The sequence below is a fragment of the Luteimonas sp. MC1828 genome (genome assembly GCF_016461615.1).
Classification (GTDB): Bacteria; Pseudomonadota; Gammaproteobacteria; order Xanthomonadales; family Xanthomonadaceae; genus Luteimonas.
On the sequence record NZ_JAEMNY010000001.1, the window covers coordinates 619,268 to 730,800 of the forward strand.

Annotated in this window: 104 protein-coding genes, 3 tRNA genes and 1 pseudogene (2 of these 108 running past the window's edge); 34 read left to right on the forward strand and 74 right to left on the reverse strand. The window is 68.8% G+C overall.

The annotated features are described in order from the left end of the window. On the forward strand, window positions 1-703 hold the 3' portion of the coding sequence (locus JHB91_RS02925; protein ID WP_199471364.1) for a metallophosphoesterase. 509 nt of this gene lie to the left of the window's left edge; 703 of the gene's 1,212 nt are visible here — the last part of the coding sequence; its start codon lies off the left edge, out of view; the stop codon is at window positions 701-703. Here the strand turns inward: JHB91_RS02925 and JHB91_RS02930 are convergent. The 5 genes from JHB91_RS02930 to JHB91_RS02950 all read right to left on the reverse strand — a co-directional run bounded on the left by JHB91_RS02930 (window position 681) and on the right by JHB91_RS02950 (window position 4,932). Continuing rightward, window positions 681-1,712: a hypothetical protein gene (locus tag JHB91_RS02930; RefSeq protein WP_199471366.1), complete on the reverse strand. Its 1,032-nt coding sequence runs from the start codon at window positions 1,710-1,712 to the stop codon at window positions 681-683. The genes JHB91_RS02925 and JHB91_RS02930 overlap by 23 nt on opposite strands. Window positions 1,713-1,813: 101 nt before the next feature. Continuing rightward, a complete protein-coding gene (locus tag JHB91_RS02935; protein ID WP_199471368.1) occupies window positions 1,814-2,593 on the reverse strand; it encodes a hypothetical protein in 780 nt (259 codons plus the stop codon). 142 nt (window positions 2,594-2,735) lie between these two features. Further along, complete coding sequence (gene hflD / locus JHB91_RS02940; protein WP_233348001.1) at window positions 2,736-3,344, reverse strand: high frequency lysogenization protein HflD; 609 nt, start codon at window positions 3,342-3,344, stop codon at window positions 2,736-2,738. Further along, entirely contained in the window at window positions 3,341-4,453 is a 1,113-nt protein-coding gene (gene mnmA, locus JHB91_RS02945; RefSeq protein ID WP_199471370.1) for a tRNA 2-thiouridine(34) synthase MnmA, read from the reverse strand. Before mnmA ends, hflD begins: the two co-directional genes overlap by 4 nt. Next, a complete protein-coding gene (locus tag JHB91_RS02950; protein ID WP_199372662.1) occupies window positions 4,450-4,932 on the reverse strand; it encodes an NUDIX hydrolase in 483 nt (160 codons plus the stop codon). The genes mnmA and JHB91_RS02950 overlap by 4 nt, the downstream gene beginning before the upstream one ends. A gap of 169 nt (window positions 4,933-5,101) precedes the next feature. Here JHB91_RS02950 and clpS point away from each other — a divergent pair, with 169 nt between their 5' ends. Beyond that, the gene (gene clpS / locus JHB91_RS02955) at window positions 5,102-5,422 is read left to right on the forward strand and encodes an ATP-dependent Clp protease adapter ClpS (RefSeq protein ID WP_199372661.1); all 321 of its coding nucleotides are present in this window, start codon (window positions 5,102-5,104) and stop codon (window positions 5,420-5,422) included. A 176-nt stretch (window positions 5,423-5,598) separates the two neighbouring features. Next, window positions 5,599-7,893, forward strand: coding sequence for an ATP-dependent Clp protease ATP-binding subunit ClpA (gene clpA / locus JHB91_RS02960; protein WP_199372660.1), 2,295 nt, complete (start codon window positions 5,599-5,601; stop codon window positions 7,891-7,893). 87 nt (window positions 7,894-7,980) lie between these two features. On the opposite strand, the gene infA is transcribed toward clpA, so the two are convergent. The 4 genes from infA to trxB all read right to left on the reverse strand — a co-directional run bounded on the left by infA (window position 7,981) and on the right by trxB (window position 11,209). Continuing rightward, entirely contained in the window at window positions 7,981-8,199 is a 219-nt protein-coding gene (gene infA, locus JHB91_RS02965; RefSeq protein WP_182821165.1) for a translation initiation factor IF-1, read from the reverse strand. A 126-nt stretch (window positions 8,200-8,325) separates the two neighbouring features. Further along, window positions 8,326-9,075 (reverse strand): leucyl/phenylalanyl-tRNA--protein transferase, encoded by a 750-nt coding sequence (gene aat, locus JHB91_RS02970; protein WP_199373224.1) that lies wholly within the window; start codon window positions 9,073-9,075, stop codon window positions 8,326-8,328. Further along, window positions 9,075-10,217, reverse strand: a complete 1,143-nt coding sequence (locus JHB91_RS02975; protein ID WP_199471372.1) for a GNAT family N-acetyltransferase — start codon at window positions 10,215-10,217, stop codon at window positions 9,075-9,077. Before JHB91_RS02975 ends, aat begins: the two co-directional genes overlap by 1 nt. Window positions 10,218-10,255: 38 nt before the next feature. Then, complete coding sequence (gene trxB / locus JHB91_RS02980) at window positions 10,256-11,209, reverse strand: thioredoxin-disulfide reductase (RefSeq protein WP_199372658.1); 954 nt, start codon at window positions 11,207-11,209, stop codon at window positions 10,256-10,258. 163 nt (window positions 11,210-11,372) lie between these two features. On the opposite strand from trxB, the gene ald reads away from it, so the two are divergent. The 5 genes from ald to JHB91_RS03005 all read left to right on the forward strand — a co-directional run bounded on the left by ald (window position 11,373) and on the right by JHB91_RS03005 (window position 17,853). Next, window positions 11,373-12,455, forward strand: coding sequence for an alanine dehydrogenase (gene ald / locus JHB91_RS02985; RefSeq protein WP_199372657.1), 1,083 nt, complete (start codon window positions 11,373-11,375; stop codon window positions 12,453-12,455). 44 nt (window positions 12,456-12,499) lie between these two features. Next, complete coding sequence (locus JHB91_RS02990; RefSeq protein WP_199471374.1) at window positions 12,500-14,866, forward strand: DNA translocase FtsK; 2,367 nt, start codon at window positions 12,500-12,502, stop codon at window positions 14,864-14,866. Window positions 14,867-14,967: 101 nt separating this feature from the next. Then, complete coding sequence (gene lolA, locus JHB91_RS02995; protein WP_199471376.1) at window positions 14,968-15,591, forward strand: outer membrane lipoprotein chaperone LolA; 624 nt, start codon at window positions 14,968-14,970, stop codon at window positions 15,589-15,591. Window positions 15,592-15,730: 139 nt separating this feature from the next. Continuing rightward, on the forward strand, window positions 15,731-16,444 hold the full coding sequence (locus JHB91_RS03000; protein WP_199471377.1) for a hypothetical protein: 714 nt from the start codon (window positions 15,731-15,733) through the stop codon (window positions 16,442-16,444). Window positions 16,445-16,542: 98 nt separating this feature from the next. Further along, entirely contained in the window at window positions 16,543-17,853 is a 1,311-nt protein-coding gene (locus JHB91_RS03005) for a replication-associated recombination protein A (protein ID WP_199471379.1), read from the forward strand. Window positions 17,854-17,887: 34 nt separating this feature from the next. Here JHB91_RS03005 and arsC read toward each other — a convergent pair whose 3' ends face one another. Next, complete coding sequence (arsC, locus tag JHB91_RS03010; protein WP_199471381.1) at window positions 17,888-18,310, reverse strand: arsenate reductase (glutaredoxin); 423 nt, start codon at window positions 18,308-18,310, stop codon at window positions 17,888-17,890. 2 nt (window positions 18,311-18,312) lie between these two features. Further along, window positions 18,313-19,068, reverse strand: coding sequence for an arsenical resistance protein ArsH (gene arsH / locus JHB91_RS03015; protein ID WP_199471382.1), 756 nt, complete (start codon window positions 19,066-19,068; stop codon window positions 18,313-18,315). 17 nt (window positions 19,069-19,085) lie between these two features. Here arsH and JHB91_RS03020 point away from each other — a divergent pair, with 17 nt between their 5' ends. Both JHB91_RS03020 and arsB read left to right on the forward strand, forming a co-directional pair. After that, window positions 19,086-19,436, forward strand: coding sequence for a metalloregulator ArsR/SmtB family transcription factor (locus JHB91_RS03020; protein WP_199471384.1), 351 nt, complete (start codon window positions 19,086-19,088; stop codon window positions 19,434-19,436). 47 nt (window positions 19,437-19,483) lie between these two features. Next, complete coding sequence (gene arsB, locus JHB91_RS03025) at window positions 19,484-20,524, forward strand: ACR3 family arsenite efflux transporter (RefSeq protein WP_199472631.1); 1,041 nt, start codon at window positions 19,484-19,486, stop codon at window positions 20,522-20,524. 41 nt (window positions 20,525-20,565) lie between these two features. On the opposite strand, the gene JHB91_RS03030 is transcribed toward arsB, so the two are convergent. The 18 genes from JHB91_RS03030 to hemN form a co-directional block, all read right to left on the reverse strand. Continuing rightward, entirely contained in the window at window positions 20,566-21,294 is a 729-nt protein-coding gene (locus tag JHB91_RS03030; RefSeq protein ID WP_199372650.1) for a sulfite exporter TauE/SafE family protein, read from the reverse strand. Continuing rightward, window positions 21,284-21,517: a cbb3-type cytochrome oxidase assembly protein CcoS gene (gene ccoS, locus JHB91_RS03035; protein WP_199471386.1), complete on the reverse strand. Its 234-nt coding sequence runs from the start codon at window positions 21,515-21,517 to the stop codon at window positions 21,284-21,286. Before ccoS ends, JHB91_RS03030 begins: the two co-directional genes overlap by 11 nt. Beyond that, entirely contained in the window at window positions 21,514-23,931 is a 2,418-nt protein-coding gene (locus tag JHB91_RS03040) for a heavy metal translocating P-type ATPase (RefSeq protein ID WP_343225045.1), read from the reverse strand. Before JHB91_RS03040 ends, ccoS begins: the two co-directional genes overlap by 4 nt. A gap of 1 nt (window position 23,932) precedes the next feature. Next, window positions 23,933-24,439 (reverse strand): FixH family protein, encoded by a 507-nt coding sequence (locus JHB91_RS03045; protein WP_199372648.1) that lies wholly within the window; start codon window positions 24,437-24,439, stop codon window positions 23,933-23,935. Next, window positions 24,436-25,992: a 4Fe-4S dicluster domain-containing protein gene (locus JHB91_RS03050; protein WP_199471388.1), complete on the reverse strand. Its 1,557-nt coding sequence runs from the start codon at window positions 25,990-25,992 to the stop codon at window positions 24,436-24,438. Before JHB91_RS03050 ends, JHB91_RS03045 begins: the two co-directional genes overlap by 4 nt. Next, the gene (locus JHB91_RS03055) at window positions 25,992-26,243 is read right to left on the reverse strand and encodes a hypothetical protein (protein WP_199472633.1); all 252 of its coding nucleotides are present in this window, start codon (window positions 26,241-26,243) and stop codon (window positions 25,992-25,994) included. The genes JHB91_RS03050 and JHB91_RS03055 overlap by 1 nt, the downstream gene beginning before the upstream one ends. Window positions 26,244-26,284: 41 nt before the next feature. Beyond that, a complete protein-coding gene (gene ccoP, locus JHB91_RS03060) occupies window positions 26,285-27,226 on the reverse strand; it encodes a cytochrome-c oxidase, cbb3-type subunit III (protein WP_199372645.1) in 942 nt (313 codons plus the stop codon). Continuing rightward, the gene (locus tag JHB91_RS03065) at window positions 27,223-27,366 is read right to left on the reverse strand and encodes a cbb3-type cytochrome c oxidase subunit 3 (RefSeq protein ID WP_199372644.1); all 144 of its coding nucleotides are present in this window, start codon (window positions 27,364-27,366) and stop codon (window positions 27,223-27,225) included. Before JHB91_RS03065 ends, ccoP begins: the two co-directional genes overlap by 4 nt. After that, complete coding sequence (gene ccoO, locus JHB91_RS03070) at window positions 27,363-28,007, reverse strand: cytochrome-c oxidase, cbb3-type subunit II (RefSeq protein WP_199471391.1); 645 nt, start codon at window positions 28,005-28,007, stop codon at window positions 27,363-27,365. The genes JHB91_RS03065 and ccoO overlap by 4 nt, the downstream gene beginning before the upstream one ends. 1 nt (window position 28,008) lies before the next feature. After that, on the reverse strand, window positions 28,009-29,511 hold the full coding sequence (gene ccoN / locus JHB91_RS03075; RefSeq protein ID WP_199372642.1) for a cytochrome-c oxidase, cbb3-type subunit I: 1,503 nt from the start codon (window positions 29,509-29,511) through the stop codon (window positions 28,009-28,011). Between the two features lie 199 nt (window positions 29,512-29,710). Next, window positions 29,711-30,283 carry an SCO family protein gene (locus tag JHB91_RS03080; protein WP_199471392.1) on the reverse strand — a complete coding sequence of 191 codons (573 nt, stop codon included), beginning with the start codon at window positions 30,281-30,283 and terminating at the stop codon, window positions 29,711-29,713. Beyond that, complete coding sequence (locus JHB91_RS03085) at window positions 30,280-31,050, reverse strand: formylglycine-generating enzyme family protein (RefSeq protein ID WP_199372640.1); 771 nt, start codon at window positions 31,048-31,050, stop codon at window positions 30,280-30,282. Before JHB91_RS03085 ends, JHB91_RS03080 begins: the two co-directional genes overlap by 4 nt. A 3-nt stretch (window positions 31,051-31,053) precedes the next feature. Beyond that, a complete protein-coding gene (gene nirK, locus JHB91_RS03090) occupies window positions 31,054-32,592 on the reverse strand; it encodes a copper-containing nitrite reductase (RefSeq protein WP_199372639.1) in 1,539 nt (512 codons plus the stop codon). 78 nt (window positions 32,593-32,670) lie between these two features. Further along, window positions 32,671-33,078, reverse strand: coding sequence for a SirB2 family protein (locus tag JHB91_RS03095; protein ID WP_199372638.1), 408 nt, complete (start codon window positions 33,076-33,078; stop codon window positions 32,671-32,673). A 3-nt stretch (window positions 33,079-33,081) separates the two neighbouring features. Further along, entirely contained in the window at window positions 33,082-34,323 is a 1,242-nt protein-coding gene (locus JHB91_RS03100) for an NnrS family protein (RefSeq protein ID WP_199372637.1), read from the reverse strand. A gap of 3 nt (window positions 34,324-34,326) precedes the next feature. After that, window positions 34,327-36,654 carry a nitric-oxide reductase large subunit gene (locus JHB91_RS03105; RefSeq protein ID WP_199471393.1) on the reverse strand — a complete coding sequence of 776 codons (2,328 nt, stop codon included), beginning with the start codon at window positions 36,652-36,654 and terminating at the stop codon, window positions 34,327-34,329. Window positions 36,655-36,798: 144 nt separating this feature from the next. Then, window positions 36,799-37,557 (reverse strand): cyclic nucleotide-binding domain-containing protein, encoded by a 759-nt coding sequence (locus JHB91_RS03110; RefSeq protein ID WP_343225046.1) that lies wholly within the window; start codon window positions 37,555-37,557, stop codon window positions 36,799-36,801. A gap of 19 nt (window positions 37,558-37,576) precedes the next feature. After that, window positions 37,577-38,986, reverse strand: a complete 1,410-nt coding sequence (hemN, locus tag JHB91_RS03115) for an oxygen-independent coproporphyrinogen III oxidase (protein WP_199471394.1) — start codon at window positions 38,984-38,986, stop codon at window positions 37,577-37,579. Between the two features lie 123 nt (window positions 38,987-39,109). Here hemN and JHB91_RS03120 point away from each other — a divergent pair, with 123 nt between their 5' ends. Beyond that, the gene (locus JHB91_RS03120; protein ID WP_199471395.1) at window positions 39,110-39,649 is read left to right on the forward strand and encodes a hypothetical protein; all 540 of its coding nucleotides are present in this window, start codon (window positions 39,110-39,112) and stop codon (window positions 39,647-39,649) included. A gap of 137 nt (window positions 39,650-39,786) precedes the next feature. Here JHB91_RS03120 and JHB91_RS03125 read toward each other — a convergent pair whose 3' ends face one another. Then, window positions 39,787-40,479, reverse strand: a complete 693-nt coding sequence (locus JHB91_RS03125) for a VIT family protein (RefSeq protein WP_199471396.1) — start codon at window positions 40,477-40,479, stop codon at window positions 39,787-39,789. Between the two features lie 188 nt (window positions 40,480-40,667). Between JHB91_RS03125 and JHB91_RS03130 the strand changes: the two genes are divergently transcribed. Further along, window positions 40,668-42,059, forward strand: a complete 1,392-nt coding sequence (locus JHB91_RS03130) for an MBL fold metallo-hydrolase (RefSeq protein WP_199472634.1) — start codon at window positions 40,668-40,670, stop codon at window positions 42,057-42,059. Between the two features lie 61 nt (window positions 42,060-42,120). Next, window positions 42,121-42,894 (forward strand): glucose 1-dehydrogenase, encoded by a 774-nt coding sequence (locus tag JHB91_RS03135; protein WP_199471397.1) that lies wholly within the window; start codon window positions 42,121-42,123, stop codon window positions 42,892-42,894. Here the strand turns inward: JHB91_RS03135 and JHB91_RS03140 are convergent. From JHB91_RS03140 to JHB91_RS03160, 5 genes are all read right to left on the reverse strand, one after another. Continuing rightward, window positions 42,866-44,269 (reverse strand): ATP-binding protein, encoded by a 1,404-nt coding sequence (locus tag JHB91_RS03140; RefSeq protein ID WP_199471399.1) that lies wholly within the window; start codon window positions 44,267-44,269, stop codon window positions 42,866-42,868. The genes JHB91_RS03135 and JHB91_RS03140 overlap by 29 nt on opposite strands. Continuing rightward, the gene (locus JHB91_RS03145) at window positions 44,266-44,958 is read right to left on the reverse strand and encodes a response regulator transcription factor (RefSeq protein ID WP_199471401.1); all 693 of its coding nucleotides are present in this window, start codon (window positions 44,956-44,958) and stop codon (window positions 44,266-44,268) included. The genes JHB91_RS03140 and JHB91_RS03145 overlap by 4 nt, the downstream gene beginning before the upstream one ends. A 107-nt stretch (window positions 44,959-45,065) precedes the next feature. Next, entirely contained in the window at window positions 45,066-45,644 is a 579-nt protein-coding gene (locus JHB91_RS03150) for a cytochrome b/b6 domain-containing protein (RefSeq protein WP_233398503.1), read from the reverse strand. An 11-nt stretch (window positions 45,645-45,655) separates the two neighbouring features. Next, entirely contained in the window at window positions 45,656-45,928 is a 273-nt protein-coding gene (locus tag JHB91_RS03155) for a PepSY domain-containing protein (protein WP_199372628.1), read from the reverse strand. Between the two features lie 98 nt (window positions 45,929-46,026). After that, window positions 46,027-46,686 (reverse strand): NAD-dependent dehydratase, encoded by a 660-nt coding sequence (locus JHB91_RS03160; RefSeq protein WP_199471403.1) that lies wholly within the window; start codon window positions 46,684-46,686, stop codon window positions 46,027-46,029. Between the two features lie 321 nt (window positions 46,687-47,007). Between JHB91_RS03160 and JHB91_RS03165 the strand changes: the two genes are divergently transcribed. The 7 genes from JHB91_RS03165 to JHB91_RS03195 all read left to right on the forward strand — a co-directional run bounded on the left by JHB91_RS03165 (window position 47,008) and on the right by JHB91_RS03195 (window position 53,070). Continuing rightward, the gene (locus tag JHB91_RS03165; RefSeq protein WP_199472636.1) at window positions 47,008-47,379 is read left to right on the forward strand and encodes a DUF411 domain-containing protein; all 372 of its coding nucleotides are present in this window, start codon (window positions 47,008-47,010) and stop codon (window positions 47,377-47,379) included. A 6-nt stretch (window positions 47,380-47,385) separates the two neighbouring features. After that, entirely contained in the window at window positions 47,386-47,784 is a 399-nt protein-coding gene (locus JHB91_RS03170; protein ID WP_199471405.1) for a heavy metal-responsive transcriptional regulator, read from the forward strand. Beyond that, the gene (locus tag JHB91_RS03175) at window positions 47,781-50,123 is read left to right on the forward strand and encodes a heavy metal translocating P-type ATPase (protein ID WP_199471406.1); all 2,343 of its coding nucleotides are present in this window, start codon (window positions 47,781-47,783) and stop codon (window positions 50,121-50,123) included. Before JHB91_RS03170 ends, JHB91_RS03175 begins: the two co-directional genes overlap by 4 nt. Window positions 50,124-50,139: 16 nt before the next feature. Continuing rightward, window positions 50,140-51,906 (forward strand): copper resistance system multicopper oxidase, encoded by a 1,767-nt coding sequence (locus tag JHB91_RS03180; RefSeq protein ID WP_199471408.1) that lies wholly within the window; start codon window positions 50,140-50,142, stop codon window positions 51,904-51,906. Then, window positions 51,903-52,811 (forward strand): copper resistance protein B, encoded by a 909-nt coding sequence (locus tag JHB91_RS03185; RefSeq protein WP_233398504.1) that lies wholly within the window; start codon window positions 51,903-51,905, stop codon window positions 52,809-52,811. Before JHB91_RS03180 ends, JHB91_RS03185 begins: the two co-directional genes overlap by 4 nt. Before the next feature lie 69 nt (window positions 52,812-52,880). After that, a tRNA-Ala gene (locus JHB91_RS03190) sits at window positions 52,881-52,956 on the forward strand. A 38-nt stretch (window positions 52,957-52,994) separates the two neighbouring features. After that, window positions 52,995-53,070, forward strand: a tRNA-Glu gene (locus JHB91_RS03195). A 73-nt stretch (window positions 53,071-53,143) separates the two neighbouring features. Here the strand turns inward: JHB91_RS03195 and JHB91_RS03200 are convergent. Genes JHB91_RS03200 through JHB91_RS03210 form a run of 3 tightly spaced genes read right to left on the reverse strand, consistent with a single transcriptional unit; the run spans window position 53,144 to window position 54,716 of the window. Beyond that, on the reverse strand, window positions 53,144-53,317 hold the full coding sequence (locus tag JHB91_RS03200; RefSeq protein WP_199372624.1) for a hypothetical protein: 174 nt from the start codon (window positions 53,315-53,317) through the stop codon (window positions 53,144-53,146). Between the two features lie 4 nt (window positions 53,318-53,321). After that, window positions 53,322-53,855 carry a DUF1249 domain-containing protein gene (locus JHB91_RS03205; protein ID WP_199471410.1) on the reverse strand — a complete coding sequence of 178 codons (534 nt, stop codon included), beginning with the start codon at window positions 53,853-53,855 and terminating at the stop codon, window positions 53,322-53,324. A gap of 39 nt (window positions 53,856-53,894) precedes the next feature. Then, window positions 53,895-54,716: a pyruvate, water dikinase regulatory protein gene (locus tag JHB91_RS03210; RefSeq protein ID WP_199372622.1), complete on the reverse strand. Its 822-nt coding sequence runs from the start codon at window positions 54,714-54,716 to the stop codon at window positions 53,895-53,897. A gap of 135 nt (window positions 54,717-54,851) precedes the next feature. On the opposite strand from JHB91_RS03210, the gene ppsA reads away from it, so the two are divergent. Beyond that, window positions 54,852-57,227 carry a phosphoenolpyruvate synthase gene (gene ppsA / locus JHB91_RS03215; protein WP_199471412.1) on the forward strand — a complete coding sequence of 792 codons (2,376 nt, stop codon included), beginning with the start codon at window positions 54,852-54,854 and terminating at the stop codon, window positions 57,225-57,227. Between the two features lie 424 nt (window positions 57,228-57,651). On the opposite strand, the gene orn is transcribed toward ppsA, so the two are convergent. The 17 genes from orn to ndk form a co-directional block, all read right to left on the reverse strand. Next, window positions 57,652-58,206, reverse strand: a complete 555-nt coding sequence (gene orn / locus JHB91_RS03220) for an oligoribonuclease (RefSeq protein WP_255531436.1) — start codon at window positions 58,204-58,206, stop codon at window positions 57,652-57,654. A gap of 53 nt (window positions 58,207-58,259) precedes the next feature. Then, window positions 58,260-58,757 (reverse strand): tRNA adenosine(34) deaminase TadA, encoded by a 498-nt coding sequence (gene tadA, locus JHB91_RS03225; RefSeq protein WP_199372620.1) that lies wholly within the window; start codon window positions 58,755-58,757, stop codon window positions 58,260-58,262. Window positions 58,758-58,831: 74 nt separating this feature from the next. After that, a complete protein-coding gene (guaA, locus tag JHB91_RS03230) occupies window positions 58,832-60,415 on the reverse strand; it encodes a glutamine-hydrolyzing GMP synthase (RefSeq protein WP_199471414.1) in 1,584 nt (527 codons plus the stop codon). After that, the gene (locus JHB91_RS03235) at window positions 60,412-60,633 is read right to left on the reverse strand and encodes a hypothetical protein (protein ID WP_199372618.1); all 222 of its coding nucleotides are present in this window, start codon (window positions 60,631-60,633) and stop codon (window positions 60,412-60,414) included. The genes guaA and JHB91_RS03235 overlap by 4 nt, the downstream gene beginning before the upstream one ends. Before the next feature lies 1 nt (window position 60,634). Then, on the reverse strand, window positions 60,635-62,092 hold the full coding sequence (gene guaB, locus JHB91_RS03240; RefSeq protein WP_199471417.1) for an IMP dehydrogenase: 1,458 nt from the start codon (window positions 62,090-62,092) through the stop codon (window positions 60,635-60,637). 78 nt (window positions 62,093-62,170) lie between these two features. Continuing rightward, window positions 62,171-63,052 carry a bifunctional methylenetetrahydrofolate dehydrogenase/methenyltetrahydrofolate cyclohydrolase FolD gene (gene folD / locus JHB91_RS03245; RefSeq protein ID WP_199471419.1) on the reverse strand — a complete coding sequence of 294 codons (882 nt, stop codon included), beginning with the start codon at window positions 63,050-63,052 and terminating at the stop codon, window positions 62,171-62,173. Between the two features lie 24 nt (window positions 63,053-63,076). Then, a complete protein-coding gene (locus JHB91_RS03250; protein WP_199471421.1) occupies window positions 63,077-64,063 on the reverse strand; it encodes a DUF2272 domain-containing protein in 987 nt (328 codons plus the stop codon). A 122-nt stretch (window positions 64,064-64,185) separates the two neighbouring features. Continuing rightward, complete coding sequence (gene moeB / locus JHB91_RS03255) at window positions 64,186-65,322, reverse strand: molybdopterin-synthase adenylyltransferase MoeB (protein WP_199471423.1); 1,137 nt, start codon at window positions 65,320-65,322, stop codon at window positions 64,186-64,188. Window positions 65,323-65,400: 78 nt separating this feature from the next. Further along, window positions 65,401-66,636 carry a gephyrin-like molybdotransferase Glp gene (gene glp / locus JHB91_RS03260; protein ID WP_199471425.1) on the reverse strand — a complete coding sequence of 412 codons (1,236 nt, stop codon included), beginning with the start codon at window positions 66,634-66,636 and terminating at the stop codon, window positions 65,401-65,403. Then, on the reverse strand, window positions 66,633-67,208 hold the full coding sequence (locus tag JHB91_RS03265; protein ID WP_199471427.1) for an NTP transferase domain-containing protein: 576 nt from the start codon (window positions 67,206-67,208) through the stop codon (window positions 66,633-66,635). The genes glp and JHB91_RS03265 overlap by 4 nt, the downstream gene beginning before the upstream one ends. Beyond that, window positions 67,205-68,620: a ribosome biogenesis GTPase Der gene (gene der / locus JHB91_RS03270; RefSeq protein ID WP_199372611.1), complete on the reverse strand. Its 1,416-nt coding sequence runs from the start codon at window positions 68,618-68,620 to the stop codon at window positions 67,205-67,207. The genes JHB91_RS03265 and der overlap by 4 nt, the downstream gene beginning before the upstream one ends. Window positions 68,621-68,623: 3 nt before the next feature. Beyond that, window positions 68,624-69,835 carry an outer membrane protein assembly factor BamB gene (bamB, locus tag JHB91_RS03275; RefSeq protein WP_199471430.1) on the reverse strand — a complete coding sequence of 404 codons (1,212 nt, stop codon included), beginning with the start codon at window positions 69,833-69,835 and terminating at the stop codon, window positions 68,624-68,626. Further along, the gene (locus JHB91_RS03280) at window positions 69,832-70,476 is read right to left on the reverse strand and encodes a tetratricopeptide repeat protein (protein WP_199471433.1); all 645 of its coding nucleotides are present in this window, start codon (window positions 70,474-70,476) and stop codon (window positions 69,832-69,834) included. The genes bamB and JHB91_RS03280 overlap by 4 nt, the downstream gene beginning before the upstream one ends. Window positions 70,477-70,609: 133 nt before the next feature. Beyond that, window positions 70,610-71,425, reverse strand: a complete 816-nt coding sequence (locus JHB91_RS03285; RefSeq protein ID WP_199472638.1) for a RodZ domain-containing protein — start codon at window positions 71,423-71,425, stop codon at window positions 70,610-70,612. Further along, entirely contained in the window at window positions 71,425-72,240 is an 816-nt protein-coding gene (locus JHB91_RS03290; protein ID WP_233398505.1) for a tetratricopeptide repeat protein, read from the reverse strand. Before JHB91_RS03290 ends, JHB91_RS03285 begins: the two co-directional genes overlap by 1 nt. After that, entirely contained in the window at window positions 72,227-73,387 is a 1,161-nt protein-coding gene (gene rlmN / locus JHB91_RS03295) for a 23S rRNA (adenine(2503)-C(2))-methyltransferase RlmN (RefSeq protein WP_343225047.1), read from the reverse strand. The genes JHB91_RS03290 and rlmN overlap by 14 nt, the downstream gene beginning before the upstream one ends. Before the next feature lie 82 nt (window positions 73,388-73,469). Next, window positions 73,470-73,895, reverse strand: coding sequence for a nucleoside-diphosphate kinase (gene ndk / locus JHB91_RS03300; protein WP_199372607.1), 426 nt, complete (start codon window positions 73,893-73,895; stop codon window positions 73,470-73,472). A 225-nt stretch (window positions 73,896-74,120) separates the two neighbouring features. Between ndk and JHB91_RS03305 the strand changes: the two genes are divergently transcribed. The 3 genes from JHB91_RS03305 (at window position 74,121) to JHB91_RS03315 (ending at window position 78,517) form a co-directional block, all read left to right on the forward strand. Further along, a complete protein-coding gene (locus JHB91_RS03305) occupies window positions 74,121-74,735 on the forward strand; it encodes a TetR family transcriptional regulator (protein ID WP_343225048.1) in 615 nt (204 codons plus the stop codon). Window positions 74,736-74,907: 172 nt separating this feature from the next. Next, window positions 74,908-77,280: a 3-hydroxyacyl-CoA dehydrogenase/enoyl-CoA hydratase family protein gene (locus JHB91_RS03310; protein ID WP_199471442.1), complete on the forward strand. Its 2,373-nt coding sequence runs from the start codon at window positions 74,908-74,910 to the stop codon at window positions 77,278-77,280. A 31-nt stretch (window positions 77,281-77,311) separates the two neighbouring features. Continuing rightward, window positions 77,312-78,517 (forward strand): acetyl-CoA C-acyltransferase, encoded by a 1,206-nt coding sequence (locus JHB91_RS03315; protein ID WP_199471444.1) that lies wholly within the window; start codon window positions 77,312-77,314, stop codon window positions 78,515-78,517. A 54-nt stretch (window positions 78,518-78,571) separates the two neighbouring features. Here JHB91_RS03315 and JHB91_RS03320 read toward each other — a convergent pair whose 3' ends face one another. From JHB91_RS03320 to cmk, 10 genes are all read right to left on the reverse strand, one after another. Beyond that, window positions 78,572-79,168 carry a hypothetical protein gene (locus JHB91_RS03320; protein WP_199471446.1) on the reverse strand — a complete coding sequence of 199 codons (597 nt, stop codon included), beginning with the start codon at window positions 79,166-79,168 and terminating at the stop codon, window positions 78,572-78,574. A gap of 106 nt (window positions 79,169-79,274) precedes the next feature. Further along, window positions 79,275-79,793, reverse strand: coding sequence for a hypothetical protein (locus tag JHB91_RS03325; protein WP_199372602.1), 519 nt, complete (start codon window positions 79,791-79,793; stop codon window positions 79,275-79,277). Between the two features lie 121 nt (window positions 79,794-79,914). Next, on the reverse strand, window positions 79,915-80,814 hold the full coding sequence (galU, locus tag JHB91_RS03330; protein WP_199372601.1) for a UTP--glucose-1-phosphate uridylyltransferase GalU: 900 nt from the start codon (window positions 80,812-80,814) through the stop codon (window positions 79,915-79,917). Beyond that, window positions 80,811-82,724 carry a nucleoside-diphosphate sugar epimerase/dehydratase gene (locus tag JHB91_RS03335; RefSeq protein WP_199471448.1) on the reverse strand — a complete coding sequence of 638 codons (1,914 nt, stop codon included), beginning with the start codon at window positions 82,722-82,724 and terminating at the stop codon, window positions 80,811-80,813. The genes galU and JHB91_RS03335 overlap by 4 nt, the downstream gene beginning before the upstream one ends. Continuing rightward, on the reverse strand, window positions 82,725-83,810 hold the full coding sequence (locus JHB91_RS03340; RefSeq protein WP_233398506.1) for a hypothetical protein: 1,086 nt from the start codon (window positions 83,808-83,810) through the stop codon (window positions 82,725-82,727). Further along, window positions 83,750-84,928 carry a lipopolysaccharide assembly protein LapB gene (lapB, locus tag JHB91_RS03345; RefSeq protein ID WP_199471450.1) on the reverse strand — a complete coding sequence of 393 codons (1,179 nt, stop codon included), beginning with the start codon at window positions 84,926-84,928 and terminating at the stop codon, window positions 83,750-83,752. Before lapB ends, JHB91_RS03340 begins: the two co-directional genes overlap by 61 nt. A gap of 1 nt (window position 84,929) precedes the next feature. Continuing rightward, complete coding sequence (locus JHB91_RS03350; protein ID WP_199471452.1) at window positions 84,930-85,178, reverse strand: lipopolysaccharide assembly protein LapA domain-containing protein; 249 nt, start codon at window positions 85,176-85,178, stop codon at window positions 84,930-84,932. 49 nt (window positions 85,179-85,227) lie between these two features. Beyond that, on the reverse strand, window positions 85,228-85,530 hold the full coding sequence (locus tag JHB91_RS03355) for an integration host factor subunit beta (RefSeq protein ID WP_182821303.1): 303 nt from the start codon (window positions 85,528-85,530) through the stop codon (window positions 85,228-85,230). A 68-nt stretch (window positions 85,531-85,598) separates the two neighbouring features. Then, window positions 85,599-87,287: a 30S ribosomal protein S1 gene (gene rpsA / locus JHB91_RS03360; protein ID WP_199372596.1), complete on the reverse strand. Its 1,689-nt coding sequence runs from the start codon at window positions 87,285-87,287 to the stop codon at window positions 85,599-85,601. Between the two features lie 157 nt (window positions 87,288-87,444). Beyond that, complete coding sequence (gene cmk, locus JHB91_RS03365) at window positions 87,445-88,128, reverse strand: (d)CMP kinase (protein WP_199372595.1); 684 nt, start codon at window positions 88,126-88,128, stop codon at window positions 87,445-87,447. Window positions 88,129-88,257: 129 nt separating this feature from the next. On the opposite strand from cmk, the gene ykgO reads away from it, so the two are divergent. The 5 genes from ykgO to JHB91_RS03390 all read left to right on the forward strand — a co-directional run bounded on the left by ykgO (window position 88,258) and on the right by JHB91_RS03390 (window position 92,136). Then, window positions 88,258-88,383 carry a type B 50S ribosomal protein L36 gene (gene ykgO / locus JHB91_RS03370; RefSeq protein WP_057628212.1) on the forward strand — a complete coding sequence of 42 codons (126 nt, stop codon included), beginning with the start codon at window positions 88,258-88,260 and terminating at the stop codon, window positions 88,381-88,383. A gap of 213 nt (window positions 88,384-88,596) precedes the next feature. Next, the gene (locus JHB91_RS03375) at window positions 88,597-88,923 is read left to right on the forward strand and encodes a hypothetical protein (protein ID WP_199372594.1); all 327 of its coding nucleotides are present in this window, start codon (window positions 88,597-88,599) and stop codon (window positions 88,921-88,923) included. Window positions 88,924-88,927: 4 nt separating this feature from the next. Then, complete coding sequence (locus tag JHB91_RS03380; protein WP_199471454.1) at window positions 88,928-89,959, forward strand: agmatine deiminase family protein; 1,032 nt, start codon at window positions 88,928-88,930, stop codon at window positions 89,957-89,959. Between the two features lie 60 nt (window positions 89,960-90,019). Then, window positions 90,020-90,904, forward strand: coding sequence for a carbon-nitrogen hydrolase (locus JHB91_RS03385; RefSeq protein WP_199471457.1), 885 nt, complete (start codon window positions 90,020-90,022; stop codon window positions 90,902-90,904). Window positions 90,905-90,924: 20 nt separating this feature from the next. Next, a complete protein-coding gene (locus tag JHB91_RS03390; protein WP_199373211.1) occupies window positions 90,925-92,136 on the forward strand; it encodes a TraB/GumN family protein in 1,212 nt (403 codons plus the stop codon). Here the strand turns inward: JHB91_RS03390 and JHB91_RS03395 are convergent. The 3 genes and pseudogenes from JHB91_RS03395 to JHB91_RS03405 all read right to left on the reverse strand — a co-directional run bounded on the left by JHB91_RS03395 (window position 92,107) and on the right by JHB91_RS03405 (window position 99,823). Further along, window positions 92,107-95,202: an efflux RND transporter permease subunit gene (locus JHB91_RS03395; RefSeq protein WP_199471460.1), complete on the reverse strand. Its 3,096-nt coding sequence runs from the start codon at window positions 95,200-95,202 to the stop codon at window positions 92,107-92,109. The genes JHB91_RS03390 and JHB91_RS03395 overlap by 30 nt on opposite strands. Beyond that, window positions 95,199-98,618, reverse strand: a pseudogene (locus tag JHB91_RS03400) (efflux RND transporter permease subunit); the annotation flags it as partial. The gene JHB91_RS03395 and the pseudogene JHB91_RS03400, both read right to left, overlap by 4 nt. Window positions 98,619-98,686: 68 nt before the next feature. Beyond that, window positions 98,687-99,823: an efflux RND transporter periplasmic adaptor subunit gene (locus tag JHB91_RS03405; protein ID WP_199372589.1), complete on the reverse strand. Its 1,137-nt coding sequence runs from the start codon at window positions 99,821-99,823 to the stop codon at window positions 98,687-98,689. Between the two features lie 233 nt (window positions 99,824-100,056). On the opposite strand from JHB91_RS03405, the gene JHB91_RS03410 reads away from it, so the two are divergent. The 3 genes from JHB91_RS03410 (at window position 100,057) to JHB91_RS03420 (ending at window position 102,596) form a co-directional block, all read left to right on the forward strand. Further along, window positions 100,057-100,392 carry a cytochrome c gene (locus tag JHB91_RS03410; protein WP_199373210.1) on the forward strand — a complete coding sequence of 112 codons (336 nt, stop codon included), beginning with the start codon at window positions 100,057-100,059 and terminating at the stop codon, window positions 100,390-100,392. An 8-nt stretch (window positions 100,393-100,400) separates the two neighbouring features. Next, a complete protein-coding gene (locus tag JHB91_RS03415) occupies window positions 100,401-100,832 on the forward strand; it encodes a c-type cytochrome (RefSeq protein ID WP_199372588.1) in 432 nt (143 codons plus the stop codon). 159 nt (window positions 100,833-100,991) lie between these two features. Further along, window positions 100,992-102,596, forward strand: a complete 1,605-nt coding sequence (locus JHB91_RS03420; protein WP_199471464.1) for a BCCT family transporter — start codon at window positions 100,992-100,994, stop codon at window positions 102,594-102,596. 21 nt (window positions 102,597-102,617) lie between these two features. Here JHB91_RS03420 and JHB91_RS03425 read toward each other — a convergent pair whose 3' ends face one another. Together JHB91_RS03425 and JHB91_RS03430 are read right to left on the reverse strand one after the other, a co-directional pair. Next, a complete protein-coding gene (locus JHB91_RS03425; protein WP_199471466.1) occupies window positions 102,618-104,324 on the reverse strand; it encodes a hypothetical protein in 1,707 nt (568 codons plus the stop codon). A 28-nt stretch (window positions 104,325-104,352) separates the two neighbouring features. Further along, complete coding sequence (locus JHB91_RS03430; RefSeq protein ID WP_199372585.1) at window positions 104,353-104,946, reverse strand: NfuA family Fe-S biogenesis protein; 594 nt, start codon at window positions 104,944-104,946, stop codon at window positions 104,353-104,355. Between the two features lie 109 nt (window positions 104,947-105,055). On the opposite strand from JHB91_RS03430, the gene JHB91_RS03435 reads away from it, so the two are divergent. Beyond that, window positions 105,056-105,397: a 4a-hydroxytetrahydrobiopterin dehydratase gene (locus JHB91_RS03435; RefSeq protein ID WP_199471467.1), complete on the forward strand. Its 342-nt coding sequence runs from the start codon at window positions 105,056-105,058 to the stop codon at window positions 105,395-105,397. A gap of 43 nt (window positions 105,398-105,440) precedes the next feature. Here JHB91_RS03435 and JHB91_RS03440 read toward each other — a convergent pair whose 3' ends face one another. Next, the gene (locus JHB91_RS03440; RefSeq protein ID WP_199471468.1) at window positions 105,441-106,409 is read right to left on the reverse strand and encodes an RluA family pseudouridine synthase; all 969 of its coding nucleotides are present in this window, start codon (window positions 106,407-106,409) and stop codon (window positions 105,441-105,443) included. 451 nt (window positions 106,410-106,860) lie between these two features. Here JHB91_RS03440 and JHB91_RS03445 point away from each other — a divergent pair, with 451 nt between their 5' ends. Beyond that, a complete protein-coding gene (locus tag JHB91_RS03445) occupies window positions 106,861-110,049 on the forward strand; it encodes an Rne/Rng family ribonuclease (protein WP_199471470.1) in 3,189 nt (1,062 codons plus the stop codon). Between the two features lie 21 nt (window positions 110,050-110,070). Here JHB91_RS03445 and JHB91_RS03450 read toward each other — a convergent pair whose 3' ends face one another. The 3 genes from JHB91_RS03450 to JHB91_RS03460 form a co-directional block, all read right to left on the reverse strand. Continuing rightward, the gene (locus JHB91_RS03450) at window positions 110,071-110,718 is read right to left on the reverse strand and encodes a response regulator (RefSeq protein ID WP_199372581.1); all 648 of its coding nucleotides are present in this window, start codon (window positions 110,716-110,718) and stop codon (window positions 110,071-110,073) included. 137 nt (window positions 110,719-110,855) lie between these two features. Beyond that, window positions 110,856-110,945 (reverse strand) — tRNA-Ser (locus tag JHB91_RS03455). A 70-nt stretch (window positions 110,946-111,015) separates the two neighbouring features. After that, window positions 111,016-111,533, reverse strand: the 3' portion of a protein-coding gene (locus tag JHB91_RS03460) for a LysR substrate-binding domain-containing protein (protein WP_199372580.1). It continues 460 nt past the right edge of the window; 518 of the gene's 978 nt are visible here — the last part of the coding sequence; its start codon lies off the right edge, out of view; the stop codon is at window positions 111,016-111,018.

The following is a 111,533-nucleotide window of genomic DNA, read 5'->3' on the forward strand; positions in this document are numbered from 1 at the left end:
GCAGTGGGATCTCGAGCATCCGCTCGGCTGGGTGGAGCAGCGCTTCGCCTGGGATCCACGCTGGGACCCAGAAGGCGAACTGTTCCTGTGGACGATGAAGGGCAAGGTCGCCGTCCAGCTCAACGACCTGGTCTTTGTCCACGGCGGCATCAGCAGCGCCTATTGCGGCAACAGCCTCGAATCGATGACCACGATGGCGCGCGCCGCGCTGCGTCGCAACGACCCGGAAGAGCTCGGGATCCTGCGCGACGAGGCCGGCCCGCTGTGGTATCGCGGCCTCGCCGGCGTGCAGCCGGTGGCGCTTGCGGAGACGGTCGACGCCATTCTCCAGCGCCACGGCGCAGGCCATGTCGTGATTGGCCATACGCCCACCGACGGCGTGATCTGGCCGCGCCTGGCGGGCCGCGTCATCATGATCGACACCGGCATGAGCGCCGCATTCGGCAAGCACATCGGCTGGCTGGAGGTGACGCGGGAGGGCCTGTTCGCCGGCTATCGCGGCGGGCGACTGCGCCTGCCCATGGACGACGGGCAGCGTCTGGAGTACCTGGACGCGGTGATCGCGCTGCACCCCGACAACGCCGAGCTGCCGAAGCGGCGCGAGGCGCTGATGGCGGGAACGCTAGACCCGCCACCGGCCAGCGTCGAAGGCGCCGCTGCGCAGCCCCTCGATCCCGCCGTCAGCTGCGGCACCGCCCGCTGATCTCACGCGCGAATCGCTCATCGCTGTCGAGGGTGGCGAAGAACTCCTCGAAGTAGCTGGTGGTGACGCGCTTCCGGTACGCACTCAGCCGGGGCTCGCTGCGGACGAGCGCGAAGATCGCTTGGCGACTGGCGAGGAACTCGGCACGCACCGGCTCCAGTGCGTCGTTGTGGCGACAGAAGCCGCGATACAGGCGCTGCGTGACCGACCTGATCGGCAGCCGCTCGTCGGGCACCGCATAGCTGGCATCCACGATCCCGGAGGCGTCGAAGTCGTAGGGCACTGCAACCACGGGGCCCGGCACATCCGCCGCGACCGTGATCCGGACGTTGTGGCAGCACTCGTCCTTCTCCGGCCCGCTCAGCACCTCCCAGTCCGTGTTTCCGATCAGGTACTGGAAGAGCATGAAACGCGTCAACGCCAGTGGATCGAAGTCGCCCTGCACGAACTGCGCCCGGGGTGAACGCTTGTAGCCATTGCGCTTGGCCACGTCGTCCAGATCCTCGATCAGGAAGGCGAAGCGCGGCCCGTCCGACTCGCCGCCACTCGCATCCTCGTAGGTGATTCGGAGTGGGCGGACCCTGAAGCTGTGCTCGGTGACGTGGTTGAAGATCCGGTACGCCAGGAATTCCTGGACGTAGTACTGGTCCGCGACCGCCCCCGGCCGGCAGTGGGTGACCAGCTTCAGCGAGCGCTGCCCGGCGAAGTCGGTGCCGAGTGCCGCGTCGCGGGCAAAGCGGATCATCAACGGCGGGAACCTGCAGATGCGCAAGCGGGTGAGCCCGCGGGTCTCGACGGTCGCCTCGATCCGGTGCTCGCCGCCCGCGCCGTCGGTATAGCCCAGCACCGCGGGATAGCGGCGCCTGTCGTTCTTCTTGCGCAGCAACTCGGACCAGGGCGCCTGCAGGGTCACCGTCAACTCGCTTGGGGACTCGAACAACGGGTGCACGCCTTCCCTGGCATACGCGCAGGTGGCGGCCATCAGCCCGGCCACGCACAGGAGGATCATCCACCACCCCGCCGCAAGCAGCGCACCGGGAGCACCTTGCGCGAAGCGGGCTCCGCGGGATGCCGGTTGATCGCCACGGGGGCGGGCGGCGGGTCGGCAGGTCACGGCTGGTCCTTGCGTGATCCTCCAGCCTGTTCTTCGTGCTCCGCCTTGAGCTGGCGCTTTTTTTCCTTGCGCTCGGCCACGTAGTCGGACTCGAACCCGTCGCCGAATCGGCAGACGTACAGGGTCGCGTAGCAGAAGAACACCGTCATCACCGCGGCCACCTCCAGCGCGCCGACGCCGGCGGCGATGCCGGTGCCGATCGCCACGAGGATGAACAGCGCGTCGAAGGTGTCCTGGAGCGCGCGGCGGAACTGCACGCCGGCCACGATGCCGGCCAGCGCGAACGCCAGCGCCAGGCTGTACTGGACGACCAGCACGATCGCCGCGACCACGCCGGGCAGGATCAGGGTGGTTTCGTCGAGCGAGTGGTCGTAGTCGCTGCCGCGGTGGACGCCCTTCTGCACCCACGACACCGGCAACATCAGCAGCCAGGTCCCCACCAGCGCCACGGCGAGTCGCCGCGCATAGCCGAGCCGGTCGAGATCGGGGGGTGGTGGTGGCTCCTGCCTGGTCGAGGCGCTGCCGGCCGCCTGGTCAAGGTTGTCGACCCGGATCCCCGGTGCGACCGCGCCACTGGCCAGTTCCTTGACCCCGCCGATCGGTAGGTGGTCCGGCGCTGTCGGGAACAGCGCGAGCAGGACCACCAGCGCCGTCGCCATCGCTGCGTGGTAGAGCAGCAGGCGCCGCAGGAGCCTGAAGATGGCCTGCCGCGGTGGCGTGGCGTCCGGAGGCGACGCGGACTGGCTGGGCCCGTCGGTGTTCGACGTGTCGGGCACGAACGATCTCCCGGTGTGCGGGAATGCAGGTCAGCAGCCCGTGCCCCAAGTCCGGGCGTCGCCTGTGCTCAGGTAGATACGCGGCATGCCCGCGGCAACGGCCACCGCCTGGCCGAGCGAACGCGCGCGCCCGGGTGGCGCTTCAGCCCAGCAGATCCTCGACCGCCCGACCCATCGCCCCGCGCTGGAGCAGGACGTCCCACGGGCTGCCGCCCGCCTGCCGCCACAGCACGGCCGAACGCAGCGCGGACAGCAGTACCGCGCGGATCTCCGCCACCACGTCGGCCTGGCCGAGGTAATGCGGGTTGCCCTGCACCAGTACGCGCGGGCGCAGGTGGCTCACGGTGTCGGCGTACAGGGTGCCGAGCCTGGCGAGCACCTCGGGATGGGTGCTGCTGCCCAGGCGTTCCGCGTCGGCGCGCGCGGCGAGGATGCCGGCGTGCACGCGCTCGCCCATTTCGTCGTCCTGCACGAAGCGGCGCTCGAGCTGGGTGACCGCCAGCGCAAGCTTGGGCAGCAGCGGATCCTGGCCGCGGTTGGACAGGTAATCGCGCAGGAGCGCGAGGCCGGGGCGTACCGCGGCCACGCCGCCGTAGACATCGGCGGTGGACGCGGCGTCGATGCGGAACACGCTGTCGAGCGCGGTCTGCAACACGGCGCCTTCGGCCTGCCCGGTATCGGCGATGCGGCGCACCTGGCGCAGCGCCTGCGCCAGCCCGGCCAGCGCCAGCACGCGGTCGTGCATGTTCATGCCGTCACCGCGGAGCGCGCGAGCGGGGCGTCGGTGGTGGCGATCACCGCGCCCCCCAGGCAGGCGTCGCCGCTGTAAAGCACCAGGGACTGGCCCGGCGTGACCGCGCGCTGCGGGCGGTCGAAGGCAACCCGCAGGCTCCCGGTATCGTCAACAAACACTTCGCATGGCTCCTCGTTCTGGCGGTAGCGCGTCTGCGCCGTGCATGCGAACCGCGTTGCCGGCGGTGCGCCCGCAACCCAGTGTGCATGTTCGGTCCACAGCATGTCGGACATCAGGTAGGGGCTGTCGTGCCCCTGGTCGACCGTGAGCACGTTGCCGGCGACATCCTTGCCGACCACGTACCACGGGCTGTCGGCGAATCCGCGCTGGCCGCCGATGTTCAGGCCTTCGCGCTGGCCGATGGTGAAGTAGAACACGCCGGCATGCGTGCCGACGCGGCGGCCATCCGGCGTGCGGATCTCGCCGGCCTGCGCGGGCAGGTAGCGCGCGAGGAAGCTGCGGAAGTCGCGCTCACCGACGAAGCAGATCCCGGTCGAGTCCTTCTTCCCCGCCGTCGGCAGGCCGGCCGAGCGGGCGAGGGCGCGCACCGCGTCCTTGTGCAGCTCGCCGAGCGGGAACAGCGTGGCCGCGAGCTGCGCCTGGCCGAGCTGGTGCAGGAAGTAGCTCTGGTCCTTGCCCCGATCGGCGGCGCGCAGCAGGCGCCATTGGCCACCTACGCGGTCGATGCGCGCGTAGTGGCCGGTGGCGATGCGTCCGGCGCCAAGGTCGAAGGCGGCATCCAGGAAGTGGCGGAACTTGATCTCGCGGTTGCAGAGCACATCCGGATTCGGCGTGCGCCCGCGCGCGTACTCGGCCAGGAAGTGCTCGAACACGCCCTTCCAGTACTCGCCTGAGAAGTCGCGGAAATGGATGCGGATGCCGAGCCGGCCGCACACCGCGACCGCGTCGCGGCGGTCGTCTTCGGCGCGGCAGTCGCCGCTGCCGTCGTCGGCCCAGTTGTCCATGAACAGGCCATCGACGGCTTCACCGGCGTCACGCAGCAGCAGCGCCGCGACCGATGAATCCACGCCGCCGGACATGCCGACGATGACCGCCGGCGCCCTCATCCGTGCAGCGCGCGCAGCAGCGAGAGCGGGTGGCGCTGGCCGCCCAGGAAGTCATCCACCACCTGCCACACCAGCGGGCTGCGGTGCCGGGGCCGGGCGGCCTGGAGTTCGGACGGCGTCAGCCACAGTGCGCGCTCGATACCCTCGTCCAGGCGTCGGGCCGGATCGTGCGTGACGAGCCGGGCCGCGAATGCAAAGCGCAGGTAGTGGCGGCCGCCGCTGCCGTCGGCCAGCACTGGCGACGTCCACTGGTAAGCACCGATGAAGGCGTCCAGTTCGACCGTCCAGCCGGTTTCCTCGAGGGTCTCCCGGATCGCGGCATCCAGCAGGCTCTCGTCGGGCTCCAGGTGGCCCGCCGGCTGGTTCAGCACCAGCGCGCCGCCGGCGTGTTCCTCAACGCAGAGCAGGCGGCCCCGGTCGAGTACCACCGTCGCGACGGTGACGTCCGGCTGCCAGAACCGCCCCTGGCGATACGTCATGCCCGGTGCGCCATGGATCGCGTTCCGCCCGCGGCCGGGCCGCGGTGGGCGATACGTTCTTGCTGCGTGGCGCTGGCGTTGCGCATCGGGCGCTCGTGGTGCGGTTGGAAGGGCATTTTCGTCCGTGTGGCGCGTGGGCGTCCACCGCCGGCTCCGTATAATGGCCACCATGAGCCGCAAGATCGAACACGAACGCGACCACGGCGTCGTCGTTGAACCCGCCCGCCCCGAACTGGCGCGTCCGCCGCTGTACTCCGTGCTGTTGCTGAACGATGACTACACGCCGATGGATTTCGTGGTCGAAGTGCTGGTGCGGTTCTTCAGCCTGGATATCGAACGCGCCACCCAGGTCATGCTCCACGTGCACACGCGCGGCCGCGGCGTGTGCGGGGTGTTCATCCGCGACGTGGCCGAATCCAAGGTCGCCCAGGTCAACGACTACGCGCGGCTGAACCAGCATCCGCTGCTGGCGACGATGGAACCGGCCTGAGCGCCTGACGCCCGGTTCCTGCACCCCGTCGTGACACCCGCTGGCGGGATACTGGGGACCACCGCCGGCCCTTGCGCTCGAAGCGGGCAAAGGCCTACAAGAGGGTCATCGCCGGATGGAAATGCCGCATCGGCACCCCCATCTGGATCGTAGTGATTCCAGGAGGCACAAGCCCCATGTTCAGCAAGGATCTCGAATACAGCATCGGCCAGTGCTACAAGCGCGCGCGTGAGGCGCGCGACGAGTACATGACGGTCGAACACCTGCTGCTCGCACTGCTCGACAACCCGTCCGCCGAGATGGTCCTGAAGGCCTGCAGCGCCGATTTCCACCGCCTGCGCGCAGACCTCGAGCAGGCCATCGACAGCTCGGTTTCGCGCCTGGCCGAGGATGACGGCCGCGACACCCAGCCCACGCTCGGCTTCCAGCGCGTGCTGCAGCGCGCCGTCTACCACGTGCAATCCTCGGGCAAGAAGGAGGTCTCCGGCGCCAACGTGCTGGTGGCGATCTTCGGCGAGAAGGATTCGCACGCCGTGTATTTCCTGAACCAGCAGGACGTGACGCGGCTCGATGTCGTGAACTACCTCTCCCACGGCATCGCGCGCACCGGCGACGAGCCGCCGCACGACGCCGAGGATGCATCGGCGCGCCAGCGTGGCGAGGGCGCCGAAGGCGGGGAGGGCGACGGCAAGGGCGATGCCCTGGCCGAGTTCGCCACCGACCTCAACGCGATGGCCCGTGCCGGCCGCATCGATCCGCTGGTCGGCCGCGCCGAAGAAGTCGAGCGCACCATCCAGGTGCTCTGCCGCCGCCGCAAGAACAACCCGCTGTACGTTGGCGAGGCGGGCGTGGGCAAGACCGCGATCGCCGAAGGCCTGGCGCGGCGCATCGTCGAGGGCCAGGTGCCGGAGGTGCTGGCGCACGCCACCATCTACTCGCTCGACCTCGGCGCGCTGGTCGCGGGCACCAAGTACCGCGGCGACTTCGAGAAGCGGCTGAAGGCGGTGCTGGCCGCGATCGGCAAGCACGAGGGCGCCATCCTCTTCATCGACGAGATCCACACCATCATCGGCGCGGGCTCCGCGTCCGGCGGCACGATGGATGCGTCCAACCTGATCAAGCCGGCGCTGGCGTCGGGCGACCTGCGCTGCATCGGCTCCACGACCTTCCAGGAGTATCGCGGCATCTTCGAGAAGGACCGGGCGCTCGCACGCCGCTTCCAGAAGATCGACATCGTCGAGCCGACGATCGGCGAGACCTACCAGATCCTGCAGGGCCTGAAGCCACGCTATGAGGCCCATCACCAGGTCACCTACGCCGATGAGGCGCTGCAGGCGGCGGTGGATCTGTCGGTCAAGCACATCGGCGACCGGTTGTTGCCGGACAAGGCGATCGACGTGATCGACGAGGCCGGCGCGCGCCAGAGGCTGCTGCCGGCCGACGTGCGCAAGCAGCTGATCGACGTCGAGGAGGTCGAGACAATCGTGGCCAAGATGGCGCGCATCCCGGCCAAGCAGGTCAGCGCCTCCGACAAGGACGTGCTGCAGCACCTCGAGCGCAACCTGAAGATGGTCATCTTCGGCCAGGACCCGGCGATCGGCACGCTGGCATCGGCGATCAAGCTTGCCCGCTCGGGGCTTGCCAACCCGGACAAGCCGATCGGCAACTTCCTGTTCGCCGGGCCCACGGGCGTGGGCAAGACCGAGGTCACCAAGCAGCTGGCGCTCCAGCTCGGCATCGAGCTGGTGCGCTTCGACATGTCCGAGTACATGGAGCCGCATTCGGTCAGCCGCCTGATTGGCGCGCCGCCAGGCTACGTCGGCTTCGACCAGGGCGGATTGCTCACCGAGAAGATCGTCAAGACGCCGCACTGCGTGCTGCTGCTGGATGAGGTGGAGAAGGCGCACCCCGACATCTTCAACATCCTGTTGCAGGTGATGGACCGCGGCATCCTCACCGACACCAACGGGCGCGAAGCGAATTTCCGCAACGTGGTGCTGGTGATGACCACCAACGCGGGCGCGGCGCAGGCCGCGCGGCGCACGATCGGCTTCATGCAGCAGGACCACAGCACCGACGCGATGGAGGCGATCCGCAAGGGCTTCACCCCGGAGTTCCGCAACCGTCTGGACGCGGTGGTGCAATTCCAGCCGCTGGGCTTCGAGCACATCCTGCGCGTGGTCGACAAGTTCCTGATCGAACTCGAGGAGCAGCTGCACGAAAAGGGCGTCAGCCTGGCGGCAACTCCGGCGGCGCGCGAATGGCTGGCCCAGCACGGGTTCGATCCGCTGATGGGCGCACGGCCGATGGCGCGCGTGATCCAGGACAAGGTGAAGCGGCCGCTCGCGGACGAACTGCTGTTCGGCAAGCTGGTGGCGGGTGGACGAGTTTCCATCGATGTCCGCGACGGCGAGATCGTCCTCGACGTGCAGCCCGAGGCGGAAAGGCTGCTCCCGGCAACGGTGGCATGACCGACGCGGACCGGATCCGCGACCCGGAATGAAGAAAGGCGGCCAATGGCCGCCTTTTCTTCGTCTCGCGCCACAGGGCGCGGCGGCTTACTTCATGCGGTAGGTGATGCGACCCTTGGTGAGGTCGTACGGGGTCATCTCGATCTTGACGCGATCGCCGGTAAGGATGCGGATGTAGTTCTTGCGCATGCGCCCGGAAATGTGCGCGATAACCTCGTGGCCGTTCTCAAGCCGCACCCGGAACATGGTGTTCGGGAGGGTCTCGGAGACCGAGCCTTCAAATTCTATGACGTCGTCTTTTGCCATGCGTCCTGTTTGACCATGCAAGGAACTCGGGCTGGACGCCCGAAAGACGAGATTCTGCCACGAATGGCGCTCGAGCGCAAAATTTCCGTTAACGGGAACCTACTGGTCCGTGTTCCGGTACGCGTTTCATATGGTGCCTGGAGCTGCCGCCAACGCCGCTGCCGGCAGATCCCCGAAGGCCTGCGTCCAGGGCCCCTCGCGTCCCGGGCGCGCGACCAGTTCGCGCACTTCGCCAAGGAACCGGGTGCGCGGCCACGACTCCGCCCCCATCCGCCGCAGGTGCGCGTTGTCCACCTGGGCATCGATCAGCGGCCAGCCCCATTGCCGCAGTCGCAGGGCGAGGGCGGCGAGCGCGACCTTGGAGCCGCCGCTCGCCGCGCTGAACATGCTTTCGCCAAAGAACATCGCGCCGATGGCGACCCCGTACATGCCGCCGACCAGCCTGTCGTCGCCGTCGAAGACTTCGACGCTGTGCGCGAGGCCCGTTGCGTGCAACCGGCCGTATGCGCGGCGCATCTCCGCATCGATCCAGGTGCCGCGCTGGCCCTTCCGCGGCGCGTTCGCGCAAGCCGCGACCACGGCGTCGAACGCCGTGTCCGCGCGCACACGCCAGCGTGAATGCCTGAGGGTGCGGCGGAAGCGAGACGCGAGGTGAACGCGGTCCGTGCGGAACACCGTGCGCGGATCCGGCGACCACCACAGGATCGGCTGGCCTTCCGAGTACCAGGGGAAGATGCCGCTGCGGTAGGCGTTGGCCAGGCGCGTCGTGGACAGGTCACCACCGAAGGCGAGCAGTCCATCCGGCTCGCGCAGTGCCGTGCCGGGATCCGGGAATGGCGCGTCGGCGCGTGCGCCAAGGCGCGGCAGCGCCAACATCACGGCGCAGCGCCTGGCGCATCGCGCCTGAACGGCGAACGCTGCATCAGTTCGAGGGCCTGCGCAGCCACCACGGCGCGCTCCTCGGCGCACCACGGGGCCAGCGCTTCGCGGAACGCGGGCTCGGCGATCCAGTGGTGGCTGCGCACCAGCGTCGGCAGGAAGCCGCGTGCGATCTTGTGCACGCCCTGCGCGCCGGGTTCGAAGCGCGCAAGGCCCTCGCGCAGGCAATAGTCGATGCCCTGGTAGTAGCAGGCCTCGAAATGCAGGCCAGGCAGCTGCCGCGACGCCCCCCAGTAGCGGCCGTACAGCGTGTCGCGGCCACGCAGGCACAGCGCACCCGCGATCGGCGCGTCGTCGAGGTCCGCCAGGACCAGCACCAGCGAGCGCGGCAGGTGGGTGGCCAGGTGGCGCAGGAAGGCGGGGGTGAGCGCGGGGGCGTTGCCGTAGTCGGCGAACGTCTGCAGGTAGAAGCCGTGCATGGCGTCGAGATCTGCCTCGCTGGCCTCGTCGCCGTGCAGCACGCGGAAGCGCACGCCCGCACGTTCCACGCGCGCGCGCTCCTGGCGGATGTTCTTGCGGTGCTTGTGGTCCATCGCGGCCAGGAAATCGTCGAAATCGCGCCAGCCCGCGGCGTTGTGCCAGTGGTACTGCACGTCGAGCCGCTGCAGCCAGCCGGCGCCGAATGCCGCGTCTTCCGTCGCCTCATGGAAGTTCACGTGCGCTGAAGAAAGGCCGCTTGCGCGTGCATGCGCCGCGATGGCGGTGGTCAGCGCGGCGCGCGCGTCGTCACTGCGCGCGAGCAGGCGCGGACCGGTGACGGGCGAGTAGGGCACGGCGCCGAGCCACTTCGGGTAATAGTCCAGGCCGTGGCGCGCGTAGGCGTTCGCCCAGGCGTGGTCGAACACGAACTCGCCGTGCGAGTTGTCCTTCAGGTAGCCGGGAGCGGCCGCAAGCAGCGTGTCGCCATCCCACAGGCCGATGTGCCGCGGCGTCCAGCCCCAGCCCGCGCGCAGGCAGCCGCTGGACTCCAGGCCGGCGAGGAACGCGTGCGTGACAAAGGGATTGCCGCCATCGTGCAGCGCGTCCCAGGCGGCAGCCGGGACGTCGGAAAGTGACGCGTGGATGCGCGCGACGGCCATGCGCGGCTCAGTCGGCCCGCACCGTCGCGCGCCGCGCCTCAGGCATCCTTGTCGAGGAAGCGTTCCGCATCGAGCGCGGCCATGCAGCCGAAGCCCGCCGAGGTGATCGCCTGGCGATAGACCTGGTCGGCGACGTCGCCGGCGGCGAATACGCCCTTGACCGACGTCTCGGTGGCGCCACCGGCGAGTCCAGAACGGATCTCCAGATAGCCGTTGTTCATCGCCAGCTGGCCTTCGAACAGCGAGGTATTGGGCGTGTGGCCGATGGCCACGAAGAACCCGTGCACCGCGATCTCGCGGGTGCTGTCGTCCTGCACCGACTTCAGGCGCAGGCCGGTCACGCCGGCCTCGTCGCCGAGCACTTCGTCGACCACGTGGTGCCAGACCGGCACGATCTTGCCGGCATCGATCTTCGCCTGCAGCTTGTCCTGCATGATCTTCTCGGCGCGAAGCGAATCGCGGCGATGCACCAGGTACACGGTGCGCGCGATATTGGACAGGTACAGCGCCTCCTCGACGGCGGTGTTGCCGCCACCGACCACCGCAACGTCCTGCTCCTTGTAGAAGAAGCCGTCGCAGGTCGCGCAGGCCGACACGCCGCGGCCCTTGAAGGCTTCTTCGGAGGGCAACCCCAGGTATTTGGCGGTCGCGCCGGTCGCGATGATCAGCGCGTCGGCGGTGTACTCGCCGCTGTCGCCGGTCAGCCGGAACGGACGCTGCGACAGGTCCGCGCTGTGCACCTGGTCGAACACGACCTCGGTATCGAAGCGCTCGGCATGCGCCTGCATGCGATTCATCAGGTCCGGGCCCATCAGGCCATGGGCGTCGCCGGGCCAGTTGTCGACCTCGGTGGTCGTCATCAGCTGTCCGCCCATCTGCAGCCCCGTGACCAGCACGGGCTTGAGGTTTGCGCGCGCGGCGTAGACGGCGGCGGTCCAGCCGGCGGGGCCGGAACCGAGGATCAGCAGGCGGCAGTGCTTGGAAGTGCTCATGTATACTCGCGAGCCATGGAAACATGGCGTTGGGAAGCGCATAGCTTGGCGGCGCCACGGCAGCATGACAAGGCGCGCAGGCTGCGGCTCACCGCAACGCTGGGTTCCTTGCCGCAAACGACGACTCGCCGCTGACGCGGCGTTTTTTGTGCAGGAGCGACGCATGCGAATCGGTGTTCCGAAAGAAACCAAGACGCTCGAAGGTCGCGTCGCGCTGGTGCCGGCCGCTGCAGGCGACCTGGTCAAGCGCGGCCATGACGTCTGGCTGGAGACTGGCGCTGGCGTGAAGTCCGGCTTTGCCGACGCGGACTACGCCGCGCTCGGCGTCAACATCGCCGCCGGTGCCGCCGATCTCTACGCGAAAGGCGAGATGATCGTGAAGGTGAAGGAGCCGGTCGCGGGCGACCTCGAGCACCTGCGCGGGGACCATCTGCTGTTCTGCTACCTGCACCTCGCCGCCGAGCCCGCGCTGACGCGCCGGCTGCTCGACATCGGCCTCACCGCGATCGCCTTCGAGACCGTCGAGCTGCCCAACGGCGAACTGCCGCTGCTGGCGCCGATGTCGGTGATCGCCGGACGCATCGCGACCCAGGTGGGCACGAACCTGCTGCACCAGCCACGGGGCGGCAAGGGCGTGCTGCTCGGCGGGCTACCGTCCACCTCACGCGGCAAGGTGGTCGTGTTCGGCGCCGGCAAGGCCGGCGGCGCCGCCGCGTCGCTTGCCGCCGCGACGGGGGCCAACGTCACCGTGTTCGAGATGCGCCAGGACCGCATGGAAGAGATGATGCGCCTGGGCAACAACGTCACCGCGCTGTACCCCTACCACGATCTCGTCGCACACGAAGTCGCTTCGGCAGACCTCGTGGTGGGCGCGGTGCTGGTGACCGGTGCACGCGCGCCGCACGTGCTGACCCGCGAGATGCTCAAGGTCATGGAGCCGGGCAGCGTGCTGGTCGATATCGCCATCGACCAGGGTGGCTGCTTCGAGACCTCGCGGCCGACCACGTGGCAGGATCCGACCTACGTGGAGGAGGGCGTGACCCACTTCTGCGTGACCAACATGCCGGGCGCGGTGCCGCAGACCTCGTCGCAGGCGATCTGCGCCGCGATCCTGCCGTGGGTAGCGAAACTTGCGGCGGGTCCGGGGTGGCGCAACAACGAGGCGCTGGCGCGCGGCGTCAACGTCGAGGCGGGCAAGCTGGTGCACCCGGCGCTGCTCGACATGGCCCTTTCGGGCAAATCGTGAGTAGAATCATCCCATTGCGGGATAATCTTAAGGTCTGATCACACGTGGCAGCACGCCCGGTAGCGGAACGCGGCAACAGGCGGCAGCGCAAGGCTGTCGCCGACAAGGCCGCGCCCGCGGCGCCAAACCCTCGGCGGCAGAAGCTGCTGCGCGACATCGCGCTGATCGCGATCGCGCCGTTGCTGGTCTACCTGCTGGTCTGCATGGTGACGTTCTCGCAGACCGATCCCGGCTGGTCGCATTCCGGCAGCCTGACTGCGCCATTGAACAATGCCGGCGGCCGCGTCGGTGCCTGGGTGGCCGACGTGCTGCTGGGTCTGTTCGGCCATGTCGCGTTCGTGCTGCCGCTGATCCTCGGTGCCGTGGCCTGGATTGCCCTGTTCGGTATGGACACCGATGGTGATGGCGAGGCGGATCTCGGCCCCGCCCTGCGTCTAGTGGGCATTGTCGGGTTCATCGTGTCGTCGACGGGGCTGCTGTTCCTGCGCATCGGCGCGGTCGAAGGCTACTCGGCAGGCAGCGGCGGCATCCTCGGGCGCCTGGTCGGCAACTCGCTGTATTCGGCGTTCGGCCCGGTGGGCGGCAACCTGTTCCTGCTGGCGCTGCTGCTGGTGTCGGTGACCCTGGCGACCGGGCTGTCATGGTTCAGGGTGATGGACGCCATCGGCCATTGGGTCTTGCGCCTGCCCGAACTGTTCCGCCGCGGCAGCAAGCAGGCGGTCGACTGGCAGGAAGCGCGCGCCAAGCGCGAGGAGCGCACCGAAGTCCGCAAGATCGACAGCGAGCTGCGCAAGACGCGCGCGCCGGTGCGGATCGAGCCACCGCCGGCACCGGTCGTGGAGAAAAGCGAGCGCGCCAAGCGCGAGCAGCAGATCCCGCTGTTCCATGTCCCCGACGGCACCGGCATTCCGCCGCTGGCCCTGCTCGACGATCCCAAGCCGCAGGCCAAGGGCTACGACGAAGACACGCTGGAAACGCTGTCCCGTCAGATCGAGTTCAAGCTAAAGGACTTCCGCATCGATGCGCAGGTCGTGGGCGCCTACCCGGGGCCGGTGATCACCCGCTTCGAGATCGAACCCGCGCCCGGCGTGAAGGTCAGCCAGGTCAGTTCGCTGGACAAGGACATCGCGCGCGGTCTCAGCGTGAAGTCGGTGCGCGTGGTCGACGTGATCCCGGGCAAGTCGGTGATCGGGCTGGAAACGCCCAATACGCACCGCGAGATGATCTACCTCTCCGAGCTGCTGCGCTCCAAGGAATACGACAAGTCCGGCAGCCCGCTCACCCTGGCGCTGGGCAAGGACATCGCCGGCCGGCCGACGGTCGCCGACCTGGCACGCATGCCGCACCTGCTGGTGGCCGGCACCACCGGCTCCGGCAAGTCGGTGGCGGTGAACGCCATGGTGCTGAGCCTGCTGTACAAGGCGTCCGCCAAGGACGTGCGCATGCTGATGATCGACCCGAAGATGCTCGAGCTGAGCGTCTACCAGGGCATTCCGCACCTGCTGGCGCCGGTGGTCACCGACATGAAGGAGGCTGCCAACGGCCTGCGCTGGTGCGTGGCGGAAATGGAGCGCCGCTACAAGCTGATGAGCGCGGTCGGCGTGCGCAACCTGGCGGGCTTCAACAAGAAGGTGAAGGACGCGCAGGACAGCGGCCAGCCGCTGCTCGATCCACTGTTCAAGCCCAATCCCGAACTCAACGAGGCGCCGCAGCCGCTCGAGCCGCTGCCGTTCATCGTCATCTTCATCGACGAATTCGCCGACATGATGATGATCGTCGGCAAGAAGGTGGAAGAGCTGATCGCACGCCTGGCGCAGAAGTCGCGCGCCGCGGGCATCCACCTGATCCTGGCCACGCAGCGGCCGTCGGTGGACGTGATCACCGGCCTGATCAAGGCCAACATCCCGACGCGCATCGCGTTCCAGGTGTCGAGCAAGATCGACTCGCGCACCATCCTCGACCAATCCGGTGCGGAAACGCTGCTTGGCCACGGCGACATGCTGTACCTGCCGCCGGGCACGGCCATGCCCGAGCGCGTGCACGGTGCCTTCGTGTCCGACGAGGAAGTGCACCGCGTGGTCGAGCATCTCAGGCAGGCCGGCGGCGGTCCGGATTACGTCGAAGGCGTGCTGGAAGAGATCCAGTCGATGGGCGACGGCATCGTGGTCGGTGCCAGCGGGCTTCCGGAAAGCAGCGGCAGCGCCGGCGATGAAAGCGATCCGCTGTATGACGAAGCGGTGCGCGTGGTCACCGAAACCCGTCGTGCGTCGATCTCCGGCGTGCAGCGGAGGCTGAAGATCGGCTACAACCGCGCCGCGCGCCTGGTCGAGGCGATGGAAGCGGCCGGCGTGGTCACGCCGCCCGAGCACAACGGCGACCGCTCGGTGCTGGCGCCGCCCCCGCCAAAGTAAACGCTGCTGTCACGGCGAGCCGATTACCCGCGTGTGCGTGATCCCGCATTCAGCGATCCCGCCGCACACTTGCGCCGCCCTCTTTCCACGGAGCCTTCCCCATGATCCGTACCCGTTTCTGGCTGCTCGCGCTCGTCGCGCTGTTCGCCACCGGCACCGCGTTTGCCGGCGCCCGCGACAATCTGGATGGCTTCACGCGCGGCCTGAAGGGCCTCGATGGCCAGTTCGTGCAGAAGGTGTTCGACGCCGACGGCCGTATCAAGGAAACCTCGAGCGGCCGCGTGGCGATGTCGGCGCCGCGCCTGTTCCGCTGGGAGTACGTCAAGCCGTACGCGCAGCTGATCGTCGCCGACGGCAGCAAGGTCTGGATCCACGATCCCGACCTGGAGCAGGTCACCGTGCGTCCCCAGGGCGCCGGGGAGCAGGACAGCCCGCTGGCCGCACTGATCGACCCGTCGCGGCTCGACCGCGACTACAACGTCCGCGAGGCAGGCGATGCGGATGGCCTGTCGTGGCTGCTGCTCACGCCCAAGCAGGCGGAAGCGGGCTTTGCCAGTGCAAGGCTCGGGTTCTCGAGCGCGGGCCTGGCGCGCATGGAGGTTGTCGACACTCTCGGCCAGCGCACCGAGATCGCGTTCAGCGGCTGGAAGCGCAACCCTCGTTTCGGCGCGGGAACGTTCAGGTACACGCCCGGCCCGGGCGTTGACGTGATCGGCGAAGGCTGACGCCCGCAGCGCGGCCTCGCCGCGCCGGAGCGGCACCAACCAGGACGGCGTCACGGGTGGCCCCCGTGGCGCCGTTCCTGCGTTATGGACAGTGTCGCCGCCGACTTCACGCCCGTATCGCATGCCGCTGTTGTGCCCCATGCCGTTCCGCTGCCTCGTACTGGGCCTGCTTCTTGCCGCGCCCGGCGGGGCCGCGTTGGCGCAGGCTGGCGATACGGAGCCGGCCACAGCGGAGCAGGGCGCCGCCATCGCGCCGCAGCCGGCGGGCGATGACGTCCGCAATGCGGTGGCCGCCGCACTGGTCGGTGCGCTCGGCGCGGAGTTCGGCGACGCGATGGTCGACGTGCGGCTCGACAGCGCGCAGGTGGTCGCCGAGAGCGATCGCGACCAGGTGGTGAGCGGCAGCGGCCGGGTCCGCATTGGCGCCAGCGCCATGGCCGACGCCACCACCGGCGACGGCGACTGGCTCGCATTCCAGTACCGCACGCGCTACGACACGCTGTTCGCCAGCGCCGGCTGGCCCGACGTGCAGCTTGGCGGCGATGGCGAGCGTGAAGTGCCCAACGACGCGACGCTGGTGGCGGAGCTCGAGGAGCGCCTGGCCACCGAACTCGAGCAGTTGCCCGGCGCGGGTCGCGTCTACCTGCAGTTCGACGCCATCAACAGCGTCGAGACCGGTTCGCGGTTCGTACGCATCGACGCCCGCGGCATCGCCGACTTCGGCACCGGCGGCAACACCAGCGCCCACGTCGAAGCCGTGTACGACCGTCGCGATGCGACCTGGCTGCGCGTGCGCCAGGAGCTGGGCGCCAACATCAGTGTCGATCCCATGGCGCCCGTCGCGAGCTACTGAGGCGGCCCGGGCACGCGGCCAACACGCCACTTGCTATCTTGTCGCCCGGTCCACACCCGGATGCGACGTTGCCCCGCAAGCCAGTCCCGGACGCCGACATGCCCGGCCTCCTGCCCGAAGACGACACCGCGCTCGCCATGCGCCCGCTGGCCGAGCGCATGCGCCCGCGCACGCCCGACGAGATGGTCGGGCAGCGCCGCCTGCTGGCGGAAGGCTCGGCCCTGCGGCGCGCCATCGAGGCCGGCAACGTGCATTCGATGGTGCTGTGGGGGCCGCCCGGGTGCGGCAAGACCACGCTGGCGCTGCTGCTCGCCGACTATGCCGACGCCGAGTTCAAGGCGATCTCGGCGGTGCTCTCCGGGCTGCCCGAGGTGCGCAAGGTACTGGCCGAGGCCGAGCAGCGTTTCGCCGGCGGGCGGCGCACGGTGCTGTTCGTCGACGAGGTGCACCGCTTCAACAAGGTGCAGCAGGATGCGTTCCTGCCGCACATCGAGCGCGGCACGATCGTGTTCGTCGGCGCGACCACCGAGAACCCCTCGTTCGAACTCAATTCCGCGCTGTTGTCGCGTTGCCGCGTGCACGTGCTCGAGGCTGTATCGGCCGATGACATCGTGTTGGCCCTGCAGCGTGCGCTCGAGGACCCGCGGCGCGGCCTTGGCGGGCGCGGCATCGTCGTCGGCGACGAACAGCTGGCACTGATCGCATCGGCGGCGGATGGCGACGTGCGCCGCGCGCTCACCCTGCTGGAGATCGCCGCCGAGCTGGCGGGCGAGGGCGGCACCATCAACGACGCCACCCTCGCGCAGGTGCTGGCCGACCGCAGCCGCCGCTTCGACAAGGGCGGCGAGCAGTTCTACGACCAGATCTCCGCGCTGCACAAATCGGTGCGCAGCTCCAACCCCGACGCCGCGCTGTACTGGCTGGCGCGCATGCTCGACGGCGGCGCGGATCCCGGCTATCTCGCGCGCCGCCTGACGCGGATGGCGGTGGAGGACATCGGCCTCGCGGATCCGCGCGCGCTGACCATGGCGCTGGAAGCCTGGGACGCGCACGACCGCCTTGGCAGCCCGGAAGGCGACCTCGCGCTGGCGCAGGTGGCGATCTACCTGGCCAGCACCGCCAAGTCCAACGCCGCCTATGTCGCCTTCGGCGAGGCGCGTGGCGACGTGGTGGCGCACGGCACCACGGACGTGCCGATGCACCTGCGCAACGCGCCGACGAAACTCATGAAGCAGCTCGGCTACGGCAAGGGCTACCAGTACGACCACGACCTGGAAGGCGGAATCGCCGCGGACCAGACCGGGTTTCCGGACGCGATGGGCGAGCGCGTGTACTACCGCCCGGTGGAGCGCGGCCTGGAGATCAAGCTGCGCGAGAAGCTGGAGCGGATCCGGGCGCGGCGGAAGTAACCGCCATTTCGTGCCGCGGTCCGTGCGGCGGCCGCTACTCGCGAACCCGGCGCCCGCTGTCGTCGATCACCACCTCGCCGTCTTCCTTGGTGAACGGGCGGGACACCGGCGGCAGGATGTCGAGCACCACTTCAGAGGGCCGGCACAGGCGCGTGCCCAGCGCCGTCTGCACGAACGGACGGTTGATCAGGATCGGCTCCGCCAGCATCGCGTCCAGCAGCTGCGCATCGGACAAGGCGGGATCGTCGAGCCCGAGTGCGTCGTACGGCGTTCCCTTCCGTCGCAGGGCGCCGCGGATGTCCAGGCCCGCGGCCGCGATCAGCTCGACAAGGCGCTCGCGCGTGGGCGGATCCCGCAGGTACTCGATGACCACCGGTTCGATTCCGGCATGCCGGATCAGCGCCAGCGTGTTGCGCGACGTGCCGCAGGAAGGGTTGTGATAGATGACCGCGTGCATGGCTAGCTCTCCGCTGACGTTGCAACAGCGCCTGACGCCGCTGCCAGCTTCAGCGCGGCCAGGTCGCCCTTGCGCTCACTGTAGCGGCTGGTGAGGTAGTCGCTGCGGCCGCGCACCAGCAGTGTGAATTTGACCAGTTCCTCCATGACGTCGACCACGCGGTCGTAATAGGGGGAGGGCTTCATCCGGCCGGCTTCGTCGAACTCCTGCCACGCCTTGGGCACCGACGACTGGTTGGGGATGGTCACCATGCGCATCCAGCGGCCCAGCTGGCGCAGGGCGTTGACCACGTTGAACGACTGCGAGCCGCCGCAGACCTGCATCACCGCCAGCGTGCGTCCCTGGGTCGGTCGCATGCCGGCCTGCTCCAGCGGCAACCAGTCGATCTGGTTCTTGAATACAGCCGTCAGCGTGCCGTGGCGCTCCGGGCTCACCCAGACCTGGCCCTCGGACCACTGCGACCATTCGCGCAGCTCTCGCACCCGTGGATGGTCGTCACCCACGCTGTCCAGCAGCGGCAGCCCGTGGGGATCGAAGACGCGGGTGTCGGCTCCGAAGTGGCGCAGCAGGCGTTCCGCCTCGAGCGCGAGCTTGCGGCTGTAGGACTGCGGACGCAGCGAGCCGTACAGGATCAGGATCCGCGGAGGGTGCGCGGCTCCGTCCATGCCCAGCTTGTCGTGCGCGGGGATGTCCACCGCCGCGGGAGCCAGGTTGGCGAGATCGGAGGGCACCCGGGCGATTGCTTCATTCGGTTTCATTCCAGTATTCTAGAAACATGGAACTGAAGAACGCAACCACAGCGCTGGCCGCCCTCGGGCAACCCACCCGCCTGTCTATCTTTCGACTGCTGGTCGAGGCCGGCCCCGACGGACGCATGCCCGGCGAGATCGCCGAGGCGCTGGCGCTGCCCGGCGCGACGCTTTCATTCCACCTCAAGGAACTCAGCGCTGCAGGCCTGATCCAGGGAGAGCCGCGCGGCCGCCACATCTGCTACCGCGCCGACTTCGAGGCCATGAACGGCCTGGTCGAGTTCCTGACGCGCAACTGCTGCGGCGGTGACCCGACGCGCTGCCAGCCTCCGGGCGCTGCAGCGGTCACGGCCAGGAAGGGGCGGGCCCGCGCATGAGCAGCGTCAGCGAAGGCGTCATCCCCCGCACCCCTCTGGCGCAGCGCATGGGACCGTTCGAACGCCACCTGACGTGGTGGGTGCTGGCCTGCATCGCGGTGGGCACCGGGCTGGGCTACGTGTTCCCGTCTGCATCCGCGGCGCTGGGTGCGATGGAGATCGCCCGGGTCAACCTGCCGGTCGCCGTGCTGGTCTGGCTGATGATCATCCCGATGCTGTTGAAGATCGACTACGGCGCGATGCGCGAGGTCGGCAGGCACTGGCGCGGCATGGGCGTCACGCTGTTCGTGAACTGGGCGGTCAAGCCGTTTTCGATGGCGTTGCTTGCCTGGGTATTCATCCGCCATGTCTTCGCGCCGTACCTGCCGGCCGCGCAGCTCGACTCCTACGTCGCCGGTCTGATCCTGCTCGCCGCCGCGCCCTGTACGGCGATGGTCTTCGTCTGGAGCAACCTGTGCGATGGCGAGCCGGAGTTCACCCTGGGGCAGGTGGCGCTCAACGACCTGATCATGCTGTTCGCGTTTGCGCCGATCGTGGCGCTGCTGCTGGGCATTTCATCGATTACCGTGCCGTGGTCGACGCTGCTGCTGTCGGTGGCGCTGTACATCGTGGTGCCGGTGGTGATCGCCGGGCTCCTGCGCCGCTGGCTGCTGCGGCGCGGCGGCGAAGTCGCACTGCAGTCCACCCTGAAACGGCTGGGCCCGGTGTCGATGGCTGCACTGCTGCTGATGCTGGTGCTGCTGTTCGCCTTCCAGGGACGGCAGATCGTCGAGCAGCCGCTGATCATCGCGATGCTCGCGGTCCCGATCCTGATCCAGGTGTATTTCAACAGCGGCCTGGCGTACTGGCTCAACCGCAGGCTGGGCGTGGCGCACTGCGTCGCCGGCCCCTCGGCGCTGATCGGCGCAAGCAACTTCTTCGAGCTGTCCGTCGCCACGGCCGTGGCGGTGTTCGGCGTGCATTCGGGCGCGGCGCTGGCCACCGTGGTCGGCGTGCTGGTGGAAGTGCCGGTGATGCTGACCGTGGTGCGGATCGTCAATTCCAGCAAGGGCTGGTACGCGGCGGGTGCTGCGAACCGCCCGTCCTGAGTGCGGCGGGTCGGCCGTCCGGGGCCGGACGCCGACCTCTCTCAGCGCGTCGGCGGTGGCAGGCAGCCGAGCGCCGCCAGCGGCCCCGCCAGCGCCGGAATGTGCATCAGCCATGGCGCAACCATGGTCAGCACGCCGGCGGCGAGCACCACCAAGCCGAGTCCCAGACGCCACGAGCCGCGCTGCAGGTACTGGCCGATGCGCGCGCCCGACCACGTCAGCGACACCATCAGCGGCAAGGTGCCCAGGCCGAACGCGGCCATGGTCAGGGCGCCGTTGCGCGCATCGGCCTGCAGCCAGGCCGCGGCGAGCACGGTGGTGCTCAAGCCGCACGGCATCCAGCCCCACAGCACGCCAAGTGCGAGGCGCTTGGCGAGGGTGTCGGCTGGCAGCAAGGGGCGCTGCAACGCGCGCAGGCGCTGCCAGATCGCCGACCCCGGGCGTCCGAGGAAGCCGAGGCGACCTTTGCGGTCGAGCAGCCGCAGCGCGACCACCACCAGCACCACGCCGACCAGCATGCGCGCGCCGAACGCGATCCACGGACTGCGCGCCACCGCGAGGATGCCGCCGCCGAGTGCTCCGGCGATCGCACCCGCCGCGACATAGCCGCCGACGCGTCCGAGGTTGGGCTGCAGCGCCGGCCACCAGCCGTTGCGGCCGCCCATCGCCGAAAAGCCGGTGGCGATTCCGCCGCACATGGCCGCGCAGTGCACGCCCCCCAGCAGGCCGGCGAGCAGCGCGGCCCCGATGGCCAGCCAGTCAGTCGGCACGGTCGGTGCCTCCAGGTGGCCCGTTGCTGTCCGCGTCCAGGGCCTGCGCGTTGCGTGGCGCATCCTCACCCAGCGCCCGGTCGTTGCTGTCGTCGCGCAGGATATCGATCGCTGCCGCGTCGAGGTTCTCGAACTGGCCCTTGCGCACCGCCCAGCGGAACGCCCAGACCGCGAGCAGCAGCAGCACCAGGCTCACCGGGATGAGGAACAGCAGGACGTTCATGGCGCGCGTGTCCGCGCCAGGCGCAGCGCATTGAGGGTGACGATGAGCGACGACACCGCCATGCCCAGCGCCGCCACCCAGGGCGTGACCAGGCCAGCCGCGGCGAGCGGAATGGCGACGAGGTTGTAGCCCAGCGCCCAGCCCAGGTTCTGGCGCACGATGGCGCGCGTGCGGCGCGCCAGGCCGATCGCGGCGGGAATGCGCAGCAGCGAGGGCGCGGTGAGCACCAGGCCGGCGGCGCGGTGGGCGAGGGCGGCGCCGCTGCCGATCGCGATCGAGACATCGGCTCCGGCCAGCACCGGTGCGTCGTTGAGGCCGTCACCGACCATGGCCACCACCTTGCCTCTGGCCTGCAACGCGCGCACGCCGTCGAGCTTGTCCTCGGGTGACTGGCGCGCAGCCGCATGGTCGATGCCGAGCATGTCGGCGAACGCAACCACCGTCGTCGCGGCATCGCCGCTCGACAGGTGCACTTCCACGCCCAGGTCGCGGAGCGCGGCGATCGCCGGCGCCGCATCGGCACGCGCTGGCTCCTCGAGGGCGAAGCGGGCGGCAGCCTGCGTGCCGTCACCGAGCCACAGCGCGCCGTCGTCGACCCGTCCGGCGGCAAAGTCGGCGCGACCCATCCGCCAGGCGCGCCCCTCGACGGTACCGGCAATGCCCAGGCCCGCGTGTTCTTCCACCGCAGCCACGGCCAGGCCGGCGTCCCGGCCTTCGAATGCGCGGGCAATCGGGTGCAGGCTGTCGCGCTCCAGCGCCGTCGCGATGCCGAGCGCGTCTTCGACATCGAGTCCGCCGAAGGCCTCCACGCGCGCCAGCGTCGGCCGGCCGCTGCCGAGGGTGCCGGTCTTGTCGAAGACGATATCGGTCGCCGCGGCGAGCGAGCCAAGCGCCTCGCCATCGGTCGACAGCACGCCGAGCTTCGCCAGCGTGCCGTGGGCGACGGCGAGCGCGGTGGGCACCGCCAGCGAGAGTGCGCAGGGGCAGCTGATCACCAGCAGGGCGATGGTCACCTCGAGCGCACGCGACGGATCGTGGATCCGCCAGCCGATGTACACCGCTACCGCCGCCACCAGGATGCCGGCTACGAAGCGGCTGGAGAACGCGTCGGCCAGTTGCGCCGCGCGCGGGCGATGCGACTGCGCGCGTTCCACCAGCCACTCCAGCTCCGACAGCCGGGTGCCGGCGCCCACCTGTTCGACGCGCATGCGCGCCGGGGCTTCGCGGCAGACGGTGCCGGCGTAGATCGTGTCGCCTGGCGCATGCAGCACCGGATGGACTTCGCCGGTCAGCAGCGCCTCTTCGAACCGCGCGGTGGCATCGATCAGCGTGCCGTCAGCGGGCACGGTGTCGCCAGCCGCGATGCAGGCGATGTCGCCGGGCAGCAGGGCGGCAGTCGGCACCACCTCGCGGCTGCCGTCCGCCAGTTCGCGCGTCGCCAGCTCGGGGCGTGCACGCGCGAGCGTGTCGACCTGGGCCACGGCGATGCGCCGCGCGCGCTGTTCCAGCATGCGCGCGCCCAGCAGCAGGAACACGAACATCACCGCGGCGTCGTACCAGACGTGCGTGCCGCCGCGCAGCGTCTCGAACACGCTGGCGAAATAGGCCAGCAGCGTGGAGCTGGCGATCAGCGTGTCCATGCCGAGGTGGCGGTTGCGCAGCTCGCGCAGCATGCCGGCGATGAACGGCCAGCCGCACCAGAACACCACCGGCGTCGACACCATGAAGGTGATCCAGCGCAGGAAATCGCGCGTGGGCACCGGCATCTGCTGGTAGATGTCCAGGTACAGCGCCTCCGCGAACATCATCGCCTGCATCGACGCCAGGCCGGCGATGCCCATGCGCAGCAGGTCGCGGTTGCGCTCGGCGCGGCGCGCGCGTTCACGGGCGATGCCCGAGGCGAGGTAGGGCACGTAGCCGAGCGCGGCCAGGCGCCGCAGCGGGCCGGAAAGCGTGGTGCGCGCCGGATCCCAGGCGATCCGGATACGGCCGGTCACGGCGTTGGCGACGACCTCGCGGACGCCGGGCTCGCGCGCGACCGCGCGGTCGACCAGCCAGGCGCAGGCGGCGCAGCGCATGCCGTCGGTGAGCACGGTGATCTCGCGGCCGCCGTCCATGTCGCGCACGTGCCCGGCCTGGACATCGTCGCGGTCGAACGCGGCCAGCTGCGCTTCGAGATCGGTCGCGGCACGACCGCCCGACGCGGTGCGGAGGCGGTAATAGTCCTCGAGGCTCGCGTCGCGGATCCACTGCGCGGCGGCGGCGCAGCCGTCGCAGCAGAAGCGACGCGGTTCGCCATCGATGCGCGCGGTGGCCGGCGCGGCCGGCAACGCTTCGCCGCAGTGGAAGCAGCCCGCGATGGTGGCGGGCGTGCCGCCCACGGCGGCGGCCGTGGCGACCGCGCCCGCGTTCACGTTACGGCTGCTCGCCGGAGATGGCCGGCTTCACGTGGGCGGCGCGCTGGCCCTTGGGCAGGCGTCCCTGGAGGCGCCACGGCCTGCCTTCGGGCATCACCTCGAGCTTCCAGTCGTGGTCGAGCGCGACTTCCGCCCCGGTGCGCCAGCCGTGCTCGCCCGGCAGCGCGCTCAGTTCGATGTCGTCCGCGGCGAGGGTCGGGTGGCGCAGCAGCACGCGAAGGTGCTGCGTGCGGTCGAACTTGCCGGTCACCGGCAGCACTTCGACGTAGCCCTCGTCGATGCGGACGATGGCGCTCAGGCCGAGCTCGCGGGCGCGGGCGTCAGGCCCCAGGTCGGAGACCTGGATCTGCGCGGTGCGCTGGACGACGTCGCCCACCGAATCGCTGGCGTCGCGGGTCGCCAGCCCGACCAGGATCACGCCGGCGACCACCGACAACAGCGGCAGCCCGATCACGAGCCACATCATCGGCTCGCGCCAGAAGGGACGTTTCTGCTGTTCAGTCATGGCATGGGTCCGAAGAAGCTGCTGTCGACCGTCTCGCTGGCATCGCCGGCGGCGGTTTCGACGCGGAAGGTCAGCGAGTGGCGACCCTTGAGGGAATCCGGCGCGACGACGATCACCGGGACGCTGATCACCTGCTGCGGGCCGGCGTGCACCGCATCCAGGCCGCTGCCGCGCAGCTCGATGCCGGGCGCGCCACCTTCGATCACGATGCGGTAGGTGCCGGCCTGGTCAGTCTTGTTGACCAGCTTGATGGTGTAGTCGTTCTCGACTTCGCCGCCGCCCACCGCGCGGTAGAGCGCATTGCGGTCGCGCAGCACTTCGACGATCAGCGGGCTGCGCATGTTCACGCCCGCGACCCAGGCGACGGACAGCACCAGCAGCAGCGCGCCGTACACCAGCACCCGCGGACGCAGCACACGCGTGGGCTTGTTGTCGATCGCATTCTGGGTGCTGTAGCGGATCAGGCCGCGCTCGAAGCCCATCTTGTCCATCACGTCGTCGCAGGCGTCGATGCAGGCGCCGCAGGCGATGCACTCGTACTGAAGACCGTTGCGGATGTCGATGCCGGTCGGGCAGACCTGCACGCACATAGTGCAGTCGATGCAGTCGCCGAGCGCCTCGGTGGCGAATTTCGGCAGCGGCTCCGCCACCTCGCCGATGCCACCGAGCGTGATCGTGCCCGCGGCCTGCACGCGGTTGTCGGCCGCGGTCGGATGCAGCGCGGCACGGAACACGTAGTCGTAGGCGGTGATCTGGTCGAGCAGGCCGCGCGCGCGCTGCGCCACGCTGCCCAGGCCACGCCTGCGCGGGCCGCGCGGTTCACCGCGCATCGGGTCATAGGCGATGATCAGGGTGTTGCGGTCGAACATGGCGCTCTGGAAGCGCGCGTAGGGGCACATGTACTTGCACACCTGCTCGCGCAGGAAGCCGGCATTGCCCCAGGTGGCGAGCGCGTAGAACAGTACCCAGAACGTTTCCCAGCCACCCCAGGCCAGGGTAGGCAGTCGAGCGGCCAGGTCGGTGATGGGCGTGAAGAAGCCGACGAACGTGAAACCGGTCCACAGCGCGAACACCACCCACAGCGTGTGCTTGGCGCCCTTGCGCAGGAGCTTCTCGCGCGTCCAGGGGCCGGCGTCGAGCCGCATGCGCTTGTTGCGCTCGCCCTCGGTCCAGCGCTCCATCCACAGGAAGACTTCGGTCCACACCGTCTGCGGGCAGGCGTAGCCGCAGAACAGGCGTCCGGCCAGCGCAGTGAAGAAGAACAGCGCCAGCGCCGCGATGATCAGCAGCAGCGCGAGGAACAGGAAGTCCTGCGGCCAGAACGTGAGCCCGAACACGTGGAACTTGCGCGCCGGCAGGTCGAACAGCACCGCCTGGCGGCCGTCCCAGCGCAGCCACGGAAACACGTAGAACATGCCGAGCAGCCAGAACACGGCGGCCACGCGCAGGGTGTTGAGGCGTCCGGAAACTTCGCGCGGATAGACCTTGCGCTCGCTGACATACATCGAGCCGCCATCGTCGCCGGCGAGCTCCAGGGGGATACGGCGGTTCATCAGTCTGGGGAGAGCGCCTTGTTGAACCGGCTGGCCGGGCGAAGCAGGATCCACGTGAACAGGCTGGAGGCCGCGGTGGCCACCCAGAACATGAAGAACGCGATCGAATAGCCCAGGCTGCGACTGATCTCGACATCCGGGAAGGTGATGTCACGCAGCATGAGCGGGTCGACGAAGGCGGAAAACACCATCGTCGCCACGGCCGCGGCGAAGAAGCTCGGCCACAGGATCGCGCCGACCCGCTGCGCCATGGGGCGCGGCGGATGGTCGAACCCGGGGCCGGGCAGGTTGCTCACTGCGCGCCCAGCGGCTGGCCCTGGCTCGGCGTGGCCTCGGGGTTGGACAGCGACCACACATAGGACGCCACCAGCCGCGAGCGGGTTTCGCCCAGCAGTTCGCGATGCGCCGGCATGACGCCGTGGCGGCCCTTGTTGACGGTCTCCATGATCGACTCCACCGAGTTGCCGTACATGGCGTAGCCGTCGGTCAGGTCGGGCGCGCCGAGGTCCTGGTTGCCCTTGCCGTCGATGCCGTGGCATGCGACGCAGACGCCCTCGTACAGGCCCTTGCCCTGTGCGGCGAAGAAGTCGTTCGCCGGGACGTCGCCGGCCAGTGCGCGGACGTAGGTGGCGACGGAGAGCACGGCGTTGTTGCCGCCCATGCCGGTGAGCACCGTGCCCCATTCCGGCATCACGCCCTGGCGGCCGTCGAGGATGGTCTCGAGGATGCGATCTTCCGACGCGCCCCAGTGCCAGATGTCGTCGCTGAGGTTGGGGTAGCCCACCGCACCCTGCGCGGACGAGCCGTGGCAGGTGGCGCAGGTGTTGGCGAAGATCGCCCGTCCCAGTTCGACCGCGCGCGGGTCGCCGGCAAGCTCGGAGATCGCACGGCCGTCGTAGGGCCGGAAGGTTTCAGCCAGCACCGCGTCCTGCGTGGCCTTGTCCGCGTCGTGCTCGATGGCCGAGCTCCAGTTGCCGAAGCCCTTGAAGTTGCCGAAGCCCGGATACCAGAGCAGGTAGGCGATCGCGTACAGGATCGTCAGGTAGAAGCCGATGATCCACCAGCGCGGCAGCGGCTTGTTGTACTCGGTGATGTCGCCGTCCCAGACATGGCCGGTGTCCTCGGGCTTGGGATCGCCCGGGTGGCGGCGGCTCGTCCACCTCAGCAGCGCCCAGCACCCCGCGAGGTTGAGCAACACCAGCGCGATGACGTAAATGCTCCAACCGGTGGTCATTGCCCGGGCTCCTCGGAATCGTCCTCAAGGGGCAGCCTGGCGGCCGCGTCGAACTCGGCCTTGTACGCAGGCCTCCAGATCCAGATCCAGCTGCCGACGAAGAGCAGCAGCAGCGCGAGGCTGATCAACCCGCCGATCATTGCGCCGCTCCCGTGGGTGCGTGCTTGCCCAGCCCCTGCAGGTAGGCCACGACCGCGTCGAGTTCGGTCTTGCCGGCGACCGCGTCGGCCACGCCGGCGAGGTCCTCGTCGCTGTAGGGGTCGCCCAGGCGCCTGAGGCTGCGCATGTTGCGTGCAACCGCCTCGGCGTTGACCTCCGCATCCGCCAGCCACGGGAAGGACGGCATGTTGGACTCGGGCACGACCGCGCGCGGGTCGATCAGGTGGACGCGGTGCCAGTCGTCCGAATAGCGGCCGCCCACGCGCGCCAGGTCCGGCCCGGTGCGCTTGGAGCCCCACTGGAACGGGCGGTCGTAGACCGACTCGCCGGCGAGCGAGTAGTGGCCGTAGCGCTCGGACTCGAAGCGCAGGGTGCGGACCATCTGCGAGTGGCAGTTGTAGCAACCCTCGCGGACGTAGACGTCGCGCCCGGCCAGCTCGAGCGCCGGATAGGGTTCGACGCCAGGCAGCGGCTCGATGGCTTCTGCCTGGTACATCAGCGGCACGATCTCGGCCAGGCCACCGAACGAAACGGCGATCGCGACCAGCCCGATCAGCAGGCCGACGTTCCTCTCGATCTTCGCGTGCGGGTTCGGAGGCGGGGGAATCTTGTTTTCACTCATGTCAGGCAACCTGGCTGGAAGCGCGCGCGTCGGCGGGGTCGGGCGGCATCACCGGCTGCGGGGCCGGGGCCTTCGCCATCTGGAAGGTCTTCCAGGTGTTGACCGCCATCAGCAGCATGCCGGCGAGCACCAGCACGCCGCCGCCGAGGCGAACGAGGTAGTAGGGATAGGTGGCGTTGAGCGACTCGACGAAGCTGTAGGTCAGCGTGCCGTCGGCGTTGGTGGCGCGCCACATCAGGCCCTGCATCACGCCGGCGATCCACATCGCGACGATGTAGAACACCACGCCGACGGTGTGCAGCCAGAAGTGGGTATCGATCCACTTGATCGAGTACATCTCCTTCAGGCCCAGCACGCGCGGCATCAGCGAGTAGATCGAGCCGATGGTGATCATGGCCACCCAGCCCAGGGCGCCGGCGTGCACGTGGCCGATCGTCCAGTCGGTGTAGTGCGACAGCGAGTTGACCGTCTTGATCGACATCATCGGCCCCTCGAACGTGGCGATCATGTAGAACGACAGCGCGACGATCAGGAACTTCAGGATCGGGTCCGTGCGCAGTTTGTACCAGACACCCGACAGGGTCATGATGCCGTTGATCGCGCCGCCCCAGCTGGGCGCCAGCAGCACCAGCGAGAACACCATGCCCACCGACTGCACCCAGTCCGGCAGCGCGGTGTAGTGCAGGTGATGCGGGCCGGCCCACATGTACACCGCGATCAGTGCCCAGAAGTGCACGATCGACAGGCGGTAGGAGTAGACCGGGCGCCCGGCCTGCTTGGGCACGAAGTAATACATCATGCCGAGGAAGCCCGTGGTCAGCAGGAAGCCGACCGCGTTGTGGCCGTACCACCACTGCACCATCGCGTCGACCGCGCCGCTGTACACCGGGTATGACTTGCCCAGGCCCGACGGGATGGCGATGTTGTTGACGATGTGGAGCAGGGCGATGGTGATGATGTACGCGCCGAAGAACCAGTTGGCGACGTAGATGTGCTGCACGCGGCGCTTGACGATGGTGCCGAAGAAAAGCACCGCGTAAGCCACCCAGACCACGGTGAGCAGCCAGTCGATGGGCCACTCGAGCTCGGCGTACTCCTTGCCCTGGGTCATGCCCAGGGGCAGGGTGATGACGGCGAGCACCAGCACCAGCTGCCAGCCCCAGAACACGAACGATGCCAGCTTGTCCGAGATGAGGCGGACGTGGCAGGTGCGCTGCACCACGTGCAGGCTGGTGGCGAACAGGGCGCAGACGCCGAACGCGAAGATCACACCATTGGTGTGCAGCGGGCGCAGGCGGCCGTAGCTCAGCCACGGGATGCCCTCGCCGAGCGTCGGCCAGTACAGCTGCGCGGCGATGAACACGCCCACGGCCATGCCGACGATGCCCCAGAAGACGGTCGCGACCGTGAACTGGCGCACCACCTTGTCGTTGTAATAGCCGGACCTGGCTGCTTCCTGGCCGCTGGCGGGCGTGGCCAGAGCGATGGCGGGGGGCGAGGACATTGTGTGGTGACCTTGGTTGCTTGGTGTGTATTCTCGGCTGCCCGTCGGGGCGCGACATTGATCGCGATCAATGCATGGCCCGCGGAGGCGGCGGCGGAGGCATTGCGCATGCGCCCGCCAGGCGCGAGTCGGCGGCGTTGCACCGCGCATTATAGACGCCCCCCCTCCTGGAGGGGGCCCACCTCCGGCCCGCTACAGGTCAGTCCGTTGCAAGCGCGAGCTTGACCGCCGCCATGAAATCGGCGTCCGGGCGGCTGCCCATCCGCTCCGTGCGGGCGATGATGCGCCCCTCCGCATCCAGCAGTACCAGCGCACTGGTGTGGTTGAACTCACCGTCTTCCAGCAGTCGGTAGCGGATGCCGAGCAGTCCGGCGATGCTGCGCACGTCCTGTGGCCGCGGCCGAGCCAGCGTCCAGCGCGTGGTGTCGAGCTTGCGCTGGGTGGCCACTTTCCTGAGCGCGGCGGGCGTGTCGCGCGCCGGGTCCATGCTGATCAGCAACAGGCCGAGGCGTGCGCGCTCCGCCGCGGACAGCTGGCGCTCGATGGCCTTGCCGCTGTCGACGATCAGCGGGCAGATGTACTGGCACGAGGTGTAGAACATCGACACCAGCTGCACGGTCCCTCGCCGCTCGCGCCAGTCGAAGCTGCGTCCGTCCTGGTCCACCAGCGGCAGCGGGAGGGCGTAGACCGAGTCCTTGGGCGGCTGGGCCGCTGAGACGCTCGCGCAGGCCAGCAGCAGCAACAGGCCGACGATGGCCAGCAACTTGTTCATGGCAGGTCCTTCGCGCAGCGGAAGCCCATGTTGGCAGTGGTATCGCGCGCACCGAGCGAGGACAGCATGGCCACCCGCATCAGCACCGCATAGTTGTCGCGATCGTCCATCGACAGCGCACCGGCGCCGCAGAAGCGCGCATTGTCGGCGTCACCCTGGTTGCGGTTGTCCTCGGCGATCATCAGTGCCGAGGCGTCTTCGGTCCATTCCCAGACCAGGCCGTGGAGTTCCTGTACGCCATAGGCATTCGGCGCCTGCAATCCGACCCGCTGCAGCGGCGCGTTGGACGGGCGCGAGTACCAGGAGAGGATGCGCTCGCGCCAGCGCGGGTCGCGGCGGGCGTCGGTGCGGGTTTCGTCCGCCGCCGCTGCGTACTCCCACTCGTCCCAGGTGGGCAGCCGTGCGCCTTCGGCCTCGCAGTAGGCCTGCGCGGCGAACCAGCTGACCTGCACCACCGGCTGGTCCGGGCGCGCGGTCTCGCCAAGCGACACCGGGCCTGCCCAGTGAGACAGGTAGCGGGGTTCGGCCATCACCGAGGCGACGCGGTCACGCCGCCACTCCGGATGCGTGCGGACAAACGCGAGGAACCGTGCGTTGCTGACCGGAGTGCGCATCATCGCGAAGGGCGCGATGCGCGTGGGCCCGGTCCGGTCTTCGTACTTCAGCGCCGTGCGGAACGCCCCGCCGGGCAGCTTCACGTAGTCCCCGCCGCCGGCGGCGAGGCCGGCGAGGGGGAGCAGGAGCAGCAGCGCGGCGAGGCGGCGCATGGCTCAGTGGCCAGCCGAGGCGTTGGCGGGCTTGGTCTTGCGGATGGTCGCGGCTTCGGCCTTGGTCACGCGGCCACCGGGGTTGCCCCAGGTGTTGAGCACGTAGGTGGAGATGTTGGCGACTTCGTCGTCGGTCAGCTGCGACATCGGCGGCATGATCGAGTTGTAGTCGGTGCCGTTGACGGTCACCTTGCCCTCCAGGCCGTGCAGGATCACCCGCGCCACCGACGTGGGGTCGGCCGCGATGTAGTCCGACTTCGCCAGCGGCGGGAACACGCCCGCCATGCCTTCGCCGTTGGGCATGTGGCAGGTCGAGCAGGTGCCCGAGAACAGCGCCTTGCCGGCCGCGATCTGTTCCTCGACCGTCAGCTCGCCGGTCTTCTGCGCGGCCGCCGCAGTGGAGACGGCGGCGAGGTTGGGCAGCGCGCGGTCACCGATGTACATCTCGTCGACCTCGAGGCCGGAGTAGATCTCCTTGTTCTCCGGACCGTCGGCCTTGAGGATGCCGAGCGCACCCTTGTTGAAGGCGCGGAACAGGCTGTGGTCGACCAGCACGTAGCTGCCCGGCACTTCCATGTGGAACTCCATCATCGCCGCGCCACCCGCCGGGATCAGCGTGGTCTGCACGTTTTCCTGGAAGTGCGTGCCGCCCTCGTACCAGACCTTGTCGAAGATCTCGCCGATCACGTGGAAGCTCGACACCAGGTTGGGGCCGCCGTTGCCGACGTACAGGCGCACCGTTTCGCCCACCTTGGTCGCCAGCGCGTTGTCGCCGGTGATGGCGCCTTCGCTGCCGTTGAACAGCACGTAGGTCGGGTTTTCATCGATCGCCCGCTCCATGTCGAACGGTTGCAGGCCCTTTTCGCGGTACTTTCCGGTCGTGTAGAAGTCGCCCTGCATCACGTAATACTCGCGGTCCACCTTGGCCAGCCCCTCCGGCGGCTCGACCAGGATCAGGCCGTACATGCCGTTGGCGACGTGCATGCCGACCGGTGCGGTGGCGCAGTGGTAGACGTAAAGCCCGGCGTTGAGCGCCTTGAAGGTGAACTGAGTGCGGTGGCCCGGCGCGGTGAAGCTGGAGGCCGCGCCGCCTCCGGGGCCGGTCACGCCGTGGAGGTCGATGTTGTGGGGCATCTTGCTGTCGGGCATGTTGCGCAGGTGGAATTCCACCGTGTCGCCCTGTCGCACGCGGATGAAGCTGCCGGGCACCGTGCCGCCGAAGGTCCAGAAGGTGTAATCGACACCCTCGGAGATCGGCATCACCTTTTCGATGACGTCGAGCTCGACGATGACCTTGGCCGGGTGGCTGCGGCCGGTAGCTGGCGGCACGTGGGGCGGCGAGGTCAGCACGGCCTTGACCGGCTCGCCCTGCGGCGGCCCGAAGTCGCCCTTGCGCGAGCCACCGGTGTCCTTCTTGGCGGTTGTCGCGGCCTGCCCGGACTTGCCGGAAGCGGGAGCGCGCTCGCCGCTGTCGCAGCCGACGAGTAGAAGCGCGGCGAACGCCGCGACGAGAATCGTGGTCTTGCTGGCTGCACCCTTCATGGCTTGATTTCCTGGCGATCGGCTGGCTTGTGGAAACGGGACTGCGCGATACACATCATCCGTGGGCGGGTCGGACGGTCAGGCCGCGAACAGCAGCCAGAAGATGCCCGTCGGATGGTGGGTACGGGCGATCGTATATATGAATGCGAACACGGCCAAGCCCGCCAGGTAGCAGGCCAGGCGCACGCGCGGCGAGTTCCCACGCTTGAGCGCGAATGTGCCAAGCACGATATAGCCCACCAGCAGCACGACCTTGGCCACCAGCCAGCCGTTGGCGAACATCGCGCCGGGCAGGATGGTGAGCAGCATCAGCGCTGCGGTCAGCAGCGTGGTGTCGATGGTGTAGCTCAGGTAACGCACTGGCGCGGCGAGTGCGAGGCGCGGCTGCCCGACCTGCACCAGCAGTCCGCGCGCGGCGAACAGCAGGCCGCTGGCCACCACCGTGGCTACGTGCACCGACTTGATCTGTGGATAGAACTCGATCATGGCTTACCCCGGCTTGCCGTCGGCACGTGGCGACAGGTAGATCCGCCCCAGCCGGAACACCCATGGCGCCAACGCCACGAGCCAGCCGGCCGCGGCCAGTGCCCACCATGCGGCCGCATCATCCACGACGTCGGCCGCGATGCGCGCCACGGTCACCAGTTGGATCCCTGCGAACGCGAACCAGGCCACCCCGGGCATCTCGATCTTCCGTCCCGAATGGCCCTGCGTGACCCGCGTCACCATGGCCACCAGGACGCTTCCGAAGAAACCGACGAACAGCGCATGCGCGGGTGCGCGCCCGAGTATGAAGCCCTCGCCGGCGAAGTAGACCAGGCTTTGCGCCGCGTAAAACGCGAACGTGACCGGCAGCCACGCCAGACCGAGGAACAGCACCGCGAGGATCCCGGGCTTGGGACCGCGCGGCCACCAGCGCCACAGCGCGGTCAATGACAACGCGAGCAGCGGCAGGTCGGCCAGCCATAGCCAGGCGTACGCATGCACCAACTCCAGACCGAGGTGCGCCAGGCAGGCTACCCAGAACGCGGCCAGCAACCAGAGCGGGCGCCAGGCCACGTAGCCCGGCACCACGTTGGCGGCGAAGAACGGGAACATCCGGTGCGCCACCGTCAGATACACCGGCAGCAGCAGCCCGAACGTACCGATCTTGATGCTGGCGAAGATCCACTGCGGCGACGCGCCGAGCAGGGTGGCCGCAAACGCCGCGATGCCGATCCAGCCCAGCACCAGCGCCGCGAAGCATGAGCGCGCGTGCCAGGTCGTGCCGCGTTCGCGCACCACCTGGTCGCCGAGGAAGCACAGGCCTGCAGTCCATCCGGCCAGCGTCATGATGATCCCGACTTCGATGCCCGCCGGAGCGCCCAGCGCCCCGGCCAGAGTGGCGACCTGTCCACCGAACAGGCCGAGGCCCACCGGCACGTAATGCCAGCGGGCCGCATCGGGCAGGGCCATCCAGCGCGGGAACACCGTCAACAGGAAACCGAAGATGAAGCTCGGCAGCATCTGGTACTGCATCACCAGCGCATGCAGCCAGCCCGCGTAGGGCTCGGGCTGGTGCATCTGCAGCAGCTGCGGCCAGCGCGACGACACCAGCCACGCCGTCCACCACGCCATCGCCAGCAGCAGGTTGCCGGTGCCGATGAAGAACAGCAGGCGGTGCGGCGCGACGGCCAGCCTCGCGAGCGGCGCCGTGGCGCCGTCGCGTGCCGTGGTGGGGGCAACGGCCATGCCTCAACCCGCCTCGGTTTCGCTGCCTGGCAGCACAGCCGGATCGCGACGGGGCGCGATCCACAGCCTGAGCACGAACCAGGTGAGGGCGAACGCACCCACGCTGAAGATCGTGTCGCCCGGAACCCGCATCCACACCAGCAGGTCCACGATCGGCTGCTGCATGAACTCCGCGGAACGCGCGTGCGCATAGCCGTGCTCGATCGCCGCCAGCAGCTGCATCGTGCCCAGCGGCAGCAGCGTCAGCAGGGCCATCAGCGCGAGGCCGATGTTGAGGCACCAGAACGAGACCTTCAGCGCCCGCGTATCCCAGACCATCTGCCCGCGCAGGCCGCGCAGGCAGAACAGCACCAGCGCTATACCGAGCATCCCGTACACGCCGAACAGCGCGGTGTGGCCATGCAGCGGCGTGAGGTTCAGGCCCTGCATGTAGTACAGCGACAGCGGCGGGTTGATGAGGAACCCGAACAGCCCCGCGCCCACCAGGTTCCAGAACGACACCGCGATGAAGAACATCACCGGCCAGCGGTAGCGCGCCATCCACGGCGTCGCCTTGCCGTGCTTCCAGGTCTGGTAGGCCTCGAAGCCGATGTAGGCCAGCGGCACGACTTCAAGCGCGCTGAAGCTCGCGCCCAGCGCCACCACCGCGGTCGGCGTGCCGACGAAGTACAGGTGGTGCAGGGTGCCCAGCACGCCACCGGCCATGAAGATGATCGTGGCGAACAGCACCGCCACCGTGGCCGTGGACGTCTTGAGCAGGCCCAGCTTGGTGAAGATCAGCGCCATCACCGCGGTCGCGAACACTTCGAAGAAGCCCTCGACCCACAGGTGCACCAGCCACCAGCGCCAGTATTCGACCTCGGAAATGTGCGTGTGCTCGCCCCACATCAGCGCCGAGGCGAAGAACAGGCCGATCGCCGCGGTGGCCATGAACATCAGGCCGACGATATGCCGCGACTCGTTGTCCCGGTTGCGCAGCACCGGCCACAGGGCACGGCCCACCAGCGCCACCCACAGCAGCAGGCCGATGAACAGGTACCACTGCCAGAAGCGCCCCATGTCGGCGTACTCCCAGCCCTGGTGTCCGAACCAGAAGTTGTGCTCCAGGCCCAGCTTCTGCATCACCGCGAACCACTGGCCGGTGAACGAACCGACCACGATGATGATCAGCGACACGAACAGGAAGTTGACGCCGAACCGCTGGAACTTCGGTTCATGCCCCGACAGCAGTGGCGCGATGTACAAACCGGTGCCCAGCCAGGCCACCGCGATCCAGAGCACGGAGAGCTGCGTGTGCCAGGTGCGGGACAGGGAGTAGGGCAGGATCTCCGAGAGCGCGAAGCCGTAGGCGTCCTGGCCTTCGACCTGGTAATGCGCGGTGATCGCGCCCAGCAGGATCTGCACCAGGAACAGCGCCAGCACCAGCCAGAAATACTTGGCCACCGCCCGCATCGAAGGTGTCAGGCGCAGCGCTGCGAACGGGTCGCTGGCCGGAATGGCGTGACCGCGCTCTTCCTTGTCGTGGCTTACCGCATGCCACCAGCCCAGCAGCGCGATGCCGGCGATCAGGAACAGCACGCTGAAGGCCGACCAGACCCACAGCGGCGCCGCCGGCCGGTTGCCGACCAGCGGCTCGCTCGGCCAGTTGTTCGTGTAGGTGACCTGCTGCGGCACCACGCCGGACTTCTCCGGCACCATGCCGTCGCCGATCTCGCTGGGCCGCTCGGTGGTCGCCGCCCAGGCCGTCCACCAGAAGAACGCCGTCAGCGAACGCCGATGGTCGGCATCCGGAACGGTGTCGTTCTTCATCGCATAGGCTTCGCGGAGTCCGGCGGTGGCCGGATCGTTGCCGAACAGGCTCACGTAGTGCGATGCCACCTCGGTGATCGCCGACACGCGGTCAGCGTCAAGGGTGATCGTGCCGGTGGCCGCATCGTAGGTGTTGCGGCGGATTGATTCCTGCAGTCGCCCCTGCAGGCTGGCGCGCTCGACGGCGGGCAATCCGGCCCAAGTCGTGCCGCCGGCCTCACGTGCCCACAGGTCGAGCACGCCGACCGCCTCGCGGTGCAGCCAGTCCGCGCTCCAGTCCGGCGCGACATAGCCGCCGTGCCCCCAGATCGACCCCAGCTGCATGCCGCCGATCGATTGCCAGACCTGGCGGCCACGTTCGATGTCGGCGCGGGTGTAGACGACCTGGCCGGTCTCCGACACCACCTGTTCGGGCATGGGCGGCGCGGCGCGGAAGATCTCGCCTCCCGCCCACAGCAGCACGGAAAACGACGAGACCAGCAGTATTGCCAGCCCCAGCCAAAGCTTTCGATATATCCCCATGACACCCTCCGTTGCAGTCGGTGGATGATCGGCCCCACGCAGCGGATGCCGCCATGACCCAGGTCAAGCGCCCCGACTTGCATACCGTGGATCCGTCCCGCAACCACCATACCAACCCGCGCGGCGCGCCGTGAGGACTTGGTCTCAGGCCTGCGTCCAGAGCACCGGCGCGGCCAGCGCCTCGATCCGCTTGCGGTCGAGGATTTCCAGCTCTCGGCGGTCAACACCCAGCAGGCCATCGTCCTGCAGGCGCTTGAGTACGCGGCTGACTGTTTCCGGCGCGAGGCGCAGGTAATTGGCGATATCCGTGCGCGCCATGGTCAGTTGGAAGCGGTCGGGCGAGAACCCGCGCGCGGCCAGCCGGCGCGAAATCCCGATGACAAAGGCGGCCATGCGCTCGTCCGCGCTCCAGTCGCCGGAAAGCAGCGCCGCGCGGCCGATGTCGCGGCTGAGCAGCCGGAACAGGTGCTTCTGCAGCCCTGGCAGTCGCGCGGCCAGCACCGAGATCTGCGGAAACGAGAACCGGCACAGCATCACCGTGTCCAGCGCCACCGCGTTGCAGGGGTAGGTGTCGCCGTCGATGCCGTCGAGGCCGATCACCTCGCCGGGCAGGTGGAATCCGAGCACGTGTTCACGGCCGTTGCGGTCGATGACGTAGGTCTTGACCGTGCCGGCGCGCACCGCCGCGATCGCCTCGAACGGGTCGCCGGTGCGGAACAGGTGTTCGCCGGCGTGCAGCGGACCGACATGCTGCACCAGCATGTGCAGGTCACCCAGCGAGGCCTTGTCCATGCCCTCCGCCATGCACGCCTGGGAAAAGGCGCAGGTGGAGCAGAAGTGGTAGTCGTCGCCGTCATCTGCCAGCACGCTGACATCGAGGCGCGGAAACGCGACCTTGCTCACGCGATCGACACCCGCGGCGTCAGATGGCGCGGGAGAAGCGGGGCCGGGTGGAATCGGCCGGCGTGGCGTCTGGAGCGGGCAGGTAGTGGTCGAAGCACATCGCGATATTACGCAACAACAGCCGGCCGCGCGCGGTCACCACGATCCGGCCCGGCTCGAGGCGCACAAGGCCGTCCTCCTGGAGCGGGCGCAGGCGTTCGATTTCCGCCGCAAAGTACTCGGCGAACACGATGTCGTGGCGGCGCTCCAGCGCATCCACCGGCACCTCGGCCTGGCACATCAGTCGCTGGATGAGATCCGCACGCAGGATGTCGTCAGCACTTAGGCGCATGCCGCGGAACACCGGCAGCCGACCTTCGTCGATGGCGATCTGCCAACCCGGCAGGTCGCGCGGGTTCTGGCTGAAGGTGTCGCCGACGTGGCTGATCGCGCTGACGCCGAGGCCGATCAGGTCGCTGTCGGCGTGGGTGGTGTAGCCCATGAAGTTGCGGTGCAGGCTGCCGCGCGCCTGCGCCATGGCGAGGTCGTCGTCGGGCAGGGCGAAGTGGTCCATGCCGATGTATTCGTAGCCGGCGGCGGACAGGCGCGTGATTGCCAGCTCGAGCAGGCCCAGTTTTTCCTCCGCGCCGGGCAGGTCCGCGGCATCGATCTGGTTCTGCGCGCGGAACAGCTCGGGCATGTGCGCGTAGCCATACACCGCCAGCCGGTCCGGCCGCATTTCCAGCACCGTCTCGATCGTGCGCGCGAAGCCAGCCGGGTTCTGCTTCGGCAGCCCGTAGATCAGGTCCACGTTGACCGAGCGGAAGCCGCTCGCACGGCAGGCTTCGACCACGGCCCGGGTTTCCTCCACCGACTGGATGCGGTTGACGGCTTCCTGCACCAGCGGATCGAAATCCTGCACGCCGAAGCTCGCCCGGTTGAACCCGATGCGGCCGAGCTCGGCGATATCGGCTGGCGACACGAAGCGCGGATCGAGCTCGATCGAGATGTCGCTTTCCTCGGGCCGCGCGAAATGGAACTGGCGGCGCAGCGTGTCGACCAGCTCACCCAGCTGGCCGGGTGCCATGAAGTTCGGCGTGCCGCCACCGAGGTGCAGCTGCACGACTTCGCGGTCGCGGTCGAACATCGACGCAACGAGGTCGATCTCGCGGTACAGGCGCGCCAGGTAGCTCTCGGCGCGCGACTTGTCGCGGGTGATGATGCGGTTGCAGCCGCAGTAGAAGCACGGGCTGACGCAGAACGGGACGTGGACATACAACGACAGCCGGCGCGGGATCGGGTCCCCGTTGCTGGCATCCACCGCTTCGCGCAGCTGGTCTTCCCCGAATGCGGCGCTGAACTGCGGCGCGGTCGGATAGGAGGTGTAGCGCGGGCCCGGGCGATCGTAGCGTCGCAGGAGCTCGGCGTTGAAAGGGAGGGAGGCGTCCATGGCGGATATCTTGTCCGCCAGCGGGGCAGGGCACCTTGATCGTGGTCAAGGCATGCACACACCGTCTTCGACGTACGGAAACATGGGAATCGCGAACGGCTGCACAGGGCCGGGATCGGTGACATGCTGCGCGGGCGACTCCGCGACGCGGTCGCGGTTTCGGTCACGCACCCCGGGACTGACTCAAGGACGAACACCATGGCAACGGAAAGGATTCCGCCGCAGAACCGTTTCACAGCGCCGGCGCTGGCCGGACTCCTGCTGCTGATGTGGGCGGCCTGGGCAATGCCTGCATGGGCGCAGACCGTGCAGAAATGCACCGGGCGCGACGGCCACGTCACCTTCACCAGCGGCGCCTGTCCCGACGGGCAGCGCCAGGCCGCGTCGTATGACGCGACGCCCGAGGTCATGACCGCAGAGCGCGCCGCCGAGCTGGAGCGTCGGCGCCGCCAGGACGACGCCAATTCCCGATATCTGGAATCGCTGACGCCACGCGGCGGGAGGTCGACGTCCGGATACTGGCCTTCCCGGAGCGACGGCCGTCGCAGCGGATGCGATGCCGCGAAGGCACGTCGCGAAGACACGCTGCGCCGTGTGGGCCTCAAGCGCACGCACGATCTGCTGCGCAAGCTCGACGACCAGGTTTACGAGGCGTGCAAGTAACGGAGCCGGCTAGAGGCATGACGGCCGGGAACGATCAAGCCCGGTGAGGGCGATGCGGGCACGCAACCTAGTTGCTTGGCCCTCCCATATTTACATAATGTGCATTATGCGAAGTTCTAGACATCCCTTGAACGTCGTCAAATCCCCACGGTCCCGAACAACTTCCCGATCCCTGCGGTCATCGCCATTGCCAGTGCGCCCCAGGCCAGGACGCGCAACGCGCCACGCGCGATTGCAGCCCCACCCAGGCGCGCCGAGATGCCCCCGAGTACCGCGAGCAGGACCAGTGAGGTTGCCGCGATCACCAGCGGCAAGTTGCCCGCGGCCCAGAATGCCGCCACTGCCATGGGAGCTGCCGCGCCGACGCAGAACGAGCCCGCCGATGCCAAGGCAGCCAACAGCGGTCGGGCCCGCGTTGATTCGAAGATGCCGAGCTCATCGCGCAGGTGCGCCGACAGAGGGTCCAGCGCGGTCAGTTCCCTGGCCACTTCGAGTGCCAATGAGGGACTCAGGCCCCGTTGCTCGTAGATGCCAGCCAACTCCTGCAACTCCGCCGCAGGCTGGGATTTCAGCTCGTTGCGCTCCTTCTCCGTATCGGCCCGCTCGGTATCCGATTGGGAGCTGACAGAAACATACTCTCCGGCAGCCATCGACAGCGCACCGGCAACAAGGCCCGCCAAGCCGGCGAGCAGGACACTCCTGATCGGGGCATCCGCGGCTGCGACGCCGACAATCAGGCTGCTCGTGGAGATCAGGCCATCGTTGGCGCCGAGGACCGCGGCTCGAAGCCATCCGATCCTGTGACTACGATGTCGCTCCGCATGGCGCATGACGTTCCGCCGGATTGTTGATGGAGACCACGCCGATACCGGGTGTGCGCACGCACTGTACGCCGCATGGCCGAAGCCGGCACCTTCGATCGTTCTGCCAACGTAACCTCCCGCTTCGCGGGCCGGCTTTGCCGCTGCTTATTCCACTCTGCGTTGGGCCGGGATTTGCCACCTCCACCAGCAAAGCCATGACAGCGACGCCAGCGACCCCTGCCTCCGCCTTCCGCGTCACGTTCCTCGGCGCGGCCGGGACTGTCACGGGGTCCCGCTACCTGGTCGAGGCTGGCAGTTCACGGATCCTGGTCGATTGCGGCCTGTTCCAAGGCTACAAAGTGTTGCGGCTGAGGAACTGGGCACCCTTCCCTGTCGAGCCTGCGTCGATCGACGCGTTGATCCTCAGCCATGCGCATCTCGACCACAGCGGCTACGTGCCCCGACTGGTGCGTTCGGGATTCCGGGGGCGCGTGTGGTGCACGCAGGCGACCAGGAGCCTGTGCAATATCCTGCTGCCGGACTCTGGACACCTGCTGGAGGAAGAGGCGTCGTACGCCAACAAGAAGGGCAGCTCCAGGCATCATCCGGCAGAACCCCTCTACAGCGAGCAGGATGCCATCCTGAGCTTGCGGCGGCTGCAGGGCGTCGCGTTCGACGAACAGTTCGAGCCGGTACCCGGCGTGCACGCGAGCCTGAGATACCAGGGCCATATCCTCGGCGCGGCAGCGGTGACACTTCAATATCAAGGTACGCGCATCACCTTCAGCGGCGACATCGGGCGACCCGACGATCCGGTGATGCGTGCGCCTGCACCTCCAGCGGATTCGGACTGGATCGTCACCGAATCCACCTATGGCGACCGGGCGCATCCGCCCGGCTCGCTCAGGGAGGAGTTGGGTGACGTCCTGCGGCGCGTCGCCGCGCGCGGCGGCGTGGTGGTGATACCCGCATTCGCCGTGGGCCGCGCCCAGCTGCTGTTGCATCTCATTGCCCAGCTGCAGGGTGCCGGGGAGGTCCCGCCGATGCCCGCATATCTCAACAGTCCCATGGCCCGTGGCGTGACAGATCTGTACCGCGACTATCCAGAGCTCCATCGCATCGATGGAGTTGCGTTGGATGCGCTCCACCGGAATACCCGGGTCGTCACCGATGTCGAGGAATCCAAGGCGCTCAACCGCCGCCACGGGCCGATGGTGATCGTTTCAGCAAGTGGCATGGCCACCGGCGGGCGCGTGCTCCACCATCTCGCTGCGTTCGCGCCGGATCCGCGGAACGCCATCGTCCTGTGCGGGTTCCAGGCCGGTGGCACGCGTGGCGCGTCCATCGCGGCCGGCGCGACTACGGTGCGGATCTTTGGGCAGGACGTCCCGATCCGCGCCGAGGTCGTCCAGCTCTCCGCCGCGTCCGCACACGCGGACGCGGGCGAAATCCTCGACTGGCTGCGCTCTGCACCCCGTGAACCCAGGGGCGTGTTCATCACCCATGGCGAGCCCGGCGCCGCCGATGCACTGCGCGTCCGCATACAGCGCGAACTGGGTTGGCAGGCACATGTACCCGACTTCATGGAATCCGCAGGTTTGAATTGAAACGACGCGCCCTACCCCACAACGCATCCGCATCGGATTCGCAGGCATCGAAGGAACAGGCATGAACCGCACCCTTGGCAAGACCTGTGTCGTCACCGGGGCCGCCCTCGGCATCGGTCGCGCGTGCGCGTTGCGACTGGCGGATGAGGGAGCAAGTCTTGCGCTGTTCGACGTCCTCGATAGCGACGGCATCGCACTGCAGGACGAGATGCGCGCGAACGGGCACGAAGCGCGGTACTGGCACGTCGACGTCAGCAGCGAGGTATCCGTGCGCGCAGCCGTGGACGAGGTCGTCGCGCACTTCGGCGGCGTCGATGTGCTGGTGAACAACGCTGGCATATCCGGCATCAACAAGCCCACTCACGAGATAAGCGAGGCGGAGTGGGACCGGGTACAGGGCGTCAACGTCAAGGGCGTGTTCTTCTGCACCAAGCACGTGCTTCCGTGCATGCGGCGTGCCGGCAAGGGCAGCATCATCAACCTGTCGTCGATCTACGGACTGGTCGGCGCACCCGACGTGCCGCCGTACCACGCCTCCAAGGGCGCGGTCACCCTGATGTCCAAGACCGATGCCCTGCTCTATGCCGCGGACGGCATCCGCGTCAATTCGGTGCACCCGGGCTTCATCTGGACCCCGATGGTGGCCCATCACCTCACCGCCAGCGGCGCAACCGACCTGGACATAGCGCGTGCGGAGCTCGGCAAGCTGCATGCACTCGGGCATATCGGCGAACCGGATGACATCGCCTGGGGCGTGGTCTACCTCGCGTCGGACGAATCAAAGTTCGTGACGGGCGCGGAACTCGTCATCGATGGCGGTTACACGGCGCGTTGACCGCGTCCTGTCTGGAAATGGGTGTGCCGTCAGGGGGCCGCTGCCCCTGCCCTGGCAACCGCAGCACCACCCGGGCACCACCCGCAGCGGAGCGCCCGGCGACAAGTGAGCCGCCGTGCAAGGTGGCGATCGCGTGCACGATCGACAGACCCAGGCCACTGCCGCTGCCGCCACTGCGGAGGAACCGGTCGCCCAGCCGCGAGACGTGTTCGTCGCGGATGCCGGCGCCGTCGTCCTCGACGCTCAGTTCGACCCAGTCGCCCGAGCCCTGCACGGCGACCTGCACTTGACCGCTCCTGCGCCCGTGGATGATCGCGTTGTCCACCAGGTTGTGCACGGCGATCTCCAGCAGGCCGGGGCTGCCATGCACCATGGGCTCGCCTGGCGCCGAAAGCGACAGCGCGATGCCACGGGGAAGCGCGCGCTCGCCGGCCTCGGCCATCACCCTGCGAACCAGCGTCGCCAACGACAGCGGAGCGGCGTCCGGCAAGGCGTCCAGCGAGTCCACGCGGGCCAACGTCAGCAGTTGCGCCACCAACCGCTCCATGCGCTGCAGGCTTTCACGGGCGCGCTGCAGGTGCTGCCGGCTGACTGCGGCGTCGCCGGCACTTGCGGCGAGGTCCAGCTCCATCTGAAGGACTGACAGCGGGTGTCGCAGTTCGTGCGCGGCGTCAGCGGTGAAGCGGCGCTCGCGCTCCAGGGCGGCGTTCAACGTGCCCACGAGCGCATCGACCCCTCGGGTCAGCTGCAGGAGCTCGCCCGGCACGTCATCGCGAGTCAGCACCGGCGTGAGCGCTGGCCGGGCGTCGATCGCGCGCGAGACCGCGTGCAACGGCGCCAGGCCCGCGCGGAGCCCAAGCCAGGTCGCAAGCGGCAGCAGCAACAGCAGCACGGGCAACGGCACCAGCATTGCCTGGACCAGTCCCCACAACAATTCGTCGCGATCGTGCAACGGTGCGGCGACCTGGATCCAATGCCGGCCTGCCGCGTCCCAGCGCTGGTACACGCGCCAGGCTTCGCCGGTGTGGCGCAGCGTGTGGAAGTGGGCGTCGCCCTCGTCGACATCGAGCGGCGGCAAGCTCGAAGCATCGAGCAGCACGTGGCCGTTGCGGTCGCGCACCACGATCTCGGGGCGTGGGCCCTCGTTGTCATGGTCGACGTCTTGCAGCCCGTCGCGCCGGATCAGTGCATCACCGGGCATCGCGGCGATCACCGCGAATACGCTGGCGGCAGTGCGTTGCAGCTCGCGGTCGAACATCTCGTCTGTCTCGTGCCGCGCACCCTGGGCCAGCCACAGCCCTGCACCCAGCCACAGGACCACCACCGGCACGCCCACCCACCACAGCAACCGGCGCTGCAGGGAGGGCCGCTTCACGGCGGCGTTCCGGCGGCATCCACCGCGGCATCCGGCGGATACAGCGCGTAGCCCACGCCGCGCAGCGTGCGCACCCAGCCAGGACCGAGCTTGCGGCGCAGGTGGTGGACATGGACCTCGATCGCGTTGCTGGCGACCTCCTCACCCCAGCCGTAGACCGCTTCCTCCAGTTGCGGGCGCGACAACGCCCGGCCGGGATGCGCCGCCAGCGACTCCAGCAGGGCGTATTCGCGCGGGGACAGTTCGAGCGGGGCACCCAGCAACTGCGCGCTGCGCGTGGACGGGTCGAGTTCCAGGGCGCCGAGCCGCTGCCGCGGCACGGGATCGCCGCTCCCGCGGCGCAGCAATGCGCGCATGCGCGCGGCCAGTTCCTCGAGGTGCACGGGCTTGACCACATAGTCGTCGGCTCCGCAGTCCAGTCCGGCAATGCGATCGTCGACGGCATCACGCGCGGTCAGCAGCAACACAGGTGTTCGGTCGCCCCGGTGCCGCAGCGTGGCGATCAGCTCGACGCCGCTCATCCGCGGCAGGTTCCAGTCCAGGACCGCGGCCGCGTAGGGCGTCGTGTCGAATGCGTGCAATGCGTGCCTGCCGTCCTCGACCCAGTCGACCGCGTGGCCGAGGTGGCGAAGCCCGTCCGCCAGCGCGCGGCCCAGGGCACGGTCATCTTCAGCGAGGAGGATGCGCATGGCCCCACGCTAAGCCAGCGCTCCAGACACCGCCTTGATCCTGGGCAAGGGCCTGGCCCGCCCCCGCCCGGACCGACCGACGGGCGGAGGCACCCTGCGGCCCGACATCAGCGGGCGTCATCATCCAGCGCCCGCTTGCGGCCGTGCAGCATCGCGGCAATCAGGTTCTCGCGGTAATGCAGGCTCTCGGTGATCGCCGCCAACACGTGGAAGCCGATCAGGCAGAGCAGGCCCCAGGCCAGCGCCTCGTGCGTCTCCTCGAGCCACTCGGCGCCGCGGAACGCATCCCAGGTCTGCATCCAACCTGTCATGCCCACCGCGGCGACGCCTGCCATCAGCAGCAGGATCATCACCGCGGCCGCCGGGTTGTGGCCGAGTCGGCGGCGCGAGCGGCCGGCCAGCCGCTCGCGTACATAGCCCGCGACTGCGCGCGGCCCGCGCACCCAGTCACGGAAGCGCGCATGCCTGGGCCCGACCAGCCCCCACAGCACACGGAACGCGATCAAGCCCAGGGCGGTATAGCCCAGCAGCCGATGGGCGGTGTCACCCTCCTCCACCAGGAACGCAGCAAGGATGCAGGCCGCCAACGACCAGTGGACCAGCCGCAGCAGCGGATCCCAGACCTTGACCATCGGTTGGCCGGTGCCCTGACGGTGCCCGGCCGCGGAATGCAGGATCGTGCCCATCGCCGGCCTCCTCACTCATCGCCGCGTTGTTTGACGACGCGGCCATCGGTCGGGTCGTAGTAGATCTCCACTCGGCGGCGGTCCTTGTCCCTGCCGTAGATTTCGTAGCACGAGCCGGACACCTTGAACTTGTCGATGGTGTAGCCGGCCGCGGTGATGCGTTCTTGCATGGCATGTTCGGGCAGCCATTGGCTGCGCGGCGCATCGGTGCACTTCGGGCCGGCAAAGGCGGCTGGAGCCAGCAGCACGGCGGCAACGGCGACGGCGGGACGCAGGGCTTTCATGAAGGTTCTCCGTAAGCGGGCTGACTGCCCACGGAGGCATTGCAGCGCCACCGGCTTATGGGGCGCTTAAGAAGCGCCGGCCTCCCGGTCGCACGCGGTCACTTCTGTGGCGGCTTGTTGGTCTCGGGCCGGAACAGATCCTCGCTCGGAACCACGTGCATGCCGTCGGCGGCACCAACCGCCGCCTCGATCAGCGCCCTCGCGATGTTCGCAGCGGGATTGATCCGCCACCGCCGCGGCAGCATGGGCGCTGCAGCGCGGAGTACAGCTGCCATGGCGCGTTCAGCAGGGCGGAACTCGTCGCGCTCGCCGCCGATCAGCCCGGGGCGCACGAACGTCAGCGACGTAAAACCGACCTGTGCCAGGTCGCGCTCCAGTTCGCCCTTGATGCGGTTGTAGAAGAATTTCGACGCGACATCCGCGCCCATTGCCGAGTTGAGCACACAGGTCGGCGTGCCGTGGCGCCTGGCGATGCGGGCGACGGCGAGCGGATACGCGTAGTCGACCTGGCGGAACGCCTCACGCGACCCGGCCGCCCGCAGCGTGGTCCCCAGCGTGCAGATCACGGCGTCCGCCTGCCACCAGCTGGCGGATTCTGGCAAGTGCTCGAAATCCACGCGGGGAGACAGCAGTCGTGGATGCGCGGGCAGGTCACGCCGCGCGGGAGCAGCCACGGATCCGATCCGGGGGTCGGCCAGCGCGAGCGCCAGGACGTGGCTGCCCACCAGTCCGGTTGCGCCAACAAGCAGCAGCTTCATGGATTACACCTACCTAATGTCATATGAATCCGTAGCTTATGCGATAGATCTCGAGTTGGTTATCACGCGAACCGCACCCCTGCTTGACCTTGGACCTTGCTCAAGGGTCCACACTACGCGCCATCAGGCACACCCGCGCACCCGGGGGCCATCCATCGTGGAGACATTCCCATGCATCGCTCGATCATCCGCAAGCTCCCGCGCACACTGCTCTTCCTGCTGCCGCTGGCGCTGCTCGCATGCAGCAACGCGAGCGTGCCCGCAGGACAGGCTTCACCCCGAGTCGCCGCAGCCGCACCGGCGAGCGCGGCCCTGCCCACGATGCTCGTGCACAAGAGCCCCAGCTGCGGCTGCTGCAGCGCGTGGATCGATCACATGCGCGCCGCCGGCTTCGGCATCGAAGTACGCGACGTCGACGACATGGGCCCGGTCAAGGAGTCACTCGGCGTTCCGTACGGCAAGGGGTCCTGCCATACGGCCGAGATCGGCGGTTACTTCATCGAGGGCCATGTGCCCGCGGAAGACGTGAAGCGCCTGCTGGCGGAGAAGCCGGATGCCAAGGGGCTCGTGCTGCCGGGCATGCCTGCCGGTTCCCCGGGCATGGAAATGCCGGACGGACGTGTGCAGCCGTTCGTCGTCGAACTGGTGGCGCGCGACGGCACCACGTCGATCTACGCCCGCCACGGCGAGTAGATAGCCATGCAGATCGGACAGCTCAGCAAGCGCACCGACACGCCGATCGACACCATCCGCTATTACGAGCGCAACGGCGTGCTGCCGGCGCCGGAGCGCCAGGCATCCGGCTATCGCAGCTTCGGCGACGACGATGTGGCACGGCTGCGTTTCGTGCGGCGTGCAAAGGGCCTCGGTTTCACCCTGCGCGAAATCCGCGACCTGCTGGCGCTGTCGGCGAACCGAGGCGAGGACATGGCGGCCGTCCGCCACGCCGCGACCCTGCGGCTGAGCGAAGTCGAGCGAAAGATCGACGAACTGGAGCGCATCCGCGATGGCCTGCGCGCCCTGGTGGACGCCTGCCCCGGCCACGGCAATGTCACGCACTGCCCGATCCTGTCCTCGCTGTCTGGTGAACATGAATGACGACGCATGACGCCTGCCACGCCGGCGGTGCGTGCGGCAAGCACGCGGGCGGCGAGGCTACGGCCACCAAGGATCCCGTGTGCGGCATGTCCGTCGACCCGGCGCGCACGCCGCACCACGCCCGCCACGATGGCGTCGACCACCACTTCTGTTCCGCGGGCTGTCGTACGAAGTTCGTGGCCGATCCGGTGCGTTACCTCTCCCCTGCCCCGCCCACCGTGCCCGATGCGCCGCCCGGCACCATCTACATCTGCCCGATGGATCCGGAAATCCGCCAAGACGGCCCGGGCACCTGCCCGATCTGCGGCATGGCGCTCGAGCCCGAAATGCCGTCGCTGGAAGATACCGACAACCCCGAGCTCATCGATTTCTCGCGCCGCTTCTGGTGGACGCTGCCACTGACTGCGGCGGTCATGGTGCTGGCGATGTGGGGGCACCACCTGCACGCGCTGTCGACGGATGCGCGCACCTGGCTCGAGTTCGCGCTCACCGCGCCGGTGGTGATGTGGGCAGGTTGGCCGTTCCTCGAGCGCTGCGTGGCGTCGATCCGCAACCGCAGCCCGAACATGTGGACGCTGATCGGCATCGGCGTGTCGGCGGCCTTCGTGTACAGCGCGGTGGCGACCATCGCGCCCGGACTGTTCCCGGAGGGCTTCCGCGCGCACGGCCGGGTCGGCGTGTACTTCGAAGCCGCGGCCACGATCATCTCCCTGACCCTGCTCGGCCAGCTGCTGGAGTTGCGGGCACGCGCCAGGACCTCGTCGGCGATGAAGGCGCTGCTGGGTCTCGCACCCACCACGGCGCGTCGGATGCGCGCCGATGGCGGCGACGAAGACATCCCGCTCGCGCACGTGCACGTCGGCGACCGCCTGCGCGTGCGCCCCGGCGAAAAGGTGCCGGTGGACGGCGAGGTGATCGAGGGCCGCTCGCCGGTGGACGAATCCATGCTCACCGGGGAGCCGGTGCCGGTCGCCAAGGCACCCGGTGACCGCGTGGTCGGCGCCACGCTCAATGGCAACGGCGCGCTGGTGATCCGCGCCACGCAGGTCGGCGCCGACACCGTGCTGGCGCGCATCGTGCAGCTGGTCGCACAGGCGCAGCGTTCGCGCGCGCCGATGCAACGGCTGGCCGACAGGGTCGCCTACTGGTTCGTGCTGGCGGTGCTGGCGATCGCGGTGCTGACGTTCTTCGCCTGGGGAATGTTCGGGCCGGAGCCGTCGTGGACGTTCGCGCTGCTCAACGCGGTGTCGGTGCTGATCATCGCCTGCCCCTGCGCGCTGGGCCTGGCCACGCCGATGTCGATCATGGTCGCGACCGGCAACGCGGCGAAGGCGGGCGTGCTGTTCCGCGATGCCGAGGCCATCGAGCGGCTTGCCGTAGTCGACACGCTCGTCGTCGACAAGACCGGCACGCTCACCGAGGGCCGGCCGGCGTTCCGCGACGTAGCGGCCGCGGAAGGCTTTGCCGCCGATGAGGTGCTGCGCCTGGCCGCGAGCCTGGACCAGGGCAGTGAACACCCGCTCGCCGACGCGATCGTCACCGAGGCACGTGCGCGCGGGCTGAAGCTGTCCACCGCCGAGGGCTTCGCATCCGATACCGGCATCGGCGTGCGTGGCCAGGTCGACGGCCACGCGATCGCGGTCGGCAATACCGTGCTGATGCGCGGTGCGGGCGCGGATCCCGCGCCACTAGCGGCGCGCGCCGATGCGCTGCGGGCAGAGGGCGCGAGCGTGGTCCACGTGGCGGTGGACGGACGGCTTGCGGGTTTCATCGCACTGGCCGATCCGGTCAAGGCCAGCACCCACGACGCCATCGCCGGCTTGCACGTCGCCGGCATCCGCATCGTCATGGCCACCGGCGACGGTGAAGCGACCGCGCATTCGGTGGCGCGCGCGTTGGCGATCGATGAAGTCCACGGCGAGATGCGACCCGCCGACAAGTCCGCACTGGTCGCGCGCCTGCAGGGCGAAGGCCGTCGCGTGGCGATGGCTGGCGACGGCATCAACGACGCGCCGGCGCTGGCGTCCGCCGACGTCGGCATCGCCATGGGCACCGGCACCGACGTCGCCATGTCGAGCGCACAGGTGACGCTGGTCGGTGGCGACCTGCGCGGCATCGTGCGTGCACGGCGCATCGCGCAGGCCTCGGTGGCCAACATGAAGCAGAACCTCGGCTTCGCGTTCCTCTACAACGCCATCGGCGTGCCGGTGGCGGCCGGCGTGCTGTATCCGTTTACCGGCCTGCTGCTGAGTCCGATGCTGGCGGCGCTGGCAATGAGCCTGAGCTCGGTGTCGGTCGTCGCGAATGCACTGCGCCTGGGCGCGCGGCGCTTCCATTGAATCCCGGGAACCGTAGATGACACGAGACACACTGCTCGATCCCGCGCGCCGCCAGTTCGTCTCCGGCATCGCCGCCGGCGGCTCGTTGCTGGCCTTCAACAGTTGGGCCGGCAACGGCCCCGCAATCGGGCGCGCGACGCCCGGCACCGAGCTGCGCGGCCGTGACTTCGACCTCGCCATCGGCTCCACCGAGGTCGACTTCACCGGCCGCGTGCGGCGTGCCATCACCGTCAATGGCCAGCTTCCCGCGCCGGTCCTGCGCTGGCGCGAAGGCGACACGGTCACCCTGCGCGTCGCCAACCGCCTGCCCGATGCCATGACCTCGATCCACTGGCACGGCATCCTGCTGCCGGCCAACATGGACGGCGTGCCGGGGCTCAGCTTCGACGGCATCGCGCCAGGCGAGGCCTGGCTCTACCGCTTCACGCTGCGCCAGTCGGGCAGCTACTGGTACCACAGCCATTCGCTGTTCCAGGAGCAGGCCGGGCTGTACGGCGCGATCATCATCGATCCGATCGAACCCCTGCCCTACCGCTACGACCGCGAGCACGTGGTGCTGCTGTCGGACTGGACCGACCACGACCCCGCTGCGCTGTACCGGCGGATGAAAAAACTCGCCGAGTTCGACAACTTCTACAAGCCGACAGTCGGCGACTTCGTGCGCGACGTGCGCAGCGACGGCCTGGCTGCCACCCTGCGCGACCGCGCCGCCTGGGGCCGGATGCGCATGACGCCCACCGACATCTCCGACATCAATGCGCACACCTACACCTATCTCTGCAACGGCAGCACGCCGGCGGCGAACTGGACCGGGCTGTACCGCAGCGGCGAAAAGGTGCTGCTGCGCTTCATCAACGCCTCGGCGATGACCTATTTCGACGTGCGCATTCCGGGGCTCAAGATGACCGTGCTGGCCGCCGACGGCCTGCCGATCCATCCGGTGAGCGTGGACGAATTCCGCATCGCGGTGGCCGAAACCTTCGACGTGATCGTGGAGCCGTCCGGCCAGGATGCGTGGACCATCTTCGCGCAGGACATGGGGCGCACCGGATACGCGCGCGGCACGCTCGCCGTGCGCCCGGGCCTGGCCGCGCCGGTCCCGGCCAACGATCCGCGCCCGCTGCTGACCATGGACGACATGGGCCACGGCGGCCATGCCGGCGGCGGCAAGGGCATGGAGGGCGGCTGCGGCGCGATGATGGCCGAGGGCGGCTGCGGCGCGCACATGGGCCATGGCGCAGGCGCCATGGCGATGCAGGCGCATCCGCCGCGCGAGGACGGCAGTCCGATCGTCGACATGCAGACCATGACGCCGGCGCCGAAACTCGACGACCCCGGCATCGGCCTGCGTGACAACGGCCGGCGCGTGCTCACCTACGCGGACCTGCATTCGATCGGCGGCGATCCGGATGGCCGCGAGCCTTCGCGCGAGGTCGAGCTGCACCTCACCGGGCACATGGAGAAGTTCGCCTGGTCGTTCGACGCGCAGCCGTTCAGCGGCGCGGAGCCGCTGCGGCTCAACTACGGCGAGCGCATGCGCATCGTGCTGGTCAACGACACCATGATGACCCACCCCATCCACCTGCACGGCATGTGGAGCGATGTCGAAGACGCCGACGGGAACTTCCAGGTGCGCAAGCACACCGTCGACATGCCGCCGGGTACGCGGCGCAGCTATCGCGTGCGGGCCGATGCGCTCGGGCGATGGGCCTTCCACTGCCACCTGCTGTACCACATGGAGGCGGGCATGATGCGCGAGGTGCGCGTGGAGGAGTCCGCATGAGCCGCCTGGCGCCGATGGCAGCCATCGCGACGCTGCTGCTGGCGGCTGGCGCGGATGCAGCTGCACAGCAGCACGCGCAGCACGCACAACAAGCGCAGCACCCGCAGCAGCCACAGCAGCATGGGGAGCCCGCGCCGGCTGGCCAGGCGACGCCGCCACATCACGCGCTCAGCCATGGCGACGACGCCAGCCAGCCGCACGTCCCCGTTCCCGCACTCACCGAGGCGGATCGCGCAGCCGCTTTCCCCGACCTCGCGCACGGCATGGAACACGCCTCGCCTCGCAACTGGCGCGTGCTGCTCGACCACTTCGAGTTCACCGACGGCGACGCTGGCCGCGGCCAGCGTTTCGAAGGAGAAGCCTGGTATGGCACCGACACCGACCGGCTGTGGCTGCGCGCCGGCGCGGAACGCGGACGCGGGCGCACCCACCACGCCGACGTCGAGCTGCTGTACGGCCGCAGCATCGGCCCATGGTGGGACGTGGTCGCGGGCGTGCGCCAGGACATCCAGCCCGGACCGTCGCGCACTTGGGGCGCCATCGGCATCCAAGGCCTCGCACCCGGCCGCTTCGAGGTCGCCGCGACCGCCTATGTCGGCGCATCCGGCCGCACCGCAGCCCACCTGCAGCTCGAATACGACCTGCTGCTGACCAACCGCCTGGTACTGCAACCGGTGCTCGGTGCCTGGCTGCATGGCGAGGACGACGCGGCGCGCGGAATCGGCTCGGGGCTGTCGTCGACCGAAACCGGCCTGCGCCTGCGCTACGAAATCCATCGCCAGTTCGCGCCCTACATCGGCATCGTCCAGGAACGGCGCCACGGGCACAGCGCAGATCTGCGCCGCGCGGCAGGTGCGGATGTCGACGACACGCAGTGGGTTGTGGGCGTCCGCTGGTGGTTCTGAAGAATTCGCATCACACAGGTGTTGACGGTATCCGTCGCCACCCCTAGAATCTCGCGCTCACCAAGACGTGGGGCCATAGCTCAGCTGGGAGAGCGCCTGCATGGCATGCAGGAGGTCGGCGGTTCGATCCCGCCTGGCTCCACCAATCACAAGGTCCTTCGGGACCAGCGGTCAAAGATCCAGGTCCCCATCGTCTAGAGGCCTAGGACACCACCCTTTCACGGTGGACACCGGGGTTCGAATCCCCGTGGGGACGCCAACGTTGCATGAAAAAGCCCGCCATTGGCGGGCTTTTTCTTTATGCGGTGATCGCGCCAGCTGGCGCTGCGCGTTCAGCCGTGGTTGCCGCCGCCATCGCGGTTGGCGATCTCGGTCCAGTCGACCTCGATGCCCTTGCGATGCCCTTTTTCGACAAGCTTGAGGCCGGTCGCGTCGATGGTGAGGGTGTAGGCCTTGTCGCCGATCTGGACTTCGCGCTTCAGGGGCTTGTCGAGCTTGGTCGTCATGGAATCACCTCGGGGTGGTTTCTGGGGACGTGCCCGCCGATGCTAGCACCGCGCACGGCGCCTCGGATGAAGCGAGGACGGGCGCCAGGGTCGCCACACCATGACCCTGCTCGGCCAGGTATTGCAGCCATTTGCCGAGGAACGTGTTCATGCGCACGCGGTGGCCCAGCACCGCCTTGGGAGGCGGAAACATGCCGATGGTGTCCTGCCAGCGGCGCCCGACGTAGCAATGCGTCGCCTCCGCCTGGCGCGCATCGCGATACAGGCGTACGTAGACCGACGGATCCGGCTCGCCGGTCACCGGATCCGGCAGCGCGTCGTACGCCAGGCGCAGTTCGCTGGTGTAGGCATGGCGCGCGATCACGTCCAGCCGCAGGTCCAATCCGTCGCCGATCCGCGAAAGGTACGTGCCCCCGACCAGGTCGCCGGGTTCGAACAGGCGCACCAGGCGCGCGTGGTTCTCGGCATACAGCGCCATCAGCCAGCCGAAGCGGCTGAGCTGCGGAACTTGGAGGTGGCGTGAGGCAAGACTGGACATGTCCCGATCCTACACGCAGCCGCCTGCACCGGGGCCGGGTCAGAACATCCCGCGGCGGATGCCTAGCGTGTTCATCACCTTGCTGGCGATTTCCTCGATCGAGGTGTGCGTGGTGCTCAGCACCGGCACGCGCTCGGCACGGTAAAGCGCCTCCGCCGCCGCCACCTCGCGCCTGCAGGTCTCCAGCTGCGAGTACTTCGAATTGGGGCGCCGCTCCTGGCGGATCTGCTGCAGCCGCACGGGATCGATGGTCAGCGCGAACAGCTTGCTGCGGTGCGCGCGCAGCCGCGGCGGCAGGCGATCATGCTCCAGGTCCTCTTCGGTCAGCGGGTAGTTGGCGGCGCTGACGCCGTAATGCAGGGCCAGGTAGACGCAGGTCGGCGTCTTGCCGGCGCGCGAGACCGCGACCAGGATCACGTCGGCCGCGTCGTAGTTGATGGCGATGCCGTCGTCATGGGTCAGCGCGTAGTTCATGGCGTTGATGCGCCGGTGGTAGCTGTCGAAGTCGACCATGCCGTGCGCCTGCCCGACCCGCGATTGGCGCATCTGGCCCAGTTCAGCCTCGAGCGGCGCGATGAACGGCGCGAACACGTCCAGCACCAGCGCCCCACTCCCGGCGATCGCCTGGGTCAGGTCGGGATCCACGCAGGAATTGACCACGATCGGGCGCAGGCCGCTGGTCACGCCGGCCGCCTGGATGCGCGCGGCGATCTCCGTGGCGCGCTCCACGCTGTCCACGAACGGGATGCGCTCGGTGGAGAAACGGGTGTCGGTGAACTGCGTCAGCAGGCTGTGGCCGATCGTTTCAGCGGTGATTCCGGTGCCGTCTGAGACATAGAAGACCGGGCGCGGCATGGTCATGCGTTGTTCCTGTGGGGAAAGCCGCGGGCATTGCGGCGTGCGGGCTTGCTAAAATAGCCAATGTCGGCCCCCGGCGCCCCTGGCGTCGTGGCTCCCTTCCCCGCGTGACCCCTTCGCATCTCCGGAGTGCCCGTTTTGAGCGCCAATATCCTGTGGCTTGACGACCTGCGCCTGACCGACCTTGCCCAGGTGGGCGGCAAGAACTCTTCGCTTGGCGAGATGATCGGCAACCTGGCGAGGCTCGGCGTTTCGGTGCCGGGCGGTTTTGCCACCACCGCGGATGCCTTCCAGGCGTTCGTCGCGCACAACGACCTGCACCAGCGCATCTTCGACAAACTCGCGACGCTCGACGTCGAGGACGTACCGGCGCTCAACCGCGCCGGCACCGAGATCCGTGGCTGGGTGATCGACGCCCCGCTCCAGGCCGAGCTCGAGCAGGACATCCGCGACGCCTACGCCAAGCTCTGCGCCAGCAACGGTGGTGGCGAAGTCGCGGTGGCGGTGCGCTCATCGGCAACTGCCGAGGACCTGCCCGACGCCAGCTTCGCAGGCCAGCAGGAGACCTACCTCAACGTCACCGGTGCCGACGACGTGGTGGTCAAGGTCAAGGAGGTGTTCGCCAGCCTCTATAACGACCGCGCCATCGCCTACCGCGTGCACCACGGCTTCAAGCACGAGGACGTGTTCCTGTCGGCGGGCGTACAGCTGATGGTGCGTTCGGACATCGGCGCGTCCGGCGTGCTGTTCACGCTCGACACCGAGTCCGGCTTCCGCGACGTGGTGTTCATCACCTCCAGCTACGGCCTGGGCGAGAACGTCGTGCAGGGCGCGGTGAACCCGGACGAGTTCTATGTCTACAAGCCCACGCTGCGCCAGGGCAAGCCGGCGATCCTGCGACGCTCGCTCGGCGCCAAGCAGATCCGGATGGTGTATTCCGACCAGCCCGGCGAACGCGTGCGCAACGAGGACACGCCCGAGTCGCTGCGCAACCGCTTCTCGATCGACGATGCCGACGTGGCGGAGCTTGCCCGCCAGGCGCTGACCATCGAAGAGCACTACGGCCGCCCGATGGACATCGAGTGGGCCAAGGACGGCGCCAGCGGCAAGCTGTTCATCGTCCAGGCGCGCCCGGAAACCGTCAGGTCGCGTGCCAAGGCCACGCAGATCGAACGTTACCTGCTCGGCGCCCGTGGCCCCGTGGTGACCGAAGGCCGCGCCATCGGCCAGAAGATCGGCTCCGGCACCGCGCGCGTGGTGCGCACGCTCGACGACATGAACCGCGTGCAGCCAGGCGACGTGCTGGTCGCCGACATGACCGACCCCGACTGGGAGCCGGTGATGAAGCGCGCCGCTGCAATCGTCACCAATCGTGGCGGCCGCACCTGCCACGCCGCCATCATCGCCCGCGAACTCGGGGTGCCGGCGGTCGTGGGCACCGGCAATGCCCTGGACACGATCCAGGACGGCAGCATCGTCACCATCAGCTGCGCCGAGGGCGACACCGGCTACATCTATGACGGCGCCCTGCCCTTCGAGCGCATCACCACCGACCTCTCGTCGATGCCGGAGGCGCCGCTCAAGATCATGATGAACGTGGCCAACCCGGAGCGCGCGTTCGACTTCGGCCAGCTGCCCAACGCCGGCATCGGCCTGGCACGGCTGGAGATGATCATCGCCGCGCACATCGGCGTGCACCCCAACGCACTTCTGCAGTACGACCAGCAGGACGCGGACATCCGCAAGAAGATCGATGCGCGCATCGCCGGCTACGCGGGCCCGGTCGAGTTCTACGTCGACCGCCTCGCCGAGGGCATCGCCACGCTCACCGCGTCGGTTGCGCCGAACCCGGTGATCGTGCGCATGTCGGACTTCAAGTCCAACGAGTACGCCAACCTGCTCGGCGGCCAGCGCTACGAGCCGGAAGAAGAGAACCCGATGATCGGCTTCCGCGGCGCCAGCCGCTATGTCGATCCGTCGTTCTCCGACGCCTTCGCGCTCGAGTGCAAGGCGGTGCTGCGCGTGCGTGAGGAGATGGGCCTCGACAACCTGTGGGTGATGATCCCGTTCGTACGCACCCTGGACGAAGGCCGGAAGGTGCTCGATGTGCTCGAGGCCAACGGCCTGGTGCGTGGCCGCAACGGGCTCAAGATCATCATGATGTGCGAGGTGCCCTCCAACGCCCTGCTGGCGGACGAGTTCCTGGAAATGTTCGACGGCTTCTCGATCGGCTCCAACGACCTGACCCAGCTCACCTTGGGCCTCGATCGCGACTCGGCCGTGGTTGCCCACCTGTTCGACGAGCGCGACCCCGCGGTCAAGAAGCTGCTGTCGATGGCCATCCAGACCGCGAAGGCCAAGGGCAAGTACATCGGCATCTGCGGCCAGGGCCCGAGCGACCACCCGGATCTTGCCGAGTGGCTCATGCAGGAGGGCATCGAGTCGCTGTCGCTCAACCCCGACACCGTGGTCGACACCTGGCTGAAGCTGGCCAAGTCGAAGGCTGCCGGCTGAGGCGAACGCCTGGCGCGGACATGCAAGGCCGGGCTTCGTGCCCGGCCTTTTTGTTGTTGGTGACCTAAGGAGCACTGCGGTGGCCGTGAGGCCTTCGCGGCTCATGTCCCCCGGCATCCGCCTGGCGGCGGATACCTCCTCCTTTACTTCCCCGCGAAGGCCTCACGGCCACTGCGGGGCTCCGCGCTGGTTGCCGGTACAGGAAGCATGCGCGAGATCGCGGGCTGTGGCTCTGCTTCTCGAACCACGGCGTATTGCGGCGTACCGGGTGCCAAGGCCCTTGAGGGGGAAGTCAAGGAGGAGGCGATGGCCGCAAGGCCATCGCCGGGGGACATGAGCCCTCAAGGGCCTTGGCACCCGGCACCTGTAGAGGCGCCGCGCCCTTGTCTCTCCGGCGGATGAACCGATGCGAGGGCGTTGGGAATCAGGCGCGGGGGGCGAAGGCGCCCATCGACTGGCGATAGTGGCGGAGCTCGGCGATCGAGTCCTGCACGTCGGATAGCGCGGTGTGCGTGCCGGCCTTGCGGATGCCCGCGAGGACCTCCGGAGCCCAGCGTCGCGCCAGCTCCTTGATCGTGCTCACGTCGAGGTTGCGGTAGTGGAAGTAGCGCTCCAGGCGTGGCATGCAGCGGTGCAGGAAACGGCGGTCCTGGCAGATCGAATTGCCGCAGATCGGCGACTGGTTCGGCCCGACCCATTCGCCGAGGAACGCCAGCGTGCGTTCTTCGGCCTCGGCCATGTCCACGCCTTCTTCGAGCACCCGGCGCCACAGGCCGGAGCGACCGTGCTGGTTGCGGTTCCAGTCGTCCATGGCTTCGAGCCGCTCGAGCGGATGCGCGATGGCCAGTTCGGGGCCGGTGGCCAGTACTTCGAGGTTGGCATCGGTGACGACAGTCGCGATCTCGAGGATCGAGTCCGCGCCGGTGTCGAGGCCGGTCATTTCAAGGTCGATCCAGACCAGCCTGTCATTCGCGCCCACGCCTGCTCCCTGCCATGTCTCGAGATGCGCATGATAACGCGCGGTCGCCGGGCTCAAGCCGTCGGGCGGCCGCGCTTGGCGCGGAAATACGCACGCAACCGCGTGCCCGCTTCATCGGCCAGCACTCCGCCATGCACCACCACGCGATGGTTGTGGCGCGGATCGGCCAGCAGGTCGAAGACGCTGCCCGCGGCACCGGTCTTCGGATCCGTGGCGCCGAACACCACGCGTGCCACGCGCGCGTGCACCATCGCCATGGCGCACATCGCACAGGGCTCAAGGGTGACGTACAGCGTGCAGCCGAGCAGGCGATGGTTACCCAGCGCCCTGCCCGCCTGGCGCATGGCGACGATCTCGGCGTGCGCGGTTGGATCGTGATCCCCGATGTTGCGGTTCCAGCCTTCGCCCAGCACCTGGTCCGCGGCGTCCACCAGGACCGCCCCTACCGGAATCTCGTCGAACTCGCGTTCCGCGCGCTCGGCCAGCGCGAGCGCGTGGCGCATCCAGCGCTGGTCGCGGTCGGCCTGGGTGTCGGTTGCGTTGGCAGGCATGTGCGCATTCTAGTGGCCTGCGCCCCCAGCCTGGCGCGGAAGCGAAGCTAGCGCGGCGAATGCCGCGGCTGGCATCACTCCCACTCGATGGTGGCTGGCGGCTTGCCGCTGATGTCGTACACCACGCGCGACACGCCGCGCACCTCGTTGATGATCCGGTTGGACACCCGACCCAGGAATTCGTAAGGCAGGTGCGCCCAGTGCGCGGTCATGAAGTCGATGGTCTCCACCGCGCGCAGCGCGATCACCCACTCGTAGGCGCGCGCGTCGCCCACCACGCCCACCGACTTCACCGGCAGGAACACCGCGAACGCCTGGCTGGTCTTGTCGTACAGGTCCGCCAGGCGCAGTTCCTCGATGAAGATCGCATCCGCGCGCGCCAGCAGGTCGGCGTACTCCGGCCGTACTTCGCCAAGGATGCGCACGCCCAGGCCGGGGCCCGGGAACGGATGCCGGTAGACCATCTCGTGCGGCAGGCCGAGCGCCACGCCGATGCGCCGCACCTCGTCCTTGAACAGCTCGCGCAGCGGTTCCACCAGGCCCATCTTCATGTGCTCGGGCAGGCCGCCGACGTTGTGGTGGCTCTTGATGACGTGCGCCTTGCCGGTCTTGCTGCCGGCGGACTCGATCACGTCCGGATAGATGGTGCCCTGCGCCAGCCACTTGGCGTTGGCGAGCTTGCCGGCCTGCTCGTCGAAGATCTCGACGAACAGGTTGCCGATGATCTTGCGCTTGGCCTCCGGGTCGGTGACGCCGGCCAGCGCCGCGAAATAGCGATCACGCGCATCGACACGGATCACTCGGATCCCCAGGCCGTGCGCGTCGGAGGCGTCGGCGAAAGTCGCCATGACCTGGTCGCCTTCCTGCCAGCGCAAGAGGCCGGTATCGACGAACACGCAGGTCAGCTGGTCACCGATCGCGCGGTGCAGCAGTGCCGCCACCACCGACGAATCGACGCCGCCGGACAGGCCGAGGATGACCTCGTCACCGCCCACGGCCTCGCGCACGCGCGCCACCTGGTCGTCGATGATGTGCTCGGCCGTCCACAGCGTCTCGCAGCCGCAGATCTCCACCACGAACCGGCGCAGCAGCTCCTGGCCGGACTTGGTGTGGGTGACCTCGGGGTGGAACTGCACGCCGTACCAGCGCTTGTCCTCGTTGGCGAACGCGGCCACCGGCACGCGCGCGGTCCTGGCGGTGACGGTGAAGCCGGGAGGCGCGCGCGAGACGTGGTCGCCGTGGCTCATCCACACGTCCAGCCGCGGCGGCAGGCCGGCGTGGTCCTTCAGCTCGCCGAAAAGGCTGTCGGAGGCGACCAGCACGACTTCGGCGTGGCCGAACTCGCGCGCATCGGCCGCCTCGGTCTCGCCGCCCAGCTGCTTGGCCATGGTCTGCATGCCGTAGCAGATGCCCAGCACCGGCACGCCGCTGTCGAAGACCTCCTGCGGCGCGACCGGCGCATCGGCGCCGGTGGTCGACTCCGGCCCGCCGGACAGGATGATGCCCTTCGGCGCGAACGCGGCGATCTCGGCCGGGTCATGGTCCCAGGCCCAGATCTCGCAGTAGGTGCCGAGTTCGCGAACGCGGCGCGCGATCAGCTGCGTGTACTGCGCGCCGAAATCGAGGATCAGGATCTTGTCGCGATGCGGGTCGGTCATGGGGTCTGGCTCGGTGGCGGCGCGGGAACTTCGCCGCCGTGGAAGGTGCATTGCTGGCGTTCGCGGTCCCAGCTGCCGGCGTTGCCGGTGCAGGAATCACGCAGCTGCCAGGCGCGGTACTCGCCATAGGCGAACACGCCGGCGGCGACCAGCAGCAGCACCAGGAGTCCGGTGCCGAGGCGGCGCCGGCGCGGTGGCTTGCCGGAAGGTGCGGCCATGTCAGCCGGTCCTGTAGTTGGGCGGTTCCTTGGTGATCTGCACGTCGTGGACGTGGCTCTCGCGCTGGCCGGCGCCGGTGATCTTCACGAACTCCGGCCGGGTGCGCATGTCTTCGACCGTGCCGCAGCCGACGTAGCCCATGGTGGCGCGCAGGCCGCCGATGAGCTGGTGGATCACGCCGCTCAGCGGGCCCCGGTACGGCACGCGACCCTCGATGCCTTCCGGCACCAGCTTGTCGGCGTCGGCGGCCTCCTGGAAATAGCGGTCGCTGGATCCCTTCTCCATCGCCGCCAGGCTGCCCATGCCGCGATAGCTCTTGTAGCTGCGGCCCTGGTAGAGCTCGGTCTCGCCCGGGGTTTCCTCGGTGCCGGCGAACAGGCCGCCGATCATCACCGTGGACGCGCCCGCGGCAAGCGCCTTGCCGATATCGCCGGAGTAGCGGATGCCGCCATCGGCGATCAGCGGAATGCGGTCCTGCAGCGCGGAGGCGACCATGTCGATCGCGGTGACCTGCGGCACGCCCACGCCTGCGACCACGCGGGTGGTACAGATCGAACCCGGGCCCACGCCGACCTTCACCGCGTCGGCACCGGCGTCCATCAGTGCCAGTGCAGCATCTCCGGTGACGATGTTGCCGCCGACGACCTCGATCTGCGGGTAGCGCTTCTTGGCCCAGGCCACGCGGTCGAGAACGCCCTGCGAGTGCCCGTGCGCGGTGTCGACGATGATCACGTCGACGCCCGCCGCGGCCAGCGCCTCGATGCGCGCCTCGGTGTCGCCGCCCACGCCGACCGCCGCGCCGACCAGCAGGCTTTCCGACGCATCCTTGGCGGCATTGGGATTGTCGCGCGCCTTCTGGATGTCCTTGACGGTGATCAGCCCGCGCAGCTGGAAGTCGTCGTTGACCACCAGCACCTTCTCGATGCGGTGCTTGTGCAGCAGCTGCAGGACTTCATCGTCGCTGGCGCCTTCGCGCACGGTGACCAGGCGTTCCTTGCGCGTCATGACGTTGCGCACGGGATCGTCGAGCTTGGTCTCGAAGCGCATGTCACGCCCGGTGACGATGCCGACCAGGTGGTCGCCGTCGACCACCGGCACGCCGGAGATGTTGCGCGCGCGGGTGAGGCGCAGCACCTCGCCGATCGAGGTCTCCGGGCCGACCGTGAACGGCTCGCGGATTACCCCGGCCTCGAAGTTCTTGACCTTGGCGACCTCGATCGCCTGGCGCTCGAGGCTCATGTTCTTGTGGATGATGCCGATGCCGCCGAGCTGGGCCATGGCGATGGCGAGCCTGGCTTCGGTCACGGTGTCCATGGCGGCCGACACGATCGGCATGTTGAGGCGCAGCGTGCGCGTCAGCCGGGTGGCGAGCGAGACGTCCTTGGGCAGGACGATGGAATGGGCGGGGACCAGCGAAATATCGTCGTAGGTCAGCGCTTCAGCCTGGATGCGCAGCATGGGCGGGCCAGTTGGGAGTGAAGCGCGCCATTGTACGCCGCCGCGGGCCCGCGGGTCGCCCCGCGCGGGCGGAACGCCCTATTCCGCGGCGTCGGCAGCCTCGGCCGCTTCCAGGGTGTTCTGCATCAGCGTGGCCACGGTCATGGGGCCAACGCCGCCAGGCACGGGCGTGATCCAGCTCGCGCGCGTGGCAGCTTCGGCAAAGCCGACATCGCCGACCAGGCGGCCGTCGTCGAGCCGGTTGATGCCGACGTCGATCACCACCGCGCCCGGCTTGATCCAGTCGCCCGGGATCATGCCGGGCTTGCCCACGGCGACCACCAGGATGTCGGCTTCGCCCACGTGGCGGCGCAGCACCTCGGGCGGGGTGAACTTGTGGCAGCTGGTGACCGTGCAACCGGCGATCATCAGCTCCAGCGCCATCGGTCGGCCGACGTGGTTGCTGACGCCGACGATCGTCGCGCTCTGCCCGCGCACCGGGCGATCGGTCCACGCCAGCAGCGTGGTGATGCCGCGCGGCGTGCACGGGCGCAGCCCGAACTGGCGCAGCGCCAGGTGGCCGACGTTTTCCGGATGGAACCCGTCCACATCCTTCCGCGGGTCGATGCGATGGATCAGGCGCGTGGCATCGGGGATGCCGGGCAGCGGCAGCTGCACGAGGATGCCGTTGACCGACGGGTCGGCGTTGAGCCGGTCGATCAAAGCCAGCAGTTCGGCTTCGCTGGTGCCTTCCAGCAGGTCGAAGTCAAGCGCTCGAATCCCGACGATGCCGGCCGCGCGGCGCTTGTTGCGCACGTACGAGCGCGATGCCGGGTTGTCGCCCACCAGCACGACGGCCAACCCGGGCGGCGCGTGCCCGGCGGCGATGCGGCGGTCGACGCGCACCTTGAGCGCATCGAGGAGCTCATCGGCGATCCGCTTGCCGTCGAGGATGCGGGCCTGGCTGGAAGTCTCTGACATGCCTGTGCCGTGGGCGTGGGGCCGTCATTGTCCCCGATTCGGGGGTGCGCCTGCAGGGCAGCGCGGCACACCGGATCCAACCACGCAGTTGATGCAGCACTGCGGCGACGCAGGTGCCGCGGCAGGCGGCGGGACCGGGCGTGCCGGCAGCAGTCGCGCCAACTCCGTCGCCGGACGCAGCTGCAGCAGCACCGCCCAGTCCTGGCGGTTGGCATTGCAGGCCGCCGGGGTGTCCGGTGTGCACGTGGCGCCATCGGCTGCACGCGCCGGCAGCTCGGCGAACTGCCCGCCGGGGGTGAGCGGCAGCAGCCGCATCGTCACTCCGTCCAGTACGTTGCCACCGACGAGATAGGCGGTTGCGTCGCCCTGCTGCACCGCCACCACGATGTCGCAGTGCATGCCGAGCCCGGCGTCGTCGCCACTCAGCAGGCTGGCGAGCCCGGGGAACCCGTAGCTGCGCGCAGCCACCCGCACGTAGCAGAGAAGGTCACCCTGCCCTGGCCGCACCGCACGCGGATCGGCAACCCGGTAGGCGCTGCCTTCGGGATCGCGATAGGCGTCGCGCACGTAGCCGACATGGCTCGCAGAACCACGGAACCCCGGCAGCGCGGCGCGGCCGAGCACCCACGACACGAAGGCGGCCGACCACGGGGTGTCGACGATGAAGCCGCGGCAGGCGGGCGCCGCGTACGGGCCGCCGGCACGCACGCAGTCGTTCGCGCCGGGGCGCTGCAGCGCCTGGTACAGCAGGCCGCTGCCGCGCCAGTAGTCCACCACGCGCAGCCACGCCGGCTGGCCATTGGCGAGCAGCGCCGCCTCGGCCTCGCGCACCTGCGAGCCGGCCAGGCGCCCGTCGCGATCGATGAAGGGCCGGAACCAGAGCTGGTGTTCGTCGCAGGCGATCGCGGCGACGCGGGTGACGGCGGCGGGCGCGCCCGTCTGCGCCCGCAGCAGCGGACAGGGATCGGCGGCATGCGCGGGCCAGGCCGCGCCCAGCAGCCAGAAGACCATTGCGCAACCCAGCACTCGCCAACTTGAAGGACTGGCCATCGATCGTCGCTCCCCGGATCAAGTACCCAGCCTAGGACATCGCGGCCGCCAGGCGCTCACGCGCTGGCGACAGCGGCGCGGCATCAGCCGCCGGCGCAGAACGCCGCGTAGTCGATGTAGCCGGGGAACGGCGTGCCCGGCGCGCATACCGCGCAGCCAGGATCCGCCGGCAGCCTGGTTTCGCGGAACCGCATGCCCAGGGCGTCGAAATGCAGCAGGCGGCCGGCGAGCGGCTCGCCGACGTGCAGCAGGAGCTTCAGCGCCTCGGTTGCCTGCAGCATGCCGATCACGCCGGGGAGTACGCCGAGCACGCCGGCCTCGCTGCAGTTGGGTGCGGACTCCGGCGGTGGCGGCTCGGGGAACAGGCAGCGGTAGCACGGCGCCTGTCCGCGGTGGCGGCCCGCGTCGAACACGCTCACCTGGCCTTCGAAGCGGTGCACGGCGCCGTAGACCAGCGGTATGCCGAGCTTCACGCAGGCGTCGTTGAGCAGGTAGCGCACGGCGAAGTTGTCGGCGCCGTCCACCACCAGGTCAATGCCCTCGAGCAGGCGCTCGACATTGGCCGACGTCACCCGCTCGCGGATCGCCTCGACCTTGATGCGCGGGTTCAGCGCCGACAGGCGGGTCTCGGCCGAGTCGACCTTGGCCATGCCGATGTCGGCGTCGGTATGCAGGATCTGGCGCTGCAGGTTGCTGCGCTCGATGATGTCGTCGTCTGCGATGCGCAGGTGGCCGATGCCGGCCGCGGCCAGGTAGAACGCCGCGGGCGATCCCAGCCCGCCGGCGCCCAGCATCAGCACGCGGGAAGCCTCGAGGCGGCGCTGTCCACGCGAGCCCACTTCCGGCAGGAGCAGATGGCGCGAGTAGCGTTCGTGGAAATCGCGGTCGACCTCGTGCGCCGCGGGACGCGTGACCGGCAGGCCTTCGGCGATCCAGCGCAGCGTGCCGCCGCGAACCGTGGTGACGTTGCGATAGCCGAGCCGCTGCAGCGCCTCGGCGGCGAGCATCGAGCGGCCACCGGTCTGGCAGATCAGCAGCAGCTCGGTATCGCGGTCCGGGAAGTGGAAGCCCGGATCGTCCTCGAGTTCGGCGCGGGGGATCCCGACTGCGCCGTCGGCCATGCCGGCTGCGTACTCGTGTTCTTCGCGCACATCGACCAGGCGGGCACCGGCAGTGAGTCGCCGCTGCGCTTCGCGCGGCGTGGTTTCGTTGGCAGGCATGCCGTGATTATCGCCCAACACCGCCGCCTCGCCGACTGCGGGAAACCCGAGGTGGACATGATGCGCGCTTCGCGCGGTTCAGCACGGAAGCACGTCGACGAACGCTCCCGCGGGGTAGTCCCGAGCGCCCTCGTTGAGCACCAGCAGGACATCGGCATCCGCCGCCGCGCGCATCCGGTGCGAGCCGTCCGCGGGGCTCGGCTCGACCTCCGGAACACCGTCCGCGCCCTGCCCCAGCCGCCCGCGCAGGAACTCGAGGCGCTCGTGGCCCTTGTGCCACGGCGTCGCCAGCCTTGCGCGCCAGCGCGGGCGTGCGGCGGTCCTGCCCTGCATGGCGTCGACCAGCGGGCGGCCGAGCGTCAGCCATGTCGCCAGCACCGAGACCGGGTTGCCGGGGAGGCACAGGAACAGCGCTTCGCCGAGGCCGCCGCCTTCGGCCAGCAGCACCGGCATGCCCGGCTTCATGCGGACCTTCCAGAACGCGATGCGCGCCTCGGCCTGCAGCAGCGCCGGAATATGGTCCTTCTCGCCCACCGACACCGCGCCGCAGGTCAGCACCAGGTCGAAGGCATGCCCGGCGTGGCGCAGTGCGGATTCGACCTGCTCCGGATCATCGGGCAGCGTGGGCCACGCGACCGGCTCCAGGCCTTCGGCGCGCAGCAGGCCCATCAGCAATTCGCGGTTGCTGTTGTGGATTTGCCCGGGCGCCAGCGGCAGTCCCGGCTCGACCAGCTCGTCACCGGTGGTGAATACGGCCACGGTCGGGCGGCGTGCGACTTGCAGCGTCGGCACACCTTGCGACGCGGCAAGCGCGACGCGCGCAGGGGTGAGCACCTCGCCCGCACGCAGCAGGAGGTCGCCGGGCACGCAGTCTTCGCCGGCCAGGCGCACGTGGCGGCCTGCCGCAGGCGCGACCAGCACATCAACCTTGTCACCGTCGACACGCGCGTCCTCCTTCATGGCCACGGTGTCCGTACCGGAAGGCAGTGGCGCGCCGGTGGTGATGCGGACGCACTCACCAGCGCCGACCAGGAACGGCTGCGCGCGGCCGGCAAACTGCTCGCCCACCAGCCGCAGCCGGGTGATGCCGTCGGGGACGAGGTCCACATGGCGCAGCGCGTAGCCGTCCATCGCCGAATTGTCGAACGGTGGCTGGGCAATGCCGGCCACCAGGTCCGCGGCCAGCACATGGCCGTGCGCGCGCGCAAGCGACACGTCCTGCGCGCCCGTGGCACGGGCGACGCCCAGCGTGCGGACGATCGCCAGCGCTTCGGCGTGGCTGATCCGGCTCGGGAACGGGGCCGGATCGCTCATGGCGATGCGACGATGCCGGCGGCGGCCAGGTCCGCCGGCGTGTTGAGGTTGCCGAAGCGCACCCCTTCGAACCGCACACCGGCCATGCCGAGGCCTGCCTGCAGGTCCTGCACCGCATGCGCGCCGGACGCGATGACTGCCGGCAGCGCCGCGCGCAGGGCGGCTACGCGCCACAGCGCGACCAGCGGCTGCGCGCCATCATCGTCTTCGGCAAATGCGCCTTCAGCGCCCGCCGCACGCAGGCTGCGAAGCAGGCAGTCGTTCACCGAGAGCAGGTCGACCGGCAGCGTCAGCAGCCACGGCGTGGCGCATGCCTCGGCCAAGGCATCAAGGCCGCCGAGCGGTCCGATGCCGGTGAACCGGTCGGCGACGGCATCCATGTCGTGCGCCGCATAGCGGTCGTGATCGCGGTTGGCGCTGGCCAGCACCGCGTCCACTTCGCCACGGACGCGTTCCGCCAGCCGCAGCACCTGTGGCATGCCGCCGCGTTCGAGCCAGGCCTTGTCGATCCCGCCGAGGCGCGTGGCGCGTCCACCGGCCAGGAGCCCGAGCGTCGTCGCCCCGGCGTTCACTTCCCGCGCTTGACGTGGCGGATCATCCGCCGCTTCTTGACCACCTGCCGCGCGCTCAGCACGTTCTTGCGGTCCTTGTAGGGATTCTCGCCTTCCTTGAACACCAGTTGCACGGGCGTTCCGACCAGCTTGAAGCGCTTGCGGAAGAAGTTCTCCAGGTAGCGCTTGTAGCTGTCGGGCAACGTGCGCAGGCGCGTGCCGTGGATGACGATGGTCGGCGGGTTTTCACCACCGGGATGCGCGAAGCGCAGCTTGGCGGCATGTCCGCGCACCACCGGCGGCGGATTGGATTCGTACGCCACCTCGACCGCACGCGTGACTTCGGCGGTGCTGAACTGGCGCGTGGCAGAGGCGTGCGCGCGATGGATGGCGCGGAACAGCTCGCGCAGGCCGGAGCCGTGCAGCGCGCTGATGCGCACCGCCTCCGCCCACTCCACGAACGCCAACTTGCGCGACAGCAGCGACTCGACCTGCTCGCGCTGGTAGTCGCTCTGCCCATCCCACTTGTTCACCGCCACCACCAGGGCACGGCCGGCATCGAGCACGGCACCCAGCACGCTGGCGTCCTGGTCGGTCACGCCTTCGTTGGCGTCGATCATCACCACGGCGACCTGGCATTGCTCGATCGACTGCAGGGTCTTGATGATCGAGAAGGTCTCCACCGCTTCGTCGACGCGCGACTTGCGGCGGATGCCGGCGGTGTCGACCAGCCGGTAGCGGCGGCCGTCGCGCTCGAGGTCGGCGGCAATCGAATCGCGCGTGGTGCCGGCGACTTCGGAGGCGATCATCCGCTCCTCGCCCAGGATGCGGTTGACCAGCGTCGACTTGCCGACGTTGGGGCGCCCGACGAAGGCGACGCGGACACGCTCCGGATCATTGTCCGGCACGGGGGCTTCGCCCTGCTCGGGCAACTTCGCCAGGATCTCGTCCACCAGGTCGTCGATGCCGTGGCGGTGCGCCGACGACACCGCGAAGACATCGCTGAAGCCGTAGCGCGAGAACTCCGCGAGCGATTCGCGCGCGTCGATGCCGTCGGTCTTGTTGACCACCAGGAACGTTGGACGCGACGCCTTGCGCAGCCAGGCGAGAATCTCGTCGTCGAGCGCCGAAGGGCCTTCGCGGCCATCGACGACGAACAGCACCAGGTCGGCCTCCTCGGCGCCGGCGCGGGCCTGGCGCGCGGTGGCGCCGGCCAGGTTGCCGGTTTCGAGATGGACATTGCCGGCAGAGATGCCGCCGGTATCGACCAGCGCGAAGGGACGGTCCTCGTCCAGCCGGCAGACCCCGTAATGGCGATCCCGGGTCACACCCGGCTGGTCATGGACCAGCGCGTCACGCGTGCGCGTCAACGCATTGAAAAGCGTCGACTTCCCGACGTTCGGGCGACCAACCAGAGCGACCAGTGGGAACATGGGTCAGTCAATGCGCCAGGCGCTGATATCGCCGTCGACGTCCTGCACCACGAGGATGCCGTCGGCCACCACCGGCGGACCAGCCAGGGCATTGCGGCCCGCACGCTCGCGCGCTACGAACTCGCCGTCCAGCAGGCGCATCCAGTGCAGGTAGCCATCGAAGTCGCCGACCACGGCATAGCTGCCGTGGATCCGCGCCGGACCGAGGTTGCGGTTGGTCAGAGCGGGCTGCCGCCAGTAGGAAGTACCGACGTACTTGTCGATGGCCCACACGGTGCCGGCCTTGTCACTCACGACGAGCCGGTCGCTGCCCACTGAAACGCCGCCTGCGCCACCGCTCTCCGCTGCCCAGATCGGGCGCCCGCTCGGCGCCTCGAAGGCCATCGTCCGGCCCTTGTAGCTGGTTGCGAACAGGACCGGGCCGTCGAGCACCGGAGCGCCGTCGACGTCCGCCATGCGATCGAGTTCGGTGCGGCCGTCGCCAAGCGAGATCGGTTGCTCCCAGAGCACCCGCCCATCGCCGAGCGCAAGCGCGACCACGCGGCCGTCGTCCAGGCCGACGAAGGCGTGCCCGGGCCCCAGGGTCACCGGCGCGTTGCCGCGCACGGTGAGCGAAGGCAGGTCCTGGACCCAGAACCAGCGCCGCTCGCCATTGGACGCGTCGAACGCGGTGACACGCCCTTCATTGGAGCGCACCAGTACCAGCCCCTGGCCGATCGTGGGCGCGGCAATGACTTCGCTGACGACCTTCGCCGTCCAACGTTCCGCTCCGGTGGTCGCATCCAGCGCCACCACTTCGCCGTCGAGGCTGCCCACGACCACCAGCCCATCGCCGGCTCCCGGGCCGCCGGACAGGCGCAGGTCGCTTGCGTGATGCCAGGCCTGTGCCCCGGACTGCAGATCAAATGCGCGGACGCCGCCCTTGATCGAGGCAGCGAATACCCTGCCATCGGCCACTGCCGGGCCCTGGCGTACGCCGGTGGAGCCCTCGCCCTTGCCGGCGCTGGCCTTCCAGATGCGGGTGGGCGTTGCGGTGGCTTCGAACTTGACGAGCTCGGCCGGCTCGCCGGCCTTGGCGTCGTCGCCCTTGCCGCCAAACCAGCCCTTGACGGTGCTGCAGCCCGTGACCACGGCCAGGCAGACCAGGATGGTCGCGGCGCGGGTGGCGAATCGGGAACCGGCCCGGGTTGGGCTGGTGCGCTGTGCTTCGGTCATCGGGCGTCGCTCTCCGTGTGGGCCGGCACGCCGCCGGCATCGATCAACTTGATTTCGAGCAGGCGCCGCTGCGGCACCGCGGCGACATCAAGCGCGGCGAGGGCCGCGGTGTAGGCTTCGCGCGCATCGTCCGCACGACCGGCCACCATGTGTGCATCGCCTCGGGTTTCGAGGCTGCCGGCATCGGTTGCGTCGCCCAGCACCGCCAGCGCCTCGTCGGCCTTGCCCGCAGCGACATGCAGGCTCGCCAGGCGGCGCGCAACGACCGACTCGAGCGCGGGGCCCGGATCGGTCAGGGCGGACAGCGTCGCGGTGGCGGCTTCGGTGTCACCGGCATCGACCTGCGCTTTCGCCAGGTCAAGCGCCAGCAATGCCGCGAACGGGCCGTCGTGCAGGTCGGCCGCGGCTGCAAGCTCGCGGGCCTTGTCCAGATCACCGGCGGCAATACTCGCGTTCACCGCGGCGTAGGCGTCGCTCTGCGCCATGCGCTGATCCAGGCGGTGGTCCTGCCACTGCTGGAAGCCCCAGACCAGGCCGAGTGCCACCGCAATGCCGGCGACAACGCCAAGGGCGTTTTCGCGCACCCACTGGCGAACACGCTCGCCCTGTTCGTGCTCATCGAGCAACTCGTCTACTGCCATGACCGTCCGATCGGGCTGCGAGCCACCCGGCGTATCCGCGGGCAGCTATGGGAAGGAATGTGACCCGCGAACGGGTCCTCGGTTGCACGCGGATGGCCCGCCTTGCGGGCCACCGCTGCCGTGGCACCCCTGGTCAACGACCAGCGGGTACCAGCGATCCGTCAGAGGATACCGTAAAGCGGGCGACGTTCGCCCGAAGGAACGGTGCGAGGTCCAGCTCGGCCCCGTTGCGCCGCAGCTCGATCGCGGACGCGTTGCCGAACACCATGCCCCCAACCTCACCGGTGGCGAAGCTGCGCGTCGTGCCTGCGCGCAGCAGCGACTGCTCGATGACGCGCCCGTCACTGCCGGTGATTTCCACCCAGCTGTCGTCGACCAGCCGCAGTTCGAGCGCCACCGCCGCGCCGCTGGAGCGCTGCGCGACCGGCGCCATCGAGGCAACCAGAGGCACCGGCTGGCGAGCCCCGGCGACCCCTGGCGCGCCGGGCTGGCGAGCCGTGGAGGCCACAGGCATGTCAAGCGAGGCGGATTCGGCACCCTGCGTGGCGAGATGCGGCCTGGTGGCCAGCCACACCGGCAGTGCGATGGCTGCGGTGATCACCACGTACACCAGGCGCTTGGCGAACTGTTCGGCCACGATCCGCATGCGTGGCACGTAGGTGCGCGGCACCAGTGTCACCGGCTCCACCGGGGCGACCCCGACTACGGCCTGCATGGTGGCGGTGGACAGGCCCAGCAGGCGCGAATAGCTGCGCAACTGTCCGCGCACGTAGACCGGCGCGCCCAGCCGGCTCCAGTCCTCGGCCTCGAGCGACTCGACAACGCGCACCGGCATCCGCAGCCGGGCGGCAACGTCTTCGATGGAGAGGCCCGCGGCCTCGCGGGCATTGCGTAGGCGGCGGCCACAGCCGTAGTCGGCATCGGCGGCCACATTCTTGTCTGGCGGCATCATCGTGAACTGCTGTCCCCGGGCAGCACTGCCTGCGCGTGCGGGAATTCCGTCCGCAGGCGCTGAACATAACGAGCGGCGGCAGCCTTGTCGCCGAGCTTTTCCTCGATCTGTGACGCAAGTTGCAGCGCGGCCGGCGACGCCGGCCCCGCGTCCAGCCGACGTTGCGAGAATGCCCGCGCCTCGAAGTATTCCCCGCGCCCGTACAAATGCCTGGCCAGCGCCTCCAGACCGACGGCGTTGACCGGATCGAGGGCCAGTGCCGCGCGCAGGTCGCGCTCGGCGCGCCCCGGCTGGCCGCCGGCATCGGCACAGGCGCCTGCGTTGGCCAGCGCCGAGGCGGGGCTGGCGTAGCTGCGGTCGGCCAGGGCGCGGTCGAACCACGTGATCGACTCGGCAGCGCGGCCGTTGCGGCACAGCCAGGCGCCGTTGTTGTTCAAGGTGGCACCTGAGGGCTTGAGCTCGGCGGCGCGCGCGTAGTGCTTGCCGGCATCGCGATCCTCGCCCTGGTTCTCGAGCGCCAATGCAAGCAGCGTGTGCGCATCGGCGTCGCGGCCGTCGACCTTCATCGCCTGTCGCGCCTCGCTGGCGGCGTCGGCGTACCGGCCCGCGTGCAATGCCTGTTCGCCACGCAGCAGGTGGCCGCGTGCGGACGTCTTGCCGCGCGACTTGCTGTCATCGCTGAAGTCGTACACGGGCGCGATCTGCGTCGAGTCGCCGCGCTGCGCGCTCGGCTTTATGAACGTGAGTCGCGAGCAGCCGGCGGCCAGCAGCGTGCAGGCGATCACCAGGCCGAAGAATTCAAGCCGCCGCATCACCGCCCTCCCCGCCCGTGATCTGTTCGAGGTGCTTGCGGAACTCGGCCTGGCGGCGGGTGCGGTCGGCCACTTGGCCCTTGAGCTGGCCGCAGGCGGCATCGATGTCGTCGCCACGCGTACGCCGCACCATGGTCAGCACCTGCGCATCGAGCAGCAGCTTCTGGAATGCGCGGATCTCGTCCTCGCCGGAGCGCTGGAAACGCGTGCCCGGGAACGGGTTGAACGGAATCAGGTTGACCTTGGCGGCATCCTTCACCTGGAGCGCGTTGCCGAACTGGCGCATCAGCCGGGCCAGCTGGCGCGCGTGCACCGGCTGGTCGTTGACGTCCTTCATCAGCGTGTATTCGAAGGTGATCGACGAGCGCGGCTTGCGGCGCACGTAGCGCTCGCAGGCGGCCATCAGCTCGGCGATCGGGTACTTCTTGTTGAGCGGGACGAGTTCGGTGCGCAGCTCGTCGTTGGCGGCATGCAGGGACACGGCCAGCGAGACGTCGCTTTCTTCGGACAGCCGGTCGATCATCGGCACCATGCCGGCGGTGGAGAGGGTCACGCGCTTGTTGGCCAGGCCGTAGCCGAGGTCGTCGCGCATCACGCTCATCGCGCGCACCACGTTGTCGAAGTTCATCAGCGGCTCGCCCATGCCCATCATCACCACGTTGGTGAGGCGCCGCTGCTTGTGGGGAATGTTGCCGAGGTGCTTCGCCGCAACCCACACCTGGCCGATGATCTCGGCGGTGGACAGGTTTCGGTTGAAGCCCTGGGTCGCGGTGGAGCAGAACTGGCAGTTGAGCGCGCAGCCGACCTGGGACGACACGCACAGCGTGCCGCGACCCTTGTCCGGGATGTACACGGTCTCGATGGCGTTCTTGCCATCCATGCCCAGCAGCCACTTGTGGGTGCCGTCGGTGGAAGGCTTGTCGAAATGCACCTGCGGCACGATCACCTCGGCGCGCTCCAGCAACTTCGCGCGCAGGGGCTTGCCGAGATCGGTCATCTCGTCGAAGTCGGTGACGTGGCGGTGGTGGATCCACTTCATCACCTGATGCGCACGGAAACGCTTCTCGCCGAGTTCGTCGGCGAAAAAGCGCTCCAGGCCCTCGCGGTCGAGGTCGAGCAGGTTCTGCTTGGCTGTGGATTCGGTCACTGGGCTTCTAGGGTCAAGAACACTTGCCACGGATCACGCGGATCAAGGGCGCGGCCACCGCGCAAATCCGTGGCAAAAAAGATCAACGAGCGTAAACGTCGGTCGACGGGAAGAAGTACGCGATCTCGACGGCGGCGGTATCCGCAGCGTCGGAACCGTGCACGGCGTTCGCGTCGATGGAGTCGGCGAAGTCGGCGCGGATCGTGCCCGCGGCGGCATCCTTCGGGTTGGTGGCGCCCATCAGGTCGCGGTGCTTGAGCACGGCACCCTCGCCTTCCAGTACCTGGATCATCACCGGGCCGCTGATCATGAACTCGACCAGTGCGTTGAAGAACGGGCGCTCGCGGTGCACGGCGTAGAAGCCTTCGGCCTCCGCGCGCGACAGCTGCTTCATTTTCGCGGCGGCGATCTTGAGGCCGGCCTTCTCGAAGCGGGCATAGATCTCGCCGATGACGTTCTTGGCGACGGCATCGGGCTTGATGATGGACAGGGTGCGCTCCAGCGCCATGGGAAATCTCCGAAAGGCGGGCCGCCATGTCTCAGGCAGTCCCAGAAGGTAACAGAAAAAACCCACGCAGGGCGCGGGTTTAGCCGATATGGCTAGTGTGATTCTACCGGAACGCACACGCCGCCTGCACGCACTTCCTACATGATCGGCGATTGACCGGAGCGGCGGCCTGCACCTAGTATCAAAACAAGCGTTTGATTCAGGAGCGGTTCCCCCGCAGCCATGGTGACCACCCAATTCTCGACCAAGGACAGGATCCTCGGAGCCGCCGAGGAACTGTTCGCGCTGCACGGCTTCGGCGGCACGTCGTTGCGCCAGGTGACCAGCCGCGCCGACGTCAATATCGCGGCGGTCAACTACCACTTCGGCAGCAAGGAAAACCTGATCAACGAGGTCTTCCGCCGCCGCATGGACGAGATGAGCCGGCGCCGCCTCGAACTCCTCGCCGAGGCCCGCGAGACCTCGCCCGGCGCCCTGGAGCCGCTGCTGGCGGCATTCATCGAGCCCGCGCTGGCGCTCGCCCGGGACCGCCAGGGCGGCGTGGCCTTCATCCGCGTGATCGCCCGCGCCTACGCCGAGAAAAACGACGGCCTGCGCAAGTTCCTGTCCGAACAGTACGGCCACGTGCTGCGCGAGTTCGCCAAGGCGATCGCCGAGTGCGTGCCGCAGCTGGACAAGGAGCAGCTCTATTGGCGCCTGGACTTCCTGGCGGGCGCGCTGACCTACGCGATGTCGGAGTTCGGCCTGATCAAGCGGCCCGCGACGGTCAGCGAGGTTGCGCACCGCAAGCGCGCCGCCGAGGAATTGATCCGCTTCGCGGCGGCCGGCATCCAAAGCTGACGCGAGACCAGCATTCAAATTGATTGAAATCAATAGACTGGAACATATATTTCAAGTTTATTGACAAGTGACCAGGCCCCCCATCGGATGGCCTGGGCTGCATAACCGGCGATCCGCGCATGTCGGCACGGACCCCGGACTGATGAACGAGTCCCTCATGGAGCCAGGAAACATGTCCGAGAAATTGCTTGTGCGCAGGGCCGCGGTACTCGGTGCCGGGGTGATGGGAGCGCAGATCGCGGCCCACCTGACCAATGCCGGCGTCGACACGGTGCTGTTCGACCTGCCGGCCAAGGACGGTGATCCGAACGGCATCGTCACCAGGGCGATCGCCAACCTCGGAAAGCTGAGCCCGGCCCCGCTGGCCTCGAAAGACCTCGCCGCGGCGATCATCCCTGCCAACTACGAACTCGGGCTGCAGCGTCTCAAGGACTGCGACCTGGTCATCGAGGCGATCGCCGAGCGCATGGACTGGAAGCAGGATCTGTACGCGAAGATCGCGCCGTTCATCGCCGACCACGCCGTGCTCGCCAGCAACACCTCGGGCCTGGGCATCAACAAGCTGGCCGACGTGCTGCCGGAATCCCTGCGCAGCCGCTTCTGCGGCGTGCACTTCTTCAACCCGCCGCGCTACATGCACCTGGCGGAGCTGATTCCCGCGCGCACCACCGACAAGGCCGTGCTCCAGGGGCTGGAGACGTTCCTGACCACCACGCTGGGCAAGGGCGTCGTGTACGCCCGCGACACGCCGAATTTCATCGGCAACCGCATCGGCGTGTTCTCGATCCTGTCGACCATCCACCACACCCGCGAGTCGGGGCTCGGGTTCGACGAGGTCGATGCGCTGACCGGGCCGCTGGTGGGGCGCCCGAAGTCGGCGACCTATCGCACGTCCGATGTCGTCGGCCTGGACACCATGGCCCACGTCATCAAGACCATGGCCGACACCCTGCCCGACGATCCCTGGCACAAGTACTTCAAGTCGCCGAAGTGGCTCGCCGCGCTTGTCGAGAAGGGCGCGCTGGGCCAGAAGACCGGTGCCGGCATCTTCCGCAAGGTGGGCAAGGAGATCATGGTCGTCGACCCGGCGGCCGGTGATTACCGCCCCGCCGACCGCGTGGCGGCGCCCGAGGTGGTCGAAATCCTGAAGACGCGCGACCCGGTCGAGAAGTTCGCGAAACTGCGCGCCAGCGACCACCCCCAGGCCAAGTTCCTCTGGGCCACCTTCCGCGACCTGTTCCACTACAGCGCCTACCACCTGGCCGACATCGCCGAGACCGCGCGCGATGTCGACCTGGCAATCCGCTGGGGTTACGGCTGGTCGCTCGGCCCGTTCGAGACCTGGCAGGCGGCGGGCTGGAAGCAGGTCGCGCAGTGGATCGCGGACGACATCGTCGCCGGCAAGGCGATGAGCGACGCTCCCCTGCCCGACTGGGTGTTCGACGGCCGCGATGGGGTGCATTCGGCCGAGGGGAGCTACAGCCCGGGCAAGAACGCCCGGCTTCCGCGCTCCGCGCTGCCGGTGTACAAGCGCCAGCGCTTCCCGGATCCGCTGCTGGGCGAGTCGTTCGCCAAGGGCGAGACGGTGTTCGAGAACGACGGCATCCGCATGTGGACCGACGGCAACGACGTCGCAGTGGCGTCGTTCAAGACCAAGATGCACACGGTGTCCGACCATGTGCTGGACGGCCTGCAGGAAGCGGTGGCGCGCGCCGAGCGCGATTTCGCCGGTCTGGTGATCTGGCAGCCGAAGGAGCCGTTCTCGGCCGGCGCGGACCTGGCCGGTGCGCTCGGGCTGCTGCAGGCGGGCAAGGTCGATGCGTTCGAAGCCATGGTGAAGAACTTCCAGGCCACCAGCCAGGCGATCAAGTATTCGCTGGTGCCGGTGGTGGCCGCGGTGCGCGGCCTGGCTCTTGGCGGAGGCTGCGAGTTCCAGATGCACAGTGCCCGAACCGTCGCCCACCTCGAGAGCTACGTCGGGCTGGTCGAGGCCGGCGTCGGCCTGCTGCCGGCCGGCGGCGGCCTGAAGGAGCTCGCGGTGCGGGCCTCGCAGGCCGCAGGGCCGAACGGCGACGTGTTCGCCGAACTCAAGCGCGTGTTCGAGACCGTCGCGATGGCCAAGGCTTCTGCCTCGGCGGTCGAGGCCAAGGAGCTCGGCCTGATGCGCGCCGGCGACCGGGTCGTGTTCAACGCCTTCGAGCTTCTGCACGTCGCGCGCCACGAAGCGGCGGCGCTTGCCGAAGGCGGCTACCGCCCGCCGATGCCCGCCCGCCAGGTTCGCGTGGCCGGTGACGTCGGCATCGCGACTTTCAAGATGCTGCTGGTCAACATGCTGGAGGGCCGTTTCATCAGCGAGTACGACTACGAGATCGCCAGCCGCATCGCCACCGTGCTGTGCGGAGGCGAGGTCGACCGCGGCGCGCTCGTCGACGAGGACTGGCTGCTGCGCCTCGAGCGCCAGCACTTCGTGGAGCTCGCGCAGCAGGAAAAAACCCAGGCGCGCATCGCGCACATGCTCAAGACCGGCAAGCCGCTGCGCAACTGACGCGCGCCCGACGACACAGGACAAGACCAACATGAGCAAGCAGATCCAGGACGCCTACATCGTCGCCGCCACCCGCACTCCGGTGGGCAAGGCGCCCAAGGGCGTGTTCCGCAACACCCGGCCCGATGACATGCTGGCGCACGTGCTGAAGGCCGTCGTCGCGCAGGCGCCGGGCATCGACGTCAACCGCATCGATGACGCCATCATCGGCTGCGCCATGCCCGAGGCCGAGCAAGGCATGAACGTGGCACGCATCGGCGTGCTGCTGGCCGGCTTGCCGGATGCCCTGGCGGCGCAGACCGTCAACCGCTTCTGCGCCTCCGGCCTCCAGGCGGTCGCGCTGGCGGCCGACCAGATCCGGTTGGGCAACGCCGACCTGGTGCTCGCCGGCGGCACCGAGAGCATGAGCATGGTGCCGATGATGGGCAACAAGGTGGCGTTGTCACCCAGCGTGTTTCGCGACGACCACGTGGCCATCGCCTATGGCATGGGCATCACCGCGGAAAAGGTTGCCGAGGAATGGAAGGTCTCGCGCGAGGACCAGGATGCGTTCGCGGTCGACTCGCACCTCAAGGCGCTGGCGGCTGCCAAGGCCGGCGAGTTCCGCGACGAGATCAGCCCCTACGAAGTGCTCTCGCGCCAGCCCGACCTCGGCGGCAAGACCATCCGCACGAAGAAGCTGCTCGTCGAGCACGACGAGGGCCCGCGTGCCGACACGTCGGCGGAAGGCCTGGCCAAGTTGCGACCGGTGTTCCGCAACGGCCAGTTCGGGGGCACCGTGACTGCCGGAAACTCCTCGCAGATGAGCGACGGTGCGGGCGCGGTGCTGCTTGCGTCCGAGCAGGCCATCAAGGACTACGGCCTGACGCCGCTTGCCCGCTTCGTGTCGTTCTCGGTGGCCGGCGTGCGCCCCGAAGTGATGGGGATCGGACCGATCGCGGCCATCCCGAAGGCCCTGAAACAGGCGGGCCTGACCCGTGACCAACTCGACTGGATCGAGCTCAACGAAGCTTTTGCCGCGCAGGCGCTGGCGGTGATACGCGATTGCGGGCTCGATCCGTCAAGGATCAACCCGCTGGGCGGTGCAATCGCGCTGGGGCATCCGCTCGGAGCCACGGGCGCGGTGCGCACGGCCACCATCGTCCACGGCATGCGGCGGCGGGCGCAGAAGTACGGAATGGTGACGATGTGCATCGGCACCGGCATGGGCGCCGCTGGCATTTTCGAGGCGCTCTGACAGAACGGGATGATCCGCGCGATGCGATCAGCGCATCGCGCGGATCATGGCGATTCAGCGCGCCCGGCCGTAGATCTCGACGCGGGTGCTGCCGTCGGGGTTCTGGGTGCGCGACACCACGGAGCTGGGCATCGCGGAACCGACGCTGGACATGTAGATCAGGATCCAGTCTTCCGCTTCGCCATTGCTGGCGAATTGCCCGTCGATTCTGCACATGCTGCTCTTGCAGTCCATGCTCAGGCTGGTCGGCCTGACGCCGGCCGTTTCGAAGCCGGATTGGCCGGCAATGCCCGCCAGCTCGGCTTCCTTCTGCGGTGCCCACGCCGGGTCCACCTGCTCCGCGGCGAACCGCTCGGCGGACTGCTTCTTCAAGGCCGCTGTGCGCGCCACCTGCTCGTCGCGACGCTGCGCGCGGCGTGCGACATGATCGATCAGCTGGGCTTCGGTCGAGGCGCCCTGCCTGGCCGGGGATCGTGACGGCCGGTTGCCGGGTGCCGGGGCGGTTTGTGCGACAGCATTCGCCGCGGGAGCCTCGGACAGGGCCGCATCCCGTGCGGGATCACGCTGGCCGCGCATCGCGATCGTACCGATGACCACCGCGGCAACCAGCACCGCGGCGACGACGAGGGGGGTCTTGTTGTTGCGATTCATGCGTCGGCTTGGCCTCTGTGGATGCGGGCTGCACAGCCCTTGACACCCCTGAAACGAAAAGGCGCCGGATAGACCGGCGCCCCTGCGATTTCCTGCAACTGCTGGATCAGACCGCGTCGTCCGACGCCCAGTAGATGTAGGTATCGTTCACGCCCACGCCGACAGGCAGGTTGCAGCTGATGGCGACCAGGCCGGTGGCGAGGCCACCGCCGGGGAAGTCCTCAGCGTACCAGACCATGTTTTCGCTCTGGGCACCGGGCGCAATCACCTCGGTCAGGCTGATGAACTCGTTGTCACCAGTCTGCCACCCGGTCACGGCGGTGCAGGTCAGCGAAACCGGTGCAGCGGTGTTGTTGGTGAAGTAGGTGTCAACCATCAGCGCCGAATTGTCGACGGCCTCGTAGCTGTCGAACTCGAAGCCGCAGGTGATGAAGCTCGACGAGGTGCCTTCGTTCTGGATGGCGAGCGGGCGCTTGCGGATGGCGGTTTCGAACGCCGGCAGGGCGCCCTGGCAGCGGGCAGCCGGCTGCGAGCCATTGGCGTGCACAGTCTGGGCAGTGGCAGGAATGCTATAGGTCGCGGCTGCCGCGAGCGTCAGCGCGGCAAATGTGGATACAAGCTTCATGGAATGGATCTCTCCCTAGGGTGATGTGCAGTCACTTGACGTAGGGACGCACTGCGCGCCCCCCGACCCGGCGACTATAACCATACCTCCGTGAAGCTGTCACGCGCGCCTCGATCAATCTTTACTGCGAGTCGACTACGCCCAATTCAGCCAGTGCATCTCGCATGAACCCCTGGGCCGCCTCACTGAGGAGTTCGTGGTCCAGTGCATGGCGTATGGTGGCCTCGATCAGGCCGATGTGGGTACCGCAGTCGAAGCGGGTGCCCTGGAACCGGTAGGCCAGCACTTCTTCCTCGGCCAGCAGGGCGGAAATCGCGTCGGTGAGCTGGATCTCCCCGCCCCGCCCCGGCGGCGTGTCCTCGAGCAGCGAGAAGATGCGCGGTGACAGGACGTAGCGCCCGACCACCGCCAGGTCGCTCGGGGCGTCCTCGGGTGACGGCTTCTCCACCATCGCGGTGATCCGGCCAACACGGTCCTGGAACTCGCGGGTGGCGACAATGCCGTAGCTCGACGTCTGTTCCCTCGGCACGGTCTGCGTGGCGATCACGCTGGCGCCGGACGCCTCGGCCAGGTCGGCCATCTGCGCCAGCGCCCCCGGGCCGCGGTTCCAGATCAGGTCGTCGGGCAGCATCACGGCAAACGGCTCGTCCCCGACCACCGCCTTGGCACAGAGAACGGCGTGGCCCAGCCCCAGCGCTTCGGTCTGGGTGACGAACACCGCGCGTACCCCAGCGGGAAGCACGTTGCGGATCACATCAAGCAATTCGTGCTTGCCCGCTTTTTCCAGCTTCTGCTCGAGCTCGTAGGCCTTGTCGAAGTAGTCGGCCACCGCGTGCTTGTAGCGGTTGGTCACGAAGATCAGCGTGTCGCAGCCGGCTTCCACGGCCTCGTCCACCGCGTACTGGATCAGCGGGCGGTCGACGATCGGCAGCATCTCCTTCGGAACCGTCTTGGTGGCGGGCAGGAACCTGGTGCCGAGCCCTGCCACCGGGAAAACCGCCTTGCGGATGCGCTGCGTCATGTCTTTCTCGCGTTCCTTGCGGGGAAAGCGACCACCGTGGCCGCCATCTTCTGTTCATCCTGCGCCTTGAGGGGCGCGAACTCGGGGACCGAGTCACGCAACAGCCGGCCCAGCGCTTCCACATCGTAGCGGCCCACGGCGTCGTGCATGCGCGCGATCGCCGCCTCGATGCGCTCGGTCACCACGTCGCGCGCTTCCGCCTGGAGGATCTTGGGATGCGCGGTCGGGCGGTAGCGCTCCTCCGCGTGGAACAACGTCTCGTGGAGTTTCTCGCCCTGGCGCAGGCCGGTGTACACGATCGCGATATCGCGCCCGGGCTGCTTGCCGGCCAATGTGATCATCTGTTCGGCAAGCAGGCGGATCGAGACCGGCTCGCCCATGTCGAGCGTGTAGACCGCCTCGATGGAGCCGATCGCCACCGCCTGGAGGATCAGCTGGCAGGCCTCGGGAATGGTCATGAAATAGCGCGTGACCTCCGGGTCGGTGACAGTCACCGGCCCGCCCTGGCGGATCTGTGCACGGAACAGCGGAACGACGCTGCCGGCCGAGTCGAGCACGTTGCCGAACCGGACCGTCACGAAACGGGTGTTCCCGCGCCTCGTCATCGCCTGGCACACCATCTCCGCCAGGCGCTTGGTCGCGCCCAGCACGTTGACCGGGTCCACGGCCTTGTCCGTGGAGATGAGTACGAACGCGCCCACACCCGCGGCCTGCGCCTCGCGGGCGACGGTCTCGGTGGCCAGCACGTTGTTGCGCACGGCTTCGCGCAGCTGCGACTCCAGCACCGGCACCTGCTTGTAGGCGGCAGCGTGGAACACCGCCTCCGGTGACGACAGCGCCAGCGCGTGGCGGACCACGGCCGGGTCGCCGCAGTCGCCAAGCACGGGAATGCATTCGATCTGCGGGAAGTCCCTGCGCAACTCGGCTTCGGTGGTGGCCAGCGCCAGCTCATCCATCTCTATCAGCGTGATTTGGCGGGCACCATGGCGGGCGCACTGGCGGCAAAGCTCGGCGCCGATGGACCCGCCCGCGCCGGTGACCAGCACGCTGCGCCCGCCGAGCCAGCCACGGATCGCCTTCCAGTCGGGCGTGACCGGCTTGCGGCCCAGCAGGTCCTCGATCGCGACCTCCTTGAGCTCACCAGGCAGCGATCGACCTTCCAGCAGGTCGTTGAGCCGTGGCACCGTACGGAACGGAAGGCCGGTGCGCTCGCAGGCAGCGACGACGCGTCGCATGGTGGTGGCGTCGAGCGACGGCATTGCGATGACCAGCAGTTGGGCCGCGGTCTCCGGCGCGATGCGGCCGAGGTCCTCGATCCTGCCGAGCACCGGCAGACCCTGGAGGTAACTGCCGCGAAGCTTGGCGGCATCGTCCAGGAACCCCACCGGCTGGTACGCACCAGCCCGGCGCAGGTCACGGACCAGCGCTTCGCCGGCTTGCCCGGCGCCAAGGATCAGCACGCGCAGTGCGGCCTGGTCGGTCCGCGAAGTGCCATGGTCCTTCCATGCCCGGTACAGCAGCCTCGGCATCCCGAGCAGTGCCGACAGGACAACGGGGTACGCGAGCATCACCGTGCGCGGAATCTGCCCGGCACGGTCGAAGACGAAGAACAGCAGCGGCACGATTGCGAGCAGGCCGAACATGCTCGCTTTCATGATGTTCACGAGGTCCGGGATGCTGGCAAAGCGCCATACGCCCCGGTAAAGGCCCACCTGCCAGAAGATCAACCCCTGGACCAGCAGGATGAGGGTGATCTCGGGTGTCAGTACCGCGCCGTCGGCGGCGCCGCCCAGCCCGGGTTGGCGGAAATAGTTGAGGCCGGACCAGGCCACCCACACCATCAACAGGTCGTGGGCGACAACGGCGTAGCGCGGCAATGCAATCCTGAACCTGTCCTTCCAGAAGGTCATCTAATGGTGATCCTGCTTGTCTGGGTGCCCGACGCTCCCCCGTGCAGCGCGCCATGCAACTGCCGCGACCAGCAGGCACACAGCCGCCGCGGAAAAACGAAATGATGCCACTCGCGACGCTGCGACAACTGCAAGCAGCAACGCACACGCTGTCCATGCGCCATATAGCAGTGTGACCGGTCGATGGTCGGCGAAGCTGAATGCCAGCTGCTGGTAGGAATGCTGCACGTGCGCCGTCCACCACGTCTCACCACGCACGATGCGCCAGGCCAATGTCAATGTCGCGTCAACCAGGAACGCGGAGAGCGGCAGCAGGAGGACCGGAAGCAGCCCGGCTCCACCCACGTCGGACCATACGAGGACACTCGCCTGGACCGCAATCGCGTAGCCAAGCGTGCCGCTGCCGACATCCCCCAGGAAAATCCGCGCACGCGGGAAATTCATCGGCAGGAACCCCGCGCACGCCGCGACCAGCACCAGGGCCAGGACAGCGCCTGCGCTGGCCATCCCCGAAAGCAGGGCGACCGCGAGCGCGACCAGCGCGGCCTGGCTCGCCGCCAGTCCGTCGATGCCGTCCATGAAATTCCATACGTTGACGAGTACCGGCACTGCGACCAGCGCGAACAGCGCCTGCCAGGGAAGTGCGCCGTTGGCAGCCAATGCAACCGCGATCAACGCGCCCGCCGCGACATGTGCCGCAAGCCGCCACCACGCCGACAGCGTCCGGTGGTCGTCGACGAAGCCAACGCCACCGACCAGCAGCAACCCCGCCAGGACGGCGGCCGCCAGCGTGACCTGCACCTGCAACAGCCACGGCGCAACCAGCCACGCCAACCCCCAGGCCAGGGCGATGCCGATCCCGCCACCGCGCGGAGTCGGCACCTTGTGGCTGCGCCGCTCGCCTGGATGGTCAAGCAGCTGGTGGCGCAGCGCATGCCAGCGGGCCCCGCGCGCACCGATGGCCGCGATCACCGCAGACGCCAGCAACCAGGGCACGAGCCAAGTCCACTCCACGCCGGCCACGCTCAGACCACTGCGTAATTCAAAAGCGGTTTGATCGTGCCCCATTCCTTGCAGGACGGGCATTGCCAATGGTGGCTTCGCGCGCCAAACCCGCAGCGATTGCAGCGATAGCTCGGATTTCGCACCAGCAGCTGGTCGGTGATGTGGCGCAGTTGTTCCAGCGTCTCACCGTGTTCGACGCCATCGGCGAGCGCGAGTTCGATCAGCGCGGCCTCGCCCCGGACCGAAGGTCGGTCCTTCAACTGCTGCGCCAGGTAGCCACGCGCGGCCGACACGCCCTCCTCCGCCTGCACCAGCCGGGTCAGCGCCAACACCGGCGCGACGCCGCTGTAGTGCTCGGCCATCTCCGTCAGGAACGTGCGCGCGCCGGGGCCATCCCCGACACGCGCATACGCCGCGAGCAGCGCTGGCAGCAGTTCGGGCAGGAAATCCGGATCATGGCGCGCAGCGCGCTCGAACGCGCGGATGGCGGCAGTGTCATTGCCGGCATCGATCTCCAGCTTGCCCTCGAGCATGCCGGCGCGCACCGAGGTCGAATCGGCCGCATAGGCGCGTGCGATCGCGGCGCGGGCGGCATCGCGGTCGCCGGCCACGCGCAGGCGCTCGGCGAGCTCGCATTCGAACTGCCCCACCAGCTTGCCCATCGGCTCGCCGGTCGCGGCCTCGTAGCGGGTGGCGTTCTCGATCGCCTTGGGCCAGTCGCGCTCCGACTGGTAGATGCCGATCAGGTGCTTCAACGCCTGCGGCGCGCGCTGGTCGATCTGCGCGAGGTCGGTGAACACGGTCTCGGCGCGGTCGAGCAGGCCCGAGCGCATGTAGTCCTCGCCCAGCGCCAGCAGCGCCTGCACCTTCTGCTGGTCGTTGAGGTCCGGGCGCTGCACCAGGCCCTGGTGCAGGCGGATCGCGCGATCGACCTCGCCGCGACGGCGGAACAGGTGGCCAAGCGCGACCTGGGTCTCGAAGGTGTCCTTGTCGAGCTCGGCGATATGCAGGAACAGCTCAATGGCCTTGTCCGGCTGCTCGTTGAGCAGGTAGTTCAGGCCGCGGAAATAGGTGGTTGAGAGCTTGCTGACCTGGCTGTCGCTGTGGCGCTCGCCGCCACGGCGGCCGATCACCCAGCCCGACAGCGCCGCGATGGGCAGCAGCAGGAAAAACCAGAACCACTCGGTGATGAAGGCCATCTCAGCTCGCGTCGGTGGGGTTGGCGCGCGTGCGGCGCAGGCGCTGCTGCAGCGGCAGGACAACGGAGGCCACGATCGCCATTCCGCCAAGGATGGCGCCAAGCAGCAGCGTGGCCAGCAGCGCGACCCCGAGGGTCGGGCGCAGCGTGGCGATGCCGAAGTCCACGGCGACCACTTGCGGGTTGAGCGCACCCACGGCAACGCCTGCGGCGAGGCATGCAAGGGCGAACAGGATTCGGAAAGGACGCATGGGCCGCTAGCTTAGCCGAGCCCACGTCCCGCAGACAGATGTGGAGCGGTCAGTCCTCGGCAGGCAATGGCATCACGTCGCTGACGCGCTCGCGAAGCTCCTTGCCGGGCTTGAAGTGTGGGACATGCTTGCCGGGCAATGCCACGGCATCACCGGTCTTGGGATTGCGCCCGGTGCGGGGTGGACGGTAATGCAGGGAGAAGCTGCCGAAACCGCGCACTTCGATGCGTTCGCCGGTGGCCAGCGAGCCGCCCATCATCTCCAGCAGCGACTTCACCGCGAGGTCGACGTCGTCGGCCTTCAGGTGCCCCTGGCGCTGGGTGAGGATTTCGATCAGTTCGGACTTGGTCATTTTGCCATCGTGGCCTCGACAACCGAAAGCGGCCTGGCTGGTGCCAGGCCGCTCCGGGTCTTGCTGGCTTACTCGGACTTGCTGTCCAGCTGCTCGCGCAGCAGGGCACCGAGCTTGGTCGTGCCACTGGAGGCATCCGACGCGGCGCGGTTGTACTCGGCCAGGGTGTCGGCCACTTCGGCCTCGTCCTTGGCGCGGATCGACAGCTGCAGCGTGCGGCCCTTGCGGTCCATGCCGGTGAACTTGGCCTCGATGGTCTCGCCTACCTTCAGGTGCTGGCTGGCGTCGTCGATGCGCTCATCGGAGATGTCGCGCGCGGCCACGTAGCCTTCCACGCCGTCGGCGATGTCGATGATGGCGCCCTTGGCGTCGACTTCGCGGACGGTGCCAGTGACCTTGGTGCCACGCGGGTGCGCCGCCATGAACTGGCCGAACGGATCCTGCTCGAGCTGCTTGACGCCCAGGCTGATGCGCTCGCGTTCCGGGTCGACCGCCAGCACCACGGCTTCCAGCGTGTCGCCCTTCTTGAGGTTGCGCGCCACGTCTTCGCCGCTGGTGTTCCAGCTCATGTCGGACAGGTGGATCAGGCCGTCGATGCCGCCGTCCAGGCCGATGAAGATGCCGAAGTCGGTGATCGACTTGATCTGGCCGTCGACCTTGTCGCCCTTCTTGTGGATGGCCGCGAAGGTCTCCCACGGGTTGGACGTGACCTGCTTGATGCCCAGCGAGATGCGGCGACGCTCTTCGTCGACGTCGAGCACCATGACCTCGAGTTCGTCACCCACCTGCACGACCTTCTGCGGGTTGACGTTCTTGTTGGTCCAGTCCATCTCGGACACGTGCACCAGGCCTTCGACGCCCGGCTCGATCTCGACGAACGCGCCGTAATCGGTGACGTTGGAGACCTTGCCGAACACGCGGGTGTTGGACGGGTAGCGGCGGGCGATGTTGTCCCACGGATCCTCGCCCAGCTGCTTCAGGCCCAGGCTGACGCGGTTGCGCTCGCGGTCGTACTTCAGCACGCGGACGTCGAGCTCGGCGCCCACTTCCACGACTTCGGACGGATGGCGCACGCGCTTCCAGGCCATGTCGGTGATGTGCAGCAGGCCGTCGATGCCACCCAGGTCCACGAACGCGCCGTAGTCGGTCAGGTTCTTGACGACGCCCTTCAGCACGGCGCCCTCGACCAGCTTCTCCATCAGCTGCTCGCGCTCTTCCGAGTGCTCGCTCTCGACCACCGCACGGCGGGAGACGACCACGTTGTTGCGCTTGCGGTCGAGCTTGATGAGCTTGAACTCGAGCTCCTTGCCTTCCAGGTACACCGGGTCGCGCACCGGGCGCACGTCGACCAGCGAACCCGGCAGGAACGCGCGGACGTCCTTGATGTCGACGGTGAAACCGCCCTTGACCTTGCCGCTGATGCGGCCGGTGATGGTCTCGTTCTTCTCGAGCGCTTCCTCGAGCTCGTCCCACACCATGGCGCGCTTGGCTTTCTCGCGCGACAGCACGGTCTCGCCGAAGCCGTTCTCGAGGGAGTCGAGCGCGACCTTGACGATGTCGCCCTCGGCGACGTCGATCTCGCCGGCGTCGTTACGGAACTGTTCGATCGGCACGATGCCTTCGGACTTGAGGCCGGCGTTGATCACCACCACGTCGGTCCGCACCTGGATCACGACGCCGGTGACGATGGAGCCCGGCTTCAGCTTGCCGAGGGCGGCCTCGCTCTGTTCAAACAGTTCAGCAAATGATTCGGTCATTGAAAAATTACCCGGTTGACGAAACAGACCGGCGCGCGATGCGCGGAACCCGGTCCACCCGTTGTCGGCTTGCGCGGGATTGCGCGTCGCCATGAGTGCTTAATGCACGGAAAATCCGCGCGGCAGGTGCCACGCGGGACCAACCTGCCTCGGAAATTCAGCCCGCGCGCACCGGCACCAGGGCCAGGACGCGCTCGACGACCGTTTCGATGCCAAGGCCGGTGGTGTCGATGCGGACGGCGTCTTCGGCCGGCCGCAGCGGCGCCACCGCGCGATTGGCATCGCGGGCGTCGCGGGCGAGAATCTCTCGCAGCAGACCATCTAACGTAACAGAAACCCCCTTGTCCTTCAACTGCTTATAGCGCCTTTCCGCCCTCTCCTCTGCGCTTGCGGTGAGGAACACCTTGGTCGCCGCATCCGGAAAGATCACGGTGCCCATGTCGCGACCGTCGGCAACCAGGCCCGGCGGCTTGCGGAACACCCGCTGGCGCTCCTTGAGGGCCGCGCGGACTTCGGGGATGGCTGCAATCGCCGAGGCCGCGGCTCCGGCGGTTTCCGTGCGCAGCTCGTCGGTGGCGTCGTGGCCGTTCACGAGCACCCGCAGCTCGCCCCGGTCGTCGTCGCGGAAGCCGATGTCGGTGTCGAATGCGCAGCGCACCAGCGCACCACCGTCGTCCAGATCGAGGTCGGCCCAGCCCGCGGCCACGCCGATGGCGCGGTACAGTGCGCCGGAATCCAGGTAGTGCCAGCCCAGCCTGCCCGCCACCGCGCGGCTGATCGTGCCCTTGCCGGAGCCCGAGGGCCCGTCGATCGTCAATACGGGTATGGCGTCCTGGGTCATGTCCGGCTCCGGGGGTGGGCGGCCATTCTAGACCGCCGCCAGCGGCAAACCGCGCAGGGGCTTGAGTCTGGACCAGAAAGCCCGGTAGAATTGTCGGCTTGATTGCCCCAACCCGTTTCGAGGTTTGTCATGAAGGTCCTGTCCTCACTCAAGTCGGCGAAGACCCGCCACCGCGACTGCAAGGTCGTTCGTCGTCGCGGCAAGATCTTCGTGATCTGCAAGTCCAACCCGCGCTTCAAGGCCCGCCAGCGCTGAGCCGCGCGGAGGGAGTCGCCGCGGACGCATGACATCGCGCCGTGGGCCAGCTCCCGCTTCCGGAAGGCCGCAGAAATGCGGCCTTCCGCGTATCTGGTGCACGCACCCAGGCGTGACCGCGCGCCCGCTTCGCCCTGCTGCCACGCCGCGCCGGCGTGCGATCTGCTAAAAACGCTGCGGCTGCGTCGTGCAGCGCCCACGGGGAGATCCACCATGCGCCTGATCCTTGCGATGACCACCGCCGCCCTGCTGGCCTGCGCCGGCGCGGCGTCCGCCGACACCCTGCTTGTCGATCGCGCCCGGACGGAAACCGGCATTGCCATGCCGGCGAGAGGCATGAGCATGGCCGACGTGGAAGCGCGCTTCGGCGCGCCCAGCGAGCGCCTCGACCCGCGCGGCGGCCAGAAGCGGCAATGGCCGACCATCAACCGTTGGGTCTATCCGGCGTTCACGGTCTACTTCGAGAAGACCCGCGTCGTCGATGCCGTGGCCAACCAGGCCACGCCGGGCGAGACCGGACCCAAGCCGCCCATCCGCTGAGCCCATGAACCAAGACAACCTGCGCTTCCCCGCGGAGTGGGAACCCCAGTCCGCGATCCTGCTGGCCTGGCCGCACGCCGGCACCGACTGGGCCGACCGCCTGGGCGATGTCGAGGACACCTATATCGCCCTGGTCGCCGCCATCACCCGCTTCCAGCGGGTGCTGGTGTGCGTGGCCGATGACGACGTCGAGGCCTATGCGCGCGCACGCCTGGCGTCGGCACGCATCGACATGGAGCGCGTGGCGTTCCTCGCCATTCCCTACAACGACACCTGGCTGCGCGACACCGGGCCGATCACGCTGGTTGGCGCGGGTGGCTTCCGGTTGCTCGACTTCCGCTTCACCGGATGGGGCGGCAAGTTCGAGGCGAGCGAGGATGACCGCCTGGTCGAGCGCCTCGCCGACTCGGGAATCTTCTTCAAGAATGATCGGCAACACATTGATTTTGCACTTGAAGGCGGCGCGATTGAAACCGATGGCGCCGGCACACTGCTGACCACCTGGCGCTGCCTGCACGAGCGCCACCCGGATGCCAGCCGCGACGACCTGTCCGCGCGCCTGGCGGCCTGGCTGACGCAGGACCGCGTGCTCTGGCTCGACCACGGCTACCTCGAGGGCGACGACACCGACGCCCACATCGACACCCTCGCCCGCTTCGCACCCGGCAACGCCATCGTGTTCCAGGCCTGCGACGACCCCGGTGACCGCCACCATGCCGAGCTCGGCGCCATGGCCGATGAGATCGCGGCGCTGCGCACCGCCGACGGCGCGCCCTACACGCTGTACCCGCTGCCGTGGCCGCAGCCGGTCCTGGATGAAGGGCGACGGCTTGCGGCCAGCTATGCCAACTACCTCGTCATCGACGGTGCGGTCCTGATGCCCGCCTATGGCGACCCGGCCGACGACCGTGCCGCCACGGTGCTGGCCGCGGCGCACCCCGGCCGCGAAGTCGTGCAGGTGCCCTGCCGTGCGCTGATCTGGCAGAACGGCAGCCTGCACTGCATCAGCATGCAGCTGCCGCGCGGACTGGTGTAAGCGGGCGTTCGCGTTCCCGGCCCTACAATGGCGGGTCCGTCCGCCCACGGCAGCAGCAGAATGAAGAAGACCACCCTCCCCGTCGCCCTCGTGCAGGAGCGCTACCACGGCAACGCCGAGGCCAACCTCGCCGTCATCGAGCAGCGCGTGGCCGAGGCCGCCGCGCAGGGCGCGAAACTGGTGCTGCTGCAGGAACTGCACAACGGCGCCTACTTCTGCCAGCACGAGTGCGTCGACGAGTTCGACCTGGCCGAAACGATCCCCGGCCCGAGCACGGAGCGCCTTGGCGCGTTGGCCCGCCAGCACGGCGTGGTGCTGGTCAGCTCGCTGTTCGAGAAGCGCGCCGCCGGCCTGTACCACAACACCGCCGTGGTCTTCGACGCCGACGGCTCGACCGCCGGCAAGTACCGCAAGATGCACATCCCCGATGATCCGGGGTTCTACGAGAAGTTCTACTTCACACCGGGCGACCTCGGATTCGAGCCGATCGACACTGCCGTGGGCCGCCTTGGCGTGCTGGTGTGCTGGGACCAGTGGTATCCGGAAGCCGCGCGCCTGATGGCGCTGGCCGGCGCCGAACTGCTGCTCTATCCGACCGCGATCGGATTCGACCCGAGCGACGACGCCGCGGAGAAGTCCCGCCAGCGCGATGCGTGGATCCTCAGCCATCGTGGCCATGCCGTGGCCAACGGCCTGCCCGTACTGTCGTGCAACCGCGTCGGCCACGAGCCATCGCCACTGGGCGCATCGGGCATCGACTTCTGGGGCAACAGCCACGTGCTCGGCCCGCAGGGCGAGTTCCTGGCCGAAGCCGGCAGCGATCCGACCATCCTCACCTGCGAAGTCGACCTGGGCCGCAGCGAGCACGTCCGCCGCATCTGGCCGTTCCTGCGTGACCGCCGCATCGATGCGTATGGCGACCTGCTCAGGCGCTACCGCGATTGAACGCTGATACGGACGTGCCGATGACTGCGCAGTCGATGGCCGATGCCGCCTTGGCGGGCCAACCGCACGCCATCGTGGAGCGCGACGGTGTGCGCTACACGTTGCTCGGCACCGCGCACGTGTCGCGCGCCAGCGTGGACGCGGTGCGCGCGGCCATCGCCAGCGGCCACTACGACGCGGTCGCCGTAGAACTCGACGAACAACGCCTGCAGGCGATGACCGATCCCGACTCCCTGGGAAGGCTCGACCTGGTGAAGGTGCTGCGCGAAGGCAAGACGCCGCTGTTCGCCGCCAACCTGGCGCTCGCAAGCTACCAGCGCCGCCTGGCCGAGCAGATGGGCGTCGAGCCCGGCGCCGAGCTCAAGGCCGCGGCCGCCGACGCCCGTGCCCGCGGCCTGCCGCTGCAACTGATCGACCGCGACGTCGGCCTGACCTTCAGGCGCGCGATGCAGCGCCTCGGCTGGTGGGGGCGCGCCAAGGTCAGCGGCAGCCTGATGATGGGCCTGATCGCAAGTGACGCGGTCGGCGACGACGACATCGAGCGCCTCAAGCAGGGCGACGTGCTGGAAGCGAGCTTCAGCGAGTTCGCCGGCGAGGTGCCGGAGCTTTACGAAGCCATCATCACCGAGCGTGACCGCTACATGGCCGCGCGCCTGCGCGAGCCGCCGGCGGGCGCCCACGAGGTGCTGGCCGTGGTTGGCGCCGGGCACCTGAAGGGCCTGGCGGCTCACCTGGCGGACGATCGTGAACCGCCGGACGAGGTACGCGCAGGCCTGGAGACCGTCAAGCCCAAGTCGCGCGTGCCGTGGATGGAGATCAGCATCGCGGTGGTCGTGCTGGGCGGCTTTGCCTGGGGGTTCTGGCGCGGCGGCTTCGACGTCGGTGCCGACCTGATGCTGCAATGGGTGCTGGTCACCGGAAGCCTGGGCGCGCTGGGCTGCGCGATCGCCGGCGGCCATCCGCTGAGCATCCTGGCCGCCTTCGTCGCGTCGCCGATCACGCCGCTGCACCCGGCGCTGGCATCGGGCACCGTCAGCGCGCTGGTCGAAGCCGCGCTGCGCAAGCCTACCTACGCCGACTTCATGGCCCTGCGCGACGACGTCGGCACGGTGCGTGGCTGGTGGCGCAACCGCGTGGCGCGCGTGCTGCTGAATTTCTTCCTGACCAGCATGGGCACCGCGATCGGCGTCTGGACCGGCGGCCTACGGATGCTCGGCAAGCTGTTCGGCTGATACCGCCCCGCGCCCGCCACGGGCGCGGCGCAGCAACCTCGCGGTGCCGTTGGCCAGGTCGTCGAGCATCGCGTAGATCGTCGGCAGGAACAGCAGGCTGACCACGGTCGAGAACGCCAGCCCGCCGGCCACGGCGCGCGCCATCGGCGAGTACGCCAGCCCGCCGAGCACCACCGTGTCGCTGAGCGAAATCGGCACCATCGCCAGGATCGCCGTGCCCATGGTCATCAGGATCGGGCGCAGGCGCTCGCGGCTGCCTTCGACCAGTGCGTCGGTACGCGACATGCCGCGCCGCCGCAGGTTGTTGATGTGCTCCACCATCACGATGCCGTTGTTCACCACCACGCCCATCAGCACCAGGATGCCGATGAAGCCCATCACGGTGAACGACGTGCCGGTGAGCCAGAACAGCCAGAACACGCCGAGGATCGAGAACAGCACGCAGCTCATGATGGCCGCGGGGAACAGCAGCGACTCGAACACCGCCGCCATCACCACGTAGATCATCAGCAGCGCCAGCAGCAGGTTGAACATCATCTGCTGCATCGCCTTCTGGTCTTCCTCGAAGCCACTGCCCGAAAAACTGTGGCCATAGCCGGCCGGCAGCGACAGCGAGTCGATCACGCTCTCCATGGCCTTGCGCGCCTGCTCCATCGTGGTCTCGCCTTCCAGGTTGGCCTGGATGCCGACCGCGGTCTGCCGGTCATGGCGCGCGATGCGGCTGTCGGTCGGCTGCACCTCCATGTCCACCATTGCCAGCAATGGCACCTGGCGCCCGTCGGGGCTGCGCACCATGAAGCCTGCGATGTCCGAAGGCTGGTACTGCTGCGCACCTTCGAAGCGCACCCACACCGGCACCTCGGAATCGCCGCGGCGGTACTCGCGCAGCTGGCTGCCGCGCAGCGCCATCGCCACGAACGACGACACCTGCTCGGCGCTGAAACCGAACGCGGCCGCGCGCTCGCGGTCCACGCGCACCGCCAGCTCCTCGCCGCGGTCGCCCTGGTCGACGCGCACGTCGCGCAGCTCGGGCCGCGCTTCGAGCATCGGCACCACGTCGTCGGCGATATCCCGCAGCTGCGCGGCGCTGTCACCCACCAGCTGCACGCTGACGTTCTTGCCCAGCCCGCCGCCTCCACCGCCCTGCCCGCCGTTTCCGCGCACGCCGATCTCGGCGCGTGCCGAACGCGGCAGCGCCTTGCTGATCGCCTCGGCGAGCTCGCTGGTGTCCTTCACGTCGTCGTCGAAGGTCAGCATGGTGCCGGAATCGGTGTTTTCGCCGAACCAGGAATAGATCTGGATGATGCGGAAGCGCTCGCGGTTCTCGTCGAGGAAGTCCTCCACGCGCCCGATCTCCTCCGACATCTGCGCGGTGGTGTAGCTGCCCTTCCACTGGTAATAGACGTTGAGTTCGCCCTGGTCCCCGCCGCCGAACATGTCGAAGGTGGTGCCCTTGATGGGCACCACGCTGGCCGCGATCACCAGCACGATGCCGGCCACGCTCCAGCCGCGATGCACCAGGGTCCAGCGCAGCAGGCGCGCGTAGCGCCCCTGCATGCGGCGGATCATGCCGCCCTTCTCCGCCAGCGCCGGCGGCGTGCGCATGCGCGCCGAGAGCATCGGGATCAGGCTCACGGCCACCAGCCACGACGCCAACAGCGACACCGAGATGGTGATCGCGATCTGCGCCATGAAGATGCTGATGTCGTTGGTTTCGCCCAGCAGGTTGGGCAGGAACACGATGCAGTGGCAGAGCGTGCCCGCCGACAGCGCGATGGCCACGTTGCGGGTGCCCACGATCGACGCGCGCCAGGTGTCACCCGGGTTGCGCTCGCGCTCCTGGTAGATGCTTTCCACCACCACCACCGCGTTGTCGACCAGCATGCCCACGGCCAACAGCAGTCCCATCAGGCTCAGGATGTTGAGCGTGACGCCGAAGAAATGCATGAAGCCCAGCGTCATCACGAAGCAGATCGGGATCGCCAGGGTCACCATCAGCGTGGACGGCCAGTGGCGCAGGAAGAAGAACAGGACCAGGATCGACAGCAGCAGGCCGATTGCCCCGGCCTCGGCGAGCTCGAGCAGGGAGCTTGTCACCGACTCGCCCATGTCCTGCAGGACCTTGAATTCCACGCCTTCGAGTCCCGGCTCCGAGCCGGCGGCCCGCATCTCGGCCAACGCGTTGCGCGAGACCTCGACCAGGTTGGCATCGCGTTCCTTGTAGATCTCCAGGCCCACTGCGGCGCGTCCGTCCAGGCGACGGCGGAAATCCACGCGTTCCGGCTTGAGCTGCACCGTGGCCACATCACCGAGACGCAGGCCGCTCGCATCGACGACCAAGTCGCGCAGCTCGGCCAGCTCGGTCACCTCGCCCTGCGGCTGCACGCGCAGGCGCACGCCGCCATCCTCGATCATCCCGGCCGACACCGAGAAGTTCACCGTGCGCAGGCGCTCGGCGAGCGCATTGAGCGCGATGCCGTGCGCGTTGAGGCGGTCGGGGTCGATCGCGATCTCGACCTCGTTGGCCGGCGCGCCGTTGATCTCGACGCGCGCCACGCCCGGCACGCGTTCGATGCGGCGCTTGAGCTGGCGGTCGATCAGGTCGTACGACGATGACATGTCGACATCGCCGGCCAGTCGCACGCGCAGGATCGCCTGGTCGCCTGTGGACCACTTGAACACGAAGTAGCGCCGGAAGTCGTCGGGCAGCTCCTCGCGGATGGCGTCCAGCCGCTCGCGCGCCTCGGACGCCGTGATCGCGATGTCGCGGTCCCAGTCATTGAACTCCATGAACACGCCGGCGCCGTTGGCCGTGGCCTCGCCGCGCATGCGCTTGACGCCGGTCATCGTGGCCAGCGCCTCTTCGGCCGGCCGCAGCACGTTGCGCTCGACCTCTTCCGGCGTGGAACCCTCATACGGCAGCTGCACGAACAGGAACGGCGCCGACACGTCCGGCAGCGCCTCCAGCGGCAGACGGAACGACGCAATCAGGCCGACCACGAACAGCGACACGAACAGCATCACCGTGGTCACAGGGCGCCGCAGGCTGAACTCCGCGACGGTCATGCAGGCAGCCCGTCGTCGCTGGCATTGCCGCCGGACACGGCGCGCGCCCGGCGTCCGCGTTCCAGGTAATACGCGTCACCGCGGCGATCCAGGAGGTCGTAGACCACCGGGATCACCAGCAACGTCAGCAGCGTGGACACCAGCAACCCGCCGATCACCGTGATCGCCATCGGCGAGCGCACTTCCGCCCCTTCGCCGAACGCCAGCGCCAGCGGCATGAAGCCGAACAGCGTCGAGAGCGTGGTCATCACGATCGGACGCAGGCGCGAGCGTGCGCCTTCGACCAGGGCATCGCGCTTGGCCACGCCGGCCTCGCGCAGCTGGTTGACCTTGTCGATCAGGATGATCGCGTTCTTCACCACCAGGCCCACCATCAGGATCAAGCCGATGAACACCACCACCGAGACCGTGTTGCCGGTCAACAGCAGCGCCAGGATCGCGCCGACCATCGCCAGGGGGATGGTGAACAGGATCACGAACGGATGCAGCAGCGATTCGAACTGCGACGCCATCACCAGGTAGACCATGAAGATCGCCAGCGCGAACGCGAACAGCAGCGAGTTGAGCGAGTCGGCGAGCTCCTCGCCCTGGCCACCGACGTGCATGCCGATGCCGGCGCCGAGCGGGTTCTCGCTGACCAGGCGGCGGACGTCCTCGACCGCGGCTCCCAGGTCGATGTCGCGCAGGTTGGCCGACACCACCGCCACACGCACCTGGTCGGCGCGATGCACTTCGCTGGGGCCGGTGGTGGCAACCACATCGGCCACCGCCGACAGGCGCACCGGACGCGCGGATGCGGGATTGACGATCAGGTCGCGGATCGCCTGCACCGAGTCACGCTCGCCCTGGCGTGCACGCACCAGCACGTCGATCTTGCGGTCGCGGAAGTCGTAGCGCGTGGCGACCTCGCCGCGCACCGAGTTGACCACGGCATCCGCAACCTGGCGCGTGGTCAGCCCGAGCGCGCCGGCACGTTCCTGGTCGAACACGATGCGGATCTCCGGCGCGCCCTGCTCCACGGTCGACTTGACGTCGGCGTAGTGCGGGCTGTCACGCAGCAGTGCGGCAAGGCGCTGCCCCGCGGCCGCGAGTTCGTCGAGGTCCTGGCCGCGCAGCTCGATCTCCAGCGGATTTGAGAAACTGAAAAGCGCCGGGCGGCTGAAATCGACCTGCGCACCGGGATGGCCCTGCATGGTCGCGCGCAGGCTTTCTGTGAGCTCCGCCTCGAGGGCGCGGCTGCCACCGTCCTCCATCACCACCGTCAGGCGGCCGATGTTCTCGCCGCTGTCGGTGGGGTTGGCATCCAGCCGCGTGCCGGTGCCGCTGACGCCGAACAGCACGGCGATGCCGTCATCGTCGGCGTGGGCCTGCTGCACCTGGCGGACCAACGCATCGGTCTGGCGCAACGGCGTGCCGGGCGGCAGCCGCGCGGTCATCTCGAACCGGTCCTGGGCAAGCTGCGGGATCAGGTCGGTGCCCAAGGTGGGCACGATGGCCATGGTGGCCACGAACGCGGCAAGCGCCACCCCAAGCACCAGGCGCGGGCGAGCGAGCGCCGCAGGCAGCATGCGCAGGTAGCCGCCTTCGGCGCGCGCATAGGGCGCCATCGCGACGCGACTGGCCGTGCGCATCGGCGGGCCGACGATCGCCGCCAGCAGACGCCCGGCGCGCACCAGTGCCCAGGCGATGCCGAAGAACAGGGCACGCAACGCCCAGCCGATGCCACGTCCGGTCGCGGCGGCAGGTCGCTGCCAGCGCTTTTCCGGGCGCCACTGCGGGTGTGCTGCTTCCTCGGGGAACGCCAGTGGCGCCCGCGCCTTGAGCGCGCTCAGCATCGGGATCAGGGTCAAGGCCACCAGCAGCGAGATGCCGACAGCCAGCGCGATGGTCATCGCCTGGTCGCGGAACAGCTGCCCGGCGATGCCTTCCACGAACACCAGCGGCAGGAACACCGCGATGATGGTGAGCGTGGAGGCCACGACCGCCATGCCGACCTCGCGCGTGCCTACGATCGCGGCATCCAGCACGCCGAGGCCGCGTTCGCGCGCCTTGGCGATGCTTTCCAGCACCACGATCGAGTCGTCCACCACCAGCCCGGTGGCCAGCGCCAGCCCGCCGAGCGACATCACGTTGAGGCTCAGGCCGAACTGGTCCATGAAGAAGAACGTGGTGATGATCGACACCGGCAGCGAAATGCCGACCACGAACGTGCTCCACGCGTTGCGCAGGAACAGGAAGATGATCAGGATCGCCAGCGCGCCGCCGATCAGTGCGTCGGTGCGCACGTCGGAGATCGCCGCGCGGATGAACTTCGCCTGGTCGTCCACCACCGCCAGCTCCACGCCCGACGGCAGCTGCTTGCGGATCTGCACCAGGCGCTGCTCCACGGCATCCGCCGTGGCCACGGTGTTGGCGTCGCCTTCCTTGTAGATCGCAAGCTCCACCGCCTCGCGACCGTCGAGGCGGATGATCGCCTCGCGCTCCTTGAAGCCCTGTCGGACCTCGGCGATATCGCCCAGCCGCACCGCGCGCCCATCGGCGACCGCACGGTTGGATGCCGACGCGGCGCTCTGCGCCGACATCGCCGCGGCCATCACCGAGGCGTCGCCGGATGCGGCCGCCAGGCGCGCCACTTCGTCGGCGCCGCCGCCGCCCGAACTACCGGTCTGCGTCGCCACCAGCATGCCGCGGATCTCGTCCACGCCCGCGAACTGGTTGACGGTGCGCACCAGATAGCGCTGCGTGCCCTGCTCCAGCCGGCCGCCGGACAGGTTGATGTTCTCTTCCTTCAGGCGCTGCACCACGGCGTCGACCGACAGGCCGATCTGCGAGAGCTTCTGCAGGTCCAGCTCGACCTGGATCTCGTCCTCGAGGCCACCGCCCACCTTCACCGCTGCCGCACCGGGCACGGTTTCCAGTTTCTTCTTCAGGTCGTCGTCGGCGTAGCGGCGCAGCAGTGGCAGCTCGCGCATGACATCACCTTCGCCGCTGCTGCGCAGCGCGAGGCGCAGGATCGGCTCGGTCGCGGGATTGAAGCGCAGCAGCACCGGAGGCGTGACCTCGAGCGGCAGCTGCAGGGTCTCCATCTTGTCGCGGACTTCCAGGCTCGCCTGGTCCATGTCCGTGCCCCAGGCGAACTCGAGCACCACGTCGCTCTGGCCGGTGCGCGACACCGACTTCAGCCGGCGCAGACCCTTCACCACGCCGAGCGACTCTTCCACCGGCTCGCTGACCAGGGTTTCGATTTCCTGCGGCGCGGCACCCGTGTATTCGGTGCGCACGGTCAGCGTCGGATAGCTGATGTCGGGCAGCAGGTTGACCTTGAGGTTGCCGAGTGCGATCAGCCCGAACAGCAGCATGCTGACGGTCACCATCGCCACCGTCACCCGACGGCGCACCGAGAATCCAACCAGGCCGTCGGCACGCACGGTGCCATCAACCCCGTCCGCGTGCTGCAGGTCGCGGCCCTCCCCGCCGCGGGTGCTCATCGTGTCTGCCCGTCGGCCTTGGCGCCGGCCTCGGTGGCCGCCGTGGCGACCACCGTGGGCGGATCACCAATGACCTGGACCGCGCTGCCATCACGCAGCGTCACCTTGCCCGCCGTGACCACGCGGTCACCGGCATCCAGGCCCTTGCGTACTTCCACGAAGGCGCCTTCGACATAGCCGGTTTCGATGGTGGTGCGGACGGCCTTTCCATCGCGCACCACGAACACAGCGGGGTCGCCCTCATCCTCGAGCAACGCGGTGCGCGGGATGGCCAGCGCGTTGGCGCGGTTGTCGTAGTCGATGCCCATGCGCGCGAACATGCCGGGCTGCAGCGCACTGTCATCCGGATCAAAGGCGCAGACCACGCGGAACGTGCCGCTGCCCGCTTCGATCACCGGCGCGATGCGCGCCACCACGCCTTCGAACGTGCGGCCGGGCAGCGCATCGACCTGCATGCGAACCGGCAACCCGGCACGCAGCGTGGTCAGGTCGCGCTCGGGCACGTTGAGCGTGGCCTCGAGTCGCGAGTTGTCGACGATGCGCAGGATCGGGGTGTTGATCTGCACGAAGTTGCCGGTCTTGATGGATCGCGACGCAATGACGCCCGAAATCGGCGCGACCACGTTGGTGTACGACAGCTCGAGCTGCGCCAGGCGCCAGGCCGCGCGCGCGTTTTCGAGGTCGTAGCGCAGCTGGTCGTGATCGCCCACGCTCACCATCTGCTGGTCGACCAGCTGGCTGGCGCGACGGAAGTTGGCTTCGAGCTTGCGCATCTGCGCGTCGACCTGCGCCAGGTTGAGTCGTGCGCGGTCGGCATCGATGCGCACCAGCACCTGCCCGGCGCGCACCGCATCGCCTTCTTCCACCAGCACCTGCAGGGCGACACCCGAGGTCTTGGAGACCACCTGTGCTTCGGCGCGCGCTTCCAAAGTGGCACTCCCGCTGTAGCTCGCGGCGATCGCGCGCGGCGCCGCCGCAACGGCCTCGACCGGCACCGCTTCGGGCGCCTTTTCCGCGTCCTTCGCCGCGGCATCGGCGTCTCCGCGACAACCCTGCATGAGCAGGCTGGCGGACAACATGAGGACAGCGAGGCCGACGGTGCGGCGACGCGTGACAGCGGGACTCGGAAGCATGGATGGGCAGCCAGAATGGTGTGGTAGCAAGGTATAGCACCGGCCCCGGCGCGGATATCCGCCGAAGGTCATGGTGGCAAGCGGCAGGGCTGATCACGCGCGTGGCAACGAAGCGCCAACGCGTGGCGTTAACAGTCGCTGAGTCGGCGGCTATACTGCGCCGATTGCACGCGTCCGCAAGGCCGCTCGCGCCCAGCCATACCACCCAGCCTCAGGATGCGGACCCAGACATGATGCGACCGATGCCGATCGCCGCCTGCCTCGCCCTTGCCCTTGCCTCGTTTGCTCCCGCCGCCCTCGCGCAGCAGGCCGCCGCGGGCAACGCCGAGAGCGGGCGCATGCTTACCTATACGTGCGTGGGTTGCCACGGCATCGAGGGTTACAAGAACGCCTATCCGCACTACCACGTGCCGCGGATCGGCGGCCAGTCCAACGAATACCTGGTCAATGCGCTCACCGAGTACCGCAACGGCACGCGCAAGCACCCGACCATGCAGGTGCAGGCGCAGAGTTTCTCGGAACAGGACATCGCCGACATCGCCGCCTTCATTTCGGGACTGACGCCGTGAGCCGCCCCATGACGATCGCCAAAGCCGCAAGCCTCGCCCTGGTCCTGGTCGCGACCGTGGGCCTCGCCGCATGCGGCGACGGCACCACCGCCAGCGGTGTCGCGTCCGCCACCACAGTCAACGCGCTGCCGGTTGGCCGCATCGCCCAGGGCGAACAGCTCGCCAACACCAAGGGCGCTGCCACCGGCCAGTCGTGCATCGACTGCCATGGCGCCGACGGCAACGTCCCGCTCGATCCCGCCTACCCGAAGCTCGGCGGCCAGTACCGCGACTACCTTGCACATGCGCTGCAGACCTATCGCAGCGGCGCGCGCGACCACGCGCTCATGTCCAGCCAGGCCCGCGGCCTGGACGACCAGCAGATCGCCGACCTCGCCGCGTATTTCGCCTCGCGTCCGGGCCAGCTCCGCGACCTGCACGGTGCGCACGCCGGCAAGTGACCCACACCGCCGCCGGGGCTCGTTCCCGGCAGCTGATGCATCCCGAAAGCCCGCCTGACGCGGGCTTTCTGGTTTGCCGGCATCGCGCCTGCAATGAGGCGTGTAAAGTCTTGACGCATCCACGCAGGCCGGTGCCGCAGACCTAAAGGGAGTGCGCCCATGGTGTTCCGCGTTTCGTTGATCCTGGTCTTCGTGCTGGCGCTGGTGGCCGGGCTGGCGCCGGAACCATTCGGGGCGATGACCGGCACGGCGCTGGCAACGGTGATCGAGCACGCCGGCTGGCTGTACCTACTGATCGTGTTCCTCACCCTGGTGTTCATGGCCTACCTTGCCTTCGGACCGCTCGCCGCGCTCCGCATCGGTGGCCGTGACGCCGAGCCGCAATTCTCCCGGCCGACCTGGCTGGCGCTGCTGTTCGCCGCCGGCATGGGCATCGGTCTGGTGTTCTGGGGCGCGGCAGAGCCCGTCTCGCACCTGGTCAATCCGCCGGAAGGCCTGCCAGCGGACACGCCACAGGCCGCGCGTGCGGCGATGCGCTATACCTTCTTCCACTGGGGCCTGCACCCCTGGGCCATCTATGCCCTGATGGGACTGGCCATCGCCTGGTTCCAGTACAACCGCGGCGGTCGCGGACTGGTGAGCGACCTGCTGCAGCCGCTCATCGGCGACCGCCACCTGGGCTGGATGGGCGCGACGGTCAACATCGTCGCGGTCGTGGCGACCGCCATCGGTGTGGCCACTACGCTCGGCTTCGGCACCATGCAGATCAGCGCCGGCATGGGGCGCGTGTTCGGCCTGCCCAGCGGGCTCGGCATGCAGCTGTCGGTGATCGCCGTGTGCTTCGTGCTGTACATGGCGTCGAGCGCCAGCGGCGTGGACCGCGGCATCAAGTGGCTGTCGAACTTCAACCTGGTCCTTGCCGGCCTGCTTCTGCTGGCGGTGGCGTTGCTGGGGCCCACCGGCTTCATCTTCGAAACTTTCACCACCTCGTTGGGCAGCTATCTCGACCACCTGCTTGAGATGAGCCTCACGATGACTCCGTTCTCCGGCAGCAGCTGGGTGGCCGACTGGACGATCTTCTACTGGGCGTGGTGGATTTCGTGGTCGCCGTTCGTGGGCGCGTTCATCGCGCGCGTGTCGTACGGGCGCAGCGTGCGCGAGTTCGTGCTGGGGGTGGTCGCGGTGCCCAGCCTGCTCGGCTTCGCGTGGTTCGCCACGTTTGGTGGAACCGCGCTGTGGGCGCAGATCTTCGGCGGCGCGGACATGGCTGGGGCGCTTGCGACAGGTTACGAGACGGTGCTGTTCGGCATGTACGACATGCTGCCGCTGTCCGGGCTGCTGTCGGGCCTGACCATCCTGCTGCTGGTGATCTTCTTCGTGACGTCGGCCGATTCAGCGGTGCTGGTGCTCGGCTCGATGTCGAGCGAGTCCGCCGGGGATCCGACACTGGCACGCAAGTTTGCCTGGGGCATCGCCATCGCGGTGGTCGCTGCGGCCATGCTGGTCGCCGGCGGCCTCGAGGCCTTGCAGGCGCTGATCACCGTGGCGGCGCTGCCCTTCGCGCTGCTCATGATCGCGGTCATGGTGGGCCTGAACCGCGTGCTGCGCCTCGAAGCGCTGCGCGAAAAGGCCGAGGCGCGACGCGCGCGGCGCGTGCTCGAGGACTGGGTCGCGCGCGAACAGGAGCAGCAGGCGCAGGCGATCGCCGCGAAGGCGAACGGTGACGCCGGCGTGCCGGCCGCACCGCATCCACCAGGCCGCTGACCACGCGGCAGAACGGCGCGCTCAGGGCGCGCTGCCGGGCTCCGGCCCGAGGCTGTCCTGGTCTTCCTGCAGCTCCCGCTTGAAGGGCACGTCGGGCGCTTTGCGCGCGGTGGCCTCCACGTCCTGCATGTTGGGGTCGACGATGTCGCAGGCGCCGCCGAGCGCCAGCATTACCGTCACGCAGCGGATCGACTTGGAGCTCCCGGGAATCGGGATCCGCACCTCGGTGACGCTCTTGCGCACCCATTCGGCAAGCAGGCTTTCATGCGGCACCCAGTAGCGGTCCAGCGAGGTCGGCTCGTAGCCGATCGGCGGACGCTTGAGCCAGGTGCCATTGCGGTCGATCTTCTCGAAATCCTCGGTGATCGTGCCCGGCGGCAGGCCACCACCCACGCGCCCATCACCGGGAAGGCGCGCGCTGCCGTCGGCGTTGAACAGGCCCCGGCTTCCGGCCTGGCCACCGGCGACGTTGCGCGTGGAATCGCCCCGGTCGTTGCCGCGGCGCGACGATGGCAGGGCACCGGGTTTTGCGTCCGCGGCTGGACCCGCACCTGCGGCAGTCCCGCTGGCGCGCGCACCGCTCCCGGCGGCGTCCGGGCGCCCGCCTGCGGGTGCAGGCGACGCAGCCGTGGACGTGCCCGCCCCGCCCTGTGCGCTGCTGCCTGGCGCATTCGCGGACGTCGCTGTGGCCGCAGTCGCCGCTGATGCATCGCTGGCCGCTCGCTGCGTCGGCATCGGCACGCCCCGGTCGCGCACCGCGGGCGCCTGCGTGGCTGGCTGCCGGGTGGTCATCGTTGGAACCTCGCGCGCGGGCTGCGTGGAGATCCTGGCGGCCTCCGGGGCCACTTCGATTTCGCGCTCGACCACCGCCACCCCGCGCGGCGAAGGCTTGGGCACCGCCACCTCGATCGGGCGCGTGCGCACCTCGGCCAGTACCGGGGTCACCGGCGCGGCGGCCACTTCGATCTCGCGGGTCCGGGCCACCACATCCCTCGGCGCGACAGGCGGAGCGTCGATGTCGATCGGCCGCGGCGGCGGCACGGTGAAGCGGGTATCGGGCACTGCCACCTCGGTGACCTGCAGCGGTGACGGTACGGGCTCGACCGCAGCTACCGGCGGCGCCTCGTCCAGCGCCTCGCCGCGCTCCGGCAGTGGTGCAGGCGGTGGCGCGGGCTGCGGCTCGCGGGCTGCCGCCGCGGATGGCGCAGCGGATGCCGATGCAGCAGGCGACGGTTCATCGTCACTGGTCGCCTGCGCGGCGCCGCCTCCGGCATCTTCTGGGGTGCCGGTGCCGATGAATTCCACCTGGATCACCTGCTCGCCTTCGCGCGCCGCCTCCGGCGCCGCGAACACGAAGAAGCGCGCATGCATCAACCACACCAGCGCGAGTGCGAACAGCAGATGCAGGAGGATGCTCAGCGTCATCGCCGCAACGCGCGTGCCGCGCTCGTCGCGGCTGGCCGGTTGCCAACCCTGGCGCCAGAGCGTGGCGTAGGCGCGCCAGGGGCCCAGCACTTCGAGCACCTGCGTGGACGGCTGCGGCTCGCGTGCCATCAGGAGCGCGGCGATATCGCCGGCAGCCGCGCCTGCCACGCCGCGGCTGCGCGCCTGCGTTGCGATGAACCAGTCGCGCCAACCAGGTGGGAACTCGCCGACCGGAGGCAGTGGACGAAGGGAACGCCGGGTGCGCCGGCGCAGGGCTTCGATCAGTTCGGCGGAAGAGAACATCCGTCGCGGTCGAAGCGCGGGCGCGCGATCAGGCCGAAGCGCGCGGGATGTAGGGCGCGGCGCCGGTGTCGTGGTCGGTGGCGTCGCGCACGGCGGTCACCCCCGGCACGCGCTCCATCAGCGTTTTCTCGATGCCCTGCTTGAGAGTGACGTCGGCCATGCCGCAGCCGTGGCAGCCACCGCCGAAGCGCAGCAGCACCACGCCGTCGGCACGCACTTCCTCCACGTCGACATGGCCGCGATGCTGGGCGAGCTGCGGATTGACCACGTGCTCCACCGTCCAGCGCACGCGTTCGACCAGCGAGGCGTCGGCATCGGGCTCCTGGCCCTTGATCTTGGGCGCGCGGATCTGCAGCTGCCCGCCCGTGGCCAGCGTGGCGTAATCGATCTCGGCGCCGTCGAGGAACGGCACGCTGGGCGCGTCCAGCCACAGGGTGAAGCCCTGGCAGTCGATCGCCCACTCGTCACCCTGAAGTTCATCGGGCGCGGCGAACTCGAGCCTGACGTCGGCCTCGGGGGTGCCGGCACGCATCGCAGCCAGGCGTACGCCCATGCCGGACACGGCCTCACGCTCGATCAGCTTGCGGAAATGGGTCTGCGCGGATTCGGAGATCTGGATCATGGGCGTATTCTAGCCGCCCTGCCCGTCGTTGCCGCATACGCGTCGGGCGCGCGCACCGCGCCACACCTTTCGTTCAGCGCAGCCGGGGCATCCGGCCACAGGAGACACCATGTCCGACCTCATCCCGCTCGCCCAGGCCCACTGCATTCCGCGCAAGGGCAGCGAACACAGGCTCCACGAAGGCCGCGTCCACGAACTCATGCCCGAAGTCGCCGGCTGGTCGCTGGCGGAGAACGGCCAGGCGCTGACCCGAACCTTCCGCTTCCCCGACTACTACCGGACCATGTCGTTCGTGAACGCGCTGGCGCACATGGCCAACCGCGAGGACCACCACCCCGATCTCGGCGTGCACTACGACCGCTGCGTGGTGCGCTATTCCACCCACGACGTCGGCGGGCTGAGCGAGAACGACTTCATCTGCGCGGCGCGCGCGGACGCGATCGCCGGCTGAGGCATCGTTGGCGGCGTGTACCGCCGTGGACTCCGGCAGGCGGCTAGCGCAGGCGGTCCAGCACCTCGCCCAGCTCGGGATCGAGCGGCGCGCTCAGCACGTACGGCGCCTTGCCGTAGTCGAGCGCGAACTCCAGCGACGCGGCGTGCAGGAACATGCGCCGCAGGCCGACCTGGTCGCGCAGGCGGCGGTTGACCTCGGGCTCGCCGTACTTGTCGTCACCGGCCACCGGATGGCCGATGTGCCGCGCATGGGCGCGGATCTGGTGGGTGCGGCCGGTCTCGATGCGCACTTCGCAATAGGAATGCCCTCCCAGACGTTCCAGCACCCGGAAGTGGCTGAGCGACGCCTTGCCCGCCGGGTTGACCTGGACATGGCGCTCGCCGCCCTGGCGCAGCCCGACGTGCAGCGGGGCATCCACGCTCATCACGCCGTCGGGCATGCGCCCGGTGAGCAGCGCCAGGTAGCGCTTGCGCAGTCCGGCGCCACCGTCCTCGCGCATCAGCGCCTGCAGCCCGGTCAGCGCGGAGCGCTTCTTCGCCACCACCATGAGGCCCGACGTGTCGCGGTCGAGGCGGTGCACCAGCTCCAGCGGCTCGCCCGGACGCAGGGCGCGCAGGGTCTCGATGACGCCGAAACTGATGCCGCTGCCGCCGTGGCTGGCGATACCGGCCGGCTTGCTGATGGCGAGCAGGCGGGCGTCCTCGAACACGATGCTGGCCGCCATGGCATCCAGCAGGCTGCGTCCGGGCACGCCCTTTTCGCCGGCCTCCTCCAGCCTCACGGGGGGAATCCGCACCTCGTCGCCGGCCTCCAGCCGCCGGTCGGCCTTGACCCGCCCCCCGTTCACACGCACCTGGCCGCTGCGCACGATCTTGTAGACCAGCGAACGCGGCGCGCCCTTCAGCTGCCCGAGCAGGAAGTTGTCCAGGCGCTGTCCGTCGCGGTCGTCGGGGATCCGCACCGTGCGGACGCCGCCCGTGGCGGGTGGATCGGGGTGGCGCTCGGTCATTCGCTGGATCCTGTATGCATGCGGTGCCGGCTGCCTGCTGCAACCGGCCTGGAGTCTTTTTCTGATACACTCACGCCGCGAGATAAGGTGCTGATTTCGCAGGAAGTTCACCGGCCAAAAGCCGGCCTTCCGCGGATCCCGTACAGCGCGCGGCCACTGCCCACGGGGCAGCCATGTTAGCGGCTGGACAGCAGTTCCTGTGATCGCCCGGTGCCACGGCACCGGCGCTGAACATGTCCCGAGCGGCGCGGACGCCCCTGCCTTGATGGCATCGGCATCCGCTGCCGCCGGCCCAAACTAAAATTCAAGAGTACAAGCGCTCCCGCGGCCCGCCGTGGTGTGCAGCGCTGGAAGCAACCGAGGTCGCCTTGGCGCTCACGCGCCGGCGGCAGGCCACATCCAGGCGAAACGCCCCGGCGTTCCGCGTGCGAGAGCGCGCGAGGAACGCACCATGAAACGCATGCTGATCAACGCGACGCAGGCAGAAGAGCTGCGCGTCGCCATCGTCGACGGCCAGAACCTGTACGACATCGACATCGAGCAACCGTCGAAGGAACACAAGAAGTCCAACATCTACAAGGGTCGCATCACCCGCATCGAGCCCTCGCTTGAAGCCGCCTTCATCGAATACGGCGCCGAGCGCCACGGCTTCCTGCCGCTGAAGGAAATCTCCCGCGACTACTTCGCCTCCGGCGTCGACCACAACAAGGCCGGCATCAAGGAGCTCCTGCGCGAAGGCCAGGAAGTCGTTGTCCAGGTGGACAAGGACGAGCGCGGCAACAAGGGCGCGGCGCTGACCACGTTCATCTCGCTGGCCGGCCGCTACATGGTGCTGATGCCGAACTCGCCCACCGCCGGTGGCGTGTCGCGCCGCATCGAGGGCGAGGACCGCGCCGAGCTGAAGAAGGCGATGGACGCCCTGCAGATCCCCGACGACATGGGCGTGATCATCCGCACCGCCGGCGTCGGCCGTGACGCCGAAGAGCTGCAGTGGGACCTCGACTACCTGCTGAGCGTCTGGCGCGCCGTGGCCGAAGCCGCGCTGAGCAAGCCCGCGCCGTTCCTGATCTACCAGGAATCGCGGCTGATCATCCGCGCGCTGCGCGACTACATGCGCGCCGACATCGGCGAGATCCTGGTCGACACCCCGGAGATGTTCGAGGAGGCCAAGGAGTTCGTCGAGCAGGTGATGCCGCACAACCTGCGCAAGCTCCGCTACTACACCGACGATGTCCCGCTCTTCAACCGCTTCCAGATCGAGTCGCAGATCGAGAACGCCTACGAGCGCACCATCCGCCTGCCCTCCGGCGGCGCGCTGGTGATCGACCAGACCGAAGCCCTGACCGCGGTCGACGTGAACTCCGCGCGCGCCACCAAGGGCGGCGACATCGAGGAGACCGCGTTCCACACCAACCTCGAGGCGGCTGATGAAGTCGCCCGCCAGCTGCGCCTGCGTGACCTCGGCGGCCTGGTGGTGATCGACTTCATCGACATGTCGTCGAGCAAGCACCAGCGCGACGTCGAGAACCGCCTCCAGAACGCGCTCAAGTACGACCGCGCGCGCGTGCAGATCGGGCGCATCTCGCGCTTCGGCCTGCTGGAGATGTCGCGCCAGCGCCTGCGTCCGAGCCTGGGCGAGTCCAGCCAGATCGTGTGCCCGCGTTGCGAGGGCCACGGCCGCATGCGCAGCATCGAATCGCTGGCGCTGTCGATCGTCCGCGTGGCCGAAGAACACGCCATGAAGGACAACACCGGGCAGGTGCTGGTGCAGGCCCCGGTCGACATCGCCAACTACCTGCTCAACGAGAAGCGCAGCGCGCTGGCCGAGATCGAACAGCGCCACGAGTCGCCGATCGTGATCGTCGCCGACGAGCAGCTGCAGACCCCGCATTACGAGGTCACCCGCCTGCGCGCCAACGAGCTCGACGAAGACTCGGCCAAGCCGAGCTACCGCCGCGGCACGCCGCGCAAGGTCGCGACCATCGCGCTCACCAAGGCCAACCTCAACGTGCCGGCTCCGGCCGCCATTACCCACGTGCAGCATGCGCAGCCCGCGCCGGTGCGCGAGCCGCGTCCGGCGCCGGAAGCGCAGCCGGTGGTTGCGCCGGTGGCCGCGCCGGTAGCCGCGCCCGCGACGGGCGGCCTGATGGGCTGGTTGAAGTCGCTGATGGGCGGCGCGTCCGCCGCTGCGCAGCCGCAGGCCCGTGACGCTGGCCAGCAGGACGGACGCCGCAATGACCGCGGCGAGCGCGGTCCGCGCCAGGAGCGCGACGCGCGCGGCGGCAAGAACGCTGGTGCCCGTGACGGACGCGATGGCCGCCGTGACGGCCGGCGTGGCGATCAGCAGTCGGGCCGCAACAGGCAGCAGGAAAAGCCCCAGCAGCAGTCGCAGCCGCAGGCAGCCAAGCAGCCGGCGGGTGGTCAACAACAGCAGCAGCAGGCCAAGCAGCCGCGGCCACCGCGGCCGCCACGCGCGGAAGGCGAGCGCGGGCAGCAGCAGGGCCGCCAGCGTCGCGACCAGGCGAGTGGCGATGCACCGAAGGCCGTTGAAAGCCAGATGCCCGTGGTCGAGGACGCAACGCTGACGGCGGCCACCGGCGTGATCACGGCTGCCGCCGCGACGCACGCTCCGGCCGCTTCGGCCGCTGCGGAAGCGCCGCGCGCTGCCTCGCAGCCCCGCCCGCTTCCGCCGGTGCCACAGGCTGCTGATGACGCCGGGGACGGCGACGACGAAGAGAGTCAGCGCGGCACGACCGATGCCACGGCGGATGACGACGGCTCCGACGGCCATGGCGAAGGCCCGCGTCGCCGCCGCGGTCGCCGCGGTGGCCGACGCCGCCGTCGCGGCAGTGGCGAAGGCGCCGCTGTCGAAGGCCAGGACGATGGCGTATCAGCCGAGGACGCGGGCGACGTTGCCCTCGCCGACAGCTCGCAGCCGGAATTCGACTTCGAGGACGATGAGGCCGCACCCGCCAAGCCGGCGCGCAGGCGCAGGCCGGCGTCCCCGGCGTCGGCCGCCGCCGCCGCGGTGACCGGCGTCGACACGGACACGGACATGGACGAGGCACCGGAAGTGGCTGACCCGCGCGACACCATGGTTGCAACGCCCGGGTCGGGCGCGACCGGAAGCGAAGCACCGGCAGCCATTGCGGTGTCGACGCCGCACGCGTTCGAACCCGCGATCGAACCCGCTGTCGAGCCTGCCGCACCTGTCGCTCAGGACGCGCCGCAGGTGCCCGTGGACGTTGTCGACGCCCCGGTTGTCGCAGTGGAGCCCGATGTCGTGGTCGTCGCCGATCCGGTCATCGCGCCTGACGTGGTCATCGTGCCTGGCGTGATCGTCCAGCCCGACGCGGTCGCAGCACCTGGCGTGGTGGCAGCACCCGCCGCGGTCGTGCAGCCGGACGTGGCGGCCGAACCGGCCCCGACCTCACTCGGCGCACAGCCGCGTGGCCTGTTCGACGCGGTGGAGCCGGCGCAGCCCGCCACCAGCGTCGAAGCCGATCACGGCAATACGGCCGGCGAAGTGGCCGCTGCTGACCTGGACGTGGATGCCGGTACCGGCAGCGACGCCAACACGCATGCCCACGACCGCGGCACCTCATCCGAGGACGACGACCAGGCGCCACGCGGCGCCTGATCGCCAACCGCCCCGCGTGCGCTAGATGGCGTGCGCGGGGTCGGTCATGCCGTACTGGCTGGCAAGCCTCGCAAGCGCGATGTTGTCGTGGATGCGCAGCTTCTCGAACAGCCGCGTCTTGTGGGTGTTGACGGTTTTCGCGCTCAGGCTCAGCCGACGCGCGATCTCTTCCTGGCGAAGCCCCTGCACCAGCAGCATCGCCACCTCGGTTTCGCGCGGCGACAGCGAATCGAACGGTGATTCATCGCCACCCAACCCCGACAGCGCCAGGTTGTGGGCCACGTTGCTGGCCAGGAACCGGCGCCCGTTGTACACCTCGCGGACCGCCCGTAGCAGCTCGGCCGCATCGCCACCCTTGCCGACATAGCCCGCCGCACCCGCGGCGATCATGCGCTTGGGCATCGGCCCGTCCTCGAGCACGGACACCACGATCACTCTCGGTCCGTATTCGCCGCGCACGATGCGCTCGGTGACTTCCAGCCCGCTGACTCCGGGCAGGTGCAGGTCACACAGCACGATATCGGGCTTCAAGGCGCGGATCTGTGGCAATGCCACCTCCCCGCTCTCCGCTTCGCCCACCACTTCGATGTCGGCTTCAGCCGACAGGATCATGCGCATCCCGGCGCGTACCAGTGCGTGGTCATCCACCACGTAGACCCTGATGGTCATCCTTGTCCCCTCTCCTGCTTGTTGCCCCTATGGCCGAGGCTACCCGCGCCCCCAAGGGGTCGCAAGGTGGAGGAACGGATTTGTTTGCGGCGCGTCTGTGACGCAGCGCCCATTCAGGGCAGCTGGCAGTGGCGGATTGGCGGAGAGAGTGGGATTCGAACCCACGGAAGGTTTGACCCTTCGGCGGTTTTCAAGACCGCTGCCTTAAACCACTCGGCCATCTCTCCGGGAAACGCAGGTGCAGTGCGTACATCGCGCGGCGCGGATTGTCGCACGCGCGCTGCCGCGCGGCACCGCTCAGGCCGCGGTGGGCGTGGCGTGCACGTGACCCTCGGTCTCGCCACGACGGCACGAGCCGCAATCCACGCGCGAGGATTCGATCAGCGGCGGCAGCTTCTCGGCCAGATAGTCGATGAACACGCGCACCGCCGGCAGCATGCCGCGACGCGATGCGAACACGACGTGGGCGATGCCCTGCGGCAGCCGCCATTCGGGAAGAACCACCTCCAGCTCGCCATTGCGCACCGGCTCCGCGCACAGCGTCTCGGGCAGCATGGTGATGCCGAGCCCCTGCTTGGCCAGGGCCATCAGCATCGGGAAATCGAAACCCGCCACGCGTGGCTTCAGCTCGATGCGGCGCGTCTCGCCGGACGTGCCCTGCAGCTCCCAGCGCTGGCGCACCTCGTCCTCGCCCATGGTCATGGTGGTGTGGTCGTTCAACTCTTCCGGCGACGTCGGCCGCCCGGCGCGATCGAGATAGGTCGGGCTTGCGACCAGCAGCTCCTGGATCTGGCCGAAGCTGCGCATCACCAGGC

Excerpts from the sequence above, each read along its gene's own strand:
- aat (WP_199373224.1), bottom strand. The coding sequence starts at position 9,075 with ATGTTGGCGCTGCCGCGCCTTGGCGCACGCGCCGACGCGCCATTCCCG.
- JHB91_RS03085 (WP_199372640.1), bottom strand. The coding sequence starts at position 31,050 with ATGCGCCGCCTCGCCGCGCTGCTGCTCCTGCTCCCCCTCGCCGGCCTC.
- galU (WP_199372601.1), bottom strand. The coding sequence starts at position 80,814 with ATGACGCAGCGCATCCGCAAGGCGGTTTTCCCGGTGGCAGGGCTCGGC.
- JHB91_RS03385 (WP_199471457.1), top strand. The coding sequence starts at position 90,020 with ATGAAGAAGACCACCCTCCCCGTCGCCCTCGTGCAGGAGCGCTACCAC.
- JHB91_RS03320 (WP_199471446.1), bottom strand. The coding sequence starts at position 79,168 with ATGAATCGCAACAACAAGACCCCCCTCGTCGTCGCCGCGGTGCTGGTT.
- mnmA (WP_199471370.1), bottom strand. The coding sequence starts at position 4,453 with ATGAGGGCGCCGGCGGTCATCGTCGGCATGTCCGGCGGCGTGGATTCA.
- guaA (WP_199471414.1), bottom strand. The coding sequence starts at position 60,415 with ATGACCGACCCGCATCGCGACAAGATCCTGATCCTCGATTTCGGCGCG.
- JHB91_RS03435 (WP_199471467.1), top strand. The coding sequence starts at position 105,056 with ATGTCCGACCTCATCCCGCTCGCCCAGGCCCACTGCATTCCGCGCAAG.
- JHB91_RS03405 (WP_199372589.1), bottom strand. The coding sequence starts at position 99,823 with ATGCTTCCGAGTCCCGCTGTCACGCGTCGCCGCACCGTCGGCCTCGCT.
- rpsA (WP_199372596.1), bottom strand. The coding sequence starts at position 87,287 with ATGACCGAATCATTTGCTGAACTGTTTGAACAGAGCGAGGCCGCCCTC.
- JHB91_RS03120 (WP_199471395.1), top strand. The coding sequence starts at position 39,110 with ATGCTGCGCGGGCGACTCCGCGACGCGGTCGCGGTTTCGGTCACGCAC.
- moeB (WP_199471423.1), bottom strand. The coding sequence starts at position 65,322 with ATGCCTGCCAACGAAACCACGCCGCGCGAAGCGCAGCGGCGACTCACT.
- trxB (WP_199372658.1), bottom strand. The coding sequence starts at position 11,209 with ATGAGCACTTCCAAGCACTGCCGCCTGCTGATCCTCGGTTCCGGCCCC.
- JHB91_RS03235 (WP_199372618.1), bottom strand. The coding sequence starts at position 60,633 with ATGGCCGCACCTTCCGGCAAGCCACCGCGCCGGCGCCGCCTCGGCACC.
- ykgO (WP_057628212.1), top strand. The coding sequence starts at position 88,258 with ATGAAGGTCCTGTCCTCACTCAAGTCGGCGAAGACCCGCCACCGCGAC.
- JHB91_RS03395 (WP_199471460.1), bottom strand. The coding sequence starts at position 95,202 with ATGACCGTCGCGGAGTTCAGCCTGCGGCGCCCTGTGACCACGGTGATG.
- JHB91_RS03340 (WP_233398506.1), bottom strand. The coding sequence starts at position 83,810 with ATGCCCGTCCTGCAAGGAATGGGGCACGATCAAACCGCTTTTGAATTA.
- bamB (WP_199471430.1), bottom strand. The coding sequence starts at position 69,835 with ATGACCGAAGCACAGCGCACCAGCCCAACCCGGGCCGGTTCCCGATTC.
- JHB91_RS03380 (WP_199471454.1), top strand. The coding sequence starts at position 88,928 with ATGAACCAAGACAACCTGCGCTTCCCCGCGGAGTGGGAACCCCAGTCC.
- JHB91_RS03425 (WP_199471466.1), bottom strand. The coding sequence starts at position 104,324 with ATGTTCTCTTCCGCCGAACTGATCGAAGCCCTGCGCCGGCGCACCCGG.
- guaB (WP_199471417.1), bottom strand. The coding sequence starts at position 62,092 with ATGCTGCGCATCCAGGCTGAAGCGCTGACCTACGACGATATTTCGCTG.
- JHB91_RS03290 (WP_233398505.1), bottom strand. The coding sequence starts at position 72,240 with ATGCGGCGGCTTGAATTCTTCGGCCTGGTGATCGCCTGCACGCTGCTG.
- lolA (WP_199471376.1), top strand. The coding sequence starts at position 14,968 with ATGATCCGTACCCGTTTCTGGCTGCTCGCGCTCGTCGCGCTGTTCGCC.
- JHB91_RS03000 (WP_199471377.1), top strand. The coding sequence starts at position 15,731 with ATGCCGTTCCGCTGCCTCGTACTGGGCCTGCTTCTTGCCGCGCCCGGC.
- JHB91_RS03280 (WP_199471433.1), bottom strand. The coding sequence starts at position 70,476 with ATGGCAGTAGACGAGTTGCTCGATGAGCACGAACAGGGCGAGCGTGTT.
- JHB91_RS03355 (WP_182821303.1), bottom strand. The coding sequence starts at position 85,530 with ATGACCAAGTCCGAACTGATCGAAATCCTCACCCAGCGCCAGGGGCAC.
- nirK (WP_199372639.1), bottom strand. The coding sequence starts at position 32,592 with ATGAAGGGTGCAGCCAGCAAGACCACGATTCTCGTCGCGGCGTTCGCC.
- JHB91_RS03095 (WP_199372638.1), bottom strand. The coding sequence starts at position 33,078 with ATGATCGAGTTCTATCCACAGATCAAGTCGGTGCACGTAGCCACGGTG.
- JHB91_RS03430 (WP_199372585.1), bottom strand. The coding sequence starts at position 104,946 with ATGATCCAGATCTCCGAATCCGCGCAGACCCATTTCCGCAAGCTGATC.
- JHB91_RS03375 (WP_199372594.1), top strand. The coding sequence starts at position 88,597 with ATGCGCCTGATCCTTGCGATGACCACCGCCGCCCTGCTGGCCTGCGCC.
- JHB91_RS03410 (WP_199373210.1), top strand. The coding sequence starts at position 100,057 with ATGCGACCGATGCCGATCGCCGCCTGCCTCGCCCTTGCCCTTGCCTCG.
- JHB91_RS03155 (WP_199372628.1), bottom strand. The coding sequence starts at position 45,928 with ATGAAAGCCCTGCGTCCCGCCGTCGCCGTTGCCGCCGTGCTGCTGGCT.
- JHB91_RS03390 (WP_199373211.1), top strand. The coding sequence starts at position 90,925 with ATGACTGCGCAGTCGATGGCCGATGCCGCCTTGGCGGGCCAACCGCAC.
- JHB91_RS03440 (WP_199471468.1), bottom strand. The coding sequence starts at position 106,409 with ATGACCGAGCGCCACCCCGATCCACCCGCCACGGGCGGCGTCCGCACG.
- JHB91_RS03450 (WP_199372581.1), bottom strand. The coding sequence starts at position 110,718 with ATGACCATCAGGGTCTACGTGGTGGATGACCACGCACTGGTACGCGCC.
- JHB91_RS03185 (WP_233398504.1), top strand. The coding sequence starts at position 51,903 with ATGAGCCGCCTGGCGCCGATGGCAGCCATCGCGACGCTGCTGCTGGCG.
- tadA (WP_199372620.1), bottom strand. The coding sequence starts at position 58,757 with ATGCCTGCCAACGCAACCGACACCCAGGCCGACCGCGACCAGCGCTGG.
- JHB91_RS03050 (WP_199471388.1), bottom strand. The coding sequence starts at position 25,992 with ATGAACCGCCGTATCCCCCTGGAGCTCGCCGGCGACGATGGCGGCTCG.
- JHB91_RS03350 (WP_199471452.1), bottom strand. The coding sequence starts at position 85,178 with ATGCGTCCTTTCCGAATCCTGTTCGCCCTTGCATGCCTCGCCGCAGGC.
- JHB91_RS03045 (WP_199372648.1), bottom strand. The coding sequence starts at position 24,439 with ATGACTGAACAGCAGAAACGTCCCTTCTGGCGCGAGCCGATGATGTGG.
- ccoP (WP_199372645.1), bottom strand. The coding sequence starts at position 27,226 with ATGACCACCGGTTGGAGCATTTACGTCATCGCGCTGGTGTTGCTCAAC.
- JHB91_RS02975 (WP_199471372.1), bottom strand. The coding sequence starts at position 10,217 with ATGGCCGTCGCGCGCATCCACGCGTCACTTTCCGACGTCCCGGCTGCC.
- JHB91_RS03325 (WP_199372602.1), bottom strand. The coding sequence starts at position 79,793 with ATGAAGCTTGTATCCACATTTGCCGCGCTGACGCTCGCGGCAGCCGCG.
- JHB91_RS03445 (WP_199471470.1), top strand. The coding sequence starts at position 106,861 with ATGAAACGCATGCTGATCAACGCGACGCAGGCAGAAGAGCTGCGCGTC.
- JHB91_RS03175 (WP_199471406.1), top strand. The coding sequence starts at position 47,781 with ATGACGACGCATGACGCCTGCCACGCCGGCGGTGCGTGCGGCAAGCAC.
- JHB91_RS03080 (WP_199471392.1), bottom strand. The coding sequence starts at position 30,283 with ATGAACAAGTTGCTGGCCATCGTCGGCCTGTTGCTGCTGCTGGCCTGC.
- JHB91_RS03170 (WP_199471405.1), top strand. The coding sequence starts at position 47,386 with ATGCAGATCGGACAGCTCAGCAAGCGCACCGACACGCCGATCGACACC.
- glp (WP_199471425.1), bottom strand. The coding sequence starts at position 66,636 with ATGAGCGATCCGGCCCCGTTCCCGAGCCGGATCAGCCACGCCGAAGCG.
- JHB91_RS03335 (WP_199471448.1), bottom strand. The coding sequence starts at position 82,724 with ATGACCTTCTGGAAGGACAGGTTCAGGATTGCATTGCCGCGCTACGCC.
- JHB91_RS03415 (WP_199372588.1), top strand. The coding sequence starts at position 100,401 with ATGACGATCGCCAAAGCCGCAAGCCTCGCCCTGGTCCTGGTCGCGACC.
- JHB91_RS02930 (WP_199471366.1), bottom strand. The coding sequence starts at position 1,712 with ATGATCCTCCTGTGCGTGGCCGGGCTGATGGCCGCCACCTGCGCGTAT.
- JHB91_RS03160 (WP_199471403.1), bottom strand. The coding sequence starts at position 46,686 with ATGAAGCTGCTGCTTGTTGGCGCAACCGGACTGGTGGGCAGCCACGTC.
- JHB91_RS03420 (WP_199471464.1), top strand. The coding sequence starts at position 100,992 with ATGGTGTTCCGCGTTTCGTTGATCCTGGTCTTCGTGCTGGCGCTGGTG.
- JHB91_RS03055 (WP_199472633.1), bottom strand. The coding sequence starts at position 26,243 with ATGGCGCAGCGGGTCGGCGCGATCCTGTGGCCGAGCTTCTTCGCCGCG.
- JHB91_RS03105 (WP_199471393.1), bottom strand. The coding sequence starts at position 36,654 with ATGGGGATATATCGAAAGCTTTGGCTGGGGCTGGCAATACTGCTGGTC.
- arsB (WP_199472631.1), top strand. The coding sequence starts at position 19,484 with ATGGGACCGTTCGAACGCCACCTGACGTGGTGGGTGCTGGCCTGCATC.
- JHB91_RS03005 (WP_199471379.1), top strand. The coding sequence starts at position 16,543 with ATGCCCGGCCTCCTGCCCGAAGACGACACCGCGCTCGCCATGCGCCCG.
- clpS (WP_199372661.1), top strand. The coding sequence starts at position 5,102 with ATGAGCCGCAAGATCGAACACGAACGCGACCACGGCGTCGTCGTTGAA.
- ccoS (WP_199471386.1), bottom strand. The coding sequence starts at position 21,517 with ATGAACGTCCTGCTGTTCCTCATCCCGGTGAGCCTGGTGCTGCTGCTG.
- JHB91_RS03125 (WP_199471396.1), bottom strand. The coding sequence starts at position 40,479 with ATGCGCCATGCGGAGCGACATCGTAGTCACAGGATCGGATGGCTTCGA.
- JHB91_RS03210 (WP_199372622.1), bottom strand. The coding sequence starts at position 54,716 with ATGACCATGCCGCGCCCGGTCTTCTATGTCTCAGACGGCACCGGAATC.
- JHB91_RS03180 (WP_199471408.1), top strand. The coding sequence starts at position 50,140 with ATGACACGAGACACACTGCTCGATCCCGCGCGCCGCCAGTTCGTCTCC.
- JHB91_RS03150 (WP_233398503.1), bottom strand. The coding sequence starts at position 45,644 with ATGGGCACGATCCTGCATTCCGCGGCCGGGCACCGTCAGGGCACCGGC.
- JHB91_RS03065 (WP_199372644.1), bottom strand. The coding sequence starts at position 27,366 with ATGATCGGCGGGTTGATCAGCCTCGCGCTGCTGCTGCTCTTCGTCGGC.
- hemN (WP_199471394.1), bottom strand. The coding sequence starts at position 38,986 with ATGGACGCCTCCCTCCCTTTCAACGCCGAGCTCCTGCGACGCTACGAT.
- arsC (WP_199471381.1), bottom strand. The coding sequence starts at position 18,310 with ATGCACGCGGTCATCTATCACAACCCTTCCTGCGGCACGTCGCGCAAC.
- lapB (WP_199471450.1), bottom strand. The coding sequence starts at position 84,928 with ATGGCCTTCATCACCGAGTGGTTCTGGTTTTTCCTGCTGCTGCCCATC.
- JHB91_RS03250 (WP_199471421.1), bottom strand. The coding sequence starts at position 64,063 with ATGGTCTTCTGGCTGCTGGGCGCGGCCTGGCCCGCGCATGCCGCCGAT.
- cmk (WP_199372595.1), bottom strand. The coding sequence starts at position 88,128 with ATGACCCAGGACGCCATACCCGTATTGACGATCGACGGGCCCTCGGGC.
- JHB91_RS03310 (WP_199471442.1), top strand. The coding sequence starts at position 74,908 with ATGTCCGAGAAATTGCTTGTGCGCAGGGCCGCGGTACTCGGTGCCGGG.
- JHB91_RS03200 (WP_199372624.1), bottom strand. The coding sequence starts at position 53,317 with ATGACGACCAAGCTCGACAAGCCCCTGAAGCGCGAAGTCCAGATCGGC.
- JHB91_RS02950 (WP_199372662.1), bottom strand. The coding sequence starts at position 4,932 with ATGACGTATCGCCAGGGGCGGTTCTGGCAGCCGGACGTCACCGTCGCG.
- infA (WP_182821165.1), bottom strand. The coding sequence starts at position 8,199 with ATGGCAAAAGACGACGTCATAGAATTTGAAGGCTCGGTCTCCGAGACC.
- ald (WP_199372657.1), top strand. The coding sequence starts at position 11,373 with ATGCGAATCGGTGTTCCGAAAGAAACCAAGACGCTCGAAGGTCGCGTC.
- JHB91_RS03165 (WP_199472636.1), top strand. The coding sequence starts at position 47,008 with ATGCTCGTGCACAAGAGCCCCAGCTGCGGCTGCTGCAGCGCGTGGATC.
- JHB91_RS03130 (WP_199472634.1), top strand. The coding sequence starts at position 40,668 with ATGACAGCGACGCCAGCGACCCCTGCCTCCGCCTTCCGCGTCACGTTC.
- folD (WP_199471419.1), bottom strand. The coding sequence starts at position 63,052 with ATGTCAGAGACTTCCAGCCAGGCCCGCATCCTCGACGGCAAGCGGATC.
- JHB91_RS03100 (WP_199372637.1), bottom strand. The coding sequence starts at position 34,323 with ATGGCCGTTGCCCCCACCACGGCACGCGACGGCGCCACGGCGCCGCTC.
- clpA (WP_199372660.1), top strand. The coding sequence starts at position 5,599 with ATGTTCAGCAAGGATCTCGAATACAGCATCGGCCAGTGCTACAAGCGC.
- der (WP_199372611.1), bottom strand. The coding sequence starts at position 68,620 with ATGTTCCCACTGGTCGCTCTGGTTGGTCGCCCGAACGTCGGGAAGTCG.
- JHB91_RS03285 (WP_199472638.1), bottom strand. The coding sequence starts at position 71,425 with ATGCCGCCAGACAAGAATGTGGCCGCCGATGCCGACTACGGCTGTGGC.
- hflD (WP_233348001.1), bottom strand. The coding sequence starts at position 3,344 with ATGAACATGCACGACCGCGTGCTGGCGCTGGCCGGGCTGGCGCAGGCG.
- JHB91_RS03315 (WP_199471444.1), top strand. The coding sequence starts at position 77,312 with ATGAGCAAGCAGATCCAGGACGCCTACATCGTCGCCGCCACCCGCACT.
- ndk (WP_199372607.1), bottom strand. The coding sequence starts at position 73,895 with ATGGCGCTGGAGCGCACCCTGTCCATCATCAAGCCCGATGCCGTCGCC.
- arsH (WP_199471382.1), bottom strand. The coding sequence starts at position 19,068 with ATGAAACCGAATGAAGCAATCGCCCGGGTGCCCTCCGATCTCGCCAAC.
- JHB91_RS03020 (WP_199471384.1), top strand. The coding sequence starts at position 19,086 with ATGGAACTGAAGAACGCAACCACAGCGCTGGCCGCCCTCGGGCAACCC.
- JHB91_RS03145 (WP_199471401.1), bottom strand. The coding sequence starts at position 44,958 with ATGCGCATCCTCCTCGCTGAAGATGACCGTGCCCTGGGCCGCGCGCTG.
- JHB91_RS03135 (WP_199471397.1), top strand. The coding sequence starts at position 42,121 with ATGAACCGCACCCTTGGCAAGACCTGTGTCGTCACCGGGGCCGCCCTC.
- JHB91_RS03205 (WP_199471410.1), bottom strand. The coding sequence starts at position 53,855 with ATGTCCAGTCTTGCCTCACGCCACCTCCAAGTTCCGCAGCTCAGCCGC.
- ccoO (WP_199471391.1), bottom strand. The coding sequence starts at position 28,007 with ATGAGTGAAAACAAGATTCCCCCGCCTCCGAACCCGCACGCGAAGATC.
- ccoN (WP_199372642.1), bottom strand. The coding sequence starts at position 29,511 with ATGTCCTCGCCCCCCGCCATCGCTCTGGCCACGCCCGCCAGCGGCCAG.